Source organism: Hymenobacter cheonanensis (genome assembly GCF_030581075.1).
Classification (GTDB): Bacteria; Bacteroidota; Bacteroidia; order Cytophagales; family Hymenobacteraceae; genus Hymenobacter.
On record NZ_JAUQSW010000014.1, the window covers coordinates 1 to 112,935 of the forward strand.

The window sequence follows — 112,935 nt, forward strand, 5'->3', positions numbered from 1 at the left end:
GTGGCTCCGCTGGGATTCGAACCCAGGACCCGTACATTAAAAGTGTACTGCTCTACCAGCTGAGCTACAGAACCAATATCTTTGCGTTACAATCGCGGTGCGTTACCGTTTTTGTGGGTGCAAAAGTACAGCGACATTTTGAATCTGACAACACCGGCGCAAAAAGAAACCACTTCTGCCGGCCGGGCTAATTGGTGGCGGGCGCTTATCCTATTGCCTTTGTGCGGGTTGGCTACGGCCTGCGGGCCAATAAATTTTTCGAATACTACTCCGGCTAAGGGCCCGCTGGCCCAGGCCGACGCGCTTTTTGCCCGGGGCCAGTACGCGGCGGCGGCCCCGCTCTACCGGCAGCAGGTGTGGCGGCGGCAGCAGGTTTCGCCGCGCCTGCTGCTGCGCATGGCCTACACGCAGCATCAGCTAGGGCACTACCCGGCCGAGCTGCTATACCTGAACCTGGCCCAGGCGCGGCAGCCGCGCCTGGGCACCTGGCGGCAGCTGGTGGCCCTGGCCCAGCGCCAGCGGCTGGTGGGCTACCCCAGCACCTGGCAGCAAGAGCTGCGGGTGCAGGCCCAGCGCTACTACTACCCTGGCCTGCAAGCCCTGCTAACCGGAGCCGTGGGCGCGGGCATTGTGCTGCTGCTGCGGCGCCAGCGCGCCAAGCCGGGCGCGTGGCTAGGCTACGGGGCCTACCTGCTGGCGGCGGGAGCCTACCTGGTGCTGCTGCGCCCCGGCCCGGTAGGTGTGGTATCGCAGGCCGGGGCGGCCCTGATGGCGGGCCCGAGCGCGGGCGCGACCTGGCTCAGCACGGCCGCGCCCGGCGACCGCCTGCCCGTGCTGGGCCGCACCGACATCTGGCTGCGCGTGCGCTGGCAGGAGCGCACCGCCTACCTGCGCGCCACCGACGCGCTGGTGGTGGAATAGCCGGCGCGTTTCCAGCTCAATTTCAGCTCTAAAAAAGCCCGCCCTGCATAAGCAGGGCGGGCTTTTCAGTAAAACAGGGGCTAGCCGTTTTTTTAGTTGAAGTACACTTGATATTGCAGAATAACAGCGCTGCGGCGCGAGTCCATCACGTTTTCGCCGGAGGCGTTGGTGCTGAAATACGGGCGGTTCTGGTACGCGAGGCTGAACTTGGAGGTGTGGCCCGAGATGAGCCAGTTGACGCCCGCATCGTAGAAATTCACGTCGTCGGCCAGGCGGCCGTAGCGCGAGTGCTGCACGGCCACGTAGGGCATAAAGGTGGTGCTGCCCAGCAGGTTATCCTTAAATTTATAGCCTAGCTGCGAGTACACCGAGTTGCCGGTGCCGTATTCGGGGTAGGCGTTGCCGAAGCCACCGATGCTGTTGCTGCTGGGGTTGGAGGTGCCGGTGGCGGGGTTCATGGGCGCGCCGCTGCGAATGTAGCCGGGGCCAAAATCGTAGTGGATGGCGGCAGCGTAGAAGCTAAGGCTAGCTGCGTCGGGCGCGGCCGTGAGCGGGGCGTCGTAGAATACGTCTACGGCGTACTGCTGCATGGCCTTGGTTTGCACGTTGGTGGGGCTGCCCTGGGTGTACCACACGGCCTCGGGCTGCACCACAAAGCCCGCGCCCACGTTGAACACGGCCTTCTTGCCCAGGTAGGTGCCCGCGCTGTAGGGCGTGAGGTTGCTTTCCTGGTCCTTAAACTGGTACGAGAAATACCCCTGGTACTGGGGCTTGGGCGGCGTGAGGGCAAACGAGGCGTTGGGGCCAGGCGTAGTTACAAAGCCGGCCGCCTTCTGGTAGAGCAGCGGGTCGGAGATGGCCACGCGGTAGTCGAGCTTGCCGAGCTTGCCCTTGAGGTAGATGCTGAGCTTGCGGCCAAACTGGTCGGTCACGTCGTTGGTGGCTTCCTCCAGGGTGGGCAGGTCGAGGCCCATGATGGTGCCAGCCGAGGAGAAGGCGAAGCGGGCCAGCCCGTTCCAGGCGCCGAGGCCGGTGCCGAAGGAAAGCTTGTTTTTGACGAGGGCGTATTCGGCCACGGCATCGTGCAGGAAGAAGCCGCCCGTACCGCTCTGGCTAGCCCCCGGCGTGCCGCCGCTCTTGCGGTCAGCATTGTAGCTGAGGTTGTTGAGCCCGATTTGCGAGTAGATGAATACGCGGTCGGTGAGCTGGCCGTAGAACTGGATGCGGAAGCGCCGGATGCCGATATCGTAGGTATTGGGCACGTTGTAGCCGCCCACCTGGGTGCCGGGGTTGCTCTCGTTGTAGCGCATCCACACCTGGTTGAGGAGGGTGAACTTGATGTAGCGGCTGGCGTCGGCATTGAGCGGCAGCTTGCCATCCTTGAGGAAAAAATTGGGGGCAGGCTGGGCCTGCGGCTGTTGGGTGGCCTGCTCGGCCTGGGTTTGGGTAGGCTGCTGGCTGGAATTGGGATTGACCTGAGCCGCGGCCAGCGCGGGCACTAAAAAGGCCGCGCCGAGCACGGCGGGAGATAGCAGTTGCTTCATCTAAAAGGAAAAATGGGAACGCAAAAAACCGGTCCCGCCCACCCATTTTGGGCAGGCAGGACCGGCAAAGGACCGGCGTGGCAAATGAACCTGGGGTGAGGCCCTAGCCCGGCGGCCTAGAAATCGCCCTCTTCCTTGCGGAAATTATTTAGTACCAGCTTGTCGGTCAGGCCCGGTAGCCATTTATTTAAAAAAACCGTCAGTTTGCCCTGGCCCGTGAGCACGAGGCTGCGCTGGCGCTGTGCCACGGCCCGGCGCAAGTGCTGGGCCACTTCCTCGGAGGTCATCATCTTGCCCTCGTCGCGCGGGGTATCGTTCTGGGTCTGGCCGTTGGCGAGCAGGGCCGTGTGGCGGATGTTGGAGGCCGTGAAGCCCGGCGCGGCCGTGAGCACATTCACGCCCTGGGGCAGCAGCTCGGTGCGCAGGGCTTCGAGAAAGCCGTTCATGGCAAACTTGGAGGCCGAGTAGCCGGTGCGGCCCGGCAGCCCCCGGTAGCCAGCTATGCTACTGATACCCACGATACTGCCCTTGCTTTCGAGCAGGTAGGGCAGCGCCGCCTTGGTGACGTACACGGTGCCGAAGAAGTTGGTTTGCATGAGCTGCTCCAGCACTTTCACGTCCACGTCGGCAAACTTGGCCCGCATGCTCAGGCCGGCATTATTGATGAGCACATCGAGGCGGCCGAAGGCGGCAATGGTGTCGGCCACGGCGCGGTTGGCATCGGCTAGCACGCCCACGTCGCCCTGCACGGTGCGGTGCTGAATGCCGGCAGCCGTAAGCTCGGCGGCGGTGGCGGCCAGCTTGGCCGCGTCGCGGCCGGTGATAACGACGCTGGCGCCGGCCCGGCCAAACTCCAGGGCGCAGGCCCGGCCAATGCCCGAGGTGCCGCCCGTAATCAGAACTACGCTGGTTGTCATGCGCAAAGAATAAAAGACATTATTGGGGGGCTAGCCCCGGCCCGCAAACCTACGGCGGGGCTAGCCCTTGCCACTGCGGCGCCCGCCGGATTTTCGGCCGCGCCGCCAAAAATGCTGCGTTAATTCTGAGGCTTTTGGGTTGGGGGTGGGCGTAACTTTGCGGCTGATACTCGACCCAGAATGAATTCGTCGCGCTCGCAAAACCCCTTTCTATTGGTTTTGCTTACGGTAGGCCTGCTCGGCCTGCTTTCCCTCCTCAAACCGGGCCTCACGGTGGGCGGCGTGGCGCTGCGCCCCGTGCGCCTGCTGGCCGATGTGCTGCGCAAAGACCCTGGCGCGGCCCGCGCCGCCCTAGCCACTGCGGCGGGGCTAGCCCCGCCCCCACCCAATGGCCCGGCCGGCCCGGTGGCCGCCGATACGGCGGGCCTGCGCGCCGCCCTGGCCGCCGACTCGCTGGCGCTGGCCCGCGAGGCCGCCGCCCGCACCAGGTCGAACGCGCCCACGCCGGCCAACCTGCCGGGTCTCGACAGCTTTCTGGCCGCGCTGCGCCAAACCAAGGCCACGGGCAGCCAAACGCGCATTGCCTACTTCGGCGACTCGATGATTGAGGGCGACCTGCTCACCGGCGACCTGCGCAACCTGCTCCAAACGGCGTTTGGCGGCTCGGGCGTGGGCTTTGTGCCGGTGAATTCGATTACGGCCGATTTCCGCGAAACCATCCACGAAACGTTTTCGCCCGACTGGTATGAGTACAACCTGCTCTCCGACCGCCGCCACCCGGCTAGCTACCCGCTGGGCATTTCGGGCCACGCCTTTGCGCCCCGCGAGGTGTCGAATGCCGACAGCTCGGGCATCGTGGCCGACACGAGCTGGGTGCAGTACCGGGCCGGCCAGCGCTTTGCCGGCACCCGGCGCTTTGCCGAGGCGCGGCTGTTTTACGGCCCCGGCACCCGGCGCGACCAGGTACTGGTGACCACCGACGGCCACCGCGTGCCCCACCCCCTGGCCGGCACCGCCCCCATAAACGAGCTGCTGCTGAAGCCTGGCACCCCTGCCCGCAGCATGCGGCTGGCCTTCGCCACCCACGGCCCGCGCCCGGTGTACGGCGTCAGCTTCGAGAGCCCGCAGGGCGTGGTCCTGGACAACTTTTCCTTCCGGGGCAACAGCGGCATGTCGCTCACCAAGATTCCCTACGCGCAGCTCGCTGCCTTTGGCCAACTGCTTGACTACCGCCTTATTATTTTGCACTACGGGGTAAACGTGGCCGATGCGCGCAACAAGAATTACGTGTTTTATGAGCGGGCCATGACGCGTGTCGTCGACCGCATGCAGCGCGCTTTTCCGCGGGCCAGCATCCTCATCATCGGCATGAGCGACAAGAGCACGCGCCTCGACGGCGAGTTTGTAACCGACCCCAGCGTGCCGCTGCTGCTGGCCGCCCAGCAGCGGCTGGCCCAGCACAACCACGCCGCCTTCTGGAATTTGTTTGAGGCAATGGGCGGCGAAAACTCCATGAAGAGCTGGGTCGAGCAGTCGCCACCGCTCGCCAACCACGATTACACGCACCTCAACAGCCGGGGCGGGCAGCGCATTGCGGGCCTGCTCTATGGCTACCTCATGGGCGAATACAACCGCCCGACTAGGCCCGCTGCCGGCCCCAACCGGCCCGATAGCACTACTCGCCCGCCGGCCAGCTCCCCCGATTCGGCCAATTTATAGAAAAATTAACGCGTTAAAGTTCTTCATGCTGAGCGGAGCGCAGCGTAGTCGAAGCATCTTGGCAGGGCACGAGTAAACTGTTCAACGAAACGAACAAGATGCTTCGACTTCGCTGCGCTGCGCTCAGCATGACGAGATATTTACTTCATTTTCAGTTTTTAATTTTCTCCTCTGCTTCATGCTGCTCCGCCTGCTGTTCCTCCTGCCGCTGCTGCTAGCCCTCGCGGCTGGCCCGGCCCGGGCGCAGGCGAGCGGGCCCCTCGACAGCCTGCAAACTGCTTACCCATTTTTAGTTACCTCGGCCAATCATATCGAGAACGCCGATATCGGCCTCCAGCGCTTTTATGGGCGGCTACGGCAGCTGCCCCGCCACCCGGCCGACCTGGGCGGGCGGGTGCGCGTGGTGCACCTCGGCGACTCGCACCTGCAAGCCGACATCTTCTCGGGGCGGGTGCGGCAGGAGCTGCAGCGCACCTACGGCAACGCCGGGCGGGGCCTGGCCTTTCCGTTTCGGGTGGCGCGGGCCGATGGCTCGCCCAGCTTTCGCACCGCCGCCACGGCCGGGCAGTGGCAGGCGCGCCGCGTGGTGGGCAAGCCCGATAGCCTGCTGCCCGTGGGCCTGGCGGGCTTCGTGCTCACGACCACCGACTCGGGGGCGGCCTTCTCGCTAAGCGTCTCGCCGCTGCGCCGGCCCAACTATGCGTTCAATAAACTCACGCTGCTGCGCCGGCCCGGCCCGACGGCCTTCGACTGGCAGGTGCGCTCGGCGCGGGGCCGCCGGCTGGGCACCCTGGCGGGCAGCGCGCCCGGCGTGGCCACCACGCTGGTACTCGACTCGCTGCGCGACTTTGTGGAGCTGCGCGCCACCCGCGCCAGCTCCCGCCAAACTGGTGCCCAGCTCTACGGCCTGCTGCTCGATAATGGCCAGCCGGGCGTGGTGTACCATACCATCGGGGTCAATGGCGCGGCCGTGCGCCACTACAACCGCGCGCCGCTGTTTTTTGAGCAGCTGCCGGTGCTAGCTCCCGATTTGCTCATTCTCTCGCTCGGCACCAACGATGCCTACGAGCCGGGCTTCAACCCCGCCGCCTTCGAGCGGCAGCTCGATACGCTGGTGAGCCGCCTGCGCCGCCGCTGCCCCGGGGCCGATGTGCTGCTCACGGCCCCCGCCGACTCGTACCGCCGCCACGGCGCCCGCAACCCCGACCTGGCCCGCCTGCGCACCGTGCTGCGCGCCTACGCCCAGGCCCACGACCTCGCCTACTGGGATTTTGCGGCCGTGCAGGGCGGCTACGGCAGCATGCGCGCCTGGCAGGCCCACGGCCTGGCCGCCAACGACTTAGTTCATTTTACCAACAAAGGCTACGATGTGCAGGGCCTTTTGCTTTACCTCGCTCTTCAGGATGGATTTGCTGCGTTCCCTCTTCGCTAGCCTCAACCTAGACTTCGACCTCGATAAGCTGGCCAGCCAGTTTCGGTACCACCCCGGCGTGCCGCTTATTTTCAATACGGGCTTCTTTTTACTGCTCTTTCTGGGCTTTTTGGGGGGCTACGAGCTGCTGCGGCGCCAGCACCGGGCGCGGCTGCTCTACGTCACGGTGTTCTCGCTGTTTTTTTACTACAAATCGAGCGGGCTGTACTTTTTGCTGCTGGTTTTTTCGACCATTGTCGAGTACCACTTTGCCCTCTGGATTGCCGACTCCGCTAGCCCCGCCCGACGCCGGCTGCTGCTCACGCTCAGCCTGTTGGTGAATTTGGGTATGCTGTTTTACTTCAAGTACACCAACTTTTTCCTCAGTGGCTGGCAGGCGCTCACCAGGCAGCCGGTGCCGGTGCTGCACGTGCTGCTGCCGGTGGGTATCTCGTTCTACACCTTCCAAACGCTGAGCTACACCATCGACGTGTACCGGGGCCAGATAAAGCCGCTGCGCAGCATCTGGGACTTTGCCTTTTTCGTGACCTTCTTCCCGCAATTGGTGGCCGGGCCCATTGTGCGGGCGTCCGATTTTATTCCGCAAATCTCGAAGGCCCCCTTCCTCACGCCCGCCGATATGGGCCGGGCGGTGGTGCTCATTGCGGCGGGCCTGTTCAAGAAAGCCATCATCTCCGACTACATTAGCCTCAACTACGTCGACCGCATTTTCGACAATCCCGGCCTCTACAGCGGCATCGAAAACCTGCTGGGTGTGTACGGCTACGCCCTCCAGATTTACTGCGATTTTTCGGGCTATTCCGATATGGCCATCGGCATTGCGCTGCTGCTGGGCTACCGCCTGCCCACCAATTTTCTGTCGCCCTACCAAAGCACGAGCATCACCGAGTTTTGGCGGCGCTGGCATATTTCGCTCTCCAGCTGGCTGCGCGACTACCTCTACATCCCGCTCGGCGGCAACCGCCGGGGCGTGGTGCGGCAATATATCAACCTGTTTCTGACCATGTTGCTAGGGGGCCTGTGGCACGGTGCCTCGCTCACCTTTGTGCTGTGGGGCGCGCTGCACGGCGCCGCCCTGGCCGTGGATAAGCTCTTCAAACAGATTTTTAAGCCCGGCGATAATTGGTTTATCAAGCTGTTGGGCTGGGTCATCACCTTCCATTTCGTGTGTTTCTGCTGGATATTTTTCCGGGCCGGCACCTTTGAGGTGGCTAGCCAGGTCATCCACCAGATAATCCACAACCTGCGGCCCGATTTGCTGCCCGCCGTGGTGGGCTCGTTCCGGCCCGTGTTTGCCCTGGTGGCGCTGGGCTACCTGCTGCACGCGCTGCCCGATGGCTTCACCTGGCAGCTCGAAGGCGCGCTGGCCCGCCGCTCGGTGCTGACCCAGGCGGTGGTTGTGACGGTGGTTATCTGGCTGGTTATCCAGGTGAAATCGGCGGAGATTCAGCCGTTTATTTATTTTCAGTTTTAGGGCGGCCAGCCATACAGCTGGGCATGGTTGCGGGCGTTGGCACTACGTACAAAAGCCTTCTTTATGCGTTACCCGGCTATTGCCCTCGGGCTGCTGCTGCTGGCTTGCGGAGCCTGCAGTCCCTCCACTTCCGCGCCCTCGGCGGCGGCTTCAATGGGAGCCCGGTTTCCCATTGTGGTGCAGGGCCGCTGGGGCTTCATCGACTCGACGGGCGCGGTGGTGGTGGCGCCCCGGTTTGCCCAGGTGCAGGAGTTTGCCGAGGGGCTAGCCCCGGTGCGCGAGGCGGGGCACTACGGCTACCTAAATGAGGCTGGCCAGCTGGTATTGCCGCAGCGCTACGGCTACGCGGCGCCCTTCCACAATGGGCGGGCGCTGGTGCAGCCCGACAGCATACCCCGGCTACTCGACCGCGCCGGCCGCCTGCTACCGCTAGCGGCTGTTTACAGGCAGCTGGAGTGGCAGCCAGCGGCGGCCGGCAGCCGCGACCGGGGCGGCCGGTGGGTAGGCACGCTGCCCTCCTACCAGCGCCAGCTGCTGGCCGCCAGCGGCCAGCTCCTAAACCCGGCCCGGTTTGAGCTGATAGGGGAGCTGAGCAACAACCGGATAGTGGTAACGGGCTCCGAACCCTTACGCAATGCACAGGGCAACAGCGAAGTAGCCGCCGTGGGCGTACTCGATGGGCGCGGGCGGTTTGTGATTCCCTACTACCGCTTTCACGACCTATCTACCTTCCACGAAGGCCTGGCCCTGGCGTCCATCTACCAGCCGGGCAATGACGAGGCCGACCACTGGGGCATCATCGATACCACCGGGCGCGTGGTGGCCCGGCTGCCCGCGGGGTATTATTTCAGCTCCCTCGATGAGCACAGCTTTTCCGACGGCCTCGCGCAGGTTAACTGCATAAGCAGCGGCCAGTACCCCAACGATGAGAGCTACCCCGCGCCTATCGACCACGCGGGCCGGGTGCTTTTCCGGCGGCCCGGCCTGCGGCAGCTCAGTGCCTTTAGCCACGGCCGGGCCTGGGCGCAGGACTCGGCCTTTCACTGGCAGCTACTGAATAAAGCGGGGCTAGCGCTCAACAAAGTACTTATCAAGCAAGTAGTTAGCAGTGGCCGTGGCGGGGCGCCTACGTTTGCCGACGGCGTGGAGCTGGTGGCCCTCGACAACGGTGATTTTGCCGCTCTCGATAGCCTGGGGCAAGTCGTGCGCCGCATTTCGCCCCCCGCGGCCGGCAGCAATAGCCCGCAGCGGCAAGGCAACCTGCTCACGTTTTACGCCGCCAGCCAGAGGCAGCGCCTGGGGTTTTGGAACTGGCGCACGGGCCTGCTGGTGCCGCCGCGTTTTTCTGCTATCGACTACGCAGGCTACCGGCACGGGCTGCTGGCGGTGGTAGAAGGCGACCGCCCGGGGTATCTCTCGCCGGCGGGGCGCTACGTGTGGCGGGCCGCACCCGCCGCCAGCACCCCGCTAAACCTGGATTTTATGCGGCGCGGCAGCTACCTGGTAGCATCGGCCCCGCTGCGGCGCTACGCGGGCTTTGGCGGCTGGGGGCGGTCAGGTAATTTGGCCCGGCCCATACAGGGGCAGGTTTTCGCGCCGCGCACCCTAGCGGTGCAGGTGGCTACCCGCGCAACGCCCGGCGCTTTTGGGCCGCACCACGGCCACGCGCTCGCCATTGCCAACACCAGTGCCGATACCGTAGTGTTCGACGCCCAGGATAGCAACCTGGCGCTCACTATACAAGCGCGCGATGCCCAGGGCAAATGGCGGGCTATCGAGCACACCCCCAGCAGCTGGTGCGGCAATAGCTACCACCAGGTTTTCCTGGCTCCCGGCCAGTGCTGGCAGCTTACGGTGCCCGCTTATGCGGGCGAGTTTGCGACGCGGCTCCGGGTGAGGCTGCTGCGGCGCCAGGCAAAGGGCTCGCGCAAACAGGTAGCGGTGTATAGCAACGAGTTTGCGGGCAGCGTTAACCCAGCGCAGTTTTGGCGGCAGGAAGGCTACAGCCCGCAGGACATTATGGACCCGTACACGAATTAGCGTTGCCCCGGCAGACGCGCCTGCTGTTGCAGGCCCACGCACGGCCTGGCGGAGTCTGCAAATCGGCCGGCCGTAACTTTGCGCCCCTCACCGCAAAAAGTTATGCCTAGCAAAGCCACCAAACTCGCTAACTCTATCCCGCCCGAAGCCCTGCTCAACGTCGAAATTCAAGACATGGTGGCCGAGGGCAAATGCCTGGTTCGCATCAATAATCTCGTCGTTTTTGTCAACCAGGTCGCCCCCGGCGATGTGGTGGACTTGCGCATCAGCAAGGCCCATAAGCGCTTTATGGAGGCCACGCCCACCAAGTACCACAAGTACTCGGAACTGCGCACCACGCCGTTTTGCCAGCATTTTGGCACCTGCGGCGGCTGCAAGTGGCAGCACATCAGCTACGACGCGCAGCTCAATTACAAGCACCAGCAGGTAGAAGACACTTTGCAGCGCATCGGCAAAGTGGAAATTCCCGAAGTGCGCCGCATCCTGGCCTCGCCCGAGCGCAAATACTACCGCAATAAGCTCGAATACACGTTCAGCTTCATGGGCTGGCTCACGGAGGAGCAGATTAAGGACGAAACCGCGCAGTACGACCGCCGGGTGCTGGGCTTCCACACGCCGGGCCGGTTTGATAAGATTATCGACGTGGAGCACTGCCACTTGCAGCCCGAGCCGAGCAACGAAATCCGCTTGTTCATCCGCGACTACGCGCGGGAGCACATGCTGCGCTTCGGTAACATCATCAAGCAAACCGGGCTGCTGCGCAACCTCATCATCCGCACCGCCGAGAGCACCGGCGAAACGATGGTGATTCTGCAATGCTACCGCCAGCACCAGGCCATCGAGCCGCTGCTCGATGCGGTGTACGCGAAGTTTCCGCAGATTACGTCGCTCAACTACGTGCTCAACGACAAGGGCAACGAAACCTTCCACGACCTCGAAGTGGTGTGCTACAAAGGCAAGCCCTACATCGAGGAGGAGATGGAAGGCCTGCGCTTCCGCATCGGCCCCAAGTCGTTTTACCAAACCAACTCGGCCGGCGCCTACAATCTCTACAAAGTGGCCCGCGAGTTTGCTGAAATCAAGCCCACTGACCTCGTGTACGACCTCTACACCGGCGCCGGCACCATCGCCAACTTCGTGGCTCGCCAGGCCGCTAGGGTCGTCGGCGTCGAATACGTGGAGCAGGCTGTGCTCGACGCCCGCGTCAACTCGGAAATCAACGGCGTGACCAATACCGAGTTTTTCGCCGGCGACATGAAGGATATGCTCACCGAGGCCTTCACCAGCCACCACGGCCACCCCGACGTCATCATCACCGACCCGCCCCGCGCCGGCATGCACGAAGACGTGGTGAAGCGCCTCGTGGAGCTGCGTGCCCCCCGCGTCGTCTACATCAGCTGTAACCCCGCCACCCAGGCCCGCGACCTGGAACTGCTCGACGAGGTGTACAAAGTAACCCGCGTGCAGCCGGTGGATATGTTTCCGCACACGCACCACGTGGAGAATGTGGTGCTGCTGGAGTTAAAGTAGTTAAACTACTTCGTCGTAGTAACCGGCCCGAAAGCAAATGATAGTTTCTGCCGGTTCTTCGAGCAATTCAATATCTTCTGTGTAGCAGCCGAAGCCATTTTTATGAGAAGTGAAGCCACTTTCGTCTTCTTCTAATTCGTCATCTTGCTCACGCACAAAGTCAAGCACTTCGCCTAATGGTACTGGAAATAATTGTTCACCTCGCCAACTCACTAGAGCTGGTGAGGTGAACTCAACTGCTGCACACTTTCTATTTTCATCGTAGATAACGAAAACTCCTGCTGCTTGAAAATAGTCCGTTAGCTCAGTGCCTCCTCTTTCAAATTCGTTAGGCTTTTCGTCAAAAAGTTTACGAATACTTTCTTGCGCTGCTCCAAATACAATTTGTCCGGCACCTTCGTAAGAATGAATTTCCCAAGTCATAATAGTCGCTGATATTCTGCCAGCAAAGTAAATACAATGGACTACTTCAACGACCCCGAGCTAAACGGCAAATACCTGGGCACGATTACCAAGGATTTTGCCACCGCGTCCGACACCATTAAGGAAGCGTCGTACCAAATCCGCAAGCGTGAGATTTCGCAGTATCCGGTGTTCGTGTTTGCGCGGCAGGCGGTGCAGCTCGGCAGCCTGCTCATCAACGCCGACGAGCAGGAATTGCAGTGGCACGTCTTCGCCAGCTACCTCGAAATACTAGCCCAGCAAGGCATCGTGGACCCCGAGAAAATCGAAGATTTCATCGGCACCTGGAAAAACCCGGATGAGTTTTGCTGCCTCTTCGTGGTGGATGAGGAGTTCACGAATTTCGTGTACATCCCCTACCCGGAAGACTGACCGCAGATTTAACGGATTAAACGGATTGCGCCGATACGCCCGCCTGCGCGGGCTGGCTATGCTTACGACCAAGTGGCTGTAGCAAGTAGTCAGCTCGCGCAAGCGGGCGTATCGGCGCAATCCGTTTAATCCGTTAAATCTGCGGTCTAGAAGTGGTTGAAGCCCTGGGCCCGCAGCGGCACAGCCTGGCCGCCTTTGGTAATGAGGTTCACCGCGTCGTTGTGCTCGGTGAGGTGGCCGATAACGGTGATGTCGGGGTGGTTTTTGATTTTGGCGTGGTCGGCGATGGCGATGGTGAAGAGCAGCTCGTAGTCCTCGCCGCCGTTGAGGGCGGCCGTGATGGGGTCGAGGTTGAACTCGGCCGCTGCTTCGAGCGTGGGGTTGGCCAGGGGCAGGTATTCGCTGAAAACACGGGCCCCGGTGCCGCTGGCGGCGCACAGGTGCAGCACCTCGGAGGCTAGCCCGTCGCTGATGTCAATCATGGCGGTGGGGTGCACGCCCAGCTCGCGCAGCTCGTGCACCACGTCGAGGCGCGCCTCGGGCTTGAGCTGGCGCTGCACTACGTAGTTGTAGCTGTCCAACTCGGGCTGGGTTTCGGGGTCGGCCAGGAAGGCCTGCTTTTCGCGCTCCAGCACTTGCAGGCCCAGGTAGGCGCCGCCGAGGTCGCCGGTTACGCACAAAATATCGGTAGGCTTACCGCCCGAGCGGCGCACGGCCTTGCCGGCCTCGGCCAGGCCTAGCGCCGTGACGCTGATAACCAGGCCGCCGCGGCTGCCGGTGGTGTCGCCGCCCACCAGGTCGACGCCGTAGGCCTCGCAGGCTAGCCGCATGCCAGCGTATAGTTCTTCCACGGCCTCCACGGTAAAGCGGCTGGGCAAGCTCAGGGCCACTACCACCTGGGTGGGCGTGGCAAACATGGCCGCCACGTCCGACACGTTCACGGCCACGGCCTTGTAGCCGAGGTGGCGCAGGGGCGAGAACGACAAATCGAAGTGCACGCCCTCGACCAGCATATCGGTCGAAACCACGACTTCCTGCCCGGCCGGCGGGGCCAGAATGGCAGCATCGTCGCCGATGCCGAGGACGGTGCTGGGCTGGGTAAGGGCAATGTCGCGCTGCAAGCGGCGGATGAGGCCAAACTCGCCGAGCTGGGAAAGGGGCGTTAAATCAGCCATAAAAAAACAAGAAAAACGAGCGGAAAAACCGGGCCGCAAAGGTACGGCCGCTGGCGGGCCACGGGCGCGGCCGTAAATTTGACCACCCGGGCGGGGCATTATTACCGCCGGGTTTGCCGTTTGGTTTTCATGAAATCACTCCTCTTCGCTAGCCTGCTCGTGCTGGCCGTGCTGCCCATGTGCAAGCCCGACGCCTCTAAAAGCACCGCCACTGCCACCACCGACAGCCCGGCCTCGCCGGCCGCCGTGCGCGCCCAGTTCGACATCCTGCGCGATTCGGCCGACGTGAACTGGCAGCGCATGATGACCAGCGACGACAAAAAGAATGCTGACCTGCGCGAGCTGCTGCAAGACCTCAGCAAATACCCCAATGCCAACCAGGCCCAACTCGAAGGCCTGCGCACGGCCCGCGCCCGCCTCGCCAAGCAGCGCTACGACCGGGCCAGCATGGCCTCGTCGGCGCTCATCGACCGCTACGATGCCGCCCAGGATTCGGTGCTGAAAATAGTGGTGCCCCTGGCCGCGCCCGAGGGCAACGCCCCCTCCGAGCGCGTGCGCGACTACGTGGAGGCCATTCAGCTGGCCGATGCCAACGTAGTGGGCTACCGCGCCCACTACGATGCCGCCGCCAAGGCCTACAACAACTACCTGAAAGTGCACGGCGAGGAGCTGACCAAAATGGGCGGCAAGTACGCCGGCCTACAGCCGCTGCCACTGTTTGAGCTGGGCCAATAGCCTGAAAACGTTGGGAGTTACTAAAAAAAGAGTATCTTTTGGCGCGGTTGCAACCCCGGCTTTCCGGCCGGGCTCTTCCCGCTAGCCTCACCCTCACTTTTTACCTCCTACGCCCATGCCAAAAGCCCTTACTTACTTGCGCCTGCCGCTACTAGCCCTGCTCACGAGCTTCGCGCTCACGTCGTGCTTCGATACCGACAAAAAGTGCGACCCCAAGCCCAGTAAATGCGGCACAACTACCAAAACCACCACGCCCACGCCCACCGGCGGCGCCAGCTAGGCCAGGGAGCATGGGTATAAGAAACAAAAAGGGAGCGCCGCGGCGCTCCCTTTTTTTGTGGTGGTGGGCTAGGCCGCTGGCTTGTCCTCCGGAGGGCCGGGGTTTAGCTCGCGCACGTCGGGGTGCTGGTAGTTGACGAGGATAACCGAGAAGGGGTGCGGCTCGCCCTCGCGCTTTTCGAGGCGCACGGCCCCGGCGTCGCGCAGCTGGTTGAGAAGCTGGCGGCGCTCCCAGTCGGGCAGCTCGGGCAGCACATCGGTGAGGCGGCGCAGGAAAGGGCTGGCCCATATTTCGGGCGTAGCCTGCTGGCTGGCAAATTTTTGCACTTGCAGCAAGAGGTATTCCAGCACGCGGCGCTCGTCGGTGCGCGTGATGCGGCGAACGGGCGCAAACGTGGCCGGCGGCTCCTGCAATAATTGTTCGAGCATACTGGGCCGCGCCGGGGCGCTGGCGCGGCTGGGGGCGGGTGCGGCGGGGCCGGCTTCTTCTTCGGCCGGCGCGGCGGCCAGCCGGCTGGCCACGTCTTGGGCGGCCTGCCGGCCGGCGGCCGACTGCACGCCCACCAGCCCCTGCTCGCGTAGGCGGCGCATTTCTTCGCCCTGGCGCAGGCGGGCAGCGCGGTGGTCTTCGAGGGCCTGCAGGCGCTCGGCGGGCAGCAGGGCCCGGGCGTCGATGAAGTGCTCCTGGCCCAGCATCTGCAAGAGGTCGCCCGATACGCTTTCGCGGAAGCCCACCACCTTCACCTGCCGGGCCTGGCGGCGCAGGTGCTGCAATACGGGGATGTAGTCGCGGTCGCCGGCCACCAGCACAAACGTGCCGATGGCGGGCCGGGTGTAGAGCACCTCCAGGGCATCGATGCAGAGCTGCATGTCGGCCGCGTTTTTATGGTCGGTGCCCAGCACGTTGCGCGTGCTCACGCCCATGAGGTAGAGCGGGCCCTGCGGGCCGGTGGGTATCTTATCGAAGTCGGCGTAGGCGTTGAGCACCAGCGAGTCGAGGCCCAGCTCACGCTTCAGGGCATCGCGCAGAGCGCGCACCAGGTCGAGGGCGTAGTCGTGGGGGTCCTGGGGGTCGAGGTAGTGGTTTTTGAGAAAGTAGTAGACGTTCTCAAAATCAATAAAAACGGCGGCATACGGCGAAGCCGCCGCGGCAGGCGGGGCCGCCGCAGAAGGAGCATAGGTGGACATTATTGGTAGATAAGAATACTATTATTCAGCTGATTAACTCAGCGAATAAATAAGAGAGCGAGGTGCACAAAGGTCGGTCGCAAATGGGGCCGGGCAGGCAAAGAATTCGGGCAACTTGCCGGCCGGGGTGGCCGTCTTCACGGGTAGCCCCGCGCGGGTGCGCCCGGGCACTGACCTTTGCAGCCTGACTTCCTGCTTATGCTTGCCTCGTTTTTACGCCGTGCCGGCTGGCTGCTGCCCGCCGCGCTTTTTTTCGCCAGCCCCGCCCATGCCCAGCGCGAGGGCGAGCGCCCGCCCACCCAGGCCCCGTTTGGCCGCCGCCAGCCGCTAGCCCCCGCGGTGCCGGGCGGGCGGTATAAGTCGCACTCGTTTGATGTCGGCAGCAGTATTCTGACCATTCGGGCTACCGACGGCAGTGCGCGGCAGGTGCAGCCCTGGGCAAATGGCGTAGTGAAAATCAGCTACTTCGCCCCCGGGGCCCGCCCCGTAGCCGACTCGTCGGTGAGCGTGGTGCAAGTACCTGAGAAATGGCGCTCGCCCGACCTCAATGGCGAGGGCCCGGAATACGGCAGCCCACCCGCCGCGTTCAGGGCTTGGCACAAAAAGGTGGCGAATGGCAATGTTCAGCAAACGAGTTCGACGCTAACCTGGCATATCAGCGGGTATGCCGCCGGCCGGCAGCAGTTGATTGTCATCGACAAGAACACGCTACGCATCAGCTTGCACCAAGGCGCCGAAGCCTTATTCGGCGAGGCCAGCCCCGCCTTCCGCCGCCAGCCGCTCCCCTCTCCCACTCCCACCGCCGCCGACACGCCCCCTGGCCGCGCCGACGAGCTACCCGGCACCGGCGTGCGCTTTCGGCTAGCCCCCGGCGAGCGGCTGTACGGTACCGGCGCCCGCGCCCTGCCCCTCGACCGGCGCGGCTACCGGCTGGAGCTGTATAACCAAGCCCACTACGGCTACCAGAACGGCGAGCAAAACCTGAACGTGACGCTACCCGTGGTGCTCAGCAGCCGGGGCTACCTGCTGCTGTTTGACCACTATGCGGCGGGCTACCTGGACCTGGGCAAGAAGCAATCTGATGTGCTTGAATACGGCGCGCAGGGCCTGAGCAGCCTGAGCTACTTTGTGGTGACGGGCCAGAGCCAGGCCGAAATTCTGGACCGCTACACGGCCCTGACGGGGCGGCAGCCACTGCCGCCGCGCTGGGCGCTGGGCCTCATCCAGAGCCGCTTTGGCTACCGCAGCCAGGCCGAGATGCTGCGCGTGGCCAGCCAGATGCGCCGCTCGGATTTCCCGCTCGATGCGCTGGTGCTCGACCTGTATTGGTTTGGGGGCACCACCCGGCAGGGCGATTTTCGGTGGGACGCCGCCCACTTCCCCGACCCCGCCGGCATGATGCGCGACCTCAAGGCGCAGGGTGTGAATACCATCTTGATTTCGGAACCCTACGTGATGCGCACCTCGCTGAACGACAGCCTCGTGCGCACGCAGGGGCTGGTGGGCACCACGGCGGCCGGGCGGCCGTTTACGGTGGGCTCGTTTTGGGCCGGGCCGGCGAGTATTCTCGATGTATTTAAGCCCGCGGCGCGCACCTGGCTGTGGGCACAGTACCGGCGCCTGCACGACCAGGGCGCCGCCGGCTGGTGGAGCGACCTTGGCGAGCCCGAAAACCACCCGCTGGCCATGCACCACCGGCTAGGCCCCACCGCGCAGGTGCACAATGCCTACGGCATGACCTGGGCGCAGATTTTTCAGGATAACTACGCCAAAGAATACCCCAATGAGCGCCTCTTCAACCTGGCGCGCTCGGGCTGGGCGGGCATGCAGCGCAACGCGGTGTTTCCGTGGAGCGGCGACATCAACCGCTCGTGGAGCGGCTTGCAGGCGCAGGTGCCCATTATGCTGGGCATGGGCCAGGCGGGCGTGGGCTACATGCACTCCGACGCGGGCGGCTTCGGGGCCAACGCTATTCAGGACCCCGAGCTGTACACGCGCTGGCTGCAATTGGCGGCGCTCTGCCCCATCATGCGCCCGCACTCCGACCAGGTGGTGGCGCCCGAGCCCTATACCTACCCCGAGCCCTACCAAAGCATCGTGCGCAAGTACGCCCACCTGCGGATGGAGCTGCTGCCTTACTTCTACACCCTGGCCGCCGAGAATACGCTGACCGGCGCCCCGTTGGCTAGGGCCCTGGATTTTGGGTCGGCCGCAGGGCCCGACCCGCTAGCCCCACCTGCCCCGCACCCCGACCTGGATGCGCCCGACGAAGGCGGCAACTGGAGCGGCACCGAAGCTGCCGACCGGTTTTCGCTGCTAGCCCCTCCGCTACCCGGCAGCAGCGCTACCGCTGCCCAAGTGCCCCCCGGCAATCAGTACCTGCTGGGTCCCAACCTGCTCGTAGCGCCCATTAATCAGCCCGGCCAGCGGCGGCGCAACGTGGACCTGCCCACTACCCCCGGCGGCTGGGTCGATTTTGAAACCGGCCAGTCGCTGCCCGGCGGCCAAACGGTGGGGCTGCCCGCGCCGCTGGGCCACGTGCCGCTGCTGGCGCGGGCGGGTGCCTTTGTGCCCATGACGGCCTACCGGGCCAGCACGGCCGCTTTTCGGCCCGATACGCTGGCTGTGCGCTACTTCCCTACCCCGGCAGTAGCGGCCTCTTTCTTCACTGTGTATGAAGATGATGGCCATTCGGCGCAGGCGCTTACCCAGCGGCAGTATGCCACGCTGCGCCTCACGGGCACAGTAGGCGCCGCGCAAACTGTCATAACAGCCACGGTAGCCGGCACCTACGCCGGCGCCCCTGCCCGGCGGCTGGTGCAGCTGCTCGTGGCCCGCGTAGCTACCGCGCCCACGGCGGTACTGCTGGGCGGCCAGCCCCTGGCGGCTACTGCGTGGCACTTCGATGCGGCCCGCCACGAGTTGCACGCGGCCTTTCCATTAGCAAAGCAGGCCAGGCTCACGCTCACCGGGCTGCGCCTGCTCGCGCCGCCCGCCGCCCAAACCGACCCCGAAACGCTGACCCTCACCGCGCCCGACAGCCGCACGTTCGGCGGCGCGGCAGGGCTGCACTACGAGCGCTACGTGCCGGCCAGCACGCCGGCGCCGCTACGCATTCGCAATGCGCGTGGGCAAGTAGTGCGCGAGTTGCCTACTGCAAGCGAGGTTGGCGCGCAATCGACCACCTGGGATGGCCGCGATGCGCAAGGCCGCCCGGCCGCGCCCGGCCTTTACGACGTGGAGCTGGCCGGCCAGCACCAACGACTGGTGCGGCTGCCCTAGTCAGACGCGGCCCTGGCGCATAAAAAAGCCTCTTCCTGTTAGGGAAGAGGCTTTTTCAATACCGAAGTCAACTCCTAAGAATTGGTGGCCGGCTTGAGCGAAAGCGCGGCCAGCGCGATATCCTGGTTTAAATACTTGGAGGTGTAGCCAGCATTCGACTTGCTCAAAAACAGGCAGCTACCGCCTTTTACCTGGTCAATAATCTGGGCGTACTGGTCGAGCGGCAGGGCGGGGCAGCCGAGGCTGCGGCCCAGGCGGCCATTTTGCTTGATGAAGTCTTCGCTCACATAATCAGCGCCATGCATCACGATGGAGCGGGCAAAGGCGTTGGTATTAAAGCCTTCATCTACGCCTTGCAAACGCAGCGAGTGGCCATGCTTGCCTTCGTACTCGTTGCCGGTTACGTAAAAGCCGAGGCTGCTCATGTTGCTCTCGTTGGTGTTCGAGAACTGGCTGGCTCCGTTTTCGCCCGAGTTGTGGCCGTGGGCTACCAGGGTGTGAAACAGAATCTTATCACTAGCCAAGTCGAGCACCCACAGGCGCTTTTCAGTCGAGGGCAAGTCAAAGTCTACTACCGTCAGGTGTTGCTGGTCGGCGGCCAGGTGGCCGGTTTCGCGCAGGTTGAGGTAGCCGGTCATGGCTTTCTGAAACACTTCAAAGCGCAACCCTTGCTGCTCGGCACCAAGGCGGTCGTAGGTTTCGCGCAGGGTAGCATCGAAGCGGGCCAGCGGCGTGGCCGCTATGGCCGCCGTGCGGTGCATGGTAGTAGCCGGCGCATGGGCCGACGATTTCAGCAGCGGGCCGGCCAGCGGCGTAGCCAGAAACAGCGAGGCCACAAAGGGCAGCACGCGCCGCACCAGGCGCTGCGAGCGGCGGCGGCCATCGCGCTGACGTTGAACGACGCTGGAATGATGATGCTTTTTCATGACAAATTCGGCGTGAAAGAATCGTTGAAAGACGCCCGCCAGAGCCGGCTAGCCTTCCAGCGCTGTTATACGCAGCGCTTTCCGCTAAGATAACAGTAAACGACCCGGATACGAGAAAAATTCCCGGCCTAGCGCCAGCCGCGCTGCGCAAAGCGCCGCCCGGCGGCCGGCCCATCGAGCCAGCGCGAGGCTAGCCCCGGCCCGCTCACCAGCAGCATACTGCCCGTGCGCAGGGTGCTGATAATGGCCTTGTACTGCGCCGGCGGCAGGGCGGGGCAGCCCCGGCTGTAGCCCAGGTGGCCGTGCTGGCGCACGTAGTCGGGGCTGGCGTAGTCGGCGGCGTGCAGCACGATGTAGCGGTCAAACACGTTGGTATTCTCGCCCTTGTCGTAGCCCTGCAGGCGGCGCGAGTAGCCGTGAATACCATCGTAAGTGCCCGAGGTGCGGTAGAACCCCAGCGAGGTGCATTCCGAGCTTTCGATGTTGGAAAAGCGCCGCGCCCGCAGGTGGCCCGAGCCCGCGCCGTGGGCTACCAGGCTGCGGTGCAGCACCTTGGCTTCCTTCAGGTCGATTACCCAGAGGCGCTCGGTGGTGTTGGGCAGGTCCATGTCGGCCACGGCCAGCACGCCGCCCCGCTCGATGCGGCCGGTGGGGTGCAGCGTGAGGTAGCCCACGCAGGCCTGCTCCAGCACCTCGGGGCGCAAGTTGGCGGCGGCGGGGCCTAGCGCGGCGTGCAGCTGCGCAATAGCCCGGTGCAGGGTATCGGGCACGCCGGCCACGGGCGGCACGGGCGTGGGTTGCAGCGAATCGGGCAGGGCGGGCGGCGGCAGGGCTAGGGCCGCTACCGGCCGGGCAGCCAGGGGCGTAGCGCGGCCCTCGGCGTGGCTGGTGCGCGAGCACCCGCTGAGCTGCGGCAGCAGCCCCAGCAGGGCCAGGCCGAGCCAGGTAGCGGCTTTTTGCGTGTGCTTACGAGTGCTCATACCTTCAAAAGTAAGGCCATCAGGCAGGGAGGCAATCTGCTCGCGCTTAAAAAAACACGCTGCCGTTGAGCTTCAGGTAGAAGGGCGTGCCGGGCGTGAAATTCAATTCCGTTACGGGCATAGTTTCGCCCCGCAGCTGGCTGGTGGTGGCAAACTGGGCCTCGTTCCAGCTCACGTTCAGCAGGTTTTGCACGCTGGCCCCCAGCTGGTAGCGCGGCCGGGTGTAGCTAAGCACGGCATCGAGCAGGAAGTAGCCGTGGGCCACAATGCTATTGTCCTCCACGGCCGGGCGGCTGTCGATGTGGCGGTAGCGCAGGCTGGCGCTCAGGCCATTAGGCTGCCGATAGGTGAGGCCGCCGATGCTGGTGAAGGTGGGCGCCAGCGGAATGTAGTTGTCGTACTCGGCGCGCTCCAAAAGGCGGCCGTGGCTGTAGTTGGCGTCGGCATCGAGGAAAAGCCGGGGCGTGAGCTGGTAGCGGGCCGACACGTCGAAGCCGAAGCGCTGGGTGGCGCCCACGCTCTCGGTGGTGCCCTCGTCGCCCGAGTACACCAGCTCATTTTGCAGACGCAGGTACCACAGGGCGGCGTTCACTACTAGGGCCGGCAGCGGCTTGAAGGTGCTGCCCACCTCGGCGCCGGTGGCGCGGGGCAGCGCCTGGCTAGGGCTGGTTTCGCGCACCACGCCCCGCGCATCGTTCGAGTGGAAGCCCAGCCCCGAGCGCACAAACAGCTGCACGGCCGGCGACAGCTGGTAGTAGAAGTTGAGCTTGGGCGATACGCGGGCGGCGTTTACCCGGCCCCGCAGCGGCCCGGCCGCGCCGGTCGAGTCGGCCACCTGCCCCCGAAAATCAAACACGAATAAGTCGGCCCGCAGCGCCGCGTTCACGCTCAGGCGGTCGGTGAGAGCCAGGGTTTCGTCGAGGTAGGCGTACACGTTTTGCTCGTGCAGGCGGCCGGTGCTGAGGGTGTCGCCGGCCACGCGGCGCACGGCGCGGCGCAGCAGCAGGCCGCCGTCGTCGAGGCGGGTGCCCACCCCTAGCGTCGAGTGCAGGGCGCGGGCGCCCGGGTCGTCGTCGCGGTCGTAGGTGGCGGTGTAGCCGTAGAGGTTGCGGCCGGTGTCGCGCTGGTCTATCTCGTCACCGCCCACCGGGTTATCCTTAAAAAAAGTAAAATTCGAGTACAGGTTGAAGTAGTAGCGCGAGTAATAGGCCTGCTGGCGCAGCACCGCCGCGTGGGGCAGCGCCGTGGTCAGGATGGCGTAGGCGTTGGTGCGGCTGGTGTTGCCGCCCTCGCTCGGGTCGATGCTACCAAAGCGCGAGATAATGCCTTCTTCCACTGCCCGTTCGGGTATTTGCCCGCTGGCATCCCAGCTCGACTGAAAGTGCGAGCCCAGCAGCACCAGCGAGGTTTTATCCGAAAGCTGGCCCGTGTACTTGGCTAGCCCATTGAAGCGCTTGAAGTGCTGCGGGTTATCGAAGTAGGAGTTGGTAAAATTATACTCGGCCGCTACGTAGGCGCTCTCGGCTTTTTTGCTCAGCAGGTGGTGCGGACCCAGCAAATCGAGCATAACGAGGGCGCGGTAGGTGTTATACTGCCCCACTTCGAGCTTCACCTGGCTGCGGTCGAGGCTGGTTTTGGTGCTGAACTCGCCCGCGCCGGCCGTAGCAAAGTCGCCGAAGCGGGCCGTATACGGCCCTTTATAAATCTTGAGCTGCTCAACGGTTTCGGGAATCACAAAGTGAAAATCGGCGTAGCCCTGGCCGTGGGCGTGGCTCACCATATTCACTGGCATGCCGTCGATGTTCACCGAAAAATCGGTGCCGTGGTCGGCGTCGAAGCCCCGGATAAAAATCTGCTCGGCCTTGCCGCCGCCCGCGTGCTGGGCAATAAAGAGGCCCGGCACGAGCCGCAGCAGGTCCTGGGCCGAGTTGATGGGCCGCAGCATCTGGTCGATGTGCGAGATGGCCGCCAGCGTCTGATTAAAGTCGCGGGGCTGGCTCACGGTCACCTCGGCCAGGTCGAGGGCTGCTGGGGCCAACGCCACGGTCAGGCCGCGCATTTCGCCGGCCAGCAGCGTCACGTGCGGGCTTTTGAGGCGGTAGCCCAGCGCGCCCACCCGCAGCTGATACGTACCGGGCGCCAGGCTGCGAAGCTGAAACTGGCCTAGCGCATCGGTGGCGGTGCCGCCGGCCTGGCCCAGCAGCCCTACGCTCACACCCGCCAGCGGCTGGCCCGAAAGCGAATCAGTGACGGTGCCACGCAGGGCCGCCGGGCTTTGGGCCTGAGCTGGCCGGCCCAGGCATACTAAGGCAAGCAGCCCCCCTAGCCAGACCCAGCGGCCGGCGGCCGATTGTTGAAATAAGTACTTAAAGTGCATAGCAACGCCTCATGTGAAGCCAGCGCGCCCACGGGCGTCAAGCCGACTCCTGGTTAATACAATACCTTAGCCTCCAGGCAGCTACCGAGCCGCGCAGAAGCAACGCGGCAGCCGGGCGGCTGCCGCAAGCGAATTGTCTTAACCGCGTTGGGGCGGCGGGTAGTCGCGCCCGCCAAAGCCCGCTGGCAGCAACTGCCAGCACGGGGCTAGCCGCTGCGGCGCAGCCAGCCCGCGGCGCGACGCCAGCGCCAGGGTTACCGCCACAACGGGGTAATGCACATCGAGGCCCTTGAGCTGGGCCAGGTAGTGCAGGCCCGTGCCGGTGGGCAGCTTGTGGTGCACTTCGTGCTGGTCGCCGTTGCAGCGCTCGAAGCAGTCGAGGCGCAGGTAGTTATGCTGCTGGCAGTCTTTGCTATGCACGTAGGGGTGCGCAGCGGTAAAGAGCGGCTCCGACGGCCGGCTCACGAGCAGACCCGCCCCCACTACCAACAGGTAGTTGAGCAGCAAAAGCCAGGTGAGGAGGGCGCGGAGCATAGCCAGAATTAAAACCGTTGCGAAGCTAGCCAGCCACCCGCAACGGCAGCGTTTACAATCGACAGTTCAGGGAAAAAGTGTAATAAGAGGCTAAGTCGGTGCTAGACCAGCAGCCGGTCCACGGTCCAGTAGGCGGCCACCAGGCCGATAACTATCGACACGGGCACCACCACCCGCGCCCGGTACCAGGGCCGGTCGGCGGCCCAGCGCCCAATCAGCAGCCAGCAGAGCAAAATAATGGTGACCTGCCCCAGCTCGACGCCCACATTAAACGAAATGAGCGAGCCGAAATAGTCTTTCTTCGGCAGGCCCAGCCCCGTGAGCGCGCTGGCGAACCCCATGCCGTGAATCAGCCCGAAGCCGAACACAATGGCTAGCCGCCACGGACTTAGCTTGGTGGTAATGATATTTTCCAGCGCCACAAACAGGATGGAGAGCGCAATAATCGGCTCCACGACGCTGCTCGGCGGCCGAATGAGCCCGTACATAGCCAGCCCCAGCGTGATGGAGTGCGCCACCGTGAAGGCCGTGGCCTGAAACAGCACCGGTTTCAGCTTGGGCTCCAGGATATAGAGGCTGACAATGAACAAAATATGGTCGAAGCCCAGCGGCAAGATGTGCGTGAAGCCCAGCTGGATGTAGGTCCAGAAAATCTGGGTGCGCGAGAGCTTGCTCAGGTCGGCATCGATGACGTGGGCGGCGGCTGGCAGGGCTAGCAGCAGGAGCGCTGGCACGAGCACCCAACCAGTGCACCTTATACCTGCCCTTCTTACACAAAAAGACGTCATGCTGAACGTAGTGAAGCATCTTGGCTGCTTTACTAAAGCGAACCTACCGAAGCGACCAAGATGCTTCACTGCGTTCAGCATGACATGCTTTTATAGTGGTAGTGTACCGTACCTAATGCTTCCTAGCGCACGGCCAGCATCTTTTTGCCCTCGGCCTCTACCTCGGGGTTGAGGTAGGGCGCCGTATTCAGGGCCTTGGTAATGAGGGCCTGGCCCTCGGCCACCTGGCCAGTTTTGGTGAGGATGAGGCCGGCGCGGCACAGCAGCACGGGGTTTTGCGAGTTGGTGCGGCGGGCCACAGCCATGTACTTCTGGGCCTCCTTAAAGTCGCCGCGCTTGTAGTAAACCCAGGCCAGGGTTTCGTTCACGTCGATGTTGTCGGGGCGGCGGGCGTACTCGATTTTGGCGTGTTCCAGCGCCTTGTCCAGCTCGCCGGTTTTGAGGTAGGCGTAGGCCAGCTCGCGGTCGGTGTAGTGGCCTAGCTGCTCGTTGTCGTTGGCATCTTTGGCGGCGGCGGCCAGCATCTCCACCGATTCGCGGGCCATTTTATTGGCCTCCTCGGGCTGGTGGTTGAGGCGGTACACATCCACCAGCTCATCGGTAAAGGCGTAGTCCTTCACCGTAGCGCGGGCCAGGTTCAGGTCTTTGATGGCCGTGGGATAATCGTGGCGGGCGGCGGCCACCCGGGCCAGCCCCGCCAGCGCGTAGGCGTAGTTGGGGCGCATGGCCAGCGCCTGCTGGTAATAGCCTTCGGCCTCGGGCAAGTGGCCGCTCACTTCGTAGAGGTGGCCCAGCGCCACGCGGCTCCACTCGGTTTGCTCCAGGCCGGGGTAGCCGGCTTTCACGGCCTTGTCCATGGCGTCGATGGCGCCGGGCACGTCGCCATAAATCTCGCGCAGGTAGCTCACCCGGGCGTAGGCCGTAAGGTCGGGGCGCACCTGGTTCATCTTATCGGCCGTTTGCACGGCTTCGGGGTAGCGGCCCAGCTCCACGTTGGCATCGGTGAGCAGGCCGTACACGTAGCCGCTGCTGGGGTTAATTGCCTGCGCCTGCTGGGCCAGGGCTAGCCCCTGCGAAAAGTGGTGCTGCGTGAGGCTCAGCGAGGCCTGGCAGCACAGGGCCTCAAAGTTTTCGGGGTCCGTCTTCAGCACTTGCTGCAAAAGCTCCATTGCCGCCGCGTCGTAATACGGGTGGTTGCCAGTAATGCGGCCCTCCTGCATGTAGGCCTCGGCCAGCAGCAGGCGGCTTTTCTGGTCGCTGGGGTCGGCGCGCAGCCTGGCCAGCAGGCCCTGCATCGAGGCTTTGGTATTCACCCACTCGCCGCCCAGCGCCAGGCGCCCAATGCGGTCTTTGGGCTCGGGCAGGCCGGGCGGGCCCTGCTTCTTGAAAAAAATAATGGCTAGCACCGCCAGCCCGAAGGCCAGCAGCAGCGCAGGGTAAAGCTTTTTACGCATAAAAAGAAGAGTATCGTTTCCGCATTAAGGTAGTTCGGTGGCCGGAGGACAGAAACAGTGGGTGGGAAAAGGTGCGTAAACGTAACTGCAGGCCTCGGGGCTAAGCTATTTAGCGCTGGCCCCGAATAATTTAGCCCGGCAGGCGAAACTACCTACGATGCAGCTTACAAAACGGATTATGGCCCGGCCAAGGCCGGGGGCAACCGGCCGGGCCGCAACTTTTTGGCCCGCCCCGGCTTACTACCTACTGGCTAGCCTGGCCCGCCCCGCCCGCGCCGCCGGGCGTACTTTTGCGGGCCGGGCGGCGGTTTATCTCACTTGTTTTTTGCGGGCTGCGTGGGCGCGGCCGCTTTTTTTTCTTATGGCTAAAGTTGCCATCAATCTCGCCACGGGGGCCATTCAGCAGGAAGAGCTGATTGTGGGCATCGACCTGGGCACCACCAACAGCCTCGTGGCCTACGTGCACCCCGAAACCCGCCAGCCGGCCGCCATCAACGACCTGGGCCGCGGCACCATCGTGCCGTCGGTGGTGCATTTTCCGGCCGATGGCAGCACGCCGCTCATCGGCAACGAGGCTAAGGATTTCCTGCTTTCTGACCCCGCCCACACCATTTATTCGGTGAAGCGCCTGCTGGGCAAAAGCTACCGCGACCTGGGCCAGCACGCCGGCCAGCTCGGGTACAAAGTCATCGACGACGACACCGAAGGCCTGGTGAAAGTGCGCGTGGGCGAGCGCTTCTACTCGCCCATCGAGCTGTCGGCCGACATCCTGCGCGAGCTGCGCCACCGCGCCGAGCACGCCCTCAAAACGCCGGTGCGCCGCGCCGTTATCACGGTGCCGGCCTACTTCAACGACTCGCAGCGCCAGGCCACCCGCGACGCCGGCCGCCTGGCGGGCCTCGAAGTACTGCGCATCGTGAACGAGCCCACCGCCGCCGCTCTGGCCTACGGCATCGGCCTTGACCCTAGCGAAGAAAAAACCGTGGCCGTGTACGACCTCGGCGGCGGCACCTTCGATATCAGCATCCTGCGCCTGCACCAGGGCATTTTTGAGGTGCTGAGCACCCACGGCGACACCTGGCTGGGCGGCGACGATATGGACCGCGCCGTGGTGGAATTTTGGCTGGAAAAATTCCCGCTAGCCGCCACTTTCAAAGAAGTGCCAGCCCTGCAGCAGCAGCTGCGCCTGGCCGCCGAAATGGCCAAGCGCTACCTCAGCCAGCACGATGATTTCACAACCCAGCTCATTGATGGCGACGAAGAGGTGACTGTCGTCACGCTCACCCGCGCCGAGTTCGACGGCCTCATCGGGCCGCTCGTGGCGCGTACTATTGCGGCCTGCCGCCAGGCGCTCGGCGATGCCGGGCTAGCCCCCGCCGCCATCCAGGCGGTGCTGCTGGTAGGCGGCTCTACGCGCGTGCCGCTGGTGGTGGAGGAAGTGTCGAAGTTCTTCGGCCAGCCGGCCAACAACTCGCTGAACCCCGATGAAGTGGTAGCGCTGGGCGCCGCCATTCAGGCCGATATCTTGGCCGGCAACCGCCGCGACGTGCTGCTGCTCGATGTGACGCCGCTCACGCTGGGCATCGAAACGCTGGGCGGACTTATGGACGCCATTATTCCGCGCAATTCCAAGATTCCGACCAAGGCCGGGCGCCAGTACACCACGAGCGTGGATGGCCAGGTAAACCTGAAAATCGGCGTGTATCAGGGTGAGCGCGACCTGGTGGGCGAAAACCGCAAGCTGGGCGAATTTGTGCTCACGGGCATCCCGGCCATGCCGGCGGGCCTGCCCAAAATCGACGTCAACTTCTTCCTCAATGCCGACGGCATCCTGCGCGTAGAGGCCGTGGAGCTGCGCTCGAACACCCGCCAGCAGGTCGACATCAAGCCCCAGTACGGCCTCACCGACGACCAGGTGGAGCAAATGCTGATGGACTCGCTCCTCAATGCCAAGCAGGATGTGGCCGCCCGCCTGCTCATCGAGGCCCGCACCGCCGCCGAGCAGCTGCTCTACCAGGTCGAGCGCTTCCTCAAAAAGAACGCCGAGCACCTCGAAGCCGATGAGGTAGGCACCACCACTGCTAAAACCGACGAGCTGCGCGAAGCCCTTAAAGGCAATGACCGCGACCTCATTCTCAAGCGCATGGATGAGCTGGATGAGCTAACCCGCCCCTTCGCCGAGCGCGTGATGAACATCTCCATCAAGCAGGCCATGAGCGGCAAAAAAATAGGCTAGCGAACGTGGCTAGACCGACAAAAAAGCCCCGGCCGCTCAGTGAGCAGCCGGGGCTTTTTAGTTGGCTTCGATGGCTCGCGCTTAGGGGCGCGTAGTGGTAGTGTTGGTGCTCGTGCCGGTGCGCGTGCGGCTGTTGAGGCGGCGGGTTTGCTGCGTGCCCGGCGTGGTGGGGCTGCCCGCTGGCTGGTCCGTACGCAGCGTACCGCCATCTACGGTGCGGGTGGAGGTGCCATTGGGGTACATGGTGCTGCCCGAAGTACCGATGGGCGTAGTCGCGCCGGGCGATACCGTGCCCGTGCCGATTACGCTGCCGACGCCGGTACCCGAGGTAGTGCTGGGCTGGCCCGGCACAACGGTGCCCATGCCCGTGGCCGACGTAGCCGGCGCGCCCGGGGTGCTCATGGTGCCCGGCGCGCCCACTACGGGCGTTTGGGCGAAGGCCGAAAAGCTGGTAGCTAGGCCCAGCAGGGCGGCGCCAAAAAATTGGGTGGTTTTCATAATCAAGGATGGAAAAGGAAGTTGCCAGGTAGGAATTTCCGGGGCCGCTTGGCTTGCAGGAAGGCTTTATCTTACGCAGTCTGAGTTTATAAGGCTAAAAATCAGCCGCTGCCGGACGGGCCGCCTGGCCCTTTTTTATCTCCAATTAGCAGGCACGTTTCTTACTTACAGGCAGTTACCAGGTCTAGCGTGCAGTCAGCAAAGTTTACGTCCGGTTAGCCCGGGTTCGGGAATGGCCAATCCCGCACCTGAGCCAGTTCAGCGCTTAGCAACGACAGGTGGCGTAAATTTGAGGATATCTCCGACTGATTTAATGCGCGTATTGCACACCGCCGATTGGCATTTGGGCCAGCGTTTCCAGAATGGGCATGAGCGCCTTGAGGAACATCGCTGCTTTTTACAGTGGCTGGGCCACACGATTGCCGAGCGGCAAGTAGAAGTGCTGGTAGTGGCTGGCGACGTTTTTGATACCGGCGCGCCTTCGGCGGCGGCCCGGCAGCTTTACTACGACTTTCTGGCCGACCTGCGCCGCAGCAATACCTGCCACGACGTGGTAGTAGTGGGCGGCAACCACGACTCGGCTGCCACGCTCAACGCCTCGGCCGGCCTGCTGAAAGGGCTCCGGGTGCACGTAGTAGGCGGTGTGCCCGCCGCGGTGGAAGAGCAGTGCCTGGCCCTGCCGCACGGCGCCGCTAGCCCCCGGCTACTGGTGGCGGCGGTGCCTTTCCTGCGCGATGGCGACGTGCGCCGCCTGGTAGTGGGCGAAACCTTTCAGGAGCGGGAGGAGCGCTTGCGAGCGGGCATTGCGGCGCACTATCAGCAGGTAGCCGACTGCTTGCGTGGCTCGTTTGCGGCGGGCATACCAGTGCTGGCCACGGGCCACCTGTTTGCGGCGGGCTGCGCCGACAATGACCAGCTCACTGAGCGCCCGCTTAGCATTGGCAACCTGGGTCAGATTACCGCCGATGCCTTTCCTGACCTGTTCGATTACGTGGCCCTGGGCCACCTGCATCGCCCCCAGGTGGTGGGCGGCCAGGCCCGGGTGCGCTATTCGGGCGCGCCCGTGCCCCTCTCCTTTTCCGAAACCGCTTACCCGCAGCAGGTGCTGCTGCTCACCTTTGCGGCCGAGCCGGGCTGCCCGGCCGTTGAAGTGCTGGAAGTGCCCTGCACCCGCCGCCTGCTGCGCCTGCGCGGCAGCCTGCCCGAGGTGCTGGCAGCCCTCGCCGCCTACGACAATGCCGGCTACCAGCACGAGGCCTGGGCCGAGGTGCTCGTGCGGCCCGGCCTGCCCTGGGCCGAGGTGCAGGAGCAGGTACGCGAAGCCTGGCTGGCTACCCAGGGCAAAATCAGGGTGGTGGCCGGCCCCCGCCCCTGGCGCGATGCCGACGCCCAGGAGGCAGCGCCTCAGGCCGAGCCAGCAACTACCCCTAGCCTGCCCCACCTCGATGAGCTAACGCCGCAAACCGTGTTCGACCAGTTGCTTGACACCCCGGCCTACGCGGGGTTTGAGCCCGCCGCGCGTGAAGAGCTGCGCGGCACCTTTGCCGAATTGCTGCGGCTGGCCAGCTAGTTTTCCCTTAGCCCTGCGGGTGTAATTTTAGGGTTCCGCTGTTTTCGATAGTTTCCTGTGCGCATTATTTCCGTTGCCTGCCGCAACATTAACTCGCTACGCGGCACCCGCGAGCACCGCCTCGATTTTGAAGCCGCGCCCCTGGAGGGCTGCGGCCTCTTCGCCATTACGGGCGCAACGGGGGCCGGCAAAACAACGCTGCTCGATGCGATTACCCTGGCCCTCTACAACCAGACGCCCCGCCAAAAAAACTCGCAGGCGTTGCTCAGCCACGGCGAGGGAGAAGGCTGGGCCGAAGTAGTGTACGAGGTAGAAGCCGGCCGCTTCTTGAGCCGCTGGAGCTTGCAGCGCGCCCACAAGCGGCGCGGCGGCAACTTGCAAACGCCCACCATGGAGGTGTGCTCCTGGCCCGATGCCAAGCCCCTCACGCAAAAGCTAACCGAAAGTATTCAGCAGAATACCTTGCTTACCGGGCTTGACTACGAGCAGTTTAAGCGCTCAGTGCTGCTGGCTCAGGGTGACTTCGACAAGTTTTTGAAGGCGAAAGACGATGAGCGCGCCGGCCTGCTTGAGCGCATGACGGGCACCGCCATTTACAAGCAGCTTTCGCGCCAGGCCCACGAGCGCAAAGTAGCCGAGGAGCTGGCCGAAGAGAAGCTGGCTACCCAGCTAGGCTACGTAAGCCTGCTCGCCCCCGAAGACATAGCGGCCAAGCGCACCGCTACCGAAGCTCTGACCGCGGCCCTGGCTACGGCGGCGCAAGCGGTGGCGGCCCAGCGTGCCGCGCACGACTGGCATGGCAGGCTGGCCGAGCTGGCGGGCAAGCTGGCCGCCGCCGGCCGGGCCGTAGCCCAGGCCGAAACCGAGCTGGCCAACCACCGCCCGGCCCTCGACCGCCTGGCTGCCCACCAGGCGGCTGAGCCCTTTGAAGAGCCTTGGAACACGGCCCGCAACGTAGAAGCGGAAGCTCGCAAGGCCGGCGAAAAGTACCACGAGCTGGATGCCTTGGCAAAAGGCGCGGCCACGAAGCTTACTAAAGCCCAGGCCGTGACGGCCGAGCTAGCGGCCACTTGGCAGCACACCACCCACGACCTGGCACGCGAGCAGCCCGTACTTGCGGAGGCCCTCAAGCAGTTGCCCAATCTGCAAACGCTACAAAGGGTTTTGCAGGAAGCCGCTACCGACCACTCGGCCAAAGTCAATGCGCAGGCTGCTGCCCGCCAGCAGCTGGCCGAAGCCGAAACCAAGCTCGACCTTACCCAGCAGCAACTGGCCGACGTGACGAGCTGGCTGGCTACCCACGCGGGCGACGCGCAGCTGCCCGACCGGCTCAACGACCTCGACCACCTGCTTCAGGGCCGCGAAGCCGTTCTAAAACAGCATAAAGAGCACAGCGAGGAACACAGGCTGCTGCTCACCACGCTCGAAGGCGCCCGCCAAAAGCGCGTCAGCGCCGCCAAAGCGGGCGAGCAGGCCGCCGAGGCCCTGCGCGCCCTGGCGGAAGAGGCCAGCCAGGGCGCGCAGCAGTATGCCGCTCTCTGGCACGATGCGCAAGCGCGCGCCACCCGGCTTAAAGCCGAGCTAGCCGACAGGCAGCACCAGCACGGGCGCTGGTACGAGCAGCTGGTAGGCAAGCAGTTTCTGGCCAACCACCAAAATCTGCTCCGCACGGGCCAGCCCTGCCCGGTATGTGGCGCCCTGGAGCACCCTGCCACCGGCACCGACACCTCAGAGGAAGCCATTGAGCAGCTAACCGACCAAGTGGCCAGGGCCGAGGAAACGCTGCAACGCCTGCGCGATGAGCAATCGGCTAACCAGGAGCTGCTTACGCTACTGAGCACCGTGCCCTTAGCAGTTCCTGCCCCCACCGTCTACCTTACCCTCGATATGGCGGCCGCCACCCGCCAGGCCCGGGCGCTGGTGCACGAGCTGGTCGATATACCCACCCGCCGGGCGCGCCTCGAAGGCGATTTGCGGCAGGCCACCGTTGTGGGGGCCAGCGCCCAGGAGCAGCAGGAAAGCGCCCAGGCCCAAGTAGCGGCAATGGCCAGTAAGCTCGAAACCATTCGGCACGAAGGCCAGCGCCTGGCCCAGCAGCTCGCCGATTTAGCCGGGGCCTTTGGTACCAGCTTCGACCCGCGCCACCCGCAGGCGCTGCGGCAAGAGTTTGAGCAGCGGGTTGCCCACTTTAAGAAGCTAACTGAGCAGCAACAAGAGCTGCGTACCCTGCGCGCCGTCACCGACGGGTCGCTCACGGGGCTGCGCCAGCAGGTGGCCGACCGGCAGGGCGAGGTGCTAGGGGCCGCGCGCCGCCGCCAAAGCGCCCAGGCGGAGTATGACACCTGTGCCGCCGGCATTGCCCGCACGCACCAGGGCTTTGCCTCGCCCCAAGCCGCCCTGGCCCACTGGGAAGGCGCCGAGCAGCTGGCGCGCCAGCTGCTTGAGCGGCAGCAACGAGCCGAGAGCGAGGCTGCCGAGCGCCACCGCACCCTGCTGGCCCGCAAGGCCGACCAGGAAACCCAGCGCGACGATGCGCTGGCCCGCGCCAAAATCTTATTCGCTGACCTCGACCGCGACCTGGTGGCGGCCGGCTACGACCCTAAGAGCTTGCGCCTGAGCGCCCTGCTGCTGCCAGCTGCCGAGCGCCCCACGCTGCGCGCCTTGCACGCCCGCCTGCACGGGGCGGTGGAGAGCGCCCAGGCCATTCAGCGTCAGGTAGCAGCCGAGCAGCGCCACACGGCGGCCCTGGCCATCAGCCCCGAGCCAGCCGAAACGGTAGCGGCGGCCTACGAGGAGGCGCAGCGGGCGCATCAAACCCTCTATGATGAGCTGCTGCTACTGCGCAAAGCCCTCGCCGACGACGAAGCCAACCGCCAGCAGTACGCTGCCCTGGCCGACCAACTGAGCGCGCAAAAGGCCGAAACCCGCCGCTGGCGCAATCTGCACGAACTCATTGGGCACAGCGAGGGCACCAAATTCAGCCGCTTTGCCCAGGGCCTGACCCTAGCCCGCCTGGTGGCACTGGCCAACCAGCACCTGGCCCAGTTCAACGACCGCTACCAACTTCGGCGCAAAGACGAAACTACGCTGGGCCTGCTGGTGGCCGACGCCTACGACGACTGCACCCGCGATGTAAGCACGCTGTCGGGCGGCGAAACCTTTCTGGCCAGCCTGGCGCTGGCACTGGGGCTAGCCGAGTTGGCCTCGGCCAACTCGGCCCGGCTCGATTCGCTCTTTATTGATGAAGGCTTTGGCACGCTCGACGCCGATACGCTCGACGTAGCGCTGGCAGCGCTGAGCAGCCTGCGCCGCCGGGGCAAAACCATTGGTATCATCACGCACGTTAACCCCGACAGCTTGCGCGATTATATTGATACTCAAGTGATAGTGGAGCGCCTAGGGCAGGGCACCAGCCGCCTGCGCCTGCTGCCCGAGGTTGCCCTGCCTTAGCTATTGAGTGCGCTAGCCGCCCGCACCTCGGCCCAGGTCCAGTACTTTCTGGGCTGAATGCCCGCGTAGCCCTGCCGCATAAAAGCCACTATTTCGGCCTCTATTGTGCTGGCAGCCAGCGAGGAAGCGTAAATGGGCCGGCCATCGGGGTCGGCGTAGCGCTCGGCCTTGGCCAGGGGGCGGCCGGCCAGGCGCAGCAGCGGGCCAGTATCGGTGAGGGGGTCGGCGGCCCAGCGGTAGCTGCCCTTTTCCAGTTCGTTGAGCCGGGCGGCGAGCGGCGCCAGCGCCAGACGCGGCAGCGTGGGGCGGCTTTCGAGGTCAATCCAGGTCGTGTACTTGCCTTCCAGTTCGTAGCGCTGGCCGTCGTAGAGGCTCAGCACCCAGTCGAGCCCCGCCGTGGGGCCAAACAGGGCATAGTACGGCACCGGCTCGGGTGTGCGCACCACGGCTAGCCCAATTTCCGGGTAAGCGGTGCGCTGCGTCAGCGGGCCTTGCAGCTGAGATAGCGCCCGCTTCACGCGCAGGTACTCCGGCTCCCAGGCCGCGCGGCCCGATTCCGTATTTAGTATTATTCCAGCAAATCTTGGTAGAAACCAACTAAACTTTTCGGCCGATGCCTCGTCCTCCCGCCGGCGCCGGGCCGGCGCCCCGAAGGGCTCGTAGAAGCGCGCTTTTTCCTCCGCGTTCAGCCAGCAGGCGAGTTGCAGGGCGTGGTCGGCCAGGGGGTGCTGCCAGTCAAGCTCCCGAAAATCGCCCAGCGTAGCGGTGAGGCGCAGCAGCGCTTCGTGGGCCAGCGCCAGCTCGGGATGCAGCAAAGCCCACACGCCAATAAAGCCATCAATGTCGAAATGATTGGCCGTTACGGCGCGCGCTGCGAGGCCGGGCGTGGCGGGCGCGTGCAGCGCGCGTAGGCACGAGCCGGCGCTGGTATCGTCGCGCAGGGCTGGCGGCGTGGCCGCGCCGCGCCAATGAGCCAGGGTCAGCGCCGCGCCCAGGCCGGTGCTATCGACCACAATGGTGGGCTGCCGCCGCAGCTGCGCAAACGGCACAAAGTACCGTACTTGGTCGGCTACCTCATGGCTAGCTACTTGTTCCTTAAACTGTTCCATTAGGGGGCTAACTACTAGCGCGGCGGTTACGAATTTTTTCCACCTTGCTTTTGCGAATCCAGCTCAGGTAGCCTTGCAGCTCTTCGGCGGCGCGTAGCGCTTCTACGGTGTGGTACTGGCGGGCGAGGGCGCGGTTGGTGAGAAAGCGGTGCACGCTGCTGTGGCAGGGCTGGCACAGGTCTACGGTTTCGCCGTGGCGGCCGCCTTCCTCGCGGGGCACCAGGTGGTGGCGGCTGGTTTGCTGCACGGCGCGCTCGCAGAGGCCGCAGCGGGTTTCGAGGGGGCGCTGGGCGCGGGCGGCGGCTTCGGCGGCGGCCTGGGCAAGTTGCTGGCGGCGGGTCACGGAGCGAGCGGGGCGAGAAAAAAAAGTGTGGAATTATTTAACCCCTATCAGCCACTTAGAGTTGCGCAAGTTGAGTTTACGTCCCTATATTGACCGCCAATTGGCAAGTTGAGCTAATATTATTTTTCCGCGAAGCTTTCATCTCTTTTTTCTCTCTTTTTTTCTCTAAATGGTACACTATTCTACTTCTTTACGCTCCACTAACGGCTGGGTGCGCCAAGGCGCCGCCGTGCTGGCCGTGCTGGCTGGTAGTCTTTTTGCCTCCAGCGCCCACGCCCAAACCTGGATGGTTTCGACCACGCCCTACATCAAGCTGGGGGTGCTCGATAAGTACAATGCGCTAGGGGGTTACAGCGCCGTTTTTATTGTTACTAACGAGAAGACGAGCCAGGAATTCATGCTCACCAAGCAGGTGCCCAAGGGCGAGAGCGGCGTCGACGTGTTCTTCCCAACCGAGCCTAGCGACCCCGAGTATTTCAAAAATATGGCGGGCCTGGCGGCCCAGGCCACCCCGGGCCGCTACCACTGGGAGTGCCGGGTGAACGGCAAAAAAGCCGTGGGCGGCTTCTTCAACTACCCCGAAACGGGCAACGACATTACGGTAATCGGCAGCGCGGCGGCGCGCTAGCCGCGCACCACCCGCATGTAGGGCACGGTATCGGGCAGCGGGCCGAGCAGCTCGGCCAGGGCCTGCAGGAAGCGGCCGGCCGTATCGGGCCGGCCGGCCGGGGGGCCGGGGGCGTGGTGGCGGTAGTGCTCGCCGCGCAGCTCGCCCAGCACGGTGGGCGTGCCGGCCTCTTCGGCGCTGCGGCCCAGGGTAGCTTCGAGCAAAAAGTAGCGCGGCAGGGCCTCCTCGGGCGCCAGGTCGTCGTCGGCCTCCTCGGTTTCGTCATCGTCCGGAATGCGCGACTGGTCCTGCGGGTCGGGCTCGGGGCCTTCGTACACAATGGCGGCCAGATGCGCCTCGCCGGTGGCCTGGGGTGGCGGCAGCTGTAGCAGCGCCGTGGCGCGGCCCGCCACCTGGTGCCAGCTCAGGTGCAGGCCCCGGGGCGGCACCCGCTCGCGCGGGGGCAGGCTTTCGGCGGCTTTGTCCCACATATACAGCAGCAGCTCGCGGGCCAGCAAGGGGTCGCTAAGCTCGCGGCGCACGGCGGCGGGCCGGCGCCACACCAACTGCGGCAGCATGAGGTAGGCAAAATGGTGCGGGTGCGGGCGGGCCATTAGTCTCGGGAAAGTGATAAGACGCCCGTAACAACCAGCCGCGAGCCGCTGCTACAAAGCCCGGCAAAGATAAACCGGGGGCTAGGCGGCCCCGGCAGGCTACTAGAGCAATTTTCTATTTTCAACAGGGGGTTAAATGCCAAAAGTGGGATGACAAACATCTGTCAGTCATATATTTATCATCCCACTTTTGGCATTTAATTTTACCTAAGAATGTGATAGCCGGGGTTTTCTACCCTAGCGCTTAGCTGCTGGCCTGGCCACTTGCTACTGCTGCCTCCACAGCCTGCCACAGCACCCGGGCCGTGTGCTCCCAACTGAAGCTAGCCGCGTTGGCGAGGCCGGTGGCGCGCAGGCGCGCCCGCAGCGGCGCATCGTGGGCCAGCCGCCGCAGCCCCGCCGCGATGGCCGCCGGCTGGTGCGGGTCGCACAAAACGGCGGCTTCGGGGCCGCCCGCCGCCTCGGGCAAGGAGGAGATATTGGAAGTGAGGACCGGGCAGCCGCTCGCCTGCGCCTCCACCACGGGCAAGCCAAACCCTTCGAAGAAAGGCACATACGCCGTAGCCAGGGCCGCCGCGTAGAGGTCGGCCAGGTCGGCCTCGCTCACGCGGCCCGTGAAGGCGACGGCGGCCTGCACCTCGTCCGGCAGGCTGCGAAACACTTCGAATACCGGCCCGGCCTTCCAGGCAGTGCGGCCCACCAGCAGCAGGCGCACCGGGGCAGCCGCCGCGCCGGCTTCGGCCTTAAACAAGGCAAAGGCGCGGAGCAGATTGCGCAGGTTTTTGCGCGGCTGCAAGGCCCCCACAAACAAAAAATAGGGCTGCCCCTGGCTGAAGCGCGCCCGCGTGGCCGCTTGCGCAGCGGCGGGCTGCGGGGCAAAGTGCCGGGCCGGCGCATTGTGCGCTACCCAAATGCGGCTAGGGTTCAGTCCGTATTGCAGGGCAATATCCTGGCGGGTGGCGTCGGACACGGCCACCAGTTGAGTAGCGGCGCGGGCAAAGCGCGGCAAAAAATACGCGTAGTAGCGGCCCATAACTCGGCCAATATCCTGCGGGCGGTGCAGGTAGGCCAGGTCGTGCAGTACCACTACGCGCGGCACGCGGGTGCCCAGCACCGTAAAGCCCTCGGGCGAGAGCAGGGCAGCCGGCCGGTGGCGGCGCAGCCACAGGGCCACCGCCCCCTCGTACCAGGCCAGCATCAGCAGGGGGTGGCGGGCCGGGGGCGGCAGCACGTGCGGTACTACATTGGGGCCCAGCAGGTAGCGTGGGTCGTAGGCGCGGTCGAAGAGAAAGTGAAACGTGCACTGCGGCTGCTGCTGCACCAGGCAGCGCAGGGCCTCGAAGGTGTACCGCCCCAGGCCTTCGAGGTGGCCGCCGGGCAGCAAAAAGCGAGTCGTGACGGCAATGTGCATGGGCTGGGCTACTGCGGTGGGTGGCGAAGTTTTCGGACGCGCCAGCCCGTGCCACAGCCCCAAAACTAGGGCCGCCGGCCCAAGTAGCCGGCCTCCTTGCAACCCCGCCGCCGGGCCAGGTCCGGGTACTAGCCCCGCCGCCGGGGGCGCAGCTGGCGCAGCTCGCGCAGGTGCACTAGGCCGGTGAGCGGCAGCAGGCCGACAAAAAACACGCTCATCAGGCCGGCCTCCAGCCACCAAGGCAGGGCTAGCTGGGTGCGGGCCAGGTACCAGCCGCCGCACAGCAGCCCAAAGGCCAGCGCCAGCCGGGCCAGCAGGTGCCAGGGCACGGCAATGCCCATGCGCCGCGCCACCAGCCACACGTAGCCGCCCGATACCAGCACGCCGCTCAGCAGGGTGTTGAGGGCGGCGGCCACGGCGCCGTAGCTGGGCAGCAGCAGCAGGTTTAAACTCAGGTTGAGGGCTATGCTGCCCGCCACGAGCCAGCTTACCGGCCGCTGGTAGCGCGTGCCCGTGAGCAGGGTGCTGTAGATGGCAAAGAAGGCATTGACCAGCACATTCAGAAATAATATCTTGAGGCACAAGGTCATGTGGGCCACCTCGGCGCCGGTACTGCGGCTGAACTGCCAGAACAGCACCTCGCCCCGAAACAGCACGAAGGCCACTACCAGCAGCAGCGGCACGGCCACCACCCGCTGGCCCGCCCACAGCAGCTGGCGCAGCTCGCGGGGGCGGGCGGCGGCGTAGGCAAAACGTGCAAAAAACAGCGGCAGCACCGTCCAGGCATACATCATGGCGGCGTCGAGCCAACGGTAGGCGCCGGCGTAGTAGCCCGCCTCGCGGGCCGAGGACAGCCGTTCGAGCAGCACCATATCCACGCGCTCATTGATGCCGTAGAGCAAGGCAATGAAGGCAAACGGCAGGCTGCTGCGCAGCAGCAGCCCCGCCGGCCGCCGCCGGGGCCAGCGGTGGGGCAGGCGCCCAAACAGCCGCCGCAGCAGCCCCAGAAACAGCACCGCCGTGAAGCCCGCCACCACCAGCCTAGCCCCCACATACATACTCAGGCTCAATTGATTGCCCAGCAGCAGGCCCGCTACCAGGGCTAGCGCCAGCAGCTTTTCGAGCACCGACAGCAGGGCATCGGTATTGAAATGCTGCCGGGCCTGCACCGGCGCCCTGAGAAACTGCCCGTACTGGGTAAGCAGCAGCCCCGCCCCCACCGCCGCCAGCAGCCCTAGCTGTGGGCCACGGTAGCCCATGCCCCAGCCCAGCGCCACCAGGGCCAGCAGCGAGGCCAGCGTGAGCAGCCCCCGCAGCGGAAACAGCGTCCCAAACTGCCGGTCGGCAAAGGCCGGCTCGGCGGCCAGGCGCTGCACCGTAAACTGCGTGAGGCCCAGGTCGGCAAAGGTGGCCACTACCACGGCCAGGGCCGAGCAGGCCGCCAGCAGCCCAAACGTGCTGTGGCCCAGCCGGTCTTGCACGACGTTCTCGAGCAGCACCCAGCCGGGTTTCACCAGCAGGTTGAGGGCCACGGCCAGGCTGATATTACCGAGAAAGCGTTTGATGCGAAGAAGTGGGCTAGCCGACGGTGGGTGAACGCACAAAGATAAAGCCGCTGCCAGGGCAGCTAGCGGTTTATCTTTGCCTGCTGCTGCCGGGGGCCAGCGCGCGCTGCCGGCTCCTTTTACATTGTTTATGCTGCCCGACTCGCCTCTCCCCTTCTCGTCTGCCGGCCTGCGGGCTCTTTTTCAGCGTTGGAAATACTTGCTGGGCCTGGCCGTGGCCGTGGCGGCGGTGGCGAGTGCCGTGGTGGCGTGGTCGCTGCCCAACATCTACAGCTCCACGGCCATTTTCCTGCCCACTTCGCCCCAAAGTACCGACCCCGACCGCCTGGTGGAGGGCTCGAAGCTGGAGGTGGGCGCCCGCTCCGAAGACCTCGACCGGGTGCTCACCATCGGGCAGTCGCTACCGCTGGCCGAGCAAATGATTCGGCGCTTTAACCTCTACGAGCACTACCACGCGGGCCGGCCCGGCACCGACGCCGTGGAGAACAGCGTGCTGGCCGAATATACTGGCAACCTGAGCATTATCCACAACGAGCGCGACGCCATCGAGCTCACCTTCGAGGACCGCGACAAGAAGCTGGCCGCCGCCGTAGCCAATGCCCTGGTGGCCGCCATCGACTCGACCAACCAGCAGCTGACGCTCGAAAACCGCCGCAACGTACTCGAAATCTACCGCCAGCGCTCCGAGCAGCTCGGCCGCAGCTACGAGCGCACCCGCCAGCATTTGCTGGCCGCGCGCCGCCGCTACGGCGTGTTTGGGCTGGAGCAACAGGGCCGCTACCTGGGCAAGGCCGTGATTGATACCGAAAAGGAGCTGCGCCTGGCCGAGGGCGGCGGCCCGGGCAACGCGGCGGGCCTGCGCCGCGCGCTGCGCGGCCTCACCCAGGCCGCGGGCGGCAACCTCATCAACCTCGAAAACTGGACCCAGGGCGCCGACTCGGTGGGCCTGCTGGCGGCGCGCCTCGCCGACCTGCAGGCGCGCTTCGTGGGGTCGCAGGGCGCTTTTGAGCAGGCCCAAACCTCGCTGCGCAGCCGGGTATCGTCGCTCTACCTGGTGCAGAAAGCTTACCCGGCCACCCGCAAAAGCAAGCCCTTCCGCGCCGTTATCGTGCTGGGCTCGGTGCTGGTTACGCTGGCGCTGTCGGTGTTTCTCATCCTGCTGTTGGAGATGTACCGCCGCCGGCCCTCTTCAGCCAGCAGCTAAAGCCTTTTAGGAAGTGCCTTCTAGGAAGTTGTTCTCCCGTCATGCTGAGCGCAGCGCAGCGCAGCCGAAGCATCTTGGCCGGGCATATCAGGGCCGGTAAACGGAGCGGCCAAGATGCTTCGGCTGCGCTACGCTACGCTCAGCATGGCGGAAAAAATGATTGCTCCCCTACCTTCATTAGCCCTCATTGCTATTTATTAGCTAGCTCCCATGCGCCAACTTCTGCTTCGCCTGCGGCCCACCGATGCCAGCCAGCGGCTGTTTCTGGGCTTTGTGGCGCTGCTGCTGCTGGGGGGCGTGCTGGCGGGTGCCCGGCAGCAGGCGGCGCCGCTGCTGCTAGCCCTGGCGGTGCCGGCGCTGGTGCTGGTGGCCACCCGCTGGCAGTGGCTCTACTACGGCCTGTTTCTGACGCTGCCCTTCACCCACGAGATGACCGTGGGCGGCCAGAAAATGGAAGTGCCCTCCGAGCCGCTGCTGCTGGCGCTGCTGGCCTGCGTGCCGCTAGCCCTGGTTTTGGGGCCGGGAGGGCGGCGGCAGCTAGCCCCGCGCGAGTGGCGCCACCCCCTGCTGGTGCTGCCCTTTATGCTGCTGGCGTGGTCGGTGGTCGACTGCTACTTCTCGGTCGATAAGATACGGTCTATCAAGTATATACTGGCTAAGTGCTGGTTTCTGGTGGCGCTGCTGCCGGGCACGCTGCTGGTGCTGCGGCGCCCGGCTCATTTCTGGCGGCTGGCCGCCTGCTACGTGGGCGGCGCGGTGCTGAGCCTGCTGTGGGTGCTGCCGCGCCACGCCAGCATTGGCTTCAGCTTTGCCCGCACCAACTGGGCTATTCAGCCGTTTTACGTCAACCACGTGATATACGCCACCACGCTGGCGCTGCTGCTGCCGTTTGCCTTTGGGCTGGCGGCGGGGGCTAGCACGCCGGGCCGGCGGCGGCTGTGGCTGGGAGCGGGCCTGCTGCTGCTGTTTGGGCTGATTACCTCGTACACGCGCGCCTCGTGGCTGGCCGTGCCGGCGGCGTTTTTTTTCTACTGGGTTATGCGCCTGCGCCTCACGCGAGTGCTGCTGCTGGCCACGGTGCTGGCCACGGCCGGGGCGGCGGTGTATTTCGTGAGCGATGAGAATTTCATGCGCTACCGGCCCGATTATGAGAAGACCATCTGGCACGGCGGCAACCTGGCCGCACACCTCCAATCGACCTACAAGTTTCAGGATGTGTCGGGCATGGAGCGGGTGTACCGCTGGGTGGCCGCCGCCCGCATGATTGCCGATAAACCCCTGACCGGCAGCGGCCCCTCTACCTTCAACCCCACCTACAAGCGCTACACGGTGTCGAGCTTCCGCACCTACGTGAGCGCCAACCACGAGGGCTCCACGGCCCACAATTACTTTTTGCTGCAGCTGGCCGAGCAGGGCGTGCCCTCGTTCGTGCTGTTTTGCATTCTGGTGGGCACGGCCTTGCTCACGGCCGAGCGCCTCTACCACGCCACCCGGCACCGGCCCGAGCTGCACCGGCTGGTGCTGGCCGTCAGCTTGTCGTTTGTCATCATCCTCTTCCACTTGTTTCTCAACGAGTTGGTGGAGAACGACAAGGTCGGCTCCATCTTCTTCGTAGCCCTGGCCATGCTTATCCGCTGCGGCACCTGGCTGGAAGAGGCGCAGGCCGCCGATGCCTCAGCGGCGCGGGAGCTGCCGGGGCAGGCCTAGCGAATCGGGCTGCCAGCGCAGCAGCTGGCGCGCCCGGGCCCGCACCGAAGACTCGCGCACAAGCTCATTCAGCATGGCCAGGCTGCCAATCAGGACGGAGGTACAGCCACCGCTATGCCCCTTAGGGGTTTCCAGCAGGATAAACGTGCGCTGGCCCAGCCAGTAGAATTCGCCGGCCAGCGTATCGGCCTGCGGGGGGCCGTAGCGCACGGTCAGGGCTTGCAGCGCTTGTTCGGGTGCTTGTTTGCGGCAGCTATTGAAATCAATACCAATGAATTGGCCTTGCCGAAACCAATAGCTATCCGGCCGGCCGAGGCCACCTAGCTGCGTAGTGTCTTGCAGCCGCTTGTATAGCTGGGTGCGCAGCCGGGGCCGGCCCTGCTTGCGAAACTGCGCAGCGAAACCCGGGATAGCCGTTGCAGCCTGGCCGAAGGCCACTCCGCCCGCGCTAGCCTGCTGGTCTAGCCTGAAGCCCGGTGGGGGCGCCTGGCTGGCCAGCAAGCTGCCGGCTAGCCCCACGGCCAGCGACAGAAGCAGCGGCCGGCTCATTTCACCCGCAAGCTCAGCATGGTCACGTCGTCGGCAAAGCGCTCGCCGTTGGCGTTGAAGTCGCGGATGCAGCGCAGCAGTTCCAGGTGCAGGCGCGGCAGCGGCAGGTAGCGGTTGCGGCTGAGCGCGTGCAGCACGCCGGCTTCGCCAAACTCTTCCTGCTGCGCATCAAATACTTCGGTGAGGCCGTCGGTGTAAATGAACAGCAGCGAGTGCGGCGGCATGGCGGCCAGCCCCACCTTAAAGCGGGGCAGCTCGGGCATGATGCCGAGCATGACGGTGCCGTGGTGCAGGGGCTGGGGCGGGCCCACGTCGGGCAGCAGCAGCGGGTCGTTGTGGCCGGCATTCACGTACTCCAGCACCTGGGTGCGGCGGTCGTAGAGCGCCAGAAAGGCAGTAATAAACTTCTCGCCGCCCGAATTCCGAAAAATCAAGTGATTAAGCTCGTGCACGATTGTCACCAGGTCGGCGCCCTGGCGCAGCAGCGTGCGCAGGCCGGCCTGGAAGTTCGACATCAGCAGCGAGGCCGGTACACCCTTGCCGCTCACATCGGCCACGCACACCAGCAGGCGGTGGGCATCAATCTCCATCACATCGTAGTAGTCGCCGCCGATTTCGGTGTGGGGCTGGTAGGTAGCGTGTAGGGCGTAGTGCGCATTGTTGGGCAGCACCTGCGGAAACAGCAATTGCTGCACCTGCTGGGCAATCTCGATTTCGCGCCGCACCGAAGCCTCGGCCACCAGCAGGGTTTCGCGCTGGCGGGCCAGGCGCAGGTTGGCCACGGCCCCGAGCAGGATGTTGCTCAGCGTTTCGAGAAAGGCCAGGGCTTCGCGGCTGGCGTAGTCGCCCTGCATGGTGCCCACAAACACGAGCGCCTGCACGTTTTCGCGCTGGCGCACCGGCACCAGCAGCTCAAACTGGGCCCAGGCGGCGCCCAGCGCCAGCTCGGCTACCAGGCAGGTGGCCTCGGGGCACCAGCTGGCTACCTCGGTGGGCAGCAGGTGCGAGTCGGCGGCCAGGGCGGTGCCAAAATTCACCTTCAGCCGAAAGGCCCCCTCTTCGAGCACGTACAGGGCTAGCCGCCGCACGCCCAGCTGCCCGATAAGGGTGAACTGATAAATCTTGTACAAATCGACCTCGGCCGAATTGTGCGTGATGGCTTGCGTGATTTCCAGCAGCGCGCCGAGTTCGCGCTCCTTCAGGAAGAGGCGCTTTTCGAGGCCCGCTACAATGGCGGCAGGGGTGAGAAAGGGCGCGTTGATGGGCTGGAACAGTTACGAAGTGGAGACAAATTTCGGTCCTGGCAAAAGGCCGGCCGCAATTCCTTACAATAATACGCCCGGCTGCCGCACTCGCCACCGCCGGGCCTAGGTAAGCTGCGTCTTGGGGTCGAAGGCATCGCGCAGGCCATTGCCCAGCACGTTAAAGCTCAGCACCAACAGGCTGATGGCCAGGCCCGGCAGCAACGTTAGCCACAGGCCGGCCTGGGTACCTAGCAGGTCGTAGCCCTCCTTCACCATGAGGCCCCAGCTCGGAGCCGGCGGCTGCACGCCCAGCCCCAGAAAGCTCAAGCCGGCTTCGAGCAGAATGGCCGCCGCAAAGTTGCTGGTAGCCAGTACAATGAGCGGGCCGCGCAGGTTGGGCAGCAGGTGCACAAAAATGAGCCGGCTGGTGGGTAGCCCCAGCACCCGCCCCGCCTCAATAAACGTGGCCGAGCGCAGCCCCAGCACCTGCCCGCGCACCACCCGCGCCACATCGACCCACATGGTAAGGCCCACGGCTACAAAGCTGACCCACACGCCTTTGCTGTCCAGCGCCAGCGAAATACCGATAACCAGCATAATACCCGGAATGCTCCACACCACCGTCATCAGCCCCAGCAGCACGCTATCGACCCAGCCGCCGAAGTAGCCGGCCACCGCGCCCACCGCCACCCCAATAACGAGCGAGATGAGCACCGCCACCAGCCCGATACCCAGCGAGATGCGCGTGCCCAGCAGCAGGCGGCTCAGCTCGTCGCGGCCGGCTTTGTCGGTGCCCAGCCAGTAGGTGCGCTTTTCCCAACTAACTTCAGGAAAATCCTGAAAATTGCCCGTCCAGTCTTTTAAAACCAAGTTTATCGGTTGTGCCGTGCGGTTGCCAGTGGCCGTCCAGGGGTACACTAGCAGCGAATCCGTACCGTTAGGCACATCCACTTCTTCAGCCCAATCTATTGGCATCTCCGCTACGGCCGGCTGGCCCCGCCACCATTCAGTGACAAAGCTGGTGGCCCTTCGCATAGAGTCAGTTGTAGTATGCCGAATAAAATTAGCCGTAAAGCCAGGCGGCTGCTTTTGCAACTGTACAAAGCCGTTGTTGGCGTTGGGTGAGGGGTCGGGCAGCACCCAGTACCCTAGCAGCGCCACCAGCGCGCACAGCCCAATAAACACCAGCCCGGCCACCGCCGGGCGGTTGGCCCACAGGCGCTGGCGCACGTAGTAGCCGGGGGTGCGCACCGGGGGCGGCACCACCACGGCCGTATCGGGCGCGGCCGGCTGCGTATCGGGAAGAACGGGCGCGGCGGCCACGGCTAGCGGGTGTTGTGCTGAAGCAAACCCTCCTTGGAGGCCAGGTAGCTGGCATCCTGGCCCAAGGCGCCAAAGGAGGTGGGCTCGTAGGCTAGCTCGGTGTCGGGGTCGGGCCAGTAGTAGCGCACCAGGCCGCGCTCGAGCAGGCCGCCCAGCAGGGGCAGCAGCTCGGCGGCGGGGCGGCCGGTTTTTTCTACCAGCACCCGAAATGGCGTGACGAAATATAGCTCGTCTAATAAGTCAAATTCAGCGTCGTTCATGGCTGGCAAAAGTACTTCCGATTGGCTTTGCAAGCGAAGTGCGGCCAGCTTTCCTTCACGTTAAGGCAGGCGCCCTAGCGTAAAGAAAGCTGGCCGCGCTTCACTTGCCCGGACAACAGGTTTTTAGTTTCCCACCTTGCGCACGCGCAGGTAGTCGAGCATGGCCTGGTTCACGGCGCCGTTCATGTTGGTGTTGGCGGGCTCGTAGGTGAGGGCAAGGGTATTCTTGCCTTTAGCCAAGCGCACTAGAAGGGGGTTTGAGAAGCCCCAGTTGCTCCACTCGTCTACGCCGCGCTGGGGCAGCACCACGGTGCCGAGCAGCCGGCCCTGGCCGTCGCGCAGGGTGCGGATGGCGCACTTGTTATTGGTGTTGATGGGCCCGTTGCCGTTGGCATAGCGGAAATCGAGGGCGTAGAGGCCCGCCTCGGGCGCCTCCACCGGAATGGTGAGGCGCGGGTTCTTACTAGTACTCACCTCCACAAAGCCCTTGCCGCTGAAGCCTTTGTAGGCGTAGCTGGCGGCGGGCGCCACGGTTTCGAGCTGCACCTCGGCAGCGGGCGCTCCCACGGCCAGCGGCTCGCTGGCGAATGATTCGAGGCCCTGGTTGTCGATGGCCAGCACCTGGTATTCGGCAAAGCTGCCGGCTGGCACGGCGTAGGTGGTGGCGCCGCTGGCGTTCACGGGCTGGCCGTTTTTGAGCACGCGGTAAGTTTGCGCGCCCTTGATGGCAGGCCAGCTGAGCTGGCCGCCGGCTAGGGTCACCTGCGGTGTTTCGGGGCTGAAGAGGTTGGCCACGCGGGTGTCTTTCGCCGCGGCCGGGGCCTGGCTTTTGAGGATGATGCGCACGGCGTGGGCGCCGGTGAGGCTAGCGGGCACGGCCGCGCCGGCCAGTGGCTTGCCGTCGAGGGTAATTTCTTGAATCTCATTACCGAAGCCCAGCATCTCGATATTCAGCACCGCCCGGCGGTACTTGAAGTTCAAGAGCTTGCGCTCGCCTTGTAAGGCTTGCGGCACGAAGGGCCGGAATACCAGCCGGTCGGTTTCGTAGTGCATGCCAAACAGCACCTTGTACACCAGCCCCAGGCTGCCCGAGAGGCTCCAGAGCATGTTGCTGGAGTTGACCTGGGTGCCCGCGAAGTCGCCGTTGCCGGCCACAAAGTTCTCTTTATTAGTCAGAAACAACGCGGCCGGCCGGTACACGGCGGCGATGCTCGCCATGAGCGAGGCCTCGTTGCCGGCCTTGGCGGCGGCCAGCGCCCAGAAACTCTGCACAAAGGGCCACACGGCGTCGTTGTGGTAGGGCGGGATGCCCGGAATCTGGGGGTAAATGCACGAGATGCCGAAGGGCACGGTGGGCGTTTTCTCTACCACCGTTTTGGCGCGGCTAGGGTCGGCCACGTCGAATAGCACGCTCAGGGCCTCGCCCAGCGCCTCGGCCCGGGGCGACACCACCGGGAACACCCGGCCGTAGCGGTACTGGCCGTAGTAGCCCGCCTTCTCCAGCCACAGATGCTGGTTGATGGCCTGCTTGATGGTAGCGGCGGCCTGCTCGTGGCGGCTCGCCACGGCGGCCTCGCCGAGCTGCCGAGCCATGAGGGCCAGCACGGTATTAGCTTGAAAATGAACGGCGTTGGTGCCCAGGTTTTCGCTCTGGTAAATGTCCACCGGCTGCATCCAGCGCGGGTAGGTTTCCTCGCGCCAGTCCAGAAACGACGACTCGCCGCGCACGAGCCCGGTGGCCGGGTCGTAGGCATTCTGGGCGTCTTCTTCGAGCGATTTCTGAATGATGGGGTACACCTTGCGCAGCCACGCTTCGTCGCCGGTCACCTTGTACACTTCCCAGGCGGCCACGGCCCAAATCACGCGGTCGGTCGAGCACGGGTAGGCACCGCCGGTGCCCGTATCCTGAATAATGCGGCCCTCGGGGCTCACCTTGCGCAGCAGGCTTTTCATGGCCGACTTGGGCTGCAACGTGGCCTGCGCCAGGATGATGGAGTAGCTCACGTCGCGCGTCCACACGCCCGCCCACTCCTTGCCGGTGCGGAAGGTGCTGTCGGGCTCCACGGCGCGGCGGGCTTCTTCCAGGGCCAGGTTATAGAGTGCGTCGGCCAGGGGGTAGTCGGAGCTGTATTGCGGAAAGTCGTCGGTAGTAATCGTCTTTTTCCAGCTGGCGGCGGTGCTTTTGGCGGCGGCCGGCTGGTTGAGCGTCAGCGTTACCTCGTAGATGCCGTCGCCGTCGGGGTCGTGCATTTCCAGCTCGGGCTTGTTCACCAGGTTGTCAAAATCCCAGCTAAGCGGGGCCGTGTTGCCGGCCACAAAAACCTTTTTAAAGTCTTGCTTATAAAGCTTTTCGCCTTTAAAAGTGGTGTAGAAGCCCTGTTTTTCAAATGCCTGCAATACCGGCCGCAGGTCGAGGCGGATTTTCACCTTGGTATTCGGCGCCAGGTACTGGCCGCTGGGCACGGGCCGGGCATCTACGTAGCGCTGGCCGAAGACAATAACGGGCGTTTCGATGGCCGCGCCGCCGGCAGCGGGCAGGGCCAGAAACACGTTGTCCTGGCCCGGCGGCAACTCGTTGTCCTTGCCGTTGAGGCTGAACTTGAAGGCAATTTGCGGGCTCTGCGTCTCGTTGGCCGGGCTGCGGTAGTTCGACGTGAGTTCGGTGGCCGACACGGCGCGGGCGTGGTTGCGGCCCTGCACCACGCTGTCGCGGTACAGGGTGTAGGCGTCGGACTGCCAGATGGCCCCGGCCGCCGCGCCAGTGGCTTTTTCATCGGCGCCCGGCTTCGACTGGCAACTCGCCAGCAGCAGGCCGCCGGCCAGTACTGCTGCACTCAACTCGTAGTAGTTCATTTTAGCTTAGAAAGAGTAAGGCCGACGCAGCAGGCTGGCCCGGCGCAGTAAAAAATTCCCTGCATTTTGGGTAGGTTATTTTTTGAAACTCAGAAAATAACCTACCGCTCGCCCACCTGCATACCCACGGCCGCCAGCGCCCGCCAGAAGCTGGGGTACGACTTGCGCACCACCAGCGGCTCGGCAATGGTGAGCGGCCCCAGCATGGCCAGCGGCGCAAAGGCCATGGCCATGCGGTGGTCGTCGTAGGTTGCCACGGTTTGGCCATCGACATGAAAGTTAGTCGCTTGCACTTCGAAAACCCCCGGCTCTACCTCCGGCATGTCGGCCCCGAACTTGCGCAGCTCGGTTTGGATGGCCGCGATGCGGTCGGTTTCCTTGATGCGCAGGCTGTCGAGGCCGGTGAAGCGCCGGCGGCGGCCTAGCGCGGCCGCTACCACGGCCACGGTCTGGGCCAGGTCGGGGCAATCGGTGAAGTTGGTAGTGGGGGCGCCGGCCGGCGCCGGGGCCAGCGGCACCTGCGTGAGGCTAGCCCCGCTCCCATCGGCCAGGAATTCGGTAGCCACCCCCAGCGGCCGCATAATAATCTGGATAACGTGGTCGCCCTGCCACGATTTTTCGCGCAGGCCGGGCAGCAGCAGGCTGGAGCCGGCCGGGGCCAGCGCCAGCAGCGCGTACCAGTAGCTGGCCGCCGACCAGTCGCTCTCCACGGTGTAGTCGGCCGGGCGGTAGCCACCGGGCGGCACCTCAATCACGTCGCGGCCCACCTCGGCGGCCGTGGCGCCGAAGTGGCGCATCAGCTTGAGCGTCATTTTGATGTACGGCCGCGAGCCTACCTCGCCAGTGAGGCGCAGGCGCAGGCCGCCGGGCAGCATGGGCCCTACCATCAGCAGGGCCGAAATGTACTGGCTGCTTACGTCGCCGCGCACCGCCAGCTCGGCCAGTTGGCCGGCCGGGGCCGCCACGGGCTGCCCGCCGAAGCGCAGCGGCGGGTAGCCTTCCTGCTCCACGTACTCGATGCTGGCCCCCAGCGACCGCAGGGCATCGACCAGAATGGCAATGGGCCGCTGCTTCATGCGGGCCGCGCCCGTGAGGGTGCCGCGCCAGCCGGTCACGGCCAGGTAGGCGGTCATGAAGCGCATCACGGTGCCGGCGTCTTCGGCGTCGAGGTGGTCGGTGGTAGCGGCCTGGGCTAGCAGGCGCTGCATCAGCACGGTATCGTTGGCTTCGGACAAGTTGCCGACGGTGCCGCCACCGGCCAGGCGCTGGAGCAGCAGGGCGCGGTTGGCTTCGCTTTTGGAGGCGGGTAAATGGGCGGTGCCGGTGAGCGGGCCGCCCGGCCAGCGCAAGGGTTGGTTGGTCATAACGTGACTGTTGGCTTCAAAAACTTAGGGAAGAGAATGGCACCATAGAGCAAACCCAGAACGCTACCAGCCCAAACTGTGGATTCATCGAGGGCGATGTACCAGCCAATTGCAAGGGTCCAATAGCCAGCGGCTATGCCAATGATTATCCCGCCTAATACTGCATAAATAAGCTTGTTATAGCCTATTAGCCGCAGAAGCCGAAAAAGAAAGTAGAGTAGGAGTAGCGTCGGCAGCCAGTAGATACTCATAAAAAGAAGGAAGCCGCCGATGAACTGTATTTCGGCCAGACTGATGGCAGCTCCCGGATGCCAACCTGGCCCTGGCCGGTCTGAGTAGGGAATGTATCCGATTAAAAGTGTAACGATTAAGTAGCAAAACAGCCCACCAAGCACTACACTGGTTCCCCAGAGCATGTGCAGCCCTAACTGCTTCACGGAGTGGCTCATACTCCTGTGGTGTTACTATCGGCATACGCCCGCAGCGAAGCGGCAATATCCGCCACCGTCACGGGCTGGTCAAAAATGCCGTACCCGATGCCTTGCAGCAAGGTGCACTTGATGACATCGCCCCGGTTTTTCTTGTCGTGCCGGGCATAGGCCGCGATTTCGTCGATTTCGCCTTCGGCAAAGCTTAATGGCTCGAACGAGGCGCCGACTACGGCCCGCACCTGCGCCAGCTCGTCGGCCCCTAGCAGGCCGCGCCGGGCAGCCAGCCAGCTTTCGCAGAGGAGGCCCGCCGCCACGGCTTCGCCGTGGCGCACGGCGCGGCCGGGCTGGGCCAGCAGGTAGCTTTCGAGAGCGTGGCCCACGGTGTGGCCGAAGTTGAGCAGCTTGCGCGGGCCGGTTTCGTGCGGGTCCTGGGCCACAATGGCTTCCTTAATGGCCACCGAGTGGCGGATGAGGGGCGTCCAGTCGGGCACGGCCGCCACGGCTAGCCCTTGCAGGTTGGCAAAGGCCGCCGCGTCGGCAATCAGCGCGTGCTTGATGACTTCGGCGTAGCCCGAGCGCAGCTCGCCGGCCGGCAGCGTGGCCAGAAAGGCGGGGTCCATCACCACGGCCTCCGGCTCCTGAAACACGCCGATGTGGTTTTTAAAGCCCTGAAAATCAACGCCCGTCTTGCCCCCCACGGCGGCATCGACCTGGGCTAGCAGCGTGGTGGGCACGCCCACGCAGCGCAGCCCGCGCTTGTAGGTGGCCGCGCAAAACCCGCCGAGGTCCGTGACCACGCCGCCGCCCAGGCACACGAGCAGCGCGTGGCGGTCGGCCTCGTGGCGGGTTAGCCAGTCCCACACCAGCTCGCAGGTAGCCAAGGTTTTGTGCGCTTCGCCGGCCGCGATGGTCAGCAGCTCGTGGGCCGGCAGGTGCGGTTGCAGGCGCGGGTAGCAGTCGCGGGCAGTATTGGCATCGGCCAGCACGAAGAGGCGGCTGGGCGGGGCCTGGCGCAGCAGCGCGGCCAGGGCGGGCAGCGCCTCGGGGCCAATGATGGGCGGGGTAGTCAAGACGAAAACGGCGGAGGTAAAGCGAGTGCAAATAAACGGCGGGCTGGCCCACCATCGGCCCCGGCCGGCGCTGGGTGCAACCTTTCGGGGCCGGCCGGGCCTCTTGCTGCTGCCCTTCTTTTCCACTCGCCGGTGCCCCATGCGTACACTTCTCCTCTCCCTAACCCTGCTAGGCGCCAGCCAGCTGCTAAGCGGCTGCCAGACCACCGACACCGACCTGCGGCCCGCCAACTACGACGAGTTGGCCATGGCCACCGGGCACTGGGAATGGGAGCGCTCGGTACTGGGCTTTACTTATAATAAAACGCCGGCCTCGGTGGGCTACACGCGCCAGCTGGTTTTCGGGCCCGACCACCGCCTGCTGCTGCGCCGCCGCGGGCAGGCCGACTTCGCCACCACTTATCAGCTCACTACGTACGCGCCGCCGGGCGGCACCAAGAGCCTGCCGGCCCTGCGCTTCGACACGGCCGAGCCCGCGCTGCCCACCGGCAGCCTGCGGTATTATGACCTGAGCCAGCAAAATGGCCAGCAGCTGCTGACATTGGTAGGTGAGCGGGCCAACCTCGATGCCGATGCCATCGAAACCTATCATTGGGTTGCCGAGTAAGCGCAGCTGTCTTAATCCTGCCTTCATCATGAAAAACCTGCTGCCCCTGCTGCTGCTCACCGCTAGCCTCGCTGGCTGCCAGCGCGGCGCCACCACCTCCCCTGGCCCCGAAAGCACGCTCTTGGGCTCGTGGCGCCTCACCGGCTACCAGTGTCACTGCCCGCCCAACCAGCCCGTGCCCGACGAGTCGGTGACCTTCGGGGCCGGCCAGCATTTCAAGCTCTACCGCAACCAGGCGCTGGCGGCCGAGGGCACCTACACCACGGGCCAGGGGGCTAGCTGCGGCGGCACCCCCGAGCCGATTATTACCCTCACGCCCACCGCCGCCAGCACCTACGCCCCCAAGGGCGCCTACACACTGGAAGGCAATACGTTGGTTATCGACCAATGCAGCGCGGCCGATGGCCCCCGCTACACCTACACCCGGCAGTAGTGCTTGGTTAAGTATGAGTTATGACGTGTGAGTTATGAATTGCTCACCGAGTAACTCATAACTCACACGTCATAACTCATACTTTCCTTAAAGCCCCGGCCCGAGGTTGGTGGGCCCATCTACGGGCCGGCCGTTGAGTACCTGCGTTTGCTGCCGGATGCTCTCGATGTGGATGAGCTTGTAGAGTTCGCCCACGAATTTTTCGTCGATATTTAGCTTCTTACCCCATTCGGGGCGGGTTTTGAAGATTTCCTGCCAGCGCTCGAGCTGTAAAATCTTCACGTTGTTCTCCTTCTTGTACTCGGCCAGCTCCTGGATGAGGGCCATGCGCCGGGCCAGCATTTCGAGAATTTCGTGGTCGGCGGTGTCCATTTTCTGGCGCAGCTCCTCGGCCTTGTTGCGGTAGTCGGCGTTGTCGGAGGAGCGGTAGCGGTACTTCAGCTCGCTCAGAATTTCCTGCAGGCGGGCGGGCGTCACCTGCTGGGCGGCGTCGCTCAGGGCGTGGTCGGGGTCGGGGTGCGTCTCGATGATGAGGCCATCGTAGTCGAGGTCCAGCGCCTTCTGGGCAATGGGCAGCAGCAAGTCGCGCGAGCCGCCGATGTGGCTAGGGTCGTTGATGAGCGGCAGCTGCGGGTAGCGGGTTTTCAACTCAATCGGGATGGCCCAGGTGGGCGCGTTGCGGTAGCGCGAGGGCGCAAACGTGCTGAAACCCCGGTGAATAGCCGCCAGGTCGGTAATGCCCGCGCGCTCCAGCCGCTCCAGGGCGCCGGCCCACAGCGCCAGGTCGGGGTTCACGGGATTTTTCACCATCACCGGCACGCCGGTACCGGCCAGGGCATCGGCCAGCTCCTGCACCGCGAAGGGGTTGACGGTGGTGCGCGCCCCAATCCAGAGCACGTCGATGTCGTGCTTCAGGGCTTCTTCTACGTGCTTGGGCGTGGCAACTTCGATGGCCATCGGCAGGCCGGTTTCCTGGCGGGCGGCTTGCAACCAGGGCAGCGCGGCGGTGCCCATGCCCTCGAAGCCGCCGGGCTTGGTGCGCGGCTTCCAGATGCCGGCGCGGTACATATCGGCCTGCCCGGCCGCCTTCAGGGCGCGGGCCACGGCCAGCACTTGCGCTTCTGATTCGGCCGAGCAGGGGCCGGCAATGATGAGAGGCTGCCCCTTGGCGGCCAGCTTGCGGGTAAAATACGTATCGGGGGTAGCTAGGCTATTTTCCATTAAACAGGGTAGCGAGGACTCTGCGAGTCTGCGCGGGGGAACGGCGGGATTGCTACGCGCAGGCTTGCAGAGCCCGCGCCACTTTTAAAAGCCTAAAAGTAACCTCCGGTTGCCGAACAGGGTTTTCGCCGGGGGCCGTACCTTCGTGTACCCGCGCTAGCCTCCCCACCCGTCTCACCCGTTTTGCCCCCGTTTATGCCTGCCAACCCCGCCGTGCCCGCGCTGCCCGCCGCTCCTATCTCGTTTGAAGACACCCGCATTGCCTTCGAAGCCAAGACCGATGCCGAGCTGCGCAAGATGTACGCCCTGTTTGCAGCCATGAACAACGGCAGCCTGGTAAAAGCCGGCGGCGGTCTCATGCAGTCGGCCCTGAAATTTAATTTTCCGGGCACCAAGTTTCTTATCAAGCACAGTATTTTCAAGCAGTTTTGCGGCGGCGAAACCATTAAGGAATGTGAGCCGGTGATTGCCGAGCTGGGCCGCTACCACATCGGTACCATCCTCGACTACTCGGTGGAAGGCACCGGCAACGACCGCAGCTTCGACCACACCCGCGACGAGATTCTGGCCACCATTGCCCTGGCCGCTACCACGCCCAATGTGCCGTTCTCCGTTTTTAAAGTAACGGGCCTGATGCCCACCGCCCTGCTCGAAAAAGTGCAGGCCGGGGCTGCCCTCACGCCCACCGAGCAGGCTAGCTTCGAGCGGGGCCGCCAGCGCCTCGATGCGCTGTGTGCCAGCGCTCATCAGCACGGCGTGCGCCTGTTTGTGGATGCCGAGGAAAGCTGGTTTCAGCAAACTATCGACGACCTGGCCGAGGATATGATGCGCCGCTATAACGAGGAGCGCGCCATTGTCTGGAACACGTATCAGCTTTACCGCCACGACCGGCTGGAGGCGCTGCAAGCCGCCCACGACCGCGCCGCCCACGGTAATTTTTACCTCGGCGTGAAGCTCGTGCGCGGCGCCTACATGGAGAAGGAGGCCCGCGTGGCTCAGCAGCGCGGCCATCGCAACCCCATCAACCCCACCAAGCAGGCCACCGATGACCTGTATAATGAGAGCCTGCGCTACTGCGTGCAGCACGTAGACCGCATCAGCCTGTGCGCGGGCACTCACAATGAGGCCAGCTCGCTGCTGCTCACGCAGTTGATGCAGCAGGCCGGCATAGCCCCGCAGGATGAGCGGGTGTGGTTTGCCCAACTCTACGGCATGAGCGACAACCTGAGCTACAACCTCGCCCACGCCGGTTACCACACCGCCAAGTATGTGCCCTACGGCCCCGTAGAGGCTGTGATGCCCTACCTGCTGCGCCGCGCCAACGAGAACACGGCCATTGCCGGCCAAAGCAGCCGCGAGTTTCTGCTAATTCAGAAAGAGCTGCGCCGCCGCCAGGGCCGCTAGCCCGTCCAATAGTAGCCCGCCGGGCAAATAGTGGATTTTTACCAGCCAGCGGGCTGCTTTTGCAACGTAGGCCTGATTTTTGGTATCCTACCCAAGCCCGTTTGGCAGCTTGGCAAACCCCGTGCTTGCCAGGCCGTTGCGGCGCGGCACTTCGTTCCTCCTCCCACCTTTTGTTAAGTTTCGGCCTGGCTGGCTGGTACCAGCTGCTGGAGCCGTTCGCTTTTCTTCCATGATTAACCGCCTCCGTCACTACCTCATCCGCTACGCCCGGCAGCAGGCTGGCACGGTCAGCTACCTCACGCTGGTGCAGGAATCCGAACTGGGTTTAAACCTGGACATCTCGCACGAGAAATCGCGCCTCAACGAGATGCTGGCCGAGATATCGACCGAAGAATTTGCGGCCGGCCGGCCCATTCTCAGCAGCCTGGTGCGCGTGCAAGGCTCAAAGGGACAAGGCGATAACTTTTACAAGATGTGCGAGCGCCTGGGCATGGGCGAGTGGCGCACGCTGAAACAGGATGAAAATTTTCTGAAAAATCTTATTAAGGAATGCCGGGAGTTCTGGCAGCAGGAAGCCAACTATACCACGTATGCCCTAAAGGAAGCCTAGGCCCTTTGGTGGGCCTTAATCTTCCCTAAGCCTCTGTTACTTATAAAAAAAGCTTCAGCCAGCGCTGAGGCTTTTTTTATGCAGGCCTGGCTAGCCGGCTCGGAGCGGCGGTTTGGCCTAATGTACCCTAATTCGCAACCCGGCTTCCGCCACCCCCGTTTAGGTATTCGAAGCCGGACAACAGCTCTGGCGCCTATTCACTCACCCACCCCCCTTTTCCGATGAACACCAACGATGCGAATAACCCGATGAATACTGGCACCGGCGCTGGCGCTAACTACGGCACTAGCAACACCGGCACCGGCCTCGGCAATAGCGGCACTACCAGCAACGAAAGCACGAGCTATAACGCAGGCACCGACTACAGCAGCGCCACTGGCGGCAGCACTTCTTCGGACGCCGATAACCTCGACTCTACTACCACTAAGCCCCTTTCCACTACTTCACCGACCATGCCGACTAACTCCACCGACCCGAACGCTCGCCCCGGCGATGACTATACTGCTACCCAAAAAGGTGGCGAAATTGCTGGCGATGCCGGTGCGGCCGTAGGCCGTGGCATCGACGCAGTAGAAAATACCGCCTCGCGCGCTGGCCATGCTATTAAAGATGCCGTAACCGGCGAAAACGATAGCTACGACGGCGACCACTCGCGCAACACTACGACGACCAATGCCGCTGGCGATGGCTCGACCCGCCCCGGCGACGACTTTAGTGCCACTGCCAAAGGCGCCGCAGTAGCTGGCACGGCCGGTGCCGTAGCAGGCCGCGCAGTTGATGCCGTACAAAACACGACCGACCGCGCTGCCCACGCTGTGAAAGATGCCGCTACCGGCACCAACGACAGCTACGATGGTGACTATAACCACACGAGCGGCATTTTCCGCGACCGCGATAGCGCGGAGAAGGCCTATCAGTCACTGCACGAGCGTGGCTACAGCAAAGACGACGTACACTTGATGATGTCGGACGACACGCGCAAAACGCATTTCGGCGACGACACGGTACACACTGAGCTGGGTGACAAGGCCATGGAAGGTGCGGGCGTAGGCTCGGCCATCGGTGGCACGGCCGGTGCTATTATTGGCGCTATTGCTGCTATCGGCACGTCGGTAGCGCTGCCGGGCCTTGGTCTTATCATTGCCGGCCCGCTGGCCGCTGCCCTGGCTGGTGCCGGTGCCGGTGGCCTCACGGGTGGCCTGGTAGGCGCCCTGGTAGGCTCGGGCATCCCCGAGGAGCACGCTGCCGAGTACGAAGAAGGTATTAAGAACGGCGGCATTGTAATGGGTGTGAAGCCCCGCAACGCCGAAGACGCCAAGTACTTCGAAGAGCAGTTCAAGAACAACAACGCCGACAAGGTGTACCGCTATTAGGCAGCCTAGCTGCCGAAACAAAAGCCTCTCCTGTAAGGGAGAGGCTTTTTTGTGTTTGCTGCGCAATAGTTAGGCCTCATTTGGCACGCTGGTGCCCGTCAGCCCACTGTTTTTCAACTTCTTGCTACCTAGGTTATGCCTGGGTTTTTACCTGGCGAATGTGGGAAACTTACGGCCAACATCGGTAATTATTCAAAGAGCAATTTCTGCTAATGAATTATTAGTGAATTTGTTGCCTATCGCACTTATTAACTACTAGCCGTGCAACTATTCGCCGCGAGTGTAGTTTTTAGTGCAGAATTCGGGCCTAGGCGGCAGGGTTCCATTAGTTGAACGAGTGACCTGGGGGCACCCCGGGCAATAGCTTATGTGGATAGTACGGTTGGCACTGGCGCGGCCCTACACCTTCGTGGTGATGGCGCTGCTCATTCTGATAGGGGGCGTGCTGACGATTCAGCGCATGGCGGTGGACATTTTCCCCGACATTCCCATTCCGGTGGTGGGCGTGGTGTGGACCTACTCGGGCATCTCGCCCGAGGAAATGAACCAGCGCGTAGTTATTCCCAACGAGCGGGCGTTTACCACCACCGTCAATAATATTGAACACATTGAAAGCCAGAGCCTAAAAGGCATTGGCCTGATAAAAGTATTCTTCCAGCCGGGCGCCAACCCTGATGCGGGCGTGGCCCAGCTTACGGCCATTACCCAAACGCTGCTGCGGGTGCTGCCGCCCGGCATCACGCCGCCGCTCATTATTCGCTACTCGGCTTCTAACGTGCCGATTGCCCAAACCTCGCTCAGCTCCGAAACGCTGGGCGAGTCGGACCTCTTCGACGCGGCCAATGCCTTCATCCGGCCGGGGCTGGCGGTGGTGCAGGGCGCCTCGGTGCTGCTGCCCAATGGCGGCAAGCCCAAGCAGGTGATGGTAGACCTCGACCCGCAGAAGCTGGCTGGCAAGGGCCTCAGCGCCAACGACGTAGTAACTGCCCTCACCTCGCAAAACCTGACGGTGCCCGCTGGCTCGGCCAAGATTGGCAGCCGCGAGTACGACGTGAAGCTGAACTCAAGCCCCGAGGCCATTGCCACGCTCAACGACCTGCCGGTAAAGGAGGTAAATGGCACCACCATCTACATCCGCGACGTGGCCTTTGTGCACGAAGGTTCGGCTGTGCAGCAGAACATTGTGCGCCAGAATGGCCGCCGCACGGCCATTATTCCGATTCTGAAGAGTGGGGCGGCTTCTACCCTGGCCATTATAGACGGTATTAAAAAGGCCCTCCCAAATATTCAGGCCAACGCCCCGCCCGGCCTGAATATCAAGCTCTTGTTTGACCAGTCGTTTTTTGTCCGGGCCAGCATTAAGGGCGTTATTATTGAGGCTAGCATTGCGGCGGCCCTCACGGGCTTGATGATTTTGCTTTTTCTGGGCTCGTGGCGTTCCACGCTCATTATTGCCACAAGCATTCCGCTGTCTATCCTGGTGAGCATCATCGTGATGAACATTGTGGGCCAGACGCTGAACATCATGACGCTGGGCGGCCTCTCGCTGGCCGTGGGCATCTTGGTGGATGACGCGACGGTGGAAATCGAGAACATTCACCGCAACATGGGCCAGAAGAAGGGCCTGAAACGCAGCATTCTGGATGGTGCGCAACAAATTGCGACGCCCGCACTGGTAGCCACGCTGGCTATTTGCATTGTGTTTGTGCCGGTGTTTTTCCTGGGTGGCGTGGCTTCGGCCATCTTCGCGCCCCTGGCCACGGCCGTGATTTTTGCCATGCTGGCCTCGTACATCCTCAGCCGGACGCTGGTGCCGACGCTGGTAATGTATTTGCTGCGCAAGGAGTTGCCTATTTACCACGCGCAGGAGGAAGAGGAAGTGCCCAGCGCGCATTTCCGCAACGGCCGCGAGGTAACGCAGGGCGAGCGCGACCTGGCCCGCCTGCACCGCGAGCAGTTTGAAAAAGAGCACCCGAGCGGCACCCCCGAGGAAGAAGCCGAAGTACCCATTACCGACGCCGAGCGGCAGGCCAGCGAGGGCATTACCAAGAGCTGGGTGTGGCGGGTGCACACCGCCTTCGAGCACAAATTCGAGAAATTCCGGGGCATTTATACCGGGGCCCTGGACTGGTCGCTGAGCAACCGGCCGCTGGTGGTTACGGCTTTCGCGGTGCTGTTTGTGTGCTCGCTAGGGCTGTATCCACTTATTGGCCAGAACTTCTTCCCGACCGTGGATGCCGGCCAGTTGCGCCTGCACGTGCGGGTGCCTACCGGCACGCGGGTAGAGGAAACCGAGCGTCGCTTCCGCCAGGTAGAAGGCGTTATCAGGCAGGTCATCCCGGCGAAGGAATTGGACCTAGTACTTGATAATATCGGCCTGCCGGTGGTGCCCATCAACCTGCTGCTGAGCGATAACCCCACCATCGGGGCCGGCGACGGCGAAATACTGGTGAGCATGAAGGAAGACCACGGGCCCACCGGCGAGTACATCGAGCGCATCCGGCGCGAGCTTCACCGGCAGTACCCCGACCTGATTATCTTCTTCCAGCCGGCTGATATTGTGAATCAGACGCTGAACTTCGGCCTGCCCGCCCCCATTGACATTCAGGTAACGGGCCGCGACAAGGCGGCCAACCAGCGCATTGCCGGTGAGCTGAAGCTGAAAATTGACAAAGTGCAGGGCGTTGTGGATGCGTTTGTGTACCAAGCCTTTGACCAGCCGCAGCTGCGCCTGGACATTGACCGGGTGCGGGCGCAGCAGGCGGGGCTGGCCCAGCGCGACATCGCCAACAACGTGCTCGTGAACCTGAGCAGCAGTACCCAAACCAGCCCCAACCAGTGGCTGAATACCGTGACGGGTGTGAACTACACGGTGGCCGTGCAAACGCCGCCCAGCCAGCTGGCCAGCCTCAACGAGCTGGGTAACATTACCGTGACGGGCCCCGGCCAGCCGGTGCCGCAGCTGCTTACCAGCTTTGCCCAGCTGCGCCGCACCGAAACCACGGCCGTGGCCTCAGACTACAACATTCAGCGCACCGTGGACCTCTACGCCAGCGTGAGCGGGCGCGACCTGGGCGGCGTGAGCAAGGAAGTGCGCAAAATTATCGCCGATGCGGAGAAGCACTTGCCCAAGGGCACGACCATTGTGCTGCGCGGCCAGGCCGAGTCGATGCGCACCTCGTTTATCGGGCTGGGGCTAGGGGTGGCGGGCGCCATCCTGCTGGTTTACCTGCTGATGGCGGTGAACTTCCAGAGCTGGCTCGACCCGCTTATCATCATCACGGCCCTGCCGGGCGCGCTGGCGGGCATTCTGTGGATGCTGTTTGTGACCCAGACCACCCTGAGCGTGCCAGCCCTGATGGGCGCCATTATGTGCATTGGGGTGGCCACGGCCAACTCCATTCTGCTCGTGACCTTCGCCAACGAGCGCCGCGAAGAGGAGCCCGACCTGAGCCCCCGCGACGCGGCCCTCGACGCAGGCTACACCCGCCTGCGCCCGGTGCTGATGACGGCCCTGGCCATGATTATCGGCCTGCTGCCCATGTCGCTGGGCATGGGCGAGGGCGGCGAGCAAAATGCCCCGCTCGGCCGCGCCGTAATCGGCGGCCTGATGCTGGCCACCGTCACGACCCTGTTTTTTGTGCCCATCATGTTCTCTTATCTGAAGAAGAAAGAGGAGGCGCCGGCCGAGGCGGAAGCCGAGCCGCAAACGCAGGCGGCGTAGCCCTCATTATTTACCAATGAAGACACACCATTGTCATGCTGAACGCAGTGAAGCATCTTGCATGGCGCAGTAAGTAAATCGTTGACTTGACCAAATGTCCTTTCAACGGTGCGAGCAAGATGCTTCACTGCGTTCAGCATGACAATGGTGGTGTTTTAAGATTTCCCTACATGTCAACTGACTCTTCTTCTGGCGGCAAAGGCCGTTTCTGGCTGATTATTTTCATTATTCTGCTTGTGTTTGGCGGGCTGTTTCTGCTAGGCTTCCTGCCCCGCCTCAAGCACCAGCAAGCCCGCGACGAGGCCACCCAACAGGAAAGCACTGCCAAGCCCGTGGTGACGGTGCTGCCCGCCAAAGCGGCGCCCGACACCACCACCGTAACGCTGCCCGCCGACCTGCGCTCGAACCACGAAACCTTCGCCTTTGCCCGCGTCAATGGCTTTGTGCAGAGCTGGACGGCCGACATTGGCCAGCGGGTGCGCAAGGGCCAGGTGCTGGCCACCATTGCCACACCCGAGATTGACCAGCAGATTGCCCAGGCCCAGGCCAACCTGAGCCTGGCGCAAAGCTCCTACGCCCGCCTCACCAGCGTGAGCTTGCCGGGCGCCATCTCCAAGCAGGAGCTGGATGCGGGCAAGGCGCAGTACGCGGCCCAGCAGGCGGTGGTGCGCCAGCTACAGGCGCAGCGGGGCTTCCGCCAGGTTATTGCGCCGTTTAACGGGGTGGTGACGCAGCGTAATGTGGAGGTGGGCACTCTCGTGACGGGCGGCAACGCCACGGGCACCCAGCTCTTTAAGATTGAGCAGACTGACACGCTCCGCGCCTTCGTGGATGTGCCGCAGAACTTCGTGCCCAGCATCCGGCGGGGCCTGCGGGCCGATGTGCTGGTGCCCGAATTCCCGAACAAGCCCTTCGAAGGCCGGGTAGCGCGCGACGCGGCCGCCCTCGACGACCAAACCCGTACCCTGCGCACCGAGGTGCAGCTGCCCAACCGCGGCGCCCGCCCGCTGCGCCCCGGCGTGTACGCGCAAGTGCGCTTCCGCCTGCCCCAAACCGCGCCAAGCGTGCTCATCTCGGCCAATGCGCTGGTGCCGGGCATCGACCCCAAAGTGGCGATGGTGCGCGAGGGTAGAATTCACTTCGCCAACCTCACGCTAGGCCGCGATTTTGGCTCGACCATCGAGGTAACCAAGGGCCTGCAAGGTGGCGAGCAGCTGGTTATTAACCCCGCCGAAAGCCTGGCCGAGGGGCTAGCCGTGGACACCAAAGCCCCGCCCAAACCCAAAACCCCGGCTGGCCCCCCGCCCGCCAAGCCCCGCCCCAACGACCCCGACGCCCCGCGCGTGTCGTCGCCGGTAGCGAAGTAGAAAATCATCTGTCCTGGCGAGGCGAAACGATGAAGCAAGTGCACCGAGACGAGCTGTTCTGGTGCGCTTGCTGCGTCGTTTCGCCTCGCCAGGACACACGTTAGCATTTAGTTAATAAGTGAGTATGCGTATCCCTGTTGCGTTACTAGGCCTGGCACTGGGCGGCTGTGCCGTGAGCCATTATAAATACGAGCCGCCCGCCGTGCCGGTGCCCACGGCGTTTAAGAACTCGGCCCCTGTCGATTCGCTGGGCCGGGGGCGGCCCGAGTTGCCGGCGCCCGTAGCCGCCCGGGCCGATACGGCCGCCCGGCAGCTGCGCCAAACCCCTACCCTGCCCGCCTGGTGGGCCGTGTTCAACGATACGACCCTCACGCGGCTCGAAGGCCAGGCGGCTAGCCTCAATTTCACGACCCGGGCCGCGGTGGCGCGCATCGACCAGGCGCGGGCCCAGCTGCGCATTGCCGAGGCCCAGCGCTCGCCGGTGGTGGCGCTGGCCCCTTCGCTGTATAACACCCAGCTCTCGGCCCTGCGGCCGGTGCAGTCGTCGCTGATTCCGGCCGTGGCGGTGCAGCAGCAGCAGTATTACCTTCCGCTGAATGTCAACTACGAGGTGGACCTATTTGGCCGGCTGCGGCGCGGCGCCCAGGCCGCCCGCGCCACCGAGCAGGCTAGCGAGGCCGACGAGCAGGCCGTGCGCCTCTCCGTATCGGCCGATGCGGCCAGCACCTACTTCAGCCTGCGCGGCCTCGATGCCGAGCTGCTGGTGCTCGACAGTGCCCGCCAGGCCCGCCGCTACAACGTGCAGCTCACCAACGCCCGCTTTCAGGCCGGCGTAGACAACGAAATCGGCGTGCGCCGCGCCCAAACTGAGCTAGCCAACGTGGAGGCCAGCGCCATTGAACTGCGCCGCCAACGCGCCGGGCTGGTAGCCTCGCTGGCCACCCTAACAGGGCGGCCGGCCAGCAGCTTCGTGCTGCCCTCGCTAGCCCCCGACTCGGTGAGCTACCGCAGCGCACTGCCGCTGACGGATAATACCAAGGCGCCGGCGGCTTCGGCCGTGCCGCCGCTGCTGCCGCCGCTGCCGGGCATTCCGGCCACGCTGCCGGCCAGCCTGCTCACGCGCCGCCCCGATTTGCGCCGCCAGGAGCGCCTGCTGTCGGCCGCCGACCTGCGCGCCGACCAGGCCCGCCTCAACCGCCTGCCCACGCTGCTGCTCAATGGCTTCATCGGCCCTCAAAGCAGCCACATCGGCGACCTGCCCAAGGTGGGCCAGGGCCTGACCTACTACGTGGGCGGCGGCTTCAACATTCCGCTCTTCGACGGCGGCCGCCTGCGCGGGGCCGAGCAGCTAGCCCGCGCCCAGGGCCGCGAGCAGGAAGCCGTGTACAACAGCACGGCCCTCACCGCCTATGAGGAAGTGGAAACTGCCCTGGCCGACGTGCGCGCCAGCGAGGCCCAGCTCGCCGCCCAGCAGCGCGCCCTCACCGCCGCCCGGCTGGCCGGCCGCCTCACCCTAGAGCGCTACCGGCGCGGCCTCACCGACTACTTTGCCGTGGTCGATGCCGACCGCCAGACCCTCGACGCGGCCCGCCTGCTGGTGCAAACGCAAACTACCCAGCTGCGCGCCGCCGTGGCGCTGGTGCGGGCGCTGGGCGGCGGCTGGCAGCAGTAGAGTAGCGTAGCGGTTGCGGGCACTGTATGTTTGCGCTATCCACCTCAACCAACACTCCTTATGGCAGCGCGCAACATTATTTCCTGGGTTTTGCAAGTGCTCATTGGCCTGGCCATGATTTTTTCGGGCGCCAACAAATTCCTGCACCTGACCGATACCGTGGCCATGTTTGGCAAGCTAGGGCTGCCGGCAGCTATTACCTATCTGGTGGCGGCAGGCGAAGTGCTGGGCGGCATCGGGTTGTTAGTGCCGCGCTTTGTGCGGCCGGCCGCGCTGGGGCTCATCATTATCATGATTGGGGCGGTGGTTATGCACGCCACCAAAATACCGGGCGGGCTGCTGCCCAACGGGCTGCCGGCGCTGGGCCTGCTGCTGGGGCTAGTCATTATCCTGCTGCTGCGGCGGCCGGCGCCGGCTCAGCTGGCCTAGCGCGGCGCAACATCTGGCGTCGCCGACGCTTTACTAGTTAGTACCGCCGGGTTCGTAGCCCGGCGCTTTTTTTATGCAACTCCTCTATTCTTACCTCCGCCGCTACTGGCCGCTGCTGGTGCTGGCCTTGGTGCTGGCTGCCATCAACCAAGTTTTTTCGCTGCTTGACCCGTATTACTTCCGGCTGTTAGTTGACAGATTTACTGCGAAGTATCCCGAAATCATTGGGGCTCGCGCAGTGTCATTTTGGCCTTTCTTTTGGCAAGCTATCCCATTACTGTCCATAATGCTGGGCGTGGCAATGGTGTCGCGCATTGCCAAAAATTTCCAGGACTACTACGTCAACGTTATCACCCAGCGGCTAGGGGCGCGCATGTACTCCGATGGCCTGCGCCACTCGCTCGACCTGCCCTACCAGGTGTTTGAGGACCAGCGCTCGGGCGAAACTCTGGGCAAGCTCCAGAAGGTGCGCATTGATGTTGAGAAGCTCATTCAAAGCTTTGTCAACGTGCTGTTTACGGCCATCGTGGGCATCATTTTCGTGATGTGGTACGCCATTACCGTGTACTGGCCCATCGCCATTGGGTACTTTATCACCATTCCGCTGCTGGGCATTCTGAGCTTTGCGCTGAGCAAGAAAATCAAGGTCATTCAAAAGACCATTGTGGGCGAAACCACCGCGCTGGCCGGCTCCACCACCGAAAGCCTGCGCAACATTGAGCTGATTAAAAGCCTGGGCCTGGCCCAGCAGGAAACCGAGCGCCTGAACGGCATCACCGCCAAAATTCTGAAGCTGGAGCTGCGCAAGGTGCGCTACCTGCGCTCGCTGAGCTTTGTGCAGGGCACGTTCGTGAATTTGCTGCGCAACATCATCATCTTGATGCTCTTGTACTTGCGGGTGCAAAACCATATCAGCCTGGGTGAGTTTTTCTCGTTCTTTATCTACTCGTTTTCCATTTTTGGGCCGTTGCAGGAGCTAGGGGCCATTATCGGCACCTACCGCGAAACCCAGATTTCGCTGGGCAATTTCCAGACGATTCTCGACACCCCGCGCGACGTGAAGCCCGCCCACCCGCAGGCCGTGGGCCGCATCGAGCAGCTGGCGTTCGAGCACGTCACGTTCAAGCACCTCACGGCCCCGGCGCCGGCCTTGTCCGATATTTCCTTTGAAGTGAAAGTGGGCGAAACCATCGCCTTCGTGGGGCCTAGCGGCTCGGGCAAAACCACGCTCGTGAAGCTGCTCGTGGGCCTGTATCCGCCGTTGGCGGGCGAGATTCTCTACAACGGCATCCCGAGCAAAGACGTGGACCTCGACGTGCTGCGCGAGCAAATCGGCTTCGTGACGCAGGATACGCAGCTTTTTGCCGGCACCATCCGCGAAAACCTGCGCTTCGTGGCCCCCGAGGCTACCGACGCAGAGTGCCTGCACGCCCTGCACCAGGCAGCGGCCGATGGCCTGCTGGCCCGCGCCCCCAAGGGCCTCGACACCGTGCTCGGCGAGGGCGGCGTGAAGGTGAGCGGCGGCGAAAAGCAGCGCCTCAGCATCGCCAGGGCCCTGCTGCGCCACCCCACGCTACTGGTTTTTGACGAGGCCACCTCGGCCCTCGACTCGCTTACGGAAGAAGAAATCGGGCGCACGGTGCGCGAGCTGTCGGGTTCGCGCCAGCACATTACGGTGCTCATCGCGCACCGCCTGAGCACGGTTTTACACGCCGACCGCATTTTTGTGCTGGAGCGCGGGCAGGTGGCCGAGGCCGGCCGCCACGACGAGCTGCTGGCCCAGAAAGGCCTGTACTACGCCATGTGGCGCCAGCAGATTGGCGAGCGCAAGGAAGTATCGACGGTAGCGTAAGGCCTTCACTTCTAACGTGCAACCTCCCCCCCGGCCCCCTCTCCCTAAGGCTTCGCGCATCAAGCGAACCGGGGGCCGGGGGGTGAGGTGAGGCGCCTGCACCCACTACTTATCCCCAATCAGCATCTGGGCGCCGTTGCCTTTGCCCATGATGATAACTTTGGCATTGGGCGAGGTGGCAATGGCCTGCTGCGCCTTGATGCTTTCGTACTGCAAGAGCTTGTCGCTAAGCTCGGTGTTCACGATGCGCTGGTAGTCGGCAATGCCCTGGGCCTCCACGCGCTTGCGCTCGGCTTCCTGCTTTTCCTTTTGCAGCACAAACTGCATTTTCTGGGCATCCTGCTCGGCCGAAATCTTGCTTTCGATGCTGGTTTTCACCGACTGCGGCAGTTGAATGTTGCGAATTAAAAGCTGGTCGAGCTTGAGGCCATTGCTGTTGAAATCCTTCTCGATGGCGGCCAGAATGCGCGTCTGAAACTCCTCGCGGCGGGTCGAGTACAGCGCCACCGCGTCGTAGTACACGGCATTGTCGCGGATGCGCGTGCGGGCAATGGCGCGCACGATTTTCTCCTGGTAGTCCTCGCCGATGGTAGACAGGATTTTGGGCGCCTGGCTCGGCACCACGTGGTAGAGCACGGTGAGGTCGATAACCACCTCCAGCCCATCGGCCGAGAGCACCCGGATGGCATCGTCGCCGGCCTGCTGGCCCTCGGTACGCACCGCCGACATGGTGTAGTTCTGGGTGCGGGTGTCGAAGCGCGTAACGCTCACCAGGGGGTTCACCAAACTCAGGCCCGGCCCCAGCACCCGGTTTTCGACCTTGCCAAACAGCGTTTGCACGCCCACCTGCCCCACCCCCACCTGCACCACCGTGCTAAAGGCGACCCCTAGCAGCAGCAGCCCCGTGCCCAGCGCCACTAGCCCGCCGCGCCACCGCGCAAAGCCCTCGGAGTAGCGGGCGGCGTTCAGGCCCAGGATGAGCACGATAAACCCAAGAAAAATGAGCATCATAACCTGATAAAGCGAAAAAAACGGAGATGAAATGAAGTGGCAATCGGAAAAAAGAATGCCCGATTGCGCGAAGGCAACCAGCGTGGCTAGGGTCAGCTGCTACCGCCGGACTAAGGCCTAAGTTGGGCAAGCGCCGTAACGCGCCGCGCCCGGTAGTAGGACATTATTTTTCAAGGACTAGTGCGGCCACGGCCAAAGAGTTTAACCCGCCACGAGGGCCGGTTGCCGGGCTGCCCGCAGCGGCAGACTGGTGCAGCTTTTATCGCCAGCCGCTAGCCCTGCATTACACCCGCCGGACCGGGCCAGCCAGGCTAGCCGCAACTTTTCGCCGGCTTCGCCCGAATGAAGACGCCATGCATTTTACCGTCATCACTCCTACCCACCAGCGGCGTGCGCTGCTGCCCGAAACCATTGCCAGCGTGCGGGCCAGCATTTCGGCTCCGCTGGATTTTTCCTTCGAGCACCTCCTCTACCAGAATGGCCCCGACGACGGCACCGCCGCCGTGCTCGCTGAAGCCGCCGCCCAGCCTTACCCGTCCCTGCGCCACTGGCAGCACCCTAGCCCCAAGCGCCCTGGCTTTGCCCGCAATGAGCTGAGCCAGCACACGCCCGCCGAGGCCTGGGTGGTGCCCCTCGACGACGATGACCTGCTGCTGCAGCGCACGCTTTACCACTACGCGGCCGCCATCGCGGCCAACCCCGGCCGCCCCTGGCTGGTGGCCGATTTTCTGCGCGTGGATGAGCAGGCCCGCTACCTGCCCAACGAGGATTACTACGCCTGGAAATTTGATTCGCCTACGGCGATGCTCACGGCTATTTTTCGGGCCGAGCACTTCATCCAGGGCAACGTGTGCTACAGCAAGGCGCTGCTCGATGAGGTGGGCGGCTACGACCCCGAGCTGGCCATGGCCGAAGACCTCGACCTCTACGTGCGCTTTTTGCTGGCCGGGCACCTGCCGGTGGTGTGCCCGCACTACAGCCACCTGCACCGCTTCCACTCGGCCAACGTGAGCCAGGGCATAGACGCGGCCAGGCACAACGCCGACCTGCGCGTTATTTATGACAAGTACGCTAGCCAGCTGCGGGCGCTGGGCATTGCGGCGCCCGGCGAGTAAGTACACGCGCAGAAGCGGCAAGAAAGGTGTTGTGTCTTCCGTCGTGGGAAAGACACAATACCTTTTTGCGTTTTTTAAGCCTTTGAGAATAAGCGCAAACAAGCCTTAGGTATACCTCAGTGCCGTTTTTGCGTAAGTGGCACACTAATCCTTCATCTATGCGCGCACCTTTTCTCGCTCTTCTTTCTTTCTGCTGGCTGGCTCTCACTACGGCTACCGCCCAAACTGCCCCGCCGGCGCACACAGTTTTTCTGCTCGGCAACACCGCCCAGGGCGAGCTGCCCATTGCCCGCCTCCAGCAGTTGCGCCAGGTGCTGGAGCAGCAAAAAACGCCCTTTACCGTGGTGCATCTCGGCGATATTGTGGGCAACGAGGGGCTAGCCTCGAAGAAAGACTCAGTGCTGTCGGAGCAGGAGAAAAGCCGCGCCGATGCCTTTATCAACCTGGTGAAAGGCTTGCCGCTGGGCAAAATCTACTTCGTGCCCGGCGATAAAGACTGGGCCAACTCGGGCCGCCACGGTCTGAAGGCGGTGCGCCGCCTGGAGAAGTACATTGAGAAGCAACTGCCCGGCCAGAATGCCTTCGTGCCCACCAACGGCTGCCCCGGCCCCGAGGTGGTAGACGTGGCTCCACTGGTGCGCCTGGTGGCCCTGAACACGCCCTGGTTTACGCACCCCTACGACCGCCCCGAGGCGCCCGATACCGATTGCAAAACGCTGACCAAGGAGGAATTTCGCGAGCAGCTGCAAGACATTATTGACGACACGAAGGGCAAAAACCTGCTGCTGCTGGGCCACCACCCGGTAGTGACCAACGGCGTGTACGGCGGCCACGAGCCGCTGAGCCGCCACCTGGCCCCGCCGGTGCTGGGCACCATCTACGCCGCCTACCGCCAAAACGTAGGCTCGCCCCGCGACCTGGCTAGCCCCGGCTACCAGGAGCTACGCAAGGAGCTGCTCAACAATACCTTGCGCACCAACCCCGGCGTGGTGTACGCCGCCGCGCACGACTATTCGTTGCAGCTGACACCCTTCCAGGGTAGCTACCATCTGGTGGCCGGCAGCTTTGCCCAGAGCCAGCACGTGGGCGTCAGCAACACTTCACTTTATAATGAGCAGGCCGACGGCTACGCCACCCTCGACTACTACGCCGACGGCACGGTGAAGAGCCGGTTCTTCACCTTTGGGGAGGCTAGCCAGCCGGTGAAGGAGGCGTATGCGGGCACGCTATTTCGCTCGCCCTGCGCCAGCGGCACCGATGCGCAGGTGCCCGTCAATTCGTTTATCACCGAGTGCCCCAGCGTGGCCAAAACGCCCGCCGAGCAAAAGCCCGAGGCGCCGTATCAGGCCGTTACGACGGTAGTGCCGGGGCCCGAATACACGGCCGGTAAGAGCAAGCGCTTCTTTATCGGGCCGCTCTACCGCTCGTCGTGGCTAGCCCCGGTGCAAGTCAAAACCTTGGACCTCAACACCGAGCGCGGCGGCCTGCGGCCCTTTGGCCGCGGCGGCGGGCGCCAGACGACCTCGCTCAAACTCATCGCGGCCGACAGCTCGGAGTACGTGTTTCGCTCGGTTGATAAGGACGTGACGGGCATCCTGCCGCCCGAGCTGCAACAGTCGTTCGTGTCGGATATTCTGAAGGATATTACGGCCACGGCCAACCCGTACTCGGGCCTGCCCATCAGCGCGCTGCTCGACCATACCGACATTTTGCACGCCCGCCCGCGCCTGTTTCGCCTGCCCGACAACAACCAGCTAGGCCCCTACCGCCAGGAATACGCCGGCCTGCTCGGCACGCTGGAAGACCGGCCCACCGACCCCAAACCCAACCTGGCCGGCTTCGGTAAGTCGGATGAGGTGACGCGCTCGTTCAGCTTTTTCCGCAAGCTCTACAAGGACCACGACAACCGCGTGGACGCGCCCGCGCTAGCCCGCGCCCGCGCCTTCGACATGCTCGTGGCCGACTTTGGCAAGCACGAAGACAACTGGAAATGGGCCGGCTACGACCAGGGCAAGGGCAAAGGCAGCGTGTACCGCCCCATTCCGCGCGACCGCGACCAGGCCTTCACCAAGTGGAACGGCCTGCTGACCTACCTGGCCAACCGCGAGTGGGCCGTGCCCAGCATTGAGGACTTCGGCAGCGAGTTTCACGACATGAAAAGTCTGAACTGGCCGGCCCGCCACCTCGACCGCTTTCTGCTGCAAAGCCTGACGCGGAAGGATTGGCAGGACGCAGCCCAGTACCTGCAAACCCAGCTCACGCCCGCCGTAATCGACGAGGCCACCGCCACGCTGCCCACTGAGATTCAAGGTCTTTCGGGCCAGGAAATCAACCGCAAGCTCAAGGCACGGATTCAGGAATTACCGAAGGCCATCGACCGCTACTATTTGCTACTGGCTAGCCGTGTCGATGTAGTGGGCTCCAATAAGGCCGAGATTTTCAAGGTGGAGCGCCTGGCCGGTGGCCGGGTGCGCGTGCAGGAATTCGACCGCAAGGGCGACACGCAAGAGCCCAACGGCCCGGCGCTGTTTGACCGCACCTTTGAGCCCGGCGAAACCCAGGAAGTGGACCTCTACGGCCTCGATGGCCAGGATATTTTCCAGGTAACCGGCGACGGCGGCGCGGGCAGCATGCTGGTGCGCGTGATTGGCGGCGAGGGCAAGGACAAAATCACCGACGACTCGCGGGCCGCGGGCCTGCGCACGCTTACCAAAGTCTACGACTCGCCTAATACTGACCTCACCGCTGGCCCCGAAACCGATGACCACCGCAGCGCCAGTCGCTACGTGAATTTGTATGACCGTGAGGCGTTTGAGTTTAATAATTACGCGCCCCGGGCCGGCCTGTTTTACAACCGCAACGATGGCGTGGGGGTAAGCCTGGGCGTGGGTTTCGTGCGCCAGGGCTTTCGCAAGCCGGGCTACAAGAACCGCTACGACTTCGATTTGCAGGCCTCTACGGGCGGGCAGTTGCAGCTTACGGCGGCCAGCCGCCACCGCTACGCCATTGGCAAGGTAGACATTGGGGCGGAGGCCAGCTACGGCAATTTCTTCCCGTTCTACAACTACTTCGGCATCGGCAACAACACCCAGATTAGCCAGGATTTGTACGACGTAAAATTCTACCGCGCCCGCTACCGCGGCTTCACGGTGAAGGCCTTTGGCGAGCGCGTGTTCTGGCAGCGCAGCGTGTTTCGCTTCGGCCCCAGCTACGAGTACTATAACAGTGATTATGCCGCTAATAGTGAACTCGGCCTAGAGCTTGCCGCTGCCGACTCTATGCGCTTCAACCGCCCCAACGCTACCAACCAGCGCCTGCTAGGCCTGAACGCCTTGCTCGACATCGACCTGCGCAACCGCAAAGTGTTTGCCCAGCGCGGCGTGCGCCTGCTGCTGCGCCACGACTCGTACCAGCAGCTCACCGGCGATAAGCGCACCTTCGGCCTCACCCAGGCCTCGGCCGAGTACCTGGGCACCGCTAGGCTCGGCATCCCGATTACGCTGGCCCTGAAGGGCGGCGGCGCCAAAAACTACGGCCCCGATTCGGCCATTCCGTTCTACAAGCTCACCAGCCTGGGGCTGGCCGAAAACCTGCGCGGCTACTACCGCAACCGCTTCACGGGCGATGCCAGCCTGTATTTCAACTCGGAGCTGCGCTTTGCGCTGGGCCAGAGCAAAAACCACTTTCTGCCGTTTTATTACGGCGTGTTTGGCTTCTACGACCAGGGCCGGGTGTACTACAACGGCAGCTCGCCGGGCGGCTGGCACGCGGGCTACGGCGGCGGCTTTTACATTGCGCCGGTAGTCGAAACGCTGGCCTTTTCCATCTCCTACCAGGTGTCGGAGGAGAACAGCCTCGTGCAGTTTGGGCTAGGCTTCCGCATCGATAAGTAGCCCAGGCCGGCGGCCCGGTCGATGTAGCCGGGCCGCCGGCCGATAGTTTGGGCCACCGGGACGTCAGCCATTGAACCTTTGTGAAATTCTGAAGTCTGAGCGCTGAAAAGTGCGCGGGCCGAGGTACCTTAGCCAGGCGGCTGGCTTTCGCAACTATTTGGTTCACGTGTACTTTACTTTTATGCGAGCAATGGGGCGCCGGGCGGGCGGGCTAGCGGCGTTAACGCTGCTGGCTCACTGCGGCTTTGCTCAAACCGTGGCAGTACCCGCCCCGCGCCCGGCCCCCCGCGATGTGGCCGATGTGGCGCACGACACGTTTGCCCGGCTGGCCCACATCCCTACCCACGACTCGCTGGGCCTGCAACATGGCCGCCGCATGCTGCTGGTAGTGCCGGTGGTGGGCTACTCGCAGCAAACCGGCGCCGTGGTGGAGCTGGCGCTAAGCTCGGCTTTTCAGCGGCGCAATGCCAACGTTTCGACCATTGTAGGTGCGGCCGAGTACACGGCCCAGGAGCAGCTCATTTTTACGGTTACTTCCTCACTCTGGCAGCCCAATAATACCTGGAACCTGGTGAATGACTGGCGCGTAATGCGCTATCCGCAAAGCACCTACGGCCTGGGCATGTACACCAGCACTACCGGCGGCGTAGTGAGTATGGACTATAAGTACCTGCGGCTTTACCAAACCGCCTTTCGGCGCGTGGCCCCGGCCTGGTACGTGGGGCTAGGGTACCAATACGATGACCACTGGGACATCGTGAGCCGCAACAGCCGCCGCGAGGTAGCCAGCATCTCGCGCTACACCTACGGCGTGTCGGACCGCTCCACTTCTTCCGGCTTGGTTGTCAGCGCCTTGCACGACAACCGCGCCAATGCCCTCAACCCGCAGGGCGGCTACCTGCTTAATGCCCAGTACCGCACCAACCGCCAGTGGCTGGGCAGCGACACCAACTACCAGAGTCTGCTGCTCGAAGGCCGGGTGTACCTGCACCCCTCGCGCTACTCGCCCAATATCCTGGCGCTGTGGTCATATAACACGTTTACGCTCAGTGGCAATCCGCCCTTCCTCGACCTGCCCGCCACCGGCTGGGATATGTATGGCAACACCGGCCGGGGCTTCATCCAGGGCCGGTTTCGGGGCAAAAACTTTGTCTACGGCGAGGCCGAATACCGCTTCGGCATCACCCGCAACCGCCTGCTAGGGGGCGTGGTTTTCACCAATGCCCAAAGCGTAACCGAGCTAAGCGTGACGCACGGCCGGGTCGAAAATGGCACCTTCGAGAAGGTAGTGCCCGCCGTGGGCGCCGGCCTGCGCCTGAACCTCAACAAAGCCTCGCGCACCAACCTGGCCATAGACTACGGCTTCGGCTTCGACGGCTCGCGCGGCCTTTCGCTGAACCTGGGCGAGGTATTTTAAGTAGCTGGTTGACTGGTTATTAAAATCAGCTATATCTTGCTGGTTCTTAGCCTAGCCGCCGCATGTCTCCTGCTTCCTCCGACGTTCTTCTTTACCAGTCGCCCGACGGGCAAATCCAGCTCGACGTGCAGCTCGACCACGATACCGTGTGGCTGACGCAGGCGCAGATGACAGAACTGTTTGAAACTACTAAACAGAACATTAGCCTGCACGTTCGCAACCTGTTTCGGGAGGAAGAACTTCTCGAAGAGACAACTGTCAAGGAATCCTTGACAGTTATTCCTGATGGTCGCCAATACACAGTAAAATACTACAACCTCGACGTCATTATCTCCGTCGGGTACCGCGTAAAGTCTAAGCGCGGCACCAGCTTTCGGCAGTGGGCCACGCAGGTGCTGCGCCAGTACCTCGTGCAGGGCTTCGTGCTGAATGAAAAACGCCTGCGCGAAAGCCAGCGCCAGCTAGCCGACCTCAAGCGCCTCGTGCAGCTGCAAGCCGAAGTAGCGGCTAGCCAGGAATTGACGGCCGACCAGTCGGACGCGCTGCTGCGCATTCTGGGCGACTACGCCCGCGCCCTCGACGTGCTCGACCAGTACGACCACCAGCGCCTGCGCGTAGCCCGCGACACCGTGGCGCCCGCCACCGAGGCCGGCTTCGAGCTGACTTACGAGCGCGCCATGCAGGCCATTGACGCGCTGCGCGTGCAATTCGGGGGCTCCGAGCTGTTCGGACGCGAAAAAGACAAGTCTTTCGAAAGCTCGGTACGCACTATCTATCAGAGCTTTGGCGGGCAGGATATGTACCCTAGCGTGGAGGAAAAGGCGGCAAATCTGCTGTATTTCGTGGTTAAAAACCACTCCTTTTCGGATGGCAATAAGCGTATCGCGGCCTTCCTGTTCGTGTATTTTCTGGACCGCAATGGCTGCCTCTACCGGCCCGATGGGGCGCGCCGCCTGGCCGATAATGCCCTGGTGGCGCTCACGCTGCTTATTGCCGAGAGCCGGCCCGAGGACAAAGACGTGATGGCGACGCTGGTAGTAAACCTTATTAACGGCGAAAACTAGCGCTGAGGCATAATCTGCTAGCCCTACCTTTGCCCGATGGAGTATCAGCTGACCAAGCTCGCCGCCATCGATATTGGCTCCAACGCCGTGCGCTGCCAGATTTCGGCAGTCTTGTTTTTTCAGGGCCGCTACCGTCTCAAGCGCGTCGAGTACGTGCGCTACCCGCTGCGGCTGGGCGAAGACGTGTTTGCCACCGGCGAAATTCCGCCGCGCAAGGCCGATAAGTTCGTCAAGTTTCTGCACTCGCTCAAGCTCTTGATGGAGGTGCACGAAGTATCGCACCACCTCATTTGCGCCACCTCGGCCATGCGCACGGCCGCCAACGGCGCGGCCGTAGCCCAGCGCGTGCAAGACGAGCTAGGGCTCACTATTCAAGTAATTGACGGCCAGGCCGAAGCCTCGTACATCAACCGCGTGATTGAGCACGTGCTCGAAGACAACCGCCACTACCTGCACATCGACGTAGGCGGCGGCAGCACCGAGTTCAACATCTACCACGACCGCCGCAAGGTGGCCGCGCAGTCGTTCGAAATCGGCTCCATCCGGCGCATGCAGCAGGAAGAAAGCGGCCGCACCGTGGAAGAAATGAACGGCCTGTGGCAGCGCATGGAAGCCTGGGTGCGCGAAAACGCTCGCCGCTACCACGTCACGCGCGCCATCGGCACGGGTGGCAACATCAACAAGATTTACAGCATGTCGCCGGCCGCGCCTACCAAGCCGGTTACCAAGCGCAGCGTGCAGGCCATCCTCGACCGCCTCAACGGTCTCAGCATGAGCGAGCGCGTGAACGTGGCCCTGCTTAACCCCGACCGCGCCGACGTGATTGTGCCCGCCGGCCACATCTACCTTGCCGCCATGGAGTGGGCCGGCGTCAGCAGCATGATAGTGCCCGACATTGGCCTGAAAGACGGCATGCTGCAAGCACTGTTCGAGCAGTATTTCGACGAAATCAGCCCCAATGTGCACCCTAGCATTCTGCCCGTGGCCGATGTGGAGAACGGGCCACTGGTGTAAGTAAGCCAAGCTGAGATACACTAAGAGGCCGTCATGCTGAACAAAGTGAAGCATCCTACTCGCACCGCTAGGGTACCCCCAACGATTCGAATGAGATGCTTCACTTTGTTCAGCATAATAGCCTATTGTCTGCTTAATAAGCTAACCGGCTAGCCTACTCATCCACCACCGTGGCGGCGATATCAGCTTCCTGCTCCACTTCCGCTTCCATCAGGGCTTCGCCCTGGCCGAAATCGTCGGCTCCATCCTCTACTTCGGGCAGCACCGACGCAGCTTCGGCGGCCTCCGCCTCGGCGGCGGCCAGTTGGCGGCGCTTGGCGGTTTGGTCGTGCAGCAGGGCTAGCAGGCCTTCGGGCGTGGCCTGGGCTAGCTGCGCCTCGTCGGGGCGGCGGTAGAAATCGCGGTGAATATTGAGGGCCGGCTCGCCGGGCGCCGGGCGCTGGCAGATGTAGGCGCCATCCTCGCGCATGAGGTAGCTGTTTTGGGTATCAAGCAGGTTGAGCTGCAGGATGTGAATGGCCTCGCGGCGCAGCTGCGGGTTGGCAATGAGAAACAGTGCCTCGATGCGGCGGTCGAAGGAGCGCACCATGGCATCGGCCGAGCCGGCGTAGAGGCGCGCCTCGCCGTTGTGGTGGAAGTAAAACAGACGGGCGTGCTCCAGGTATTCGCCCACAATGCTCTTTACCTCAATATTTTCGCTCAGGCCCACGCGGCCCGGCCGCAGGCAGCAGATGCCCCGCACAATGAAGCGAATGGGCACGCCGGCCTTGCTGGCCTTGTAAAACTCGTCAATCAGCTCGCGGTCTTCCAGCGAGTTCATCTTCATCACGATGCCACTGGCTAGCCCCTTTTTAGCATTCTTAGCCTCCTCGCGAATGAGGTGGATGAGCTGCTGGCGCATGTCGCGCGGGGCCGTGATGAGGTACTCGTAGTCGTCGGGCTGCGAGTGGCCGGTGATTACGTTGAAGAACTCCGACACGTCGTGGCCATACGTATCGTTAGTCGTCAGCATGCTCAGGTCGGTGTAGAGGCGCGAGGTTTGCTCGTTGTAGTTGCCCGAGCCGATATGCACGTAGCGCGTCACCTTTTCACCTTCCTTGCGGATAATCATCAGCATCTTGGTGTGGGTCTTGTACTTACCCACGCCGTAGATGACGAAGCAGCCGGCCTTTTCGAGCCGGGCGCCCTCCCGAATATTGCGCTCCTCATCGAAGCGCGCCTTCACCTCAAACAGCACCGATACGTGCTTGCCATTCTCGGCGGCCTTGAGCAAGGCGGCGGTCACGCGCGAATCTTCGGCCAGGCGGTAAATCGTCTGCTTGATGCCCAGCACCTGCGGGTCTTCGGCGGCGCGCTCCAGCAGGCGCACCACCGTTTCAATTGAATTATAGGGGTGGTGCAGCAGCACATCGTGGTGCTTGAGGTACTCAAACATGTTGTCCTCGGCACCTTCGGGCAGGCTTAGCGGCAGCACCGGCGCGGGCAGCTTAGCGCCCTTGCCCTTGAAGCTGGGATAGCGCAAAATCTGGTTTAACCCCTTCATATCCAGCAAGACCGGAATAACGAAAATGTTGCCGTTGTCGATGTTCCAGCGCTCGCGCAGGATGTTCATGAGGTAGGGCGAGGCGTCGGGCTCGACCTCCACGCGCACCACCCGGCCGCGCTTGCGCGTTTTGAGGCCGGTTTGGATTTCCTTGATAAAGTTGCTGTCGATGTCCTCCGATTCTTCCAGCGTAAAATCGCCGTTGCGGGTGATGCGCAGCAGGTCGGCCGACACGATTTCGACGTTGCGGAACAGCTTGGGCAGGTTGGCCCGCACAATTTCCTCGATGGGCACGAACACCACCCGGTCCTTGCGCGTGATTTCAAAGAAGCGCGTCAGGTTTTGTGGAATCTGCACGAACGTGAGGCGCTCCTGGCCCTTTTCCACATCGGGCGGCAGCGGGTTGGCCAGGGTTGCGGCTTCGGGAGCCCCCATTTCGCGCGTCACCACCCCAAACGTCAGCACCTGGTTGATGATAAGCGGGAAGCCGTGGTACGAGTCGTATACCATAGGCGTGAGCAGCGGAAAAACGGTGTTTTTGAAGTAGCCTTCCACTTTTTTCAGCTCCACTTCTGTCAGCTCCTCTACCCTTCTGATGCTGAATCCCTGCTTCTCAAACTGCGGCTTTAGCTCGTTTAAGTACGTGAGCGACTGGTCGTTGACAAAGCGATGGGCGAAATCGAGCAGCTTGCGCCGGAACGGCAGCTCGCGCAGCCCCGAGTAGTCGACGCGCTCCTTGCCGTAGTCGAGGTAATTATAGAGCGAGCCGACGCGAATCATGAAAAACTCGTCGAGGTTCGAGCTGGTGATGCTCAAAAAGCGCAGCTTGTCAAAGAGCGAGCGGCTAGGGTCCTTGGCTTGGTCGAGCACCCGGTAGTTGAAGCGCAGCCAGCTCAAATCGCGGCTGATATACTTGCTTTTGCGGATAAGGTCGGCCGATTTGAAGAGTTTCATAAAAAACGTAGATTTTGCAGCTAGGGCAGATTACGAAGATTCTGCCAGCGCAGGCGCAGCTTTCGACAAAATAACGGCCCGGCAGGCGTTGGGCGGGTGCGGGCCGCAAAAGAATAATCTAGGCCAGCCCGAAAACGACGTGGTTTGGCGCGGTGACCTGACACCTTTGGGCTGTCGTCAGTTCATTGTCCGATGCCCGCTGCAACCACACCGCCCGCCCCGCCTACGCCAGCCGCCCCGCTAGCCACTTGGGAAACTACCGCAACCCCGACCCAGCTGACCGCACAAGCCCCGCACCAAGAAGCCCTGCTGGCCTGGCTTACTGACCTGCACCACTTGCTAGCCAGCACCCCTGCGCTGCCCGGTAGTATTGCTATGGACGACGTATCCACGGTACTATGCGGAGCCGGGGCCATGCGGGCAGCAAAGACAGAAACAACCGGCCCTGCTCGCACCGCCGAGGCTCTGCGACAACTACTATCGGCTCTGCCATCAGATGCCGATGAGCAGCCGGCCCGGCGGGCGCTGCTTTTCATCGTGTCTAGTACTGCCGCCCCGCTGGAAATGGACGAGCTAAGCGAAATCACAGAAACCATTCACACCGTGCTGTTGCGCGACGAGGGCGAAATGGTTTTCGGCCACAGCGAGCAAGCAATGGTAGCGGCCGGGGCCATGCAGGTGTGGCTGCTGCTGGCCCTACCAGGCCTGATACCGGAGTTCAGTTTTACAACTTTCTTTAGGCTCCCTAGCCTTATCCCATGCGCCAACTAAAAATATCCAAGCAGCCCACCAACCCCACTTGGGAAACTGACCGTGCCCAGGCTATTCCTTTTTTGCAGAGCCTGGCCGCTACCCAGCCGCTGGGGCTGGCTGCGGAAGCTGAGGAAAAGCTGCTGCGGTTTATTGTGGCAGTGGCTACGCAATATCGGGGGCGCGGGTGGCGTGGGAGGAGTTATTGCGGGCTGGGTATACAGGGGCATCTGGGTGTGTAGAAAACGGCCACGAACCGCTCAGATGGATATAGTGGTGGGTGCGCGGGAGCGTGATTGCTATAAGCGTCTTAGGAAACGGTGATTAAGTAGATTCTAGAAGTAGCTTGCGCTGCATTTTTATTCCAACCAACAACCAAAAAACAACATGGGAAAAGAGATAAGTTTGTTTTCCGGGTATGACCAACCCGAAAACCGCACTACTAATTACTGCTTGCTTCTATTACGAATGCTATATCAGGAAAATCCAAAATTATTATCCTCTGCCTTATCATCACTTGTTGGTGACAGCTCGGGAATACAAATTGGAGTAGATTTTCGTCAGCAGGTTGGTCGCAATGGCAGTATAATTGACGGCCTTATAACACAGCCTTCTTTTGCTGTTTATATTGAAACAAAGCGCTGGGATTGGTTTTATGACGAACAGTTGGAAACTTATCTTTCCGAATTAGATAAGGAAACAGCAAATGTTAAAGTATTGCTGGCGCTTTCAAACTTTGAAAACAAGTCAGAACGGGATTTTGATAATATTGAAGAAACTATTCGTACTACTTACCAAGGACGCATTTTATTTGCTGCGGTCACTTTTGAAGATTTTGTAACGGCTGTTCAGCAACCGAATATTTCTCCTGCGCTAGCAGAAGCAGTTGAAGATTTTAAAGGTTACTTAAATGGAGCCAGCTTGTTACCAAACTGGAGAAATTGGTTAGATGTGTGTAATTGCGGTGCTTTTCACTCTCAACTTGTTAGTGAAAATGTATACATATGCCCCGCCTCTGGCGGCGCTTATAAGCATGACCGTTGCCAGTATTTAGGTATGTATTGGTGGAAATCAGTAAGACAGGTAGCCGAAATCTGGGGCGTTGTTGATATTGCTGAAGGGGAAAACGGCGAAGCAAAATTATTATGGAACAATACCAATCGCCCCAATCAAGAATTACTAGATATTGCTAGAACAAAACGAATTGCACTGTATCCAGATGAGGATTGGGCTACAAGAGTATTTGTTTTAGGACCTTTAGTGGAAACTAATTTTGAAAAAGATAGTCATGGTGGTATGCTTGGCAGTAAGCGGTATTTTGGAGTACATGATTTAGACCCGATAAACACAGCCGACTTAGCTGAAAAGCTTCGCGCTTATAGTTGGTCCGACCTAGAAGAATAAGCTCTCTCCAATGCCCGCCCGTGCTCACCTTCTCCGCCAGCTTCACCTGGTGCGCCGGCTACAGGCGATGCGCGGGCGGGCATTGCCTTTTGCTGAAATTCAGCGCTACCTGCTACAAGAAACCAGTGTCGGTGACTTCGACGCTGGGTATAGCCAGCGCACGTTGCAGCGCGATATCGGGGAGATAACCGAGCTGTTCGGTATCACCATCAAGTCGCGCAAAGCGGCGGGCTACTACATCGCCGAAACCGAGGCGCTGCTGCCCGAGCACGCGCGCCTGCTAGAAGCATTCGAGTTGCAGGATTTTTTTCGGTTACCGGCGGCGCTGGCCCCGTTTGTGCAGTCCGAAACCCGGCGGGCGCAGGGCCTCGAACACCTGCGGCCGCTGCTGCGGGCGGCGCAAGCGGGCTGCCTGGTCGAGTTTCAGTACCAGAAGTTTTGGGAAGATGCGGCAGTAGCGCGCACAGCAGGGCCACTGCTACTCAAGGAATTTCGGGGGCGTTGGTACGTGCTGGCCGCGATGGCGGGCAGCGGCTGGCTAGCCTGCTTCGGCCTCGACCGCATCAGTGACTTGCGCGTGACAAAGCAGAAATTCGCGCCGCCCGCTGATTTCGACGCGGCCACATATTACGAAAATGCCTTCGGCATCATCCGGCCCGATGCAGCGGAAGAAGCGCCGCAGGAAATTATTCTACGCTTCTCGCCGCAGCAGGGGCGCTACGCGCTGGCCTACCCGCTGCACGCCTCGCAGCGCGTGCTGGTGCACAATGAAGCTGAAATCCGGCTGACCCTCACCGTATTCGACACGCACGATTTGCGCATGGAGCTGCTCAGCTACGGGCCGGCGGTAGAGGTACTAGCCCCGGCCGGGCTGCGCAGGTGGCTGCGGGCGCAGCACACCGAGGCCGGCAACTGAATTAGTAGTCAATACTATACATCCACGAATACAGCGGTCCATTCCGGTGCTAGCTCGGGCAGGGTATGGCTGGGCAGGCAGCTAGCCCCATCAAACTCATTGGCTAGCCGGCACTCGCCTTTTTCAGCCAGCACAAGGGCTTGCACAACTTTCTCCTTCGGGAATACCAGCCAGTATTCGCCCATTCCGCTTTCGGTATAGAGGTCGTACTTAGTGGCCACGTTAAGGCGGGTCGGGCGACACAGTTTCAATAATCCAGTCGGGTGTGCCCGGGCAGCCGCACGCACGCAGCTTGGCCGGGAGTCGCACACCACGCACAGGTCGGGCTGCACCACGGCACGAATCTGGGCATCGCCGTAGCCGGGGCTCCCCAACAGGCGCACATCAATCAAAAAGCGCGGCAAATACCTGGCAGGGCTTATGCTTCAGGTATGCGTACAACTCACCACGCAAATTGCTGGAAATGCGCTGCTGAACCAGCGCGGGACCAACCATTTTACGCACGATTTTGCTGCGAAGCAACTCGACTATTTCGGTGAAGTGCCAGCGCAGGTAGTCGGCATAGGGCTAGCTGCCGTTGGGGTCGAGTTGCGAAAAGTCGGTAATAATCGGGGGAGCGCCGGGGGCATGTCTCTGAATTACGCAGAGCCACCTATTCGCGCCGGGCGCGCTGCGGCATCGTCAGCAGCAGCAATAAGAACAGGCTAGCCCCCAAACTATACCACGTGATGACCGGCAGCCCCCGGAAATACGGCATCTCGGGCGGGTAGTGCCCTAGCAAACTCAGGCCCGCAAACAGGATGCTGGCCAGCAGCAGCAGGGCCAGAATGGTGCGGCCCACGAGCTGGTCGGCCTTGCGCAGCAGGCTGGTGTAGCCGCTCAGCTCCACCTTCACGCGCAGGTCGCCCTTGCTGATTTTGCGCATTATCTGGCGCAGGTCGATGGGCAGCGTTTGCAGCAGGGCCAGCAGCTGGGTGCCCGTGTATTCGGCCTCGCTCAGGATATTTTCGGGCGAATACTGCTCGCGCAGGATTTTGGCCCCGTAGGGCCGCACAAACTCGAAGGTGTTGAAGTTGGGGTGCAGCACCTTGCCAATACCTTCCAAAATAACAAGGGCCCGCAAGATGAGAAATACTGCCCCCGGCACCTGCAACTTATACTGATAGATAATGCCTTGCAGCGAGTCGGCCAGGTCGCTCATGCTCATGTCCTTGACATCGAGCACGGCAAAGTCTTCGATAAGCAAACTCAAATCGGCCTCGAAGGCGCGCATATCCGGGATGTCGCTGCTCAAGGATAGCCGCCGGAAATTGAGGGCCATGCTGCGCGCATCCTGCCGGGCCATGCCGATAAACACGCCCGCAAAGGCGTATTTCTGCTGCTTGGTGAGCTTGCCCACCATGCCGAAGTCGATAAGCACCAGCGTGCCATCGGGGCGCACCAGCACGTTGCCGGGATGCGGGTCGGCGTGGAAAAACCCGAACTCGAATATCTGGGTCAGGTAGATATCCATGCCCGTTTCGGCTACCGTTTCGGGGCGCAGGCCCCAGGCCAGCAGCTGCACCTTATCGGTTATTTTACAGCCGTTTACAAACTCAATGACCAGGATTTTATCGGTACTCAGCTCGCGATAGGGCCGCGGAATGTAGAAGGTCGCGTAGCTCTCATAGAGCTTGCGCATCTGCTCCATGGCCCGCGCCTCGGAGGTGTAATCCAGCTCTTTGGTCATGCTGCGCTCGAAGGCATCGACCACGTCCTGCGGGTTGGCTAGCCCCTGGTTGCGCAGAAAGGTGCCCGTAAGGCGCACCAGCTCGTGCAGCAGGCGCAGGTCGCCCTCCACCTTGTCGCGCACGCCGGGGCGCTGAATTTTCACCACCACTTCCTCGCCCGTGTGCAGGCGCGCGCGGTGCACCTGCCCAATGCTGGCCGAGCCCAGCGGCACGTCGTCGAACTCTACGAACACCTCCCCGAGCGGGCGGCCCAGCTCGGCCTCAATAATTTGGCGCGCCTCCTCCGTGGGAAAGGGCGGCACGTTGCTTTGCAGCTTCTCAAACTCGTCGATGAGGGCCTGCGGCAGCAGGTCGGCGCGGTTGCTCAGGGCCTGGGCCAGCTTGATGAAAGTAGGGCCTAGCTCCTCTATTATCAAGCGAATACGCTCCCAGCGCGTGGTTTCAAACACCGGGCGCTGGTCTTCTTCGAGCCAGCGCAGGCGGCGGCTCTGGCTCACGAGGCGGCGCAGGGGCGTGGTGGTCACCACGTCCTCAAAGCCGTAGCGCAGCAACACCTCGGCTACCTGCCGAATCCGCGCCAGATTAGATATCGTATTTTTAAATAGCACGCAATAAGCCGCTTAGTATGAGTAGCCGACCAGCTAGCCCGGAGGTTGCACGAAGTTTGCGGCACCTGGCACCGCCGGCCGCACTACGCAAAGAAAATCGCCCGCTGCTTGCCAGCATCGTGCTTACCTTTTAGCCAAATCTACGCCCTGCCCGCCACCCTCCCACCCGCTCCTTTTATGACCAACCGTTTACACCTCCTGATGGAGCAGCTCGACCTGGCCACCGAGCGAGCCTTGGCCTCGGCCGAAGCGCTGGGGCCGCGCGCCCACACCCACCCCGTGCCGGGCCAGTGGGCCGCCGCCCAGGTCATTCACCACCTGCTAACGGCCGAAAAAAGTATTGCCGGGGCCTTGCGCCGCGCCCTGGCCGCCGACCACAGCAAGTGGCAGCTGGTCAGCCTCAAGCATAAGTTGCGCGGGCTGCTGCTGCGCCTGGCCTTGCGCGTGCCGGGCCTGCGATTTAAGGTGCCGCCCACGCTGCCGCCCCCACCCGACCCCACTACCCTGCCGCCGCTGCCCGAGCTGCGCGCCGAGTGGGCAGCGGTGCGCCGCGAGCTGGAGCAGGTGCTGCACGAGTTTCCGGGTACCAAGCTCAACCACACGGTTTTCAAGCACCCGCGTGCCGGCTGGCTCACTATTGGCCAAACGGTGACTTCGGTGCTTGACCATACGCTGCACCACCAGCAGCAACTCAACCGCATTAGCAAGGTGCTCAAATAAAACTAGTTACTTAATAATAACCAACCTACTGACGAAAAAAGCACCTTGCCTGCGTGCCTTGTGCAACTGTGCGGGTAAGGTGATTCCTTGGTTAGCAGGTTGGCTTTTTTACCTATTTAGCCCTCCACGGCCATTGCCTGGGCTAGCTCGGCGGGCGGCGCGGTGAGTTTGCGGCGGTCGAGGTCGAGCCAGGCGCCATCGACGGTGACGGTAGCGGCTAGCCGGCCATCGGCTTTATAAAGGGTGTGCTCGATGGTCCAGCGCGAGCCGTCGGGTGTGCCGCCCGTTACGCGGCCTTCCACCCGAATGGCCTCGCCGCCGTGGATTTCCTTCAGGTACTTGGTTTCTTCGCGGAAGAGAATGGGGCCTAGCCGCAGCTCGGCAAATTTCTTCACGTCGAAGCCCAGGCTGGCCAGCCAGTGCACGCGCTGGTCGGCGGCAAAGTCGGCGTAGGCCGAGTGGCGCATGTGGCCGTTGGGGTCAAGCTCGGCCCAGCGCACGGTATAATTCTGACTATGAGGCATATTACAGCGGGTTTCAATTAATCGATAGCGGGCTCAAAGCCACCTACCAGGGTGAGGCGCACCAAATACTGGCCGCCCTCGTCTTCGCCCAAAAACTCGGTTTCGTAGCCGGCCGTGCGGGCGGCATCTTCGAGCAGGCTGGCATCGATGAACAACCAGGGGAAGGGCTCGCCCACCTGGCCTTTGTACTGAAACGTGTACGTGACCTCGCCGTAGTACGGGCCGTTGAGGTTGAACACCAGCGCACCGTCTTCATCCTCATAGAGATAGCTGATATCAGAGGAGGTGGCCAGAATCTGGCCATCGGGGGCGAGCAGCGTGCGCGCGTAGGCCAGAAATTTATCGAGGCCTTCGAGCGTGCCGGCCAGCCCCAGGCCGTTCATCAGCATCAGGATGGTGTCGTAGGGGCGCTCGCCGTTGGCGCGCGGGGCCATTATATCGTGCTGGGCCACCTGCTGCACGCCGCGGGCCTGCATCACTTGCACGGCGCCGGCCGAGTGGTCGATGGCCCGCACGTCGGCGAAGCCCCGGCTTTGCAGCTCCAGGGCGTGGCAGCCGGCACCGGCGCCCAGGTCGAGCACGCGGCCCCGGCACTCGTCGAGGGCCTGGCGCTCCAGCTCGGGCATGGCCAGCAGGGTGCGGAAGAAGTAGGCGGCGGGCAGCTGCTCGTCATCGGCGGCGCTGCACTGCACCGTGAGCGCGGCTTTGGGGTGGCCGTGCTGGTAGTCGAGCAGGGCCTGGCCGATGAGGTCGGGGGCGTGGGAAGACATAAAGGAAGGACGCAAAAAGAGATGGCCGGCGGGGCAGGTTTAAACGTAAACACCGCCTAGCCGGCCGGTAAAGGTCCGGCAGCTTTTCGCTTTTTTACTTTTTGTATGGCTGCTCCACTCAAAAAAGGCCAGCTTCCCACCAAAATCTGCGCTACCTGCGGCCTGCCCTTCGAGTACCGCAAAAAGTGGCGCAACAACTGGCCGGAAGTGAAATATTGCGGCGAGAAATGCCAGCGCAACAAGCCCGCCCCCGCGCCCACTACCTGACTCTGTTTTCTTAACACCTGCCCCCCATGGCCTCCAACCTCGACTACCTCAACCCCGACCTCCAGCCCCTCGTGGAGAAAGTAGAAGCCTACCTCGCCGCCAAAGAAGACCTGCGCAAGCTCACCATTGCTGAGCGCAACGAGCCCACCCACGATGCCAACGTAGCGGCTTCGGCCGCCGCTTTCGAGCAGCGCCCGCCCACCGGCTCGTTCGACCAGCACGCCGATGAGCTGGCCCTGCAGCACCAGGATGCCCAGGAGGCCATCGACCGCCTCAGCCAGGACATCATCGGCCTGCTGCCCACCCGCAACGAGTGGGTGAAAGTAAACCTGGGCTACGGCCCCAGCCGCGTGGGCGCCTGGAGCGTACCCAACACCCAAAACCCTGACATCGAGCACTATGAAGTGCGCGTGGTGATGTAGATGTCTACCGAAAGGACGTCATGCTGAGCCTGCGAAGCATCTCGCTCATGCCGCTAGGGGTACTTAACCTAACGATGCTTCACTGCGTTCAGCATGACGTTCTGCTTTTGTTGGCGCGTTTTCCTAATGTCCCGCGTCCCAGTCGTAGCCCTGCTCGGCCCAGTAATCGGCGGGGCGCTGGTCGGCGAAGGCGATGGTGCCAATGCGCTTGAGGTGCTTGATGCCGTACTTGAGGGGCGTGACGAGGCGCAGCGGCGCGCCGTGCTCCAGGCTCAGGGGCTGGCCGTTTATCTCGTAGCAAAGCAGCGTTTGGGGGTGGATGGCGCTGTGCATGTCGAGGCCCACGTAGTATTCCTCATCGGGCGTCACGAGGCTGACGTAGGGCGCTAGGTCGGCGGGCGGGTTGGCCACGTCCTTGATAGGCTGGCCGCTCAGCGTAGCGAGCGGGTATTTCGCCAGGAAATCGACGAAGCGCGCCCCGGCCCAGTTCACCACAATACTCCAGCCTTCAATGCACTTGAGTTGGGTCGTCATCTCGATGCGCGGCAGCGCTTTAATGTCGGCCAGGGTAAACTCCCGCGTCCTATCGTGTTCGGCGTAAGTGATATCCTTGGCGTAAGGCCGAACTTTTAACCGCCAGGCCGCCAGGTCGATTTCCGAGTTCAGGCCGGCGTCGCCGTTGGTGCGCACCTCGCGCACGCCCTGGCTTTTGGCAAACTCGGGGGCTAGCCGGGTTTCGCGGAAGTAGGCGGCCGAGAGGCGGCCGTTGGCGTCGAGCACGCGGCGGAAGGGCGCGGGCGTGCCATCAGCATCGGGGCGGCTGAGCAGGTAGCGCCAGCCCAGCACGCCGGCCACGCCCGCCAGCCCCAGGCCAATAAACGAGCGCCGGGTGCGGCGCGTGGCTTCGCGGTCGAGAGCCGAGCCGGGCGGCAGCGTCAGGTTCTCGCCGTCGGGCGATACGTGCGGCGGAATAGGTTTTTCGGGGTTGGAAGTAGGTTCCAGGGCCATAATGCGGATAGACTAGCGGGCAAACAATCAGGCCTTGGGTTCGGGTTCGCGCGGGGCTAGCCGGGGGCTGGCGGCGCCGGCGGGCACGTCCTCAATTTCGAAGCCAGCCACCATCGAGCGGAAATTATTCCAGCCCGCCCGGCCCACCTGCGCCACGTGCACGATAAAAAACAGCACGTAGCCGATGGTGAGCACAAAGTGCTCGACCCGCGCCGCCTCATAGCCCCCTAGCCCCTGCGTGAGCCAGCCAAACTGCGTGGGCTTATAAATGGCCAGCCCCGTAAGCAGCGAGCCCAACCCCATGAGAATGACGGCGGTATAGGCCAGGCGCTGGGCGCCGTTGTACTTCTGCACCAGCGGGGCGGCTTGGCGCAGGCCCAGGTCGTGCAGCGTTACCTCAATGGCCTCGCGGAAGGAATGGCGGTTGGGCAGCAGGTAGCGCCACTCGCCCGAAAACAGCGTGTAAAGCACATACAGCAAGCCATTTATAAAAAACACCCACATCAGCAGAAAGTGCCAGGCCATGCCCTGGGCCAGCTTGTGGTCGAGGTGCGTGGCGTCGTAAAACGACTGCGGGAAAAACTTGTAGAGCGTGGTGTTGCCCCAGCCGAGGCGGTAAATGTCATTGGCCCAGTATATCCACAGCCCGCTCCAAATCATGAGCGCCAGCACCGGAAAATTGACCCAGTGAAACCAGCGAATGGCTAGGGGGTGCTTCTCAACAAGTTTTTTCATAAAAGCCAGAATGCGGATGCGCCTACGAAAGTAAGTCGCCGGCTGAACTAAGAACGGGCGCGGCCACGGTTCAGGCGGGCGAACGCAGGGGCAGACGCGGCGGCCAGGCCGACCTTACGCCAAACCTGTTATTTTTATTTTCGGCCGGCGCGCGTGTAAGGCTGGCGGGCCGGCCACGTCTAGCCAGCCAGCCGGCTGGTATAGCCGGGCTGCTTCCTTTTCAGCGCTTTCGCTTATGAAACTTCTGCTGGTAACCCTGGGCGGGCTCGCGGGCCTGGCCACCCTCACGGCCCCCGCGCCGCCAAGCCCCGCCCCGGCCCGCGTGCCGGTGGTGGTCGAGCTATTTACGTCGGAAGGCTGCTCAAGCTGCCCTGGCGCCGATGCCACGCTGCGCGAGCTGGAAAGCAGCCAGCCCGTGGCCGGCGCCGAGGTTATCGCGCTGGGCCAGCACGTCGATTACTGGAACCGCCTGGGTTGGAAAGACCAGTTTTCGGACCCGGCGTACACGGCCCGCCAGGCACAATACGCCGCTCGGTTTGGCAGTGGCTCTTACACGCCGCAGGCCGTGGTGCAGGGCCGCACCGAGCTGGTGGGCAGCCGCCGCGCCGACTTGGTGGCGGCTATTGGGCGAGCGGCCCGCGCCGCCCGGGCTACCGTGGGCCTAGCGGGCGGACAGGGCGGCCAGCCCCTACGGGTGCGGGTGGCCAGCCTGCCCGCCGGCACCGGCCTGGCACAGGTGCTGCTGTTCATCACCGAAAGCGGGCTGGCCACGCAGGTGGGCGGGGGCGAAAACGCCGGCCAGCTGCTGCGCCATGCCTCGGTGGTGCGCAGCCTGCGCCCGCTGGGCACGGTGGCGCCCGGCGCCACCTTCGAAGCCAGCCCCACCCTGGCGCTGGCCGCCGGCTGGAACCCCGCGCACCTGCGGGCCGTGGTGGTGGTGCAGGCCGAGCGCACCCGGCAGGTGGTGGGCGCGGCCGCCCTGCCGCTGGGCGGCGAACTGGCCCGGCAGTAGCGCGGGCGTACCGGCGCAGCACCGCTTTTTTCGCTTTTGTCTTCGTGAGTTCTTCTGCCTCCACTACGCTGCTCGACCCGCCCCAGTGGCCCGACCGCTACGGCCCTGAGCTGTACAGCTTTGCCTACCGGCGCGTGCACGATGCCGATGCGGCAGCCGAGCTGGTGCAGGAAACCTTTTTGAGCGCGCTGGCCGCTAGGGCCAGCTTCCGGGGCGAAGCGTCGGAACGCAGCTGGCTGTTCGTGATTTTACGGCGCAAGCTCGTTGATTTTTACCGTCAGCAGGCTCGTCGGCCAGTGGCGGCACTGCCCGAACCCGACTTAGTGGATGACGCGCCCAACTCGCTGTTTGGCGATGATGGCCACTGGCTACCGGCCCACGCCCCCCAAGCCTGGCCCGCCGCCGATGCAGCCCTGGAGCAGCAGGAGCTGCAGCAAGTATTGGCCGCCTGCCAGCGCCGCCTGCCGCCGCGCCAGCAATTGGTTTTTGCCCGGCGCTTCGTCGAAGAAATTCCCACCGAGGAAGTCTGCCAGGAGCTGGACTTGTCGGCGGCCAATTTCTGGGTGCTGGTGCACCGGGCCAAGCTCAGCCTGCGGCGCTGCCTCGAGCGCCACTGGCTAGCCCCACCTCCTACCTCCGCGCCCTGATGTTCGTTCCTGCTTTCGTGCGCGACTGCCGCACCGCTACCCGCCTCATCGAGCGCCGCGCCGACGCCGCGCTAGCCCCCGGCGAGCGCCTGCGCCTGTGGGCCCACCTGCGCCTGTGCGTGTACTGCCGCCGCTACCAGGCGCAGAGCCAGCTGCTCGCGCGCCTGGCGCCGGGGCTAGCCCCGCAGTCGGCGCCCGTTCCAGCAGAAATGAAAGCGCGCTGGCGCGCGCAAATTGCGGCGGCCGACACTGGCGCGGCGCCCGGCTAGGGCTGCCGGTAGAGCACGCCGCCCTTCATCACGAGGCGCACCTGGCGCAGGGCCTGCACCTGCTGGGTAGGGTCGCCGGCCACGGCCACGAGGTCGGCGAGCAGGCCGGCGGCCACCCGGCCCCGGTCGGCGAGGTGAAAGATGCGGGCGTTGCCGCTGGTGGCCTGGCGCAGCACTTCCAGCGGCGTGAAGCCGTAGTCCTGCACCAGCAGCTCCATTTCGAGGGCATTGTCACCGTGCGGAAACACGCCTACGTCGCCGCCCATGGCTAGGGTCACGCCGGCCTGGCGGGCCGCCTGCACGGCGCGGTGCTTGTCGAGGATGCGCTGCGGGTCGGGGCCCTGGCCTTTTTTCCAGCCCTTGTAGCGCGAAATGGCGTCGGAGGCTGCCACCGTGGGGCATAAGGCCACGCCGTGCGCCTTCATCAATTTGAATACCTCGGGCGTGCCGCCGTCACCGTGCTCGATGGTTTCGACGCCGGCCAGGGTGGCGCGGCGCATGCCTTCGGCGGTGCTGGCGTGGGCTACCACGCCGCGCCCGGCCGAGCGGGCCGTTTGTACTATCAGCGTCAGCTCTTCGAGCGAGTACGTGGGCTCGGGCGCGCCGCCCAGGCCCCAGCGGTAGTCGGCGTATACTTTCACTACATCGGCCCCGTGGCCGATTTGCTCGCGCACGGCCCGCACCAGGTTGTCGACGCCATCGGCCTCCTGGGCGCCCTGGGGCAGGTCTTCGACGGCGGCCAGGTGGGGGCCGTAGCTGCCGGTAGCCACCAGGGCCCTAGTAGCCACCAGCAGGCGCGGGCCGGGGATAATGCCTTCGTCGATGGCTTGCTTGAGGCCCACGTCGGCGTAGCCCGCGCCCTCGGTGCCGAGGTCGCGGGTAGTGGTGAAGCCGGCCAGCAGCGTGCGCTGGGCGTGCACCGTGGCGCGGGCCACGCGCAGGGCTAGCGGCTCCAGCAGCACCTGGTCGGCCCAGGCGGTTTCGTTGTAGGGGTGCAGCAGCAGGTGCGAATGCCCCTCGATGAGGCCCGGCAGCAGGGTAAGGCCCGGCAACTCTACGGTGCGCGCCCCGGCCGGGGCCGCCAGCTGGGCAGCGGGGCCGGCGGCCGTTATCTTCTGGCCTTCTACCAGCACGGCCCAGCCCGGGTGCAGCTCCTGGCCGTCGAATACGGCCGCGGGGCGCAGCAGCGTGGCGGTGGGCGCTTGGGCGAAACTCAGAGCGGGCAGTGCCAACAGGCAGCAGAGGAGGAGTCGGAACAGCATGAACAGGTAGTAGTGCCCGGGCAAGATACACTGGTTGGCGGCGGCCAAGCGGCCCGAGGCCCGCCGCCAAGCCCTGCTCCAGCGCACGGGTTACTCCTGGCCAGCACCACGCACTGCCTTACCTCGCTAAAAACTCCGCGCCCCTGCCGGGGCTTTTTTTACGGCCGGCCCCCAGGGCTTGGGCAGCTTGAGCAAGCTGGCGGTGAACCAGCCCGGCTTGAAAAAATTTCATATCCGGCAGGACGTACCAGAGGGATGAAAATGCCCGCTCCCCACCGATTTTTGGAAAGTACCTTCCGGCTTGCGAGCAGCCGCGTCTTTTTTCGTAGGTAGGCCGGGCAGCCGTTGTACCTTTATCTACCATCCTATTGCTTGCCTTTTGCCTGTGAGATTACTACGTATGCTGTTGTGGCTGAGCTGCTGGCTGCCGGCGGGGCCGGCGCTGGCCGCGCCCCCTACCCTTGCGGGCCGGCTGGTGCTGAAGCTGCGCGCCGACGCCCCCCCGGCCGCCGCCAGCCTGCGCACGCTGGGGCCGGCGCTGGCCGCCCTGCACGCCACCTCCCTAACGCAGAAATTCCCTCTCAGCCAAGTACCTAGCAATGAAGTACCCGGCAGCGTGAATTTGCGGCTGCTATACGAAGTGCGGGTGCCGGCCCGCCTTTCGCTGGCCAAGGCCCGGGCGCAGCTGCTGGCCACCGGCGTGGTAGAGTACGTGGAGCCGCTCTACATTCGGGCGCCCCAGTACCAGCCCAACGACCCGCTGGCCGACTCGACGGCGGCCGGCAATGAGTACCATTTGCGCCTCACGCAGGCGTACCGCGCCTGGGACTTTACGCGGGGCGACACCAGCCTCGTAATCGGCGTTACCGACACGGGCATTCGCTACACCCACGAAGATTTGCAGCGGCAGGTAAAGTACAATTATGCTGACCCCATCAACGGCATAGACGACGACGGCGACGGCTACGTGGATAATTTCCGGGGCTGGGATTTTTCGAACAATACCAACGACCCGATGTACGAGGACTACACCGGGCACGGCACGCAGGTGTCGGGCATCGTGGCGGGGCAGGCCGACAACGGCAAGGGCCTGGCCGGGGTAGGCTTTCGGTGTAAGTTTTTGCCTTTGCAGATGTTTCCGGGCACGCCCACGGGCTCCTTCGCGGGCTACGAGGCCATCGTGTACGCCGCCGACCACGGCTGCAAGGTTATTAATATGTCGTGGGGCGGGGCCGGCGGCTATTCGCGCTTCGAGCAGGATGTGTGCACCTACGCGGCCGTGAACCGCGATGCGGTGCTAGTGGCGGCGGCCGGCAACACGCCCAGCAACGTGCTGTTCTACCCCGCTTCCTACGACCACGTGCTGTCGGTGTCGGCTACCGATGCGGCCGACGGCAAGGCTACCTTTGCCACCTACAACCGCCGCGTAGACCTGGTGGCGCCGGGCGTCGATATTATCATCGCCTACGGCCGGCCCACCACCACGGCGGCCGGCCCGCCCGATGCCGATTACTGGCACGGCTCGGGCACCTCGTTTGCGGCGCCGCAGGTGGCGGGGGCCGCGGCGCTGGTGCGGGTGCGCTTTCCGCAGCTTACCGCCGAGCAGGTGCTGGCCCAGCTGCGCCGCACTACCGATGCCAGCATCTACGCGCTGCCAGCCAACACCGTGTACCAGGGCTACCTGGGCACGGGCCGCCTCAACATAGCCCGGGCCGTGGCGGCGCTCACCCAGCGCGAGGCCCGGGTGGTCAGCAGCACCTTCAGCCCGGCTCAGCCCGCCGGCTACGCCCCCGGCGATACCCTGCGGCTGGCGGCTACCGTGCGCAACTTGCTGCTGCCCGCCACGGGCCTTACCCTCACGGTGCGCTCGCTGTCGCCCTACCTCACGGTGCGCCAGGGCACCTTTGCGGTGGGCAACCTGGCCACGCTGGGCCAGGCCAGCAACGCCGGGGCACCGTTCCGGCTGGCGGTGGCGGGCAGCGTGCCGCTCAACACCACGGCCACGCTGCAATATCATTTTGTAGGCGATAACGGCTATGAGTCAGACCAGTACGTAGACGTGCTGCTGAACCCCGACTTTGTGCAACTCGATGCCGGCGACATCAGCATGAGCCTTACCAGCCGGGGCAATCTGGCGTATGACGACCTGACGGGCGCCGGGGGCCGGGGCCTCAGCTACCGCGGCAGCACGCCCCTGCTCAGCGAGGGCGGCCTGCTGCTGGCTACTTCCCCCACGCGGGTAGCCGACCACCTGCGGGCCAGCCCCGGCACGGCGCGGCAGTCGTTCTTTACCCTGGCGCAGGTGCGGCGGCTAGCCCCCGGCCCCCGCGCCGACCAGGAGGCGCGCGGCACGTTTCGCGATTCGCTGCCCAGCGCCACGGCGCCCCGCTCGGTGGGCGTGCGGGTGCGGCAGCACGGCCAGAGCTGGGCCGCCCCCGCCGCCCGGCGCAACGTTATTCTGCTCGATTACTCGCTGCGCAACCTCACGGCCGATACCCTGAAACCGCTCTACGTCGGCGTATTTACCGACTGGGACCTGCCCGGCGAGACGGGCCGCAACGTGGCCCGCTGGGACTCGGTGAACCGCGTGAGCTACGCCTACGACCCCGTGGCGCCGCGCTTCTACGCCGGGGTACAGGTGCTGGGCCCCCACCCGCCCGGCGTGTATGCCCTCGACAACGCCGCCCCGGCCGGCTCGCCCATCTACCTTGGCGACGGCTTCAGCCCGGCCGAAAAGTTTCTGGCCCTCAGCGGGGGCTTCAACCGGGCGCACCGCGAGGCCGGCACTGCCGCCCAGGGCACCGATGTGGCGCAGGTAGTGAGTACCCTGGTGCCACGCTTGGCCCCCGGCGACTCGGCCACCGTGGCGTTTGCGGTGCTGGTGGCCCCCACGCTGCCCGAGCTGCAAGCCGCTGCCCAGGCCGCTACGGCCATTTATCAGCAGGCGCTGGCTACGGCGCCCGCCGTGGGGGCTAGCCCCACCTGGCAGCTGTACCCCAACCCTACCACCGGCCGCCTGCACATCACCTTGCCCGCTGGCCTGGGCCCGGCCACGGCGCAGGTGCTCGATGCGCTGGGCCGGCCGGTAGCCACGGCCGCGCTGCCCGGCGGCGGCGGCGAGCTGAGCCTGGCGCCCCTGGCGCGGGGGCTCTACCTGGTGCGCATCGTGGGCACGAGCCTGGTGCAGCGCGTGGTGCGCGAGTAGCCGGCGCGGCCCGGGCTAGCCCCATTACCCGCCAAAAGGGCCAGCCTCACGTGCGTGAGGCTGGCCCTTTTCAGTAGTTGGCAGGTGCCGGAAATTACATGCCCGCGCCCGGGCGCATGGCGGTGCTATCCTTCATCATGCCTTTTTTGTGCATCCCTTTGTGGTGCATTTTTTTGCCGTCGCCATCCATCATTTTCATGTCGCCTTTGCGAGGCTTGGTGGTGGCTTTCATGCTGTTGCCGGCGTCGTCGCGGCCTTTCACCTTCATTTTGCCGTCGCTGGCCATTTTGGTTTTCACCGTCATGCCGTCGGCCGTGGTGATGGTTTTATCGCCGCCGTCTTTCGTTACCGTGGTCGGGGTCGTCTGCGCCAGTACTGTGGTAGCGGCAAACAAGCTGAGGGCTACCGCGGAGAACAGGGTCTTTTTCATAATCAGAAAGAATACAAGGTGTGGGCGCTATACGGCCAGGCAGGGGGCCAGGGTTGTGGCCGGGCCGGCTAGGGGCGGCGGTTCACGGCGTTGAGGTCTTCGAAAGCCGCCTTGAGGCGCGTTACGAAGGTTTTTTCGCCTTCGCGCAGCCACACGCGGGGGTCGTAGTACTTCTTATTGGGCGAGTCGGGGCCGCTGGGGTTGCCAATCTGGCCCTGCAGGTAGCCCTCGTTCTTCACGTAGTAGTTCTTGATGCCTTCCCAGAACGCCCATTGCAGGTCGGTGTCGATGTTCATCTTGATGGCGCCATAGCTGATAGCCTCGCGGATTTCCTCCTGCGAAGAGCCCGAGCCGCCGTGGAACACGAAGTCGATAGGCAGCGCGGCCTCAATGTTGTGCTTCTGGCGCAGGTGCTCCTGCGAGTTGTGCAAAATCCTGGGTTGCAGCTTCACGTTGCCGGGCTTGTACACGCCGTGCACGTTGCCGAAGGCCGCCGCGATGGTAAAGCGCGGGCTGATTTCGCTGAGCTGCTCGTAGGCGTAGGCCACTTCCTCGGGCTGGGTGTAGAGCTTCGACGAGTCCACGTCGGAGTTGTCGACGCCGTCTTCCTCGCCGCCGGTCACCCCTAGCTCAATTTCGAGCGTCATGCCGATTTTAGCCATGCGCTTCAGGTACTCCTTGCAGATTTCGATGTTCTCCTCAATCGGCTCCTCCGACAGGTCGAGCATGTGCGAGCTGAACAGCGGCTGGCCGTGCTCGGCAAAGAATTTCTCTCCAGCGTCGAGCAGGCCGTCAATCCAGGGCAGCAGCTTTTTGGCGGCGTGGTCGGTGTGCAAAATTACGGGCACACCGTAGGCTTCGGCCATCAGGTGCACGTGGTGCGCGCCCGAGATGCCGCCCGCAATGCTGGCCTGCTGCTTGTCGTTGGCCAGGCCCTTGCCCGCAAAAAACTGCGCCCCCCCGTTCGAAAACTGAATAATAACCGGCGAGTTGAGGTCGCGGGCGGCTTCGAGCACGCCGTTCACGGTGTCGGTGCCGGTTACGTTCACGGCGGGCAGCGCGTAGCCGTGGGTTTTGGCGTGTTGGAAGAGGGCCTGCACTTCGTCGCCGTGCAGCACGCCGGCGCGCAGGCCGGTCAGGGTGGAATTTGCCATGAGTAGAAAGGGCGGGGCAACAGGCCCCGCGCCCGCAAAGAAAACAGCCAGGGCGTCTTTATCGTTATCGGGCGCCCACAAACTGCGCGGCTAGCCCTGCGCAGCCGCACCACGCGCCGCAAACGCCTTAGGCTTTTTCCCAATTTTCACCCTAGCCCGCCTCCGCAGTCATACGCCTGCGAGCAAACCGCTAGGCCTTATCCCGCCACGGGCAGCTCAAATAAGCTCACGGTGGCGTTGTGGTAGTGGGCCGGCAGGCCCGCCGTATCGGTGAGCGCCGTCAGCCCCAGGTAGGTGAAGCCGCACGCGGTGTAGTGGGCAATAAGCCCGTGGTTTTCGCCCACAGTATCCAGGCGCACAAACTTTTTGTGGTGTTGCCGGGCATACTCTACGGCCCATTGCACAATGGCGGCTACGAAGCCCCGGCCCCGAAAATCGGGGTTGGTAGCAATGCGATGGATATAAATAGCGGGGTCGGCATTGCGAGCCCCCCAAATCTCAGGGTCATCAAAGGTGATGGCCCACACGCAGGCAATGGTATCGCCCACCAGCAGCTTCCACTGGCGGCCCTCGGCTAGCTCCTGCGCCACCAGCCCGCGCTCAAAATCGGGCCACACCACGGTGGCCCCCGGCGTAGCCGCCTGGTAGGCCGCCGCCAGCCGGTAGAGCCGAAAAATCTCGTCAATATCAGCCGGGGTGCTGGGCAGTAGCTGCCGGGCGGTCGATGCACTTACCATGCAAGCAGTTAAGAAAGAGAAGTGGGCCAGGGAGCCGCTAAAAGCAAAGCGCCCGCCGTCCCTCAAAACCGGGATGGCGGGCGCAAATTACGCAGCTGCCTTACTAGGCCGCACTTACACGTCGAGCTTGGCGTACTTGGCGTTCTGCTCGATGAAGTCGCGGCGCGGGGCCACTTCATCGCCCATCAGCATCGAGAACAGATGGTCGGCCTCGGCGGCCGAATCTACCGACACCTGCTTGAGCGAGCGCGTGGAGGGCTGCATGGTGGTAGTCCAGAGCTGCTCGGCGTTCATTTCGCCCAGCCCTTTGTAGCGCTGCACGTTCACGGTTTCGGGGCGGCCGCGGCCCAGCTCCTCGGTGGCGGCGGCGCGGTCGTCCTCGGTCCAGCAGTAGCGCTCTTCCTTGCCGCGCTTCACGAGGTACAGCGGCGGCAGCGCAATGTAAATGTGCCCCTGGTCCACCAGCTGGCGCATATAGCGGAAGAAGAACGTGAGAATCAGCGTGCGAATGTGCGAGCCGTCGATATCAGCGTCGGTCATGATAATGACCTTGTGGTAGCGCAGCTTGTCGAAGTTCAGCGGGCCGGTTTCGTTGCCATCGTCATCCGTCCCGAAGGCCAGCGACTTGCGTTCGTTGAACGTGACCCCTAGCGCGGTAATCATGTTCTTGATTTCCTCGTTTTCCAGGATTTTGTGTTCCTGCGCTTTCTCCACGTTCAGGATTTTACCGCGCAGCGGCAGAATGGCCTGAAACGCCCGGTTACGGCCCATTTTGGCGGTGCCGCCGGCCGAGTCACCTTCTACGAGGTACAGCTCACACACCTCGGGGTTCGAGTCGGAGCAGTCGGCGAGCTTGCCGGGCAAGGAGTTGGACCCTAGCACGTTTTTGCGCTGCACCATATCCTTGGCCTTACGGGCGGCGATGCGGGCCTTGGCGGCCAGTATCACCTTGTCCATGATGCGGTTGGCCTGGTTGGGGTTTTCCTCCAGGTACTGCGTCAGGATTTCGCCCACCACGGTGTTCACCGCGCCGCTCACTTCCGAGTTGCCGAGCTTGGTTTTGGTCTGGCCCTCAAACTGCGGCTCCTGCACTTTCACCGAGATTACGGCCGTGAGGCCCTCGCGAAAGTCGTCGCCGGTGATTTCCACCTTGGCCTTCTCAAACAGCTGCTTCTTGTCGCCGTACGACTTCAGCACCCGCGTCACGGCCGAGCGGAAGCCCGCCACGTGCGTGCCGCCCTCAATGGTGTTGATGTTGTTGACGTACGAGTAGACGTTTTCCTGGTACGAGGTATTGTACTGCAGTGCTACTTCCACGGGCGTACCGCCCTTTTCGCTCTCCACGTAAATGGGCTCCGAGAGTAGCGACGGGCGCTCGGTGCCATCCAGGTATTGTACAAAGTCGCGCAAGCCACCCTGCGAGTAAAACTCCTCGTAGCGGAAGCCTTCGGCATCGACGTGGCCCACGGCCGCATCGCCCACGGGCTTCTCGCGGCGGTCGGTGAGGGTGATGCGAATACCCTTGTTCAGGAACGACAAATCGCGCAGGCGGCTGGCAATGGTGGCGTAGCGATACTCGGTTTCCGAAAAAATAGTGGGGTCGGGCAGGAACTGCACCTCCGTGCCATGCTCCTCGGTATCACCGATTTCCTTCACCGGGTACAGCGGATGCCCAATGGTGTACTCCTGCTCGTACACGTGGCCTTTGCGGCGCACGGTTACTTTCAGCTCGGTGCTGAGCGCGTTTACGCAGCTCACGCCCACGCCGTGCAGGCCGCCCGATACTTTGTAGGAGTCCTTGTCAAACTTGCCGCCGGCGTGCAGCACGGTCAGCACTACTTCGAGGGCCGAGCGGCCTTCCTTGGCGTGCCAGTCCACGGGAATACCCCGGCCGTTGTCGCGGACGGTAACCGAATTATTTTCGTTAATCGTGACCTGAATCAGGTCGCAGTGCCCGGCCAGGGCCTCATCAATGGAGTTATCGACTACTTCCCACACCAGGTGGTGCAGACCCTTGATACCCGTGTCGCCGATGTACATGCTGGGGCGCTTGCGCACCGCCTCCAGCCCTTCCAGCACCTGAATGCTGTCGGCCGAGTAGTCGGCGGGGGCTTTCTTTTCTACTACTTCACTCATGCGAGAGAGGGGGTTAAACCGACCGGAAATACGGTCAGGAAGAGAACATCCAAAGGTACTCTTTTAGCTCCATTTTGCCTAGCTTTTGCCCGGCTTTTTCAGGGTAATTTCATGCACAAAAAAAGCCTCTGCCGGGGCCGGCAGAGGCTTTTTTAAGGATTTTCGAAAGACAATCGGGCAGGCTCAGAAGCGTGGCCCCAATTGGATTCGAACCAATGACCGGCTACTTAGAAGGTAGCTGCTCTATCCAGCTGAGCTATGGGGTCAAATCCAGTACTAAAAATGTCGGGGTGGCAGGATTCGAACCTACGACCTTCTGCTCCCAAAGCAGACGCGATACCGGGCTACGCTACACCCCGAAAAAACAACCACTTGGCAGTGAACCCGGATAGTTCGGCGCCGTGGCTAATCCGTTTGATTGGGACAAAGGTACGCCAGCGCCGCTGCCCCGGCAACTGCTGCCCGGTTTTAAAGCGTGCCGCAGCCCTGGCCACGCACGCGCCGAGGGCTAGCGGGCGGCCGCCAATGGCCACCACCAGCTGCGACAAAAAGCAGCGGGAGCGCTATTCGAACTGGCCCCTGGCTTGGCGGTGGCTTCCTCTTGTGGGCCATGCCACGGATTGTACTGATTTGTAGCGCCAGGCAGTATCGGCGCCGTACCGCACGCGCAGGCCGCTGGCGCCTTGCAGGCAGCGCACCCTCCTTTGCTTCTACGATAAGCGGCCGGCTAAATAGGGCTAGCCCGAGAGCCTTTTGCACGCGGGCTTCGTTCGGCCAGGTCGCCCACCAGCCCCGGGCGCTTTCGGGCTAGGCGGCCGTGGGCAAGGAGCCGGGCATTACCGGCTTTGCGGCGGCATCGCGGCCGGCCTGCTCGGCTTGCGTGCGCTTGCGCGCCTGCTCCATCATAACGCTCAGAAAATCTTCGTCTGAGTAGCCGGTCGGCGCCGCCACAATGGGCTCATTCTGGGGGCGGAATAAGGCGCGCAGCTGCTGAAATAATTTCATAATTTTTAGCATTAATCAGGGTTAGCGATAGCACTTACACGACACTGGCACTCTCAAAAAAATTCCTGGCCCGCCGGCTCGCCCTTAGCCCAGCGGGTCCGGCGCCAGCCGGCCGTGGGCCTGGCCCATTGCCCACAGCCAGTGCCGGGCAGCGGCCGGGTCCCGAAAAATCCGCAGCTCGAAGGGCAGCCCGCTGGCCGGGCAGGTAGCCAGAATATCGTGGGGCTGGTCGGCTTGCACCACGTGCGCCACGTAGCGCAGGCCTAGCCGCGCGGCCCGGGGCACCCACACCTCGGCCAGCCACTCCAGGCTCTCGAACCAGGGGCCATGCAACTGCGAATTGTCGTTGAGTAGAAACTGACTAGGGATGCGGCCCGCGTGCTCCAGGTAAGACTGCGCCCCCCGGTGCGCCTCCTGGGGGTCTACGTGGCCCCACCAGATGGCCTGTAGCCACCCCTCGGCATCGTTATAAAAAAGCGTGCAGGAGCTGTGGTCGCGCAGGTCTACGTTAGTGTTCAGATGCATAGGTAGTTGAGCGGGCCGCCAGTGGCCGCCTTAAAGTCAACTCAAATGTTCGCTAAACGCCCAGCGGCTTCCAAGTAGCTTAATGCGTATTCTGAGCTGAGCTAGTACGGATTTTTCAGGGAAAATACGTAGTTTCAGCTACGGGTATTTGCTGAGCGCTTGCGCACTGGTTGCAAAAGCACCCGGGCCCGGCACCGCCCGGGCTAGCTCAGGGTGCCGGGCTAGGCCCGGGAAGCGCCGCAACGGGCGTAGCAAATACCAGCCAGTTGGACTGCCGGGCCGTTTGCGTGCGCCGGGCCCCCAGCTTTACGACCTCATTGCCCGCCTTGTACCAGCCCTCGTCCCAATCGCCCATGTCGAGGTACAGCGCATTTTGGGCCCCTAGCTCGCGCAGGTCCTCGGCAAACTGGCTCATTGTGAGGTTATCAGCCGCACTTTCCGCTACTGCAAACCGATGGGCGGCAAATTCGACCAGGGCCCGGCGCTGAAACGCATTGCCGGGCCCAAAGCGCTGGGGCTTACCGTTTAAAACCAGCAATTCCTGGAGCAGCAGGGTGCCGTGCCGGCGGCGCACGCCGGCGAGCTGCGCGCCAAGCTGCGCCGGCCCCGCCGGGAGCCGGCCAATTGTGAGTGTATCGCCCACGCTTTGCAGCACGCCATCCAGGAAGGGAATGATTGGCTTGGTTTGCCGCACGCGGCCTTGGTCTACCAGCAGGTCGAGCGGCTGGTCGTTCTCCAGGTTGGTGTATGCCGCCGCCACGCTCAGCTGATACGCGCTGTCTGCGGCCGGCGGGCGGCTGGTTACCACCCGAACGGCGAGCTTCTGAGGATGGAAAATTGAATAGCGGTGGCCGCTGGCGGTTTGCCGCTCTTCTACCCGCACCTGCCGGGTGGTGGGTTGCCGGCATGCGAAGAACCCAGCCAGCAAACAAAGTGAAATTCTGATTTTTAAGCTGCTCATATAAACTAGTGTAATGGCCCGGCACGCTCATGCGGGATAATACGGTGACAGCCGCGCTGGCCTCCGGCATTTTTCCGGCGAAGATTTGCCGCAGCAAAACGCGGATTTTGCCACTGGCCGCCGCCACAAACAAGCTGGCTATCTGTTGATTATAGCTGGCATGCCGGGCCGCGTTACTTCCGGCGCTTACCCGCTTGCCTACCTGAGCCCGAGCGGCCGTAGCCCGGGGCAACAGGCATTTGCAGGCTGCGGTGGCAGCTGTTTTATGGGCGGCGAATATAATGCCGGCCTTGGCCGGGCACTTCTGCAACTTGCTTGTTATAACTTGCGTTCGAACTAATGAGTGAGTACTTACACACCCGGCAACAAGCCACCTACCCCACGCCAAAAATGCACCGACCACCATGGAAACCATCCTCAAAGCTCTCGCTCAACACTGGCACCTGAGTGCCTCCCAGTACTGGCAGCTGCGCTTGCTACTAGCCATTTCTCTGGTGCCTTTCCTGGCTCTTATCTACGTGGTGCTGTTTGACAAGCGCACTCGTTTTTGGGGGAAGCTGCGCAATATGAATCTAAAAAGCCCGCATCCGACCCGGCTTTTTGCTAGCAGCTACCCCCCTAAAGCTGGCAGTGCCCGCGCCTAAAACGTGGGGTTGCTCTGGCACTAGCCTGCCGGCCCCGGCGCTGGTGCCTGGGGCAGACAGCTGCTCTTGCCCGGTGCTGGCTGCTTTAAGCGCCTAGCGAGGTCGCATCGCATTTATATCTTCGGCCGTGCCCTTAGCTCGCCCTACCGACCCCCTGCGCAAGAATGATGTGCTTGCCTCCAACCTGTTGTTTGTTACCCTGGCGCTGTGGCTGGGCGAGCAGCTCGTCAATGTGGGGCTGCGCTATTGGCTTCTACCCTCCGAACCCACGCCGCTCTGGCCGGGCGCCGGCATCTGGCTGCTGCTGGCAACGCTGCTGAAAGCCGCTTTCTACCTGGCTATTCGCCGGGGCATGTTTCGGGCAAAGGTAGTGGTGCTGCTTGTGTGTGCCTACCTGGCCTATGCCGATACCCACCCCCACCACGGGTATTTCGCTGGCGTTTACCTTGCTGACTTCTGGGGCTACTCGCTGCTGGTGCTGTTTAAGAACCTGCTGGTGCTAGCGGCCCTGGTGCTGATGTTCAGGAAGCCGCCGGTGGTAGCTTCCAGCAGCACCTGATGCCTGGCACCGCTGCCTGGGCCGGTGGTTGCGCGGCTCGCTCGCTGGGTATTGCCGGCGCCCCGGCCTCCGCATTTGCCTCCGGCCGGTAGCCTCGGGCGCGGGTCGGGGGTACGCCGGTCAGGTTATTTGTTTTTTGCTAGCTGTTTCAAGCCAACCGGGTCATATATTTGAGCACCTGGGGGATTAGCTCAGCTGGCTAGAGCGATTGCTCCGCAAGCAATAGGTCGTCGGTTCGACTCCGACATTCTCCACTAAAAGCCCTGCTGGTGAGTGCCAGTGGGGCTTTTTCGTATAAAATGCCTGTTTGCGCACGTTCACGGAGCACTTACGCCTGGCACCGAGCCGGCCCGGCACCGGAAACCACTAAGCTCAACGGGCCACGCAGTAGAAAAGCCCCTCTGCCTGGCGCAGCATTTTTTTAGTGGAGAAAGAGGCATCGCAATAGCCGTAAGGCACGGGGCGCCTCCTGCCTACGCCGACCGAGAGAAAAACAGGGTGGTGGCCACCGACGGCAGCTCTACTGTGCGGGTAGTAGCAAATCTGGGGCTTGGGCATGGAGCAAGGCGATTGAGCCTCCCAACTTAGCACCGGGCGCTAATAGCGTCAGCAAGCTCAGGCAATCAGCTTTTCATCTCGGACGCTAGCCAGCCAATGGGTTGCATCTTCAAGGCTTTGAAAGATTTGCAGCTCAAAAGGCAAGGGAGTATGATGCTGACGAGTGAAGATATCATGGTGCTGGTCGGCCTGCACAACATGCGCAACATGGCGCAGCCCTAGCCGCTCGGCCTGGGGCACCCACACGTGCATCAGCCACTCCAGGCTCTCGAACCAGGGGCCTATAAGCCGGGAGTTGTCGTTGAGCAGGTAGGCACAGGAATGCTGCGCGGCATGTTGCAGATAGGCTTCGGCGCCCCGCATGGCTTCTACCTGGTCGACATACCCCCGCCACTCGGCCTTGAGCCAGCATTCGGTTTCATCGTAGGACAGGGCGCAGGAACTGTGGTCGCGCGGGTCGGTGCTCAGGTTTAACAGCATGAATACGTATTGTCAATAGCCCCTTCTCACTTTCCCGCCGCAGATGGGCACGTATCGCTAAAGCCTTGGAGCGTAGTGGCTAGCTGGGGCTCGGCCACCGGAATCTGGCGCAGCAGCAAGCGGTGGTGGTGGGCCTCCAAAAAAGTAATGAGCCAGTAGAACTCGTGGGTGTGCTGCTTGGTAAAGGCCATGCGCCAGTCGGCAAACCGGCGCGCCGGCCCTACCCCGCGGCTGAGCACGTGCACCTGGTGGTGGCGGCGGTCGCGCGCGATGCGGGCAAAGAGGCTTTCGACGGCGGTCGCCTCGCCTTCCAGCACCTGCACGAAGTGCCCGTTGCCGTAGCAGAGCAACCCCGTGATGCTATACCGGGCATTCCAGGCCAGCGAGTGCTCCAGCAAATCGGCCAGCTGTTCCTCCCCAAAGGCCCGCACGGCCTGGCTGCAGTACAGCAGGTGGTACACTCCTGGCTCCTGGCAGGGCACTGGCTGCTCGGGCAGCTGCTGCACGTAGGCCGTCAACTGCTCCGTTGCTCTTTGCACCGGGGCCGTGGCCAAGGCGATAGCCCACTCAAGGGCGCGCTGCTGACGCGCCAAATCAGGAGCCAAGTCGTTCATGGTGTCTCATACGGCCCAGGGTATAGCCGGCGTTGCCCCTGCGTGCAGAATCCGTATTTATACCCATGCTTTTGCCCCGGCCCTAGGTAGTACCCGCACCACAGACGCCAGCCGAGACTCGGCACGGAGCGGGGCTTCGCCCCTACTCGCGGGGCCTGCACGGCAGGCAGCGGTGGCTATATAATTTCAGTGCTGCTACTGAGGCGCACCGCAGCTAAAGTAGCTACGTTTACAGCTCCCTAACCCACCCCAAGATTATGGCAGCCAACCCCCAACAAGCGCAGGTCGCTGGTGCGACCAAAAGGGTAGTCAAGGTAACTAAGGTGACCCTGACCATCCTCAAAACTCAGCCCCCCAAGCTAGCAATAAAAGCCACTGGCATGGCCCCTGCGGGCGCTACTCATGCCACGCTGACGCCGTATATCTACGTACATTTTCCCTTGGATGGCATCTAGGACTTTGCTTTTACCGCGCAGGGGCCGGATACCGACGTATTGGAGGAAATCACTGCCGAGTACACCTGGCCACATTACCCACCGCAGCTGACTGGCGTAAGCATCCACGCAGAAAACAGTAAAGTCGTCGAAAAGCTTACCCACGATAAGCCTAACTAAGCCAGCGTGCTTTCCCACCACCCGCGCCGGCGGCCTGTTGCCTGCCTGCGTGCCGGGGGTAGCGGGGCTTTAGCGCCTACCCGCGCAGCTTGCGCGCGTGGTGCGCTACCATAAGCCGCCCCGCCAACAGCAGCAGGTGGGCCAGAAAAAGCGCGGGCGGCCAGTGGCCCCACCGGGCCTTGTAGTGCGGCCCACACATTATCCAGGCCCAGAGCCAGAGTGGCAACAGCACGCCGTGTTCCACTAGGCGCCCCGTGGGCGGCTGGTGCTACGCGCGCCAGCCCCGTCAGCAGCACAAGGACGGCTAGCCCCTCCACCACGAACAGCACCAGCCCCGACAGGCCGGCAGCGGGAGCCAAGGGCGGCAAGTGATGCAGGCTTGAGGCTGAGGCATCACACATAGGGGGAAGATAGACGAAGCCCCGTGGTGAGCGGGGCTTTTCACATTATTCGATTGGCGTAGCGCTGGAGATGCCCATCGCCACGCTAGCTACCTCGCCCGGCGCGGCAGTCTTGAGCTTGAAAAGCGGCGAGCCGTGCGGGCTCAGCACCTCACACGCGGGATACTGCTGCGTGCCGATTTCGGTCTGCGCTTTCGAGTACCACGCTACCAAGAACACCGGGTTTTTACAAGTAGCCAAGCTGGCCTTGCTCACAATGTCACCTGCCGGCACGCGCGCCCGGCGCGCCCGCCCTGACCGCTCGACTCGCATACTTATAAGGGAGCAGGAATGGGCGTGGCGGCCGTAGCCTGCCTGAGGCTGTTCCTATTTTCATTAAAAACCTACAGCCCTCACTAACAGCACAATGACCTGGTTGCAAAACGATGCATTTGGGTGAGAAAATCTGAAAAGCAGGTATGAAAAGAACCTGAATACTTGTACTTTTTGGCTGTCTACTAGGGTAGTAGATAATCACTCACTTCTTACCTCCTTTTCCATGAAACCGAAATTTGTACGTTTCAGTGTGCTCATAGCTGCCCTAGCGGCAGCGCCCGCCGCCTTTGCTCAAACAGGCGCAACTTATGTCGCAGGTTCGTTCGGCTCTTCTTATGGGCTTTCGCCAGGTAATTACTACAGCTAGTACTGTTCCCAGCAGCGGGGATTATCAACTGTGGATTTATCCAGAAACTGCTGCCGCTGACCACACTCATTATGACGTCTATGTTAACGATGTGTCATTTGACCCGGCAGGCTGTTTTACGCGGAATGTATTTTACCAAAATATCAGCTCCATTCCGCTAGTAACTAAAACGCAAAACGCAGGGGACAATCTCTGCCGGCCAAGCAGTTACCACCCTGCGCTCCAATGGACCAGCTTTGGTACTCAACAGCCAAAGCATCACGCTGGTATCTGGCCAGCAGATAAGCTTACAAGAAGGCTTTAGTATGGAGCAAGGGGCTACTTTCGAAGCTGTACTAGGTGGCAACTCGTGCGCCGTTGCCCGCACTAGCCAAGGCAACTCCGGGTGGACATATACCCCCACTACCGATGCAACGCCTTCTACTGATTCCACCGCTACGCCATCTACCCAGCAGGTAGCCAGGCAAGACCAAAGCGCCAGCACGGTTTGCCCTACTCCTACGAGTGACCAGCTAACCAGCACGGCAGCGCCTGATAAGGACGATGGCAGCCCCCAACAAGCCGTCATCGTTAACAGCTACGGCGTAGAAGTCAGACGTATCAGCTTACGCGGCGGGCGAGCGACAGCAACTGTCAAGGATTTGCCCCGAGGCATGTACTACCTGCTCACCCAGAGTAAAGACAAAGTGAATACGGTACGCTTCGCAATCGAGCGGTAATGTTAGACGTTAGTATCTTATCTGAAAAGCCCCGGCTATAGGCCGGGGCTTTTTCTTTGCCCTATGACCTTCTATTTCTTCCGCCTGCTCTCGCCCGTCGTGCAGCACTACCAGGTGCTCAAGCCTAAGCCTTACTTGGGTAATTGGTCCCTATAAGCTGCTCACAGAAGACCCAAACACAGCCAGATAAAGGCGCTACGCGCACCACATTAAAAAACCCCCTCAGTGAGCTACTGAGGGGGTTTTAGCGGAGAAGGGGGTATCGGAATAGCTGCGGTGCACACGCGCCAATATGCGCCTACCGGACTGCACGCCGCTTCTCTACCAGTGGCGCGCACCGGCAGCTAGCGCGGGGTAAACCGCATTTCAGCGCACATACGCACATAGCTTTCAGGCCGTATGTGCGTCAGATTGGGGGGCTGCGCCGAGCTTCTGAAAGCCGTCGAGCACGGTGCGCTCGGTGGCCTCGCTTTCCAAGTGCACGTAGGTCATGGTGGAGGACAAGTTGCCGTGGCCCAGCAAATCGCGCATAGTGAGCGGGTCTACCTTCATCTTGGCCAGCAGCGCCCCGTAGGTGTGGCGGGCCGTGTGGGTAGAGGCGGCCTGCCACTTCGGGAGAATCGTTTCGTGCTTGACGGTGCCCTTGTAGCGCACCCGCACGTAGGGCGCGTCGATGCCGGCCGCGCGCAGCATCTGCTTGATAAGGTTGCCCGTTTGCTGGCGCGAGATGACGGGCAGCGCCTGCCCGGTGGGCCAGTGCTGGTACTTGTCGAGAATCTCCTGCAACAGGCCCACGATGGGAATCTGCACGGCCGCGCGCGTCTTCTGCTGGTCGAGGGAAATGTGGTTGACCGAGGCGCCGGCCTTGATGTGGGGCCGCAGCAGGGCCACCGTATCGGAGTAGCGCAGCCCGCACAGGCAGCGGGCCACGAATACGTCCTTCTGGCGCATGAGGCTAGCCTGGCTGGCCGGGGGCTGCCAGGCGTGCAGGCGCTGCACCTCCTCCCAGGTGAGGTAGCACTTCTTGGCCTCGTGGGCAAAGCCGTTCTTGATGAACTTGGTGGGCAAGCCGGCGTGGGCCACCAGGTTGCGCAGCATGTTGAGGTGCTGATGAATCGTGTTGTTGAACAACGGCGTGTCGCGCACTAAGTAGGCGGTGTATCGCTTGGCCCACTGCTCATCTACAGCGGCCGGGGTTACGTGGGGGTCGAAGCGCTCCATCCAGTCCACGTACTGCTTGCTGCGGTCGAGGTAGGCTTTGGCCAGGTGGGCGCCGTTGTCGGCCTGCCAGGCCGCCAGTACGGCCCGCATGGGCTGCTGGGCGAGGGGCAAGGAAGTGGGGCTAGCCGGCACCGGCGTTACCGGTGCCTTGGCTGGGCGCCCGGCCAGGGCCGTTACGGCTGCCTTAAGCAGGGGGGCCAGGGCCGCGTTGCTGAGCTCGCCGGCATCTTCGAGGCGGCGGCAAGCCTTGGCCACGGCCAGGCGCAGCTCGTCGAGCTTCTCGTTGAGGGTGCGGTAGCCGTCGGCGCCCTTAAGCAGGTGCGGGGCCGTGGGGCTGAAGTAGGCGGGATGCGCCGCGTAGCCGGTAGCCTGGCGCACGGGGCGCTTCTCTCCTATGCCAACGCTGAGGTAGATAACCCGGTGGCCGGTAGCGGCCGCGACGCTGTGCAGGAAGAAACGGATTTTGGGCTCGGGCATGGGGCTAGGCGGTTGGGCCTGCCAAGTTAGCACCAGGTGCTAGTAGTGTTAGCACGAAAAAGCCCCACCGCACGGGTGAGGCTTCTGCAAGCAAGAATGCCCGGCTAGCCTACCGGCACATGACGGGGGTGTTGTAGCCCTCGGCCTGGCCGTCGAGGTAGCCCTGGTTGTAGTCGGAGGGGTCGTTCTGGTAGTTCTGCTCGGCCCGGGGCCGGTAGTAGGTGGCGTAGTTGTACTCGAAGTTGTTGCCGTCGATGCACTTGTTGCTGGTCGTTTCCGAGAAGCCCTGGTTGTAGCCATCCTGGTAGCTGCTGCGGGTGGCCTGCTGGGTGCGCAGGGGGCTGGCGAGGGGCACGGCGGCCGTGGCCCCGAGCGAAACGAGGCTGAGGACGAGTAGGCGAAGCGTTTGCATGAGGAGAGCTGGGTTTGTGGAAAAGGATAGGCGAAGCAACGCCGTAAGCAGCCGATTACCAAGGACAACCTGTCCGTAGGTGTGACACGCACGGACTCAGTTTTCTCCTATGTTTATGCTACGCCTTTGTAGAATAATCACATCTACAGACTCTACCATGCCTAGGCGCTGCCTTTTGCCTAGCCGTAAATTCCGCGGGTTGTGACATTGCCTCTCTACGTGCCGCGTTACTTTCTGCGCAGCTTTAGCCAGTAGGTGCCATCGGCCCGCTTCTTCGTAGGGCGTACTTCAAACTCGCTGGGGAGTGTTTCAAACTCGCCAACAGGTTTGTGCCTAAAGTCCTCCAGTGCCAACTGGTAGTGACTACCGGGGGCAAAATCAACTAATAGTCTGTATGTTTCATCCAGCCCACGGGACTTAAATGACAGCTGCATTTGTTGGTGGGTTACCACGTCTGTCACGTCAATCAGGATACTTGTCGTTTGGTAGGCAGGCAAATGCACCCAGGTATGCAGCCGGTCGGAATCATCGGTACCGCTTAGCAGGGCAACTGCGGTCGAGTCGCGCGCGCTGATTGCACGAGCACTGTACGCATACTTGCGGTTGTCGTCCATTGCCAGCAACAGCTTACCGCAACCGCATTGGGCCATACTTGACGTGGCGAAGGCCAGCAGCGCACTAAGTAAGAGCAAGTACTTCATCGCCCTAAGATAAGGAGCTGGCCAAAAGTGGCTAGGCTGCTGCCTACTCTCAAGAACCAGGTGCTTCCCGCCTCCCTACGTGCCAGCCGTAGCAGGTGATTCGTTGCATGGGGGGAAGATAGAAAAAGCCCCGGGGTGAGCGGGGCTTTGCGGATAGTGGTTGCTTCCTGCCGGAGATACTGGCTAAGTTGGATTCTCCGTCATACTGGAGACGAAGAAAGCAAAATAGTAACCATACCTGACCAGCACATCAACGCCTATCAGCAAGGCCAGCGCCGCCGCCTGCCCCCACCGCCGCTGCCACAGCCGCCACACCAGCAGCCCAGCTACCCCGAACGGCAGCAGCAGGGCTATCTTCTCCCACGCCAAGAGTATATACATCGCCACCGCCATGTACTCACCCCTATAGGCCAGGAATGCATAGGCGGCTGGCAGCAAAAAAATGCCCAGCAGGTGGGCAGCCCAAAGCAGGCGAGTAGGGAGTTTGCTAAGTAATAGCATGTGATGGTTGCGCCAGCAGGTAGTTAGCGACTTTTCCCCTATTCGCGGGGCTTGCGGGTAGCAGAAGCTACAGCTCCTAGCGGCCCCAGCCACCCAGCGCCCGGCTAGCTACGGCGGCCACCCCCAGCGCGCAGGCCCGCTGAAGCTCCGGCCAGGGCTAGGTACTCGTGCTGAGTGAAGGCGCGAAAGAGACCGTGATGAAGGGGGCTCTCTTAAACTACGCCGTTTAAGGTCACTACCTTTTAGGGGGCTTATGGAAGCCGCATCCAAATTAAACTCTGTAAAATTTACAGAGCTTGCAGGAGCCTTCTTTTAAGCTCCGTATAATTTACGGAGCTTGGCAGATTGGGCCTTTTCAAATCCCTTAATTCTAGGAGTTAGGTATTGCTGATGTAGGCCCGGCAATCGGTTTCGCTTACCCAGTAGCAGGCACCGATGCGCTTATGCGGTAGCCCCCCGCGCCGCCCACCGAACTCCGTCCACAGGGCTAGCTCTTCCAGGAGCTTCGAGCGGCTGGGGCCTAGGCGCATCGTGAGGCGGTCATCGTATCCCCGGCCGCGAGTAGGAGTGGCGCCCAAGTGGTAGGTGCGCGTATCGGGTCTATCAGCCAAGGGCACTCCTGCCTCTGCTGGGGCCAACCCATATGCGCGGGCTAAGACGGGGTTTTCTAGCAGGAAGCTGGCGACTGCTGCTAACTGGGCAGGCGATAGGGTAATGGTGGGGGTATTGGCGCTCATAGCACGGTCAGGCGGTTAGGCAGGAGGAGTAAGAGCAAGTTACCGTCCAAGGCCACCCACGGCGCACAGGCCCGCTAAAACCTCGGCCACGGTTAGGTGCTCGTGCTGGGTGGAGGCCGGGAAAGTGAAAGCGAGCAGGAAAGCTAACATTAGGAGCTTATTCGTGGAAGAGATACAAAAGACCCCGATAGTGGGCGACGCTTTTTGCATCTCCTCCTGCGATAGATATACTGTTAAGGGATACAGAAATCCTGTGTCAAAATAGAATTTCTAGTTCTCATCTACAGCATACTTATTAGTTTGCAACTGGACAAACATTCTATCTACTAAAGGGGTCACAACAGATTTGACTTTATCATACTCCTCAGTCAGCAACATACTGTACTTATTTTCAAAAACCATCTTCTTATCGAACTCTTGTTCTGTGTCAACTTCTGACCCTAGAATAACTTGAGAGTTTTTAGGAAGATTTTGAGAAATAAATTTGAGTATAACAGGCATATTGACATCATCCTGTCCCTGTTGATTAGGTGAATCAATTACTAGAGGAACCGAAAAATTAGCATATGTTCCACCACAAACGCTCCACAATGCGGCGTAGTATGCTAATATCGAGCGAGGACCACCACTACCTGATATGTCTGGCCTGCTAGTCAACTTTAGTTTAGACGTATCAATTATTGGCAAATTGAGGTCTGTAAGTGCTGAACGATAAGCATTTCTAAAGCTACTTAAAATAGATTTAGACCTGCTGATATCTGTCAACGCTTTTAACTCCTCATTAAGCCTTTGTATTTCGCCTGCTTGAGCATCTATTGCCTGATTGAGAGATAAACCCTCTTCCTCAAAGACTTTGAATGCATTTTCTGCTCCTAGACTAGCTACAACATCACTAAATTTCAAATCGCCTTTGCGCCTGTCTAGTATAGCTGCTACTTTACTGTAATCTTTTTCTAATTCAAGAAGCTCTTGCTGAGTTCTTGTATAACTGGAATTAACCTTTTCCGCGTCTTCGTTCAACTCGATAACAAGTTTGCGCAAACTACGGGCATCATCTGCATATGTCAGAACCTCTAAAAAAGACTTTTCGTGTATAACACCGCACGTTGGGCATTCAAGTTGAGTATGAGATTCGGACTTCTTTAAATAATTTACATCCTTCTCGTATACAGCTAATGTGTCATTAGCAAGATTAATCTGCACTGATATGTTATGCAGAATTTCTTGCTCCCGCACCGCACTCTCACGCAACAGCTCTTGCTTTTTATTTATAGCATTTACTTCGCTTGTGAGCATAGCAATTTCCGTTTCAAAATTACCTGACTGCACTTTTGGCCCTGAAAGTGTCATTTTTTCATCGAAACGCATTCTCGTGCGCTTCAATAACTTCTGTTCTTGATGCAGGTCATCTAATGTTTTTTGCAATAGAGACTTACTAGAATTTATTTCATAGTACTTCGGCGGTTTAATACCTGTGAAATAATCTATTATAGCTGCCGAAGGAGACTTATACTGTTGTAAGCCAGAAAAGGTATCCCAACTGGCTTGCCAGCTACCATCTTGATTAATATAGAAGGGCAAGAAAAAGCATTTAGGGTCAGCAAGGGCTGAGCCAGAATTTTTATTATTCAACACCAAGTTGAACCCTACAACTTTAGCGAAGGCATCTGACCACTCTCTGAAATTTCCAGATGCTACAATAAGCTCATTATCCTGATTGAATAAGGCACGATTTCCTATCTGATGAACAACTTTATATTGCTCACCATCAACGCTAAATATGACAACGGATATTGCATCTTCATCCCACTTATCTAATTTACCTTTAGGCCTAGCCCCTAAAGCGATAAATAAGTTTTTAATCAGGCTGGACTTACCCGTGTGATTCCTGCCGCGCAATAGATTTTTTTCTGGATGAAATTTTATTGTCCGTGCTTTTTTCTCCTTGTTGGAAAGAAGGTAAATACTCTCGAATAGGAAGCTTTTCATACGATTTAGTTCTTAAACTTCTAACGAGTTTTCTTAGATTTGAGCTATACATTTTTCAATGGCCCTCAATGCAAAATGAGCTAGTATTTCGGTTTTTTTAAGTGCTATACTATCTTTTAATTGGCTATAACCTTCTTCAAAAAAATTCATAAGTTTATTAGGTACATTCTTATTAGCTAGCCAAATATC

At 62.6% G+C, this 112,935-nt stretch carries 100 protein-coding genes and 4 tRNA genes (1 of these 104 only partly in view); 49 read left to right on the forward strand and 55 right to left on the reverse strand.

Going from position 1 to position 112,935, the window contains the following annotated elements; all coding sequences use genetic code 11:
• Position 1 precedes the first annotated feature (1 nt).
• Positions 2–74 (reverse strand) — tRNA-Lys (locus Q5H89_RS20955).
• A 7-nt stretch (positions 75–81) separates the two neighbouring features.
• On the opposite strand from Q5H89_RS20955, the gene Q5H89_RS20960 reads away from it, so the two are divergent.
• Entirely contained in the window at positions 82–921 is an 840-nt protein-coding gene (locus Q5H89_RS20960; protein ID WP_305021287.1) for a hypothetical protein, read from the forward strand.
• Between the two features lie 92 nt (positions 922–1,013).
• On the opposite strand, the gene Q5H89_RS20965 is transcribed toward Q5H89_RS20960, so the two are convergent.
• Both Q5H89_RS20965 and Q5H89_RS20970 read right to left on the reverse strand, forming a co-directional pair.
• Positions 1,014–2,465, reverse strand: a complete 1,452-nt coding sequence (locus Q5H89_RS20965) for a hypothetical protein (RefSeq protein ID WP_305021288.1) — start codon at positions 2,463–2,465, stop codon at positions 1,014–1,016.
• 116 nt (positions 2,466–2,581) lie between these two features.
• Positions 2,582–3,382 (reverse strand): SDR family oxidoreductase, encoded by an 801-nt coding sequence (locus Q5H89_RS20970; RefSeq protein ID WP_305021289.1) that lies wholly within the window; start codon positions 3,380–3,382, stop codon positions 2,582–2,584.
• A gap of 180 nt (positions 3,383–3,562) precedes the next feature.
• Here Q5H89_RS20970 and Q5H89_RS20975 point away from each other — a divergent pair, with 180 nt between their 5' ends.
• From Q5H89_RS20975 to rlmD, 5 genes are all read left to right on the forward strand, one after another.
• On the forward strand, positions 3,563–5,101 hold the full coding sequence (locus Q5H89_RS20975; RefSeq protein WP_305021290.1) for a hypothetical protein: 1,539 nt from the start codon (positions 3,563–3,565) through the stop codon (positions 5,099–5,101).
• A gap of 178 nt (positions 5,102–5,279) precedes the next feature.
• Positions 5,280–6,533, forward strand: coding sequence for a GDSL-type esterase/lipase family protein (locus Q5H89_RS20980; protein WP_305021291.1), 1,254 nt, complete (start codon positions 5,280–5,282; stop codon positions 6,531–6,533).
• On the forward strand, positions 6,511–8,007 hold the full coding sequence (locus tag Q5H89_RS20985; RefSeq protein WP_305021292.1) for an MBOAT family O-acyltransferase: 1,497 nt from the start codon (positions 6,511–6,513) through the stop codon (positions 8,005–8,007). Before Q5H89_RS20980 ends, Q5H89_RS20985 begins: the two co-directional genes overlap by 23 nt.
• Before the next feature lie 63 nt (positions 8,008–8,070).
• Complete coding sequence (locus Q5H89_RS20990) at positions 8,071–10,047, forward strand: WG repeat-containing protein (protein WP_305021293.1); 1,977 nt, start codon at positions 8,071–8,073, stop codon at positions 10,045–10,047.
• Between the two features lie 102 nt (positions 10,048–10,149).
• On the forward strand, positions 10,150–11,577 hold the full coding sequence (rlmD, locus tag Q5H89_RS20995) for a 23S rRNA (uracil(1939)-C(5))-methyltransferase RlmD (protein ID WP_305021294.1): 1,428 nt from the start codon (positions 10,150–10,152) through the stop codon (positions 11,575–11,577).
• Here rlmD and Q5H89_RS21000 read toward each other — a convergent pair whose 3' ends face one another.
• Complete coding sequence (locus Q5H89_RS21000; protein ID WP_305021295.1) at positions 11,578–12,000, reverse strand: hypothetical protein; 423 nt, start codon at positions 11,998–12,000, stop codon at positions 11,578–11,580.
• Between the two features lie 36 nt (positions 12,001–12,036).
• Between Q5H89_RS21000 and Q5H89_RS21005 the strand changes: the two genes are divergently transcribed.
• Positions 12,037–12,411: a hypothetical protein gene (locus Q5H89_RS21005; protein ID WP_151088986.1), complete on the forward strand. Its 375-nt coding sequence runs from the start codon at positions 12,037–12,039 to the stop codon at positions 12,409–12,411.
• 146 nt (positions 12,412–12,557) lie between these two features.
• Here Q5H89_RS21005 and thiL read toward each other — a convergent pair whose 3' ends face one another.
• On the reverse strand, positions 12,558–13,586 hold the full coding sequence (thiL, locus tag Q5H89_RS21010; protein ID WP_305021296.1) for a thiamine-phosphate kinase: 1,029 nt from the start codon (positions 13,584–13,586) through the stop codon (positions 12,558–12,560).
• Between the two features lie 129 nt (positions 13,587–13,715).
• Here thiL and Q5H89_RS21015 point away from each other — a divergent pair, with 129 nt between their 5' ends.
• Together Q5H89_RS21015 and Q5H89_RS21020 are read left to right on the forward strand one after the other, a co-directional pair.
• Entirely contained in the window at positions 13,716–14,321 is a 606-nt protein-coding gene (locus Q5H89_RS21015) for a hypothetical protein (protein ID WP_305021297.1), read from the forward strand.
• 115 nt (positions 14,322–14,436) lie between these two features.
• Positions 14,437–14,601 (forward strand): hypothetical protein, encoded by a 165-nt coding sequence (locus Q5H89_RS21020; RefSeq protein WP_305021298.1) that lies wholly within the window; start codon positions 14,437–14,439, stop codon positions 14,599–14,601.
• A gap of 68 nt (positions 14,602–14,669) precedes the next feature.
• Here the strand turns inward: Q5H89_RS21020 and Q5H89_RS21025 are convergent, their stop codons facing one another.
• On the reverse strand, positions 14,670–15,788 hold the full coding sequence (locus Q5H89_RS21025) for an NYN domain-containing protein (RefSeq protein WP_305021299.1): 1,119 nt from the start codon (positions 15,786–15,788) through the stop codon (positions 14,670–14,672).
• Positions 15,789–15,986: 198 nt separating this feature from the next.
• Here Q5H89_RS21025 and Q5H89_RS21030 point away from each other — a divergent pair, with 198 nt between their 5' ends.
• Complete coding sequence (locus Q5H89_RS21030) at positions 15,987–19,070, forward strand: TIM-barrel domain-containing protein (protein WP_305021300.1); 3,084 nt, start codon at positions 15,987–15,989, stop codon at positions 19,068–19,070.
• Positions 19,071–19,144: 74 nt separating this feature from the next.
• Here Q5H89_RS21030 and Q5H89_RS21035 read toward each other — a convergent pair whose 3' ends face one another.
• The 6 genes from Q5H89_RS21035 to Q5H89_RS21060 form a co-directional block, all read right to left on the reverse strand.
• Complete coding sequence (locus tag Q5H89_RS21035; protein ID WP_305021301.1) at positions 19,145–19,996, reverse strand: murein L,D-transpeptidase catalytic domain family protein; 852 nt, start codon at positions 19,994–19,996, stop codon at positions 19,145–19,147.
• A gap of 128 nt (positions 19,997–20,124) precedes the next feature.
• A complete protein-coding gene (locus tag Q5H89_RS21040) occupies positions 20,125–20,976 on the reverse strand; it encodes a murein L,D-transpeptidase catalytic domain family protein (protein WP_305021302.1) in 852 nt (283 codons plus the stop codon).
• Between the two features lie 46 nt (positions 20,977–21,022).
• Positions 21,023–23,353: a TonB-dependent receptor gene (locus Q5H89_RS21045; RefSeq protein ID WP_305021303.1), complete on the reverse strand. Its 2,331-nt coding sequence runs from the start codon at positions 23,351–23,353 to the stop codon at positions 21,023–21,025.
• A gap of 138 nt (positions 23,354–23,491) precedes the next feature.
• A complete protein-coding gene (locus tag Q5H89_RS21050; protein WP_305021304.1) occupies positions 23,492–23,887 on the reverse strand; it encodes a hypothetical protein in 396 nt (131 codons plus the stop codon).
• Positions 23,888–23,988: 101 nt separating this feature from the next.
• Positions 23,989–24,621, reverse strand: a complete 633-nt coding sequence (locus tag Q5H89_RS21055) for a HupE/UreJ family protein (protein ID WP_305021305.1) — start codon at positions 24,619–24,621, stop codon at positions 23,989–23,991.
• Positions 24,622–24,797: 176 nt separating this feature from the next.
• Positions 24,798–26,129 carry a tetratricopeptide repeat protein gene (locus Q5H89_RS21060; protein WP_305021306.1) on the reverse strand — a complete coding sequence of 444 codons (1,332 nt, stop codon included), beginning with the start codon at positions 26,127–26,129 and terminating at the stop codon, positions 24,798–24,800.
• A 361-nt stretch (positions 26,130–26,490) separates the two neighbouring features.
• Between Q5H89_RS21060 and hscA the strand changes: the two genes are divergently transcribed.
• Positions 26,491–28,365 (forward strand): Fe-S protein assembly chaperone HscA, encoded by a 1,875-nt coding sequence (gene hscA, locus Q5H89_RS21065; RefSeq protein WP_305021307.1) that lies wholly within the window; start codon positions 26,491–26,493, stop codon positions 28,363–28,365.
• An 81-nt stretch (positions 28,366–28,446) separates the two neighbouring features.
• Here hscA and Q5H89_RS21070 read toward each other — a convergent pair whose 3' ends face one another.
• Positions 28,447–28,863: a hypothetical protein gene (locus Q5H89_RS21070; protein WP_305021308.1), complete on the reverse strand. Its 417-nt coding sequence runs from the start codon at positions 28,861–28,863 to the stop codon at positions 28,447–28,449.
• A 313-nt stretch (positions 28,864–29,176) separates the two neighbouring features.
• On the opposite strand from Q5H89_RS21070, the gene sbcD reads away from it, so the two are divergent.
• A complete protein-coding gene (gene sbcD / locus Q5H89_RS21075) occupies positions 29,177–30,433 on the forward strand; it encodes an exonuclease subunit SbcD (protein ID WP_305021309.1) in 1,257 nt (418 codons plus the stop codon).
• 57 nt (positions 30,434–30,490) lie between these two features.
• A complete protein-coding gene (locus tag Q5H89_RS21080) occupies positions 30,491–33,883 on the forward strand; it encodes an AAA family ATPase (protein WP_305021310.1) in 3,393 nt (1,130 codons plus the stop codon).
• Here the strand turns inward: Q5H89_RS21080 and Q5H89_RS21085 are convergent.
• Together Q5H89_RS21085 and Q5H89_RS21090 are read right to left on the reverse strand one after the other, a co-directional pair.
• Positions 33,880–34,992, reverse strand: coding sequence for a DUF6687 family protein (locus Q5H89_RS21085; protein WP_305021311.1), 1,113 nt, complete (start codon positions 34,990–34,992; stop codon positions 33,880–33,882). The two genes, Q5H89_RS21080 and Q5H89_RS21085, sit on opposite strands and share 4 nt — an antisense overlap.
• Positions 34,993–34,999: 7 nt before the next feature.
• Positions 35,000–35,335, reverse strand: coding sequence for an HNH endonuclease (locus Q5H89_RS21090; RefSeq protein WP_305021312.1), 336 nt, complete (start codon positions 35,333–35,335; stop codon positions 35,000–35,002).
• 169 nt (positions 35,336–35,504) lie between these two features.
• On the opposite strand from Q5H89_RS21090, the gene Q5H89_RS21095 reads away from it, so the two are divergent.
• On the forward strand, positions 35,505–35,963 hold the full coding sequence (locus Q5H89_RS21095) for a hypothetical protein (protein WP_305021313.1): 459 nt from the start codon (positions 35,505–35,507) through the stop codon (positions 35,961–35,963).
• Here Q5H89_RS21095 and Q5H89_RS21100 read toward each other — a convergent pair.
• The 3 genes from Q5H89_RS21100 to Q5H89_RS21110 form a co-directional block, all read right to left on the reverse strand.
• Complete coding sequence (locus Q5H89_RS21100) at positions 35,960–36,556, reverse strand: hypothetical protein (RefSeq protein ID WP_305021314.1); 597 nt, start codon at positions 36,554–36,556, stop codon at positions 35,960–35,962. The genes Q5H89_RS21095 and Q5H89_RS21100 overlap by 4 nt on opposite strands.
• A 244-nt stretch (positions 36,557–36,800) precedes the next feature.
• On the reverse strand, positions 36,801–37,967 hold the full coding sequence (locus Q5H89_RS21105; protein WP_305021315.1) for a glycosyltransferase family 4 protein: 1,167 nt from the start codon (positions 37,965–37,967) through the stop codon (positions 36,801–36,803).
• Between the two features lie 128 nt (positions 37,968–38,095).
• Positions 38,096–39,571: a lipopolysaccharide biosynthesis protein gene (locus Q5H89_RS21110; RefSeq protein ID WP_305021316.1), complete on the reverse strand. Its 1,476-nt coding sequence runs from the start codon at positions 39,569–39,571 to the stop codon at positions 38,096–38,098.
• Between the two features lie 37 nt (positions 39,572–39,608).
• On the opposite strand from Q5H89_RS21110, the gene Q5H89_RS21115 reads away from it, so the two are divergent.
• Together Q5H89_RS21115 and Q5H89_RS21120 are read left to right on the forward strand one after the other, a co-directional pair.
• Complete coding sequence (locus Q5H89_RS21115) at positions 39,609–40,736, forward strand: hypothetical protein (protein WP_305021317.1); 1,128 nt, start codon at positions 39,609–39,611, stop codon at positions 40,734–40,736.
• Between the two features lie 210 nt (positions 40,737–40,946).
• Positions 40,947–42,443, forward strand: coding sequence for an O-antigen ligase family protein (locus Q5H89_RS21120; protein WP_305021318.1), 1,497 nt, complete (start codon positions 40,947–40,949; stop codon positions 42,441–42,443).
• On the opposite strand, the gene Q5H89_RS21125 is transcribed toward Q5H89_RS21120, so the two are convergent.
• From Q5H89_RS21125 to aroB, 8 genes are all read right to left on the reverse strand, one after another.
• On the reverse strand, positions 42,411–42,992 hold the full coding sequence (locus Q5H89_RS21125; RefSeq protein ID WP_305021319.1) for a hypothetical protein: 582 nt from the start codon (positions 42,990–42,992) through the stop codon (positions 42,411–42,413). The genes Q5H89_RS21120 and Q5H89_RS21125 overlap by 33 nt on opposite strands.
• Positions 42,989–44,122 (reverse strand): PP2C family protein-serine/threonine phosphatase, encoded by a 1,134-nt coding sequence (locus Q5H89_RS21130; RefSeq protein ID WP_305021320.1) that lies wholly within the window; start codon positions 44,120–44,122, stop codon positions 42,989–42,991. The genes Q5H89_RS21125 and Q5H89_RS21130 overlap by 4 nt, the downstream gene beginning before the upstream one ends.
• A gap of 237 nt (positions 44,123–44,359) precedes the next feature.
• Complete coding sequence (locus tag Q5H89_RS21135) at positions 44,360–45,559, reverse strand: ABC transporter permease (protein WP_305021321.1); 1,200 nt, start codon at positions 45,557–45,559, stop codon at positions 44,360–44,362.
• 2 nt (positions 45,560–45,561) lie between these two features.
• Positions 45,562–45,819: a hypothetical protein gene (locus Q5H89_RS21140; protein WP_305021322.1), complete on the reverse strand. Its 258-nt coding sequence runs from the start codon at positions 45,817–45,819 to the stop codon at positions 45,562–45,564.
• 123 nt (positions 45,820–45,942) lie between these two features.
• Positions 45,943–48,672, reverse strand: coding sequence for an alpha-L-rhamnosidase-related protein (locus Q5H89_RS21145; protein ID WP_305021323.1), 2,730 nt, complete (start codon positions 48,670–48,672; stop codon positions 45,943–45,945).
• Between the two features lie 101 nt (positions 48,673–48,773).
• Complete coding sequence (locus tag Q5H89_RS21150; RefSeq protein WP_305021324.1) at positions 48,774–50,036, reverse strand: 3-phosphoshikimate 1-carboxyvinyltransferase; 1,263 nt, start codon at positions 50,034–50,036, stop codon at positions 48,774–48,776.
• On the reverse strand, positions 50,033–50,485 hold the full coding sequence (locus Q5H89_RS21155; RefSeq protein WP_305021325.1) for a hypothetical protein: 453 nt from the start codon (positions 50,483–50,485) through the stop codon (positions 50,033–50,035). The genes Q5H89_RS21150 and Q5H89_RS21155 overlap by 4 nt, the downstream gene beginning before the upstream one ends.
• Positions 50,482–51,537: a 3-dehydroquinate synthase gene (gene aroB, locus Q5H89_RS21160; protein WP_305021326.1), complete on the reverse strand. Its 1,056-nt coding sequence runs from the start codon at positions 51,535–51,537 to the stop codon at positions 50,482–50,484. The genes Q5H89_RS21155 and aroB overlap by 4 nt, the downstream gene beginning before the upstream one ends.
• Before the next feature lie 139 nt (positions 51,538–51,676).
• On the opposite strand from aroB, the gene Q5H89_RS21165 reads away from it, so the two are divergent.
• Both Q5H89_RS21165 and Q5H89_RS21170 read left to right on the forward strand, forming a co-directional pair.
• Positions 51,677–52,144 (forward strand): hypothetical protein, encoded by a 468-nt coding sequence (locus tag Q5H89_RS21165; protein ID WP_305021327.1) that lies wholly within the window; start codon positions 51,677–51,679, stop codon positions 52,142–52,144.
• 28 nt (positions 52,145–52,172) lie between these two features.
• Positions 52,173–52,577 carry a hypothetical protein gene (locus Q5H89_RS21170; RefSeq protein WP_305021328.1) on the forward strand — a complete coding sequence of 135 codons (405 nt, stop codon included), beginning with the start codon at positions 52,173–52,175 and terminating at the stop codon, positions 52,575–52,577.
• A gap of 87 nt (positions 52,578–52,664) precedes the next feature.
• On the opposite strand, the gene Q5H89_RS21175 is transcribed toward Q5H89_RS21170, so the two are convergent.
• A complete protein-coding gene (locus tag Q5H89_RS21175; protein WP_305021329.1) occupies positions 52,665–53,798 on the reverse strand; it encodes a chorismate mutase in 1,134 nt (377 codons plus the stop codon).
• 195 nt (positions 53,799–53,993) lie between these two features.
• On the opposite strand from Q5H89_RS21175, the gene Q5H89_RS21180 reads away from it, so the two are divergent.
• The 8 genes from Q5H89_RS21180 to Q5H89_RS21215 all read left to right on the forward strand — a co-directional run bounded on the left by Q5H89_RS21180 (position 53,994) and on the right by Q5H89_RS21215 (position 66,229).
• Positions 53,994–55,202, forward strand: coding sequence for a proline dehydrogenase family protein (locus Q5H89_RS21180; protein ID WP_305021330.1), 1,209 nt, complete (start codon positions 53,994–53,996; stop codon positions 55,200–55,202).
• A gap of 229 nt (positions 55,203–55,431) precedes the next feature.
• Positions 55,432–55,812: a hypothetical protein gene (locus Q5H89_RS21185; RefSeq protein ID WP_305021331.1), complete on the forward strand. Its 381-nt coding sequence runs from the start codon at positions 55,432–55,434 to the stop codon at positions 55,810–55,812.
• Between the two features lie 221 nt (positions 55,813–56,033).
• Complete coding sequence (locus tag Q5H89_RS23345; RefSeq protein ID WP_369810686.1) at positions 56,034–57,185, forward strand: hypothetical protein; 1,152 nt, start codon at positions 56,034–56,036, stop codon at positions 57,183–57,185.
• 367 nt (positions 57,186–57,552) lie between these two features.
• Positions 57,553–60,909, forward strand: coding sequence for an efflux RND transporter permease subunit (locus Q5H89_RS21195; RefSeq protein ID WP_305021332.1), 3,357 nt, complete (start codon positions 57,553–57,555; stop codon positions 60,907–60,909).
• 170 nt (positions 60,910–61,079) lie between these two features.
• The gene (locus Q5H89_RS21200) at positions 61,080–62,276 is read left to right on the forward strand and encodes an efflux RND transporter periplasmic adaptor subunit (protein ID WP_305021333.1); all 1,197 of its coding nucleotides are present in this window, start codon (positions 61,080–61,082) and stop codon (positions 62,274–62,276) included.
• Between the two features lie 124 nt (positions 62,277–62,400).
• A complete protein-coding gene (locus Q5H89_RS21205; protein ID WP_305021334.1) occupies positions 62,401–63,948 on the forward strand; it encodes an efflux transporter outer membrane subunit in 1,548 nt (515 codons plus the stop codon).
• Positions 63,949–64,008: 60 nt separating this feature from the next.
• Complete coding sequence (locus tag Q5H89_RS21210; protein WP_305021335.1) at positions 64,009–64,377, forward strand: DoxX family protein; 369 nt, start codon at positions 64,009–64,011, stop codon at positions 64,375–64,377.
• A 73-nt stretch (positions 64,378–64,450) separates the two neighbouring features.
• Positions 64,451–66,229 (forward strand): ABC transporter ATP-binding protein, encoded by a 1,779-nt coding sequence (locus Q5H89_RS21215; protein ID WP_305021336.1) that lies wholly within the window; start codon positions 64,451–64,453, stop codon positions 66,227–66,229.
• Between the two features lie 105 nt (positions 66,230–66,334).
• Here the strand turns inward: Q5H89_RS21215 and Q5H89_RS21220 are convergent, their stop codons facing one another.
• Positions 66,335–67,237, reverse strand: coding sequence for a prohibitin family protein (locus Q5H89_RS21220; RefSeq protein WP_369810687.1), 903 nt, complete (start codon positions 67,235–67,237; stop codon positions 66,335–66,337).
• Positions 67,238–67,593: 356 nt separating this feature from the next.
• Here Q5H89_RS21220 and Q5H89_RS21225 point away from each other — a divergent pair, with 356 nt between their 5' ends.
• The 5 genes from Q5H89_RS21225 to Q5H89_RS21245 all read left to right on the forward strand — a co-directional run bounded on the left by Q5H89_RS21225 (position 67,594) and on the right by Q5H89_RS21245 (position 75,743).
• Complete coding sequence (locus Q5H89_RS21225; RefSeq protein ID WP_305021338.1) at positions 67,594–68,355, forward strand: glycosyltransferase family 2 protein; 762 nt, start codon at positions 67,594–67,596, stop codon at positions 68,353–68,355.
• A 158-nt stretch (positions 68,356–68,513) separates the two neighbouring features.
• A complete protein-coding gene (locus tag Q5H89_RS21230; protein ID WP_305021339.1) occupies positions 68,514–72,248 on the forward strand; it encodes a hypothetical protein in 3,735 nt (1,244 codons plus the stop codon).
• Positions 72,249–72,504: 256 nt separating this feature from the next.
• Positions 72,505–73,665, forward strand: coding sequence for a BamA/TamA family outer membrane protein (locus tag Q5H89_RS21235; RefSeq protein WP_305021340.1), 1,161 nt, complete (start codon positions 72,505–72,507; stop codon positions 73,663–73,665).
• Between the two features lie 62 nt (positions 73,666–73,727).
• The gene (gene rhuM / locus Q5H89_RS21240) at positions 73,728–74,729 is read left to right on the forward strand and encodes a virulence protein RhuM/Fic/DOC family protein (protein WP_305021341.1); all 1,002 of its coding nucleotides are present in this window, start codon (positions 73,728–73,730) and stop codon (positions 74,727–74,729) included.
• A 36-nt stretch (positions 74,730–74,765) separates the two neighbouring features.
• Positions 74,766–75,743: a Ppx/GppA phosphatase family protein gene (locus tag Q5H89_RS21245; RefSeq protein WP_305021342.1), complete on the forward strand. Its 978-nt coding sequence runs from the start codon at positions 74,766–74,768 to the stop codon at positions 75,741–75,743.
• Between the two features lie 154 nt (positions 75,744–75,897).
• Here Q5H89_RS21245 and ppk1 read toward each other — a convergent pair whose 3' ends face one another.
• Entirely contained in the window at positions 75,898–78,240 is a 2,343-nt protein-coding gene (gene ppk1 / locus Q5H89_RS21250) for a polyphosphate kinase 1 (RefSeq protein ID WP_305021343.1), read from the reverse strand.
• Between the two features lie 192 nt (positions 78,241–78,432).
• On the opposite strand from ppk1, the gene Q5H89_RS21255 reads away from it, so the two are divergent.
• From Q5H89_RS21255 to Q5H89_RS21270, 4 genes are all read left to right on the forward strand, one after another.
• Complete coding sequence (locus tag Q5H89_RS21255) at positions 78,433–79,011, forward strand: hypothetical protein (protein WP_305021344.1); 579 nt, start codon at positions 78,433–78,435, stop codon at positions 79,009–79,011.
• Positions 78,999–79,232, forward strand: a complete 234-nt coding sequence (locus tag Q5H89_RS21260; protein WP_305021345.1) for a hypothetical protein — start codon at positions 78,999–79,001, stop codon at positions 79,230–79,232. Before Q5H89_RS21255 ends, Q5H89_RS21260 begins: the two co-directional genes overlap by 13 nt.
• 226 nt (positions 79,233–79,458) lie before the next feature.
• Complete coding sequence (locus Q5H89_RS21265) at positions 79,459–80,394, forward strand: PD-(D/E)XK nuclease family protein (RefSeq protein ID WP_305021346.1); 936 nt, start codon at positions 79,459–79,461, stop codon at positions 80,392–80,394.
• A 10-nt stretch (positions 80,395–80,404) separates the two neighbouring features.
• Positions 80,405–81,310 carry a helix-turn-helix transcriptional regulator gene (locus Q5H89_RS21270; RefSeq protein ID WP_305021347.1) on the forward strand — a complete coding sequence of 302 codons (906 nt, stop codon included), beginning with the start codon at positions 80,405–80,407 and terminating at the stop codon, positions 81,308–81,310.
• Between the two features lie 14 nt (positions 81,311–81,324).
• Here Q5H89_RS21270 and Q5H89_RS21275 read toward each other — a convergent pair whose 3' ends face one another.
• Positions 81,325–81,714, reverse strand: a complete 390-nt coding sequence (locus tag Q5H89_RS21275) for a Uma2 family endonuclease (RefSeq protein ID WP_305021348.1) — start codon at positions 81,712–81,714, stop codon at positions 81,325–81,327.
• Positions 81,715–81,962: 248 nt separating this feature from the next.
• A complete protein-coding gene (locus Q5H89_RS21280) occupies positions 81,963–83,648 on the reverse strand; it encodes an ABC1 kinase family protein (protein ID WP_305021349.1) in 1,686 nt (561 codons plus the stop codon).
• 177 nt (positions 83,649–83,825) lie between these two features.
• Here Q5H89_RS21280 and Q5H89_RS21285 point away from each other — a divergent pair, with 177 nt between their 5' ends.
• Entirely contained in the window at positions 83,826–84,368 is a 543-nt protein-coding gene (locus Q5H89_RS21285; protein WP_305021350.1) for a DinB family protein, read from the forward strand.
• A 116-nt stretch (positions 84,369–84,484) separates the two neighbouring features.
• Here Q5H89_RS21285 and Q5H89_RS21290 read toward each other — a convergent pair whose 3' ends face one another.
• Both Q5H89_RS21290 and Q5H89_RS21295 read right to left on the reverse strand, forming a co-directional pair.
• Positions 84,485–84,892: an acyl-CoA thioesterase gene (locus Q5H89_RS21290; protein WP_305021351.1), complete on the reverse strand. Its 408-nt coding sequence runs from the start codon at positions 84,890–84,892 to the stop codon at positions 84,485–84,487.
• A 17-nt stretch (positions 84,893–84,909) separates the two neighbouring features.
• Entirely contained in the window at positions 84,910–85,662 is a 753-nt protein-coding gene (locus Q5H89_RS21295; protein ID WP_305021352.1) for a class I SAM-dependent methyltransferase, read from the reverse strand.
• 105 nt (positions 85,663–85,767) lie between these two features.
• On the opposite strand from Q5H89_RS21295, the gene Q5H89_RS21300 reads away from it, so the two are divergent.
• Together Q5H89_RS21300 and Q5H89_RS21305 are read left to right on the forward strand one after the other, a co-directional pair.
• Complete coding sequence (locus tag Q5H89_RS21300; RefSeq protein WP_305021353.1) at positions 85,768–85,929, forward strand: DUF2256 domain-containing protein; 162 nt, start codon at positions 85,768–85,770, stop codon at positions 85,927–85,929.
• Between the two features lie 26 nt (positions 85,930–85,955).
• Positions 85,956–86,351 (forward strand): hypothetical protein, encoded by a 396-nt coding sequence (locus tag Q5H89_RS21305; protein WP_305021354.1) that lies wholly within the window; start codon positions 85,956–85,958, stop codon positions 86,349–86,351.
• Between the two features lie 123 nt (positions 86,352–86,474).
• Here the strand turns inward: Q5H89_RS21305 and Q5H89_RS21310 are convergent, their stop codons facing one another.
• Together Q5H89_RS21310 and Q5H89_RS21315 are read right to left on the reverse strand one after the other, a co-directional pair.
• Positions 86,475–87,359: a molybdopterin-dependent oxidoreductase gene (locus Q5H89_RS21310; protein WP_305021355.1), complete on the reverse strand. Its 885-nt coding sequence runs from the start codon at positions 87,357–87,359 to the stop codon at positions 86,475–86,477.
• 27 nt (positions 87,360–87,386) lie between these two features.
• On the reverse strand, positions 87,387–88,094 hold the full coding sequence (locus Q5H89_RS21315; RefSeq protein WP_305021356.1) for a cytochrome b/b6 domain-containing protein: 708 nt from the start codon (positions 88,092–88,094) through the stop codon (positions 87,387–87,389).
• Positions 88,095–88,329: 235 nt separating this feature from the next.
• On the opposite strand from Q5H89_RS21315, the gene Q5H89_RS21320 reads away from it, so the two are divergent.
• Genes Q5H89_RS21320 through Q5H89_RS21330 form a run of 3 tightly spaced genes read left to right on the forward strand, consistent with a single transcriptional unit; the run spans position 88,330 to position 90,022 of the window.
• Entirely contained in the window at positions 88,330–89,106 is a 777-nt protein-coding gene (locus Q5H89_RS21320) for a DUF1223 domain-containing protein (protein ID WP_305021357.1), read from the forward strand.
• A gap of 44 nt (positions 89,107–89,150) precedes the next feature.
• The gene (locus Q5H89_RS21325) at positions 89,151–89,753 is read left to right on the forward strand and encodes a sigma-70 family RNA polymerase sigma factor (RefSeq protein ID WP_305021358.1); all 603 of its coding nucleotides are present in this window, start codon (positions 89,151–89,153) and stop codon (positions 89,751–89,753) included.
• Positions 89,753–90,022 carry an anti-sigma factor family protein gene (locus Q5H89_RS21330; RefSeq protein ID WP_305021359.1) on the forward strand — a complete coding sequence of 90 codons (270 nt, stop codon included), beginning with the start codon at positions 89,753–89,755 and terminating at the stop codon, positions 90,020–90,022. Before Q5H89_RS21325 ends, Q5H89_RS21330 begins: the two co-directional genes overlap by 1 nt.
• Here the strand turns inward: Q5H89_RS21330 and Q5H89_RS21335 are convergent.
• A complete protein-coding gene (locus Q5H89_RS21335) occupies positions 90,019–91,284 on the reverse strand; it encodes a metal-dependent hydrolase family protein (RefSeq protein WP_305021360.1) in 1,266 nt (421 codons plus the stop codon). The two genes, Q5H89_RS21330 and Q5H89_RS21335, sit on opposite strands and share 4 nt — an antisense overlap.
• A gap of 385 nt (positions 91,285–91,669) precedes the next feature.
• Between Q5H89_RS21335 and Q5H89_RS21340 the strand changes: the two genes are divergently transcribed.
• Complete coding sequence (locus Q5H89_RS21340) at positions 91,670–94,489, forward strand: S8 family peptidase (protein ID WP_305021361.1); 2,820 nt, start codon at positions 91,670–91,672, stop codon at positions 94,487–94,489.
• A 94-nt stretch (positions 94,490–94,583) separates the two neighbouring features.
• On the opposite strand, the gene Q5H89_RS21345 is transcribed toward Q5H89_RS21340, so the two are convergent.
• The 9 genes from Q5H89_RS21345 to Q5H89_RS21385 form a co-directional block, all read right to left on the reverse strand.
• Positions 94,584–94,919 (reverse strand): hypothetical protein, encoded by a 336-nt coding sequence (locus Q5H89_RS21345; protein ID WP_305021362.1) that lies wholly within the window; start codon positions 94,917–94,919, stop codon positions 94,584–94,586.
• 68 nt (positions 94,920–94,987) lie between these two features.
• Positions 94,988–96,073 (reverse strand): class II fructose-bisphosphate aldolase, encoded by a 1,086-nt coding sequence (fbaA, locus tag Q5H89_RS21350; RefSeq protein WP_305021363.1) that lies wholly within the window; start codon positions 96,071–96,073, stop codon positions 94,988–94,990.
• A gap of 197 nt (positions 96,074–96,270) precedes the next feature.
• The gene (locus tag Q5H89_RS21355; RefSeq protein ID WP_305021364.1) at positions 96,271–96,810 is read right to left on the reverse strand and encodes a GNAT family N-acetyltransferase; all 540 of its coding nucleotides are present in this window, start codon (positions 96,808–96,810) and stop codon (positions 96,271–96,273) included.
• Positions 96,811–96,924: 114 nt separating this feature from the next.
• Positions 96,925–98,946 (reverse strand): DNA topoisomerase (ATP-hydrolyzing) subunit B, encoded by a 2,022-nt coding sequence (gene gyrB / locus Q5H89_RS21360; protein WP_305021365.1) that lies wholly within the window; start codon positions 98,944–98,946, stop codon positions 96,925–96,927.
• Positions 98,947–99,138: 192 nt separating this feature from the next.
• A tRNA-Arg gene (locus Q5H89_RS21365) sits at positions 99,139–99,212 on the reverse strand.
• 19 nt (positions 99,213–99,231) lie between these two features.
• Positions 99,232–99,305 (reverse strand) — tRNA-Pro (locus Q5H89_RS21370).
• A 448-nt stretch (positions 99,306–99,753) separates the two neighbouring features.
• The gene (locus Q5H89_RS21375) at positions 99,754–99,951 is read right to left on the reverse strand and encodes a hypothetical protein (RefSeq protein ID WP_305021366.1); all 198 of its coding nucleotides are present in this window, start codon (positions 99,949–99,951) and stop codon (positions 99,754–99,756) included.
• A gap of 84 nt (positions 99,952–100,035) precedes the next feature.
• Positions 100,036–100,476 carry a hypothetical protein gene (locus tag Q5H89_RS21380; protein ID WP_305021367.1) on the reverse strand — a complete coding sequence of 147 codons (441 nt, stop codon included), beginning with the start codon at positions 100,474–100,476 and terminating at the stop codon, positions 100,036–100,038.
• A 208-nt stretch (positions 100,477–100,684) separates the two neighbouring features.
• Positions 100,685–101,437, reverse strand: a complete 753-nt coding sequence (locus Q5H89_RS21385; protein WP_305021368.1) for a hypothetical protein — start codon at positions 101,435–101,437, stop codon at positions 100,685–100,687.
• 85 nt (positions 101,438–101,522) lie between these two features.
• On the opposite strand from Q5H89_RS21385, the gene Q5H89_RS21390 reads away from it, so the two are divergent.
• The 4 genes from Q5H89_RS21390 (at position 101,523) to Q5H89_RS21405 (ending at position 102,894) form a co-directional block, all read left to right on the forward strand.
• Positions 101,523–101,777, forward strand: a complete 255-nt coding sequence (locus Q5H89_RS21390) for a hypothetical protein (protein ID WP_305021369.1) — start codon at positions 101,523–101,525, stop codon at positions 101,775–101,777.
• 64 nt (positions 101,778–101,841) lie between these two features.
• Entirely contained in the window at positions 101,842–102,081 is a 240-nt protein-coding gene (locus Q5H89_RS21395) for a hypothetical protein (protein WP_305021370.1), read from the forward strand.
• Positions 102,082–102,208: 127 nt separating this feature from the next.
• Positions 102,209–102,640 (forward strand): hypothetical protein, encoded by a 432-nt coding sequence (locus Q5H89_RS21400; RefSeq protein WP_305021371.1) that lies wholly within the window; start codon positions 102,209–102,211, stop codon positions 102,638–102,640.
• Between the two features lie 180 nt (positions 102,641–102,820).
• Positions 102,821–102,894 (forward strand) — tRNA-Ala (locus tag Q5H89_RS21405).
• A gap of 361 nt (positions 102,895–103,255) precedes the next feature.
• Here Q5H89_RS21405 and Q5H89_RS21410 read toward each other — a convergent pair.
• Positions 103,256–103,678 (reverse strand): hypothetical protein, encoded by a 423-nt coding sequence (locus Q5H89_RS21410; protein WP_305021372.1) that lies wholly within the window; start codon positions 103,676–103,678, stop codon positions 103,256–103,258.
• Between the two features lie 26 nt (positions 103,679–103,704).
• Positions 103,705–104,292, reverse strand: a complete 588-nt coding sequence (locus Q5H89_RS21415) for a BLUF domain-containing protein (RefSeq protein WP_305021373.1) — start codon at positions 104,290–104,292, stop codon at positions 103,705–103,707.
• Between the two features lie 257 nt (positions 104,293–104,549).
• Between Q5H89_RS21415 and Q5H89_RS21420 the strand changes: the two genes are divergently transcribed.
• A complete protein-coding gene (locus tag Q5H89_RS21420) occupies positions 104,550–104,747 on the forward strand; it encodes a hypothetical protein (RefSeq protein WP_305021374.1) in 198 nt (65 codons plus the stop codon).
• 605 nt (positions 104,748–105,352) lie between these two features.
• Here the strand turns inward: Q5H89_RS21420 and Q5H89_RS21425 are convergent.
• Positions 105,353–105,619, reverse strand: a complete 267-nt coding sequence (locus Q5H89_RS21425) for a hypothetical protein (protein WP_305021375.1) — start codon at positions 105,617–105,619, stop codon at positions 105,353–105,355.
• A gap of 226 nt (positions 105,620–105,845) precedes the next feature.
• Here Q5H89_RS21425 and Q5H89_RS21430 point away from each other — a divergent pair, with 226 nt between their 5' ends.
• Positions 105,846–105,989: a hypothetical protein gene (locus Q5H89_RS21430; protein WP_305021376.1), complete on the forward strand. Its 144-nt coding sequence runs from the start codon at positions 105,846–105,848 to the stop codon at positions 105,987–105,989.
• Positions 105,990–106,177: 188 nt separating this feature from the next.
• Positions 106,178–106,708, forward strand: a complete 531-nt coding sequence (locus tag Q5H89_RS23350) for a 3-coathanger stack domain-containing protein (RefSeq protein WP_369810688.1) — start codon at positions 106,178–106,180, stop codon at positions 106,706–106,708.
• 390 nt (positions 106,709–107,098) lie between these two features.
• Here the strand turns inward: Q5H89_RS23350 and Q5H89_RS21435 are convergent, their stop codons facing one another.
• The 7 genes from Q5H89_RS21435 to Q5H89_RS21465 form a co-directional block, all read right to left on the reverse strand.
• Positions 107,099–108,406 carry a tyrosine-type recombinase/integrase gene (locus Q5H89_RS21435; RefSeq protein ID WP_305021377.1) on the reverse strand — a complete coding sequence of 436 codons (1,308 nt, stop codon included), beginning with the start codon at positions 108,404–108,406 and terminating at the stop codon, positions 107,099–107,101.
• Between the two features lie 109 nt (positions 108,407–108,515).
• Complete coding sequence (locus Q5H89_RS21440) at positions 108,516–108,818, reverse strand: hypothetical protein (RefSeq protein WP_305021378.1); 303 nt, start codon at positions 108,816–108,818, stop codon at positions 108,516–108,518.
• A 227-nt stretch (positions 108,819–109,045) separates the two neighbouring features.
• Positions 109,046–109,519, reverse strand: a complete 474-nt coding sequence (locus Q5H89_RS21445) for a hypothetical protein (protein ID WP_305021379.1) — start codon at positions 109,517–109,519, stop codon at positions 109,046–109,048.
• Positions 109,520–109,702: 183 nt separating this feature from the next.
• The gene (locus Q5H89_RS21450) at positions 109,703–110,020 is read right to left on the reverse strand and encodes a hypothetical protein (RefSeq protein ID WP_305021380.1); all 318 of its coding nucleotides are present in this window, start codon (positions 110,018–110,020) and stop codon (positions 109,703–109,705) included.
• A gap of 377 nt (positions 110,021–110,397) precedes the next feature.
• Positions 110,398–110,631 (reverse strand): hypothetical protein, encoded by a 234-nt coding sequence (locus tag Q5H89_RS21455; protein ID WP_305021381.1) that lies wholly within the window; start codon positions 110,629–110,631, stop codon positions 110,398–110,400.
• Between the two features lie 396 nt (positions 110,632–111,027).
• Positions 111,028–112,746 (reverse strand): hypothetical protein, encoded by a 1,719-nt coding sequence (locus Q5H89_RS21460; protein ID WP_305021382.1) that lies wholly within the window; start codon positions 112,744–112,746, stop codon positions 111,028–111,030.
• Between the two features lie 33 nt (positions 112,747–112,779).
• Positions 112,780–112,935, reverse strand: the 3' portion of a protein-coding gene (locus Q5H89_RS21465) for a dsDNA nuclease domain-containing protein (protein ID WP_305021383.1). The gene runs 1,023 nt beyond the window's last position; the window shows 156 of its 1,179 coding nt (coding positions 1,024–1,179); the start codon falls outside the window, past its right edge; its stop codon occupies positions 112,780–112,782.

Excerpts from the sequence above, each read along its gene's own strand:
- Q5H89_RS23345 (WP_369810686.1), top strand. The coding sequence starts at position 56,034 with ATGAACACCAACGATGCGAATAACCCGATGAATACTGGCACCGGCGCT.
- Q5H89_RS21050 (WP_305021304.1), bottom strand. The coding sequence starts at position 23,887 with ATGCTCCGCGCCCTCCTCACCTGGCTTTTGCTGCTCAACTACCTGTTG.
- Q5H89_RS21180 (WP_305021330.1), top strand. The coding sequence starts at position 53,994 with ATGCCTGCCAACCCCGCCGTGCCCGCGCTGCCCGCCGCTCCTATCTCG.
- Q5H89_RS21410 (WP_305021372.1), bottom strand. The coding sequence starts at position 103,678 with ATGCTGTTAAACCTGAGCACCGACCCGCGCGACCACAGTTCCTGCGCC.
- Q5H89_RS21345 (WP_305021362.1), bottom strand. The coding sequence starts at position 94,919 with ATGAAAAAGACCCTGTTCTCCGCGGTAGCCCTCAGCTTGTTTGCCGCT.
- fbaA (WP_305021363.1), bottom strand. The coding sequence starts at position 96,073 with ATGGCAAATTCCACCCTGACCGGCCTGCGCGCCGGCGTGCTGCACGGC.
- Q5H89_RS21270 (WP_305021347.1), top strand. The coding sequence starts at position 80,405 with ATGCCCGCCCGTGCTCACCTTCTCCGCCAGCTTCACCTGGTGCGCCGG.
- rhuM (WP_305021341.1), top strand. The coding sequence starts at position 73,728 with ATGTCTCCTGCTTCCTCCGACGTTCTTCTTTACCAGTCGCCCGACGGG.
- Q5H89_RS21175 (WP_305021329.1), bottom strand. The coding sequence starts at position 53,798 with ATGGAAAATAGCCTAGCTACCCCCGATACGTATTTTACCCGCAAGCTG.
- Q5H89_RS21460 (WP_305021382.1), bottom strand. The coding sequence starts at position 112,746 with ATGAAAAGCTTCCTATTCGAGAGTATTTACCTTCTTTCCAACAAGGAG.
- Q5H89_RS21025 (WP_305021299.1), bottom strand. The coding sequence starts at position 15,788 with ATGTCCACCTATGCTCCTTCTGCGGCGGCCCCGCCTGCCGCGGCGGCT.
- Q5H89_RS21295 (WP_305021352.1), bottom strand. The coding sequence starts at position 85,662 with ATGTCTTCCCACGCCCCCGACCTCATCGGCCAGGCCCTGCTCGACTAC.
- Q5H89_RS21145 (WP_305021323.1), bottom strand. The coding sequence starts at position 48,672 with ATGAACTACTACGAGTTGAGTGCAGCAGTACTGGCCGGCGGCCTGCTG.
- Q5H89_RS21030 (WP_305021300.1), top strand. The coding sequence starts at position 15,987 with ATGCTTGCCTCGTTTTTACGCCGTGCCGGCTGGCTGCTGCCCGCCGCG.
- Q5H89_RS21200 (WP_305021333.1), top strand. The coding sequence starts at position 61,080 with ATGTCAACTGACTCTTCTTCTGGCGGCAAAGGCCGTTTCTGGCTGATT.
- Q5H89_RS21310 (WP_305021355.1), bottom strand. The coding sequence starts at position 87,359 with ATGGCCCTGGAACCTACTTCCAACCCCGAAAAACCTATTCCGCCGCAC.
- Q5H89_RS21305 (WP_305021354.1), top strand. The coding sequence starts at position 85,956 with ATGGCCTCCAACCTCGACTACCTCAACCCCGACCTCCAGCCCCTCGTG.
- Q5H89_RS21035 (WP_305021301.1), bottom strand. The coding sequence starts at position 19,996 with ATGAAAAAGCATCATCATTCCAGCGTCGTTCAACGTCAGCGCGATGGC.
- Q5H89_RS21285 (WP_305021350.1), top strand. The coding sequence starts at position 83,826 with ATGACCAACCGTTTACACCTCCTGATGGAGCAGCTCGACCTGGCCACC.
- Q5H89_RS21290 (WP_305021351.1), bottom strand. The coding sequence starts at position 84,892 with ATGCCTCATAGTCAGAATTATACCGTGCGCTGGGCCGAGCTTGACCCC.
- Q5H89_RS21215 (WP_305021336.1), top strand. The coding sequence starts at position 64,451 with ATGCAACTCCTCTATTCTTACCTCCGCCGCTACTGGCCGCTGCTGGTG.
- Q5H89_RS21155 (WP_305021325.1), bottom strand. The coding sequence starts at position 50,485 with ATGAGCCACTCCGTGAAGCAGTTAGGGCTGCACATGCTCTGGGGAACC.
- Q5H89_RS21060 (WP_305021306.1), bottom strand. The coding sequence starts at position 26,129 with ATGCGTAAAAAGCTTTACCCTGCGCTGCTGCTGGCCTTCGGGCTGGCG.
- Q5H89_RS21335 (WP_305021360.1), bottom strand. The coding sequence starts at position 91,284 with ATGCTGTTCCGACTCCTCCTCTGCTGCCTGTTGGCACTGCCCGCTCTG.
- Q5H89_RS21085 (WP_305021311.1), bottom strand. The coding sequence starts at position 34,992 with ATGGAACAGTTTAAGGAACAAGTAGCTAGCCATGAGGTAGCCGACCAA.
- Q5H89_RS21315 (WP_305021356.1), bottom strand. The coding sequence starts at position 88,094 with ATGAAAAAACTTGTTGAGAAGCACCCCCTAGCCATTCGCTGGTTTCAC.
- Q5H89_RS21205 (WP_305021334.1), top strand. The coding sequence starts at position 62,401 with ATGCGTATCCCTGTTGCGTTACTAGGCCTGGCACTGGGCGGCTGTGCC.
- Q5H89_RS21355 (WP_305021364.1), bottom strand. The coding sequence starts at position 96,810 with ATGGTAAGTGCATCGACCGCCCGGCAGCTACTGCCCAGCACCCCGGCT.
- hscA (WP_305021307.1), top strand. The coding sequence starts at position 26,491 with ATGGCTAAAGTTGCCATCAATCTCGCCACGGGGGCCATTCAGCAGGAA.
- Q5H89_RS21435 (WP_305021377.1), bottom strand. The coding sequence starts at position 108,406 with ATGCCCGAGCCCAAAATCCGTTTCTTCCTGCACAGCGTCGCGGCCGCT.
- Q5H89_RS21395 (WP_305021370.1), top strand. The coding sequence starts at position 101,842 with ATGGAAACCATCCTCAAAGCTCTCGCTCAACACTGGCACCTGAGTGCC.
- Q5H89_RS21415 (WP_305021373.1), bottom strand. The coding sequence starts at position 104,292 with ATGAACGACTTGGCTCCTGATTTGGCGCGTCAGCAGCGCGCCCTTGAG.
- ppk1 (WP_305021343.1), bottom strand. The coding sequence starts at position 78,240 with ATGAAACTCTTCAAATCGGCCGACCTTATCCGCAAAAGCAAGTATATC.
- Q5H89_RS21195 (WP_305021332.1), top strand. The coding sequence starts at position 57,553 with ATGTGGATAGTACGGTTGGCACTGGCGCGGCCCTACACCTTCGTGGTG.
- Q5H89_RS21255 (WP_305021344.1), top strand. The coding sequence starts at position 78,433 with ATGCCCGCTGCAACCACACCGCCCGCCCCGCCTACGCCAGCCGCCCCG.
- Q5H89_RS21165 (WP_305021327.1), top strand. The coding sequence starts at position 51,677 with ATGCGTACACTTCTCCTCTCCCTAACCCTGCTAGGCGCCAGCCAGCTG.
- Q5H89_RS21225 (WP_305021338.1), top strand. The coding sequence starts at position 67,594 with ATGCATTTTACCGTCATCACTCCTACCCACCAGCGGCGTGCGCTGCTG.
- Q5H89_RS21230 (WP_305021339.1), top strand. The coding sequence starts at position 68,514 with ATGCGCGCACCTTTTCTCGCTCTTCTTTCTTTCTGCTGGCTGGCTCTC.
- Q5H89_RS20990 (WP_305021293.1), top strand. The coding sequence starts at position 8,071 with ATGCGTTACCCGGCTATTGCCCTCGGGCTGCTGCTGCTGGCTTGCGGA.
- Q5H89_RS21300 (WP_305021353.1), top strand. The coding sequence starts at position 85,768 with ATGGCTGCTCCACTCAAAAAAGGCCAGCTTCCCACCAAAATCTGCGCT.
- Q5H89_RS21070 (WP_305021308.1), bottom strand. The coding sequence starts at position 28,863 with ATGAAAACCACCCAATTTTTTGGCGCCGCCCTGCTGGGCCTAGCTACC.
- Q5H89_RS21320 (WP_305021357.1), top strand. The coding sequence starts at position 88,330 with ATGAAACTTCTGCTGGTAACCCTGGGCGGGCTCGCGGGCCTGGCCACC.
- Q5H89_RS21220 (WP_369810687.1), bottom strand. The coding sequence starts at position 67,237 with ATGCTCATTTTTCTTGGGTTTATCGTGCTCATCCTGGGCCTGAACGCC.
- Q5H89_RS21140 (WP_305021322.1), bottom strand. The coding sequence starts at position 45,819 with ATGAACGACGCTGAATTTGACTTATTAGACGAGCTATATTTCGTCACG.
- Q5H89_RS21040 (WP_305021302.1), bottom strand. The coding sequence starts at position 20,976 with ATGAGCACTCGTAAGCACACGCAAAAAGCCGCTACCTGGCTCGGCCTG.
- Q5H89_RS21045 (WP_305021303.1), bottom strand. The coding sequence starts at position 23,353 with ATGCACTTTAAGTACTTATTTCAACAATCGGCCGCCGGCCGCTGGGTC.
- Q5H89_RS20980 (WP_305021291.1), top strand. The coding sequence starts at position 5,280 with ATGCTGCTCCGCCTGCTGTTCCTCCTGCCGCTGCTGCTAGCCCTCGCG.
- rlmD (WP_305021294.1), top strand. The coding sequence starts at position 10,150 with ATGCCTAGCAAAGCCACCAAACTCGCTAACTCTATCCCGCCCGAAGCC.
- gyrB (WP_305021365.1), bottom strand. The coding sequence starts at position 98,946 with ATGAGTGAAGTAGTAGAAAAGAAAGCCCCCGCCGACTACTCGGCCGAC.
- Q5H89_RS21450 (WP_305021380.1), bottom strand. The coding sequence starts at position 110,020 with ATGCTATTACTTAGCAAACTCCCTACTCGCCTGCTTTGGGCTGCCCAC.
- Q5H89_RS21020 (WP_305021298.1), top strand. The coding sequence starts at position 14,437 with ATGCCAAAAGCCCTTACTTACTTGCGCCTGCCGCTACTAGCCCTGCTC.
- Q5H89_RS21005 (WP_151088986.1), top strand. The coding sequence starts at position 12,037 with ATGGACTACTTCAACGACCCCGAGCTAAACGGCAAATACCTGGGCACG.
- Q5H89_RS21095 (WP_305021313.1), top strand. The coding sequence starts at position 35,505 with ATGGTACACTATTCTACTTCTTTACGCTCCACTAACGGCTGGGTGCGC.
- Q5H89_RS21260 (WP_305021345.1), top strand. The coding sequence starts at position 78,999 with ATGCGCCAACTAAAAATATCCAAGCAGCCCACCAACCCCACTTGGGAA.
- Q5H89_RS21380 (WP_305021367.1), bottom strand. The coding sequence starts at position 100,476 with ATGCATCTGAACACTAACGTAGACCTGCGCGACCACAGCTCCTGCACG.
- Q5H89_RS21015 (WP_305021297.1), top strand. The coding sequence starts at position 13,716 with ATGAAATCACTCCTCTTCGCTAGCCTGCTCGTGCTGGCCGTGCTGCCC.
- Q5H89_RS21430 (WP_305021376.1), top strand. The coding sequence starts at position 105,846 with ATGAAACCGAAATTTGTACGTTTCAGTGTGCTCATAGCTGCCCTAGCG.
- Q5H89_RS21425 (WP_305021375.1), bottom strand. The coding sequence starts at position 105,619 with ATGCGAGTCGAGCGGTCAGGGCGGGCGCGCCGGGCGCGCGTGCCGGCA.
- thiL (WP_305021296.1), bottom strand. The coding sequence starts at position 13,586 with ATGGCTGATTTAACGCCCCTTTCCCAGCTCGGCGAGTTTGGCCTCATC.
- Q5H89_RS21125 (WP_305021319.1), bottom strand. The coding sequence starts at position 42,992 with ATGAGCCGGCCGCTGCTTCTGTCGCTGGCCGTGGGGCTAGCCGGCAGC.
- Q5H89_RS20965 (WP_305021288.1), bottom strand. The coding sequence starts at position 2,465 with ATGAAGCAACTGCTATCTCCCGCCGTGCTCGGCGCGGCCTTTTTAGTG.
- Q5H89_RS21150 (WP_305021324.1), bottom strand. The coding sequence starts at position 50,036 with ATGACCAACCAACCCTTGCGCTGGCCGGGCGGCCCGCTCACCGGCACC.
- Q5H89_RS21420 (WP_305021374.1), top strand. The coding sequence starts at position 104,550 with ATGGCAGCCAACCCCCAACAAGCGCAGGTCGCTGGTGCGACCAAAAGG.
- Q5H89_RS20975 (WP_305021290.1), top strand. The coding sequence starts at position 3,563 with ATGAATTCGTCGCGCTCGCAAAACCCCTTTCTATTGGTTTTGCTTACG.
- Q5H89_RS21100 (WP_305021314.1), bottom strand. The coding sequence starts at position 36,556 with ATGGCCCGCCCGCACCCGCACCATTTTGCCTACCTCATGCTGCCGCAG.
- Q5H89_RS20970 (WP_305021289.1), bottom strand. The coding sequence starts at position 3,382 with ATGACAACCAGCGTAGTTCTGATTACGGGCGGCACCTCGGGCATTGGC.
- Q5H89_RS21440 (WP_305021378.1), bottom strand. The coding sequence starts at position 108,818 with ATGCAAACGCTTCGCCTACTCGTCCTCAGCCTCGTTTCGCTCGGGGCC.
- Q5H89_RS21445 (WP_305021379.1), bottom strand. The coding sequence starts at position 109,519 with ATGAAGTACTTGCTCTTACTTAGTGCGCTGCTGGCCTTCGCCACGTCA.
- Q5H89_RS21330 (WP_305021359.1), top strand. The coding sequence starts at position 89,753 with ATGTTCGTTCCTGCTTTCGTGCGCGACTGCCGCACCGCTACCCGCCTC.
- Q5H89_RS21185 (WP_305021331.1), top strand. The coding sequence starts at position 55,432 with ATGATTAACCGCCTCCGTCACTACCTCATCCGCTACGCCCGGCAGCAG.
- Q5H89_RS21210 (WP_305021335.1), top strand. The coding sequence starts at position 64,009 with ATGGCAGCGCGCAACATTATTTCCTGGGTTTTGCAAGTGCTCATTGGC.
- sbcD (WP_305021309.1), top strand. The coding sequence starts at position 29,177 with ATGCGCGTATTGCACACCGCCGATTGGCATTTGGGCCAGCGTTTCCAG.
- Q5H89_RS21120 (WP_305021318.1), top strand. The coding sequence starts at position 40,947 with ATGCGCCAACTTCTGCTTCGCCTGCGGCCCACCGATGCCAGCCAGCGG.
- Q5H89_RS21000 (WP_305021295.1), bottom strand. The coding sequence starts at position 12,000 with ATGACTTGGGAAATTCATTCTTACGAAGGTGCCGGACAAATTGTATTT.
- Q5H89_RS21105 (WP_305021315.1), bottom strand. The coding sequence starts at position 37,967 with ATGCACATTGCCGTCACGACTCGCTTTTTGCTGCCCGGCGGCCACCTC.
- Q5H89_RS21170 (WP_305021328.1), top strand. The coding sequence starts at position 52,173 with ATGAAAAACCTGCTGCCCCTGCTGCTGCTCACCGCTAGCCTCGCTGGC.
- Q5H89_RS21375 (WP_305021366.1), bottom strand. The coding sequence starts at position 99,951 with ATGAAATTATTTCAGCAGCTGCGCGCCTTATTCCGCCCCCAGAATGAG.
- Q5H89_RS21245 (WP_305021342.1), top strand. The coding sequence starts at position 74,766 with ATGGAGTATCAGCTGACCAAGCTCGCCGCCATCGATATTGGCTCCAAC.
- Q5H89_RS21385 (WP_305021368.1), bottom strand. The coding sequence starts at position 101,437 with ATGAGCAGCTTAAAAATCAGAATTTCACTTTGTTTGCTGGCTGGGTTC.
- Q5H89_RS21265 (WP_305021346.1), top strand. The coding sequence starts at position 79,459 with ATGCTATATCAGGAAAATCCAAAATTATTATCCTCTGCCTTATCATCA.